The sequence below is a fragment of the Mycobacterium sp. genome (genome assembly GCF_035274705.1).
Classification (GTDB): Bacteria; Actinomycetota; Actinomycetes; order Mycobacteriales; family Mycobacteriaceae; genus Mycobacterium.
In genome coordinates this window covers 1-86,022 of sequence record NZ_DATENY010000130.1, presented here as the reverse complement: position 1 = coordinate 86,022, position 86,022 = coordinate 1, and the positions used below count along the sequence as shown (strand labels likewise).

The 86,022-nt window shown below is 65.5% G+C and carries 72 protein-coding genes and 1 pseudogene; 28 read left to right on the top strand and 45 right to left on the bottom strand.

Annotated elements, in window-relative coordinates; genetic code table 11:
- Nucleotides 1–77: 77 nt before the first annotated feature.
- The 6 genes from rpsI to VJV41_RS27125 form a co-directional block, all read right to left on the bottom strand.
- The gene (gene rpsI, locus VJV41_RS27150; RefSeq protein WP_325339063.1) at nucleotides 78–545 is read right to left on the bottom strand and encodes a 30S ribosomal protein S9; all 468 of its coding nucleotides are present in this window, start codon (nucleotides 543–545) and stop codon (nucleotides 78–80) included.
- Complete coding sequence (gene rplM, locus VJV41_RS27145) at nucleotides 542–985, bottom strand: 50S ribosomal protein L13 (protein WP_325339061.1); 444 nt, start codon at nucleotides 983–985, stop codon at nucleotides 542–544. Before rplM ends, rpsI begins: the two co-directional genes overlap by 4 nt.
- Before the next feature lie 184 nt (nucleotides 986–1,169).
- The gene (locus tag VJV41_RS27140; protein ID WP_325339059.1) at nucleotides 1,170–1,316 is read right to left on the bottom strand and encodes a hypothetical protein; all 147 of its coding nucleotides are present in this window, start codon (nucleotides 1,314–1,316) and stop codon (nucleotides 1,170–1,172) included.
- A 132-nt stretch (nucleotides 1,317–1,448) separates the two neighbouring features.
- Complete coding sequence (gene adhP / locus VJV41_RS27135) at nucleotides 1,449–2,510, bottom strand: alcohol dehydrogenase AdhP (RefSeq protein WP_325339057.1); 1,062 nt, start codon at nucleotides 2,508–2,510, stop codon at nucleotides 1,449–1,451.
- Between the two features lie 84 nt (nucleotides 2,511–2,594).
- Entirely contained in the window at nucleotides 2,595–4,118 is a 1,524-nt protein-coding gene (gene adh, locus VJV41_RS27130; RefSeq protein WP_325339055.1) for an aldehyde dehydrogenase, read from the bottom strand.
- A gap of 134 nt (nucleotides 4,119–4,252) precedes the next feature.
- A complete protein-coding gene (locus VJV41_RS27125) occupies nucleotides 4,253–5,536 on the bottom strand; it encodes a GAF domain-containing protein (RefSeq protein WP_325339053.1) in 1,284 nt (427 codons plus the stop codon).
- Between the two features lie 200 nt (nucleotides 5,537–5,736).
- On the opposite strand from VJV41_RS27125, the gene VJV41_RS27120 reads away from it, so the two are divergent.
- On the top strand, nucleotides 5,737–5,934 hold the full coding sequence (locus VJV41_RS27120) for an excalibur calcium-binding domain-containing protein (protein WP_325339051.1): 198 nt from the start codon (nucleotides 5,737–5,739) through the stop codon (nucleotides 5,932–5,934).
- A gap of 72 nt (nucleotides 5,935–6,006) precedes the next feature.
- Here the strand turns inward: VJV41_RS27120 and VJV41_RS27115 are convergent, their stop codons facing one another.
- The 4 genes from VJV41_RS27115 to eccCa all read right to left on the bottom strand — a co-directional run bounded on the left by VJV41_RS27115 (nucleotide 6,007) and on the right by eccCa (nucleotide 11,719).
- The gene (locus VJV41_RS27115; protein WP_325339049.1) at nucleotides 6,007–6,303 is read right to left on the bottom strand and encodes a WXG100 family type VII secretion target; all 297 of its coding nucleotides are present in this window, start codon (nucleotides 6,301–6,303) and stop codon (nucleotides 6,007–6,009) included.
- 10 nt (nucleotides 6,304–6,313) lie between these two features.
- On the bottom strand, nucleotides 6,314–6,637 hold the full coding sequence (locus tag VJV41_RS27110) for a WXG100 family type VII secretion target (protein ID WP_325339047.1): 324 nt from the start codon (nucleotides 6,635–6,637) through the stop codon (nucleotides 6,314–6,316).
- A 70-nt stretch (nucleotides 6,638–6,707) separates the two neighbouring features.
- Nucleotides 6,708–7,892, bottom strand: coding sequence for a type VII secretion-associated protein (locus VJV41_RS27105; RefSeq protein WP_325339045.1), 1,185 nt, complete (start codon nucleotides 7,890–7,892; stop codon nucleotides 6,708–6,710).
- Nucleotides 7,889–11,719, bottom strand: a complete 3,831-nt coding sequence (gene eccCa / locus VJV41_RS27100) for a type VII secretion protein EccCa (RefSeq protein ID WP_325339043.1) — start codon at nucleotides 11,717–11,719, stop codon at nucleotides 7,889–7,891. The genes VJV41_RS27105 and eccCa overlap by 4 nt, the downstream gene beginning before the upstream one ends.
- A gap of 118 nt (nucleotides 11,720–11,837) precedes the next feature.
- On the opposite strand from eccCa, the gene eccD reads away from it, so the two are divergent.
- Nucleotides 11,838–13,178 carry a type VII secretion integral membrane protein EccD gene (eccD, locus tag VJV41_RS27095; protein WP_325339041.1) on the top strand — a complete coding sequence of 447 codons (1,341 nt, stop codon included), beginning with the start codon at nucleotides 11,838–11,840 and terminating at the stop codon, nucleotides 13,176–13,178.
- Entirely contained in the window at nucleotides 13,175–14,560 is a 1,386-nt protein-coding gene (mycP, locus tag VJV41_RS27090) for a type VII secretion-associated serine protease mycosin (protein WP_325339039.1), read from the top strand. The genes eccD and mycP overlap by 4 nt, the downstream gene beginning before the upstream one ends.
- On the opposite strand, the gene eccB is transcribed toward mycP, so the two are convergent.
- On the bottom strand, nucleotides 14,525–15,895 hold the full coding sequence (gene eccB, locus VJV41_RS27085; RefSeq protein WP_325339037.1) for a type VII secretion protein EccB: 1,371 nt from the start codon (nucleotides 15,893–15,895) through the stop codon (nucleotides 14,525–14,527). The two genes, mycP and eccB, sit on opposite strands and share 36 nt — an antisense overlap.
- Before the next feature lie 133 nt (nucleotides 15,896–16,028).
- Between eccB and VJV41_RS27080 the strand changes: the two genes are divergently transcribed.
- Nucleotides 16,029–17,042 (top strand): DUF4331 family protein, encoded by a 1,014-nt coding sequence (locus VJV41_RS27080; protein ID WP_325339035.1) that lies wholly within the window; start codon nucleotides 16,029–16,031, stop codon nucleotides 17,040–17,042.
- Here VJV41_RS27080 and VJV41_RS27075 read toward each other — a convergent pair.
- The 7 genes and pseudogenes from VJV41_RS27075 to VJV41_RS27045 all read right to left on the bottom strand — a co-directional run bounded on the left by VJV41_RS27075 (nucleotide 17,039) and on the right by VJV41_RS27045 (nucleotide 26,011).
- On the bottom strand, nucleotides 17,039–17,341 hold the full coding sequence (locus VJV41_RS27075; RefSeq protein ID WP_325339033.1) for a DUF4193 domain-containing protein: 303 nt from the start codon (nucleotides 17,339–17,341) through the stop codon (nucleotides 17,039–17,041). The genes VJV41_RS27080 and VJV41_RS27075 overlap by 4 nt on opposite strands.
- A gap of 93 nt (nucleotides 17,342–17,434) precedes the next feature.
- Nucleotides 17,435–18,157, bottom strand: a pseudogene (gene narI, locus VJV41_RS27070) (respiratory nitrate reductase subunit gamma); the annotation flags it as partial.
- A 7-nt stretch (nucleotides 18,158–18,164) separates the two neighbouring features.
- A complete protein-coding gene (gene narJ / locus VJV41_RS27065) occupies nucleotides 18,165–18,809 on the bottom strand; it encodes a nitrate reductase molybdenum cofactor assembly chaperone (protein WP_325339031.1) in 645 nt (214 codons plus the stop codon).
- Nucleotides 18,806–20,455: a nitrate reductase subunit beta gene (gene narH, locus VJV41_RS27060; protein ID WP_325339029.1), complete on the bottom strand. Its 1,650-nt coding sequence runs from the start codon at nucleotides 20,453–20,455 to the stop codon at nucleotides 18,806–18,808. The genes narJ and narH overlap by 4 nt, the downstream gene beginning before the upstream one ends.
- A complete protein-coding gene (locus VJV41_RS27055) occupies nucleotides 20,455–24,138 on the bottom strand; it encodes a nitrate reductase subunit alpha (protein WP_325339027.1) in 3,684 nt (1,227 codons plus the stop codon). The genes narH and VJV41_RS27055 overlap by 1 nt, the downstream gene beginning before the upstream one ends.
- A complete protein-coding gene (locus VJV41_RS27050) occupies nucleotides 24,135–25,355 on the bottom strand; it encodes a nitrate/nitrite transporter (protein WP_325339025.1) in 1,221 nt (406 codons plus the stop codon). The genes VJV41_RS27055 and VJV41_RS27050 overlap by 4 nt, the downstream gene beginning before the upstream one ends.
- A gap of 104 nt (nucleotides 25,356–25,459) precedes the next feature.
- Nucleotides 25,460–26,011, bottom strand: a complete 552-nt coding sequence (locus VJV41_RS27045; RefSeq protein ID WP_325339065.1) for a CGNR zinc finger domain-containing protein — start codon at nucleotides 26,009–26,011, stop codon at nucleotides 25,460–25,462.
- A 74-nt stretch (nucleotides 26,012–26,085) separates the two neighbouring features.
- Between VJV41_RS27045 and VJV41_RS27040 the strand changes: the two genes are divergently transcribed.
- From VJV41_RS27040 to VJV41_RS27025, 4 genes are all read left to right on the top strand, one after another.
- The gene (locus VJV41_RS27040; protein WP_325339023.1) at nucleotides 26,086–27,087 is read left to right on the top strand and encodes an EamA family transporter; all 1,002 of its coding nucleotides are present in this window, start codon (nucleotides 26,086–26,088) and stop codon (nucleotides 27,085–27,087) included.
- A gap of 15 nt (nucleotides 27,088–27,102) precedes the next feature.
- Nucleotides 27,103–27,771: a cutinase family protein gene (locus VJV41_RS27035; protein WP_325339021.1), complete on the top strand. Its 669-nt coding sequence runs from the start codon at nucleotides 27,103–27,105 to the stop codon at nucleotides 27,769–27,771.
- A gap of 102 nt (nucleotides 27,772–27,873) precedes the next feature.
- Nucleotides 27,874–28,449 (top strand): cutinase family protein, encoded by a 576-nt coding sequence (locus VJV41_RS27030; RefSeq protein ID WP_325339020.1) that lies wholly within the window; start codon nucleotides 27,874–27,876, stop codon nucleotides 28,447–28,449.
- 155 nt (nucleotides 28,450–28,604) lie between these two features.
- Complete coding sequence (locus VJV41_RS27025; protein ID WP_325339019.1) at nucleotides 28,605–29,201, top strand: cutinase family protein; 597 nt, start codon at nucleotides 28,605–28,607, stop codon at nucleotides 29,199–29,201.
- Here VJV41_RS27025 and truA read toward each other — a convergent pair.
- From truA to infA, 8 genes are all read right to left on the bottom strand, one after another.
- Nucleotides 29,198–30,067 carry a tRNA pseudouridine(38-40) synthase TruA gene (truA, locus tag VJV41_RS27020; RefSeq protein WP_325339017.1) on the bottom strand — a complete coding sequence of 290 codons (870 nt, stop codon included), beginning with the start codon at nucleotides 30,065–30,067 and terminating at the stop codon, nucleotides 29,198–29,200. The two genes, VJV41_RS27025 and truA, sit on opposite strands and share 4 nt — an antisense overlap.
- Nucleotides 30,068–30,074: 7 nt before the next feature.
- Nucleotides 30,075–30,659 carry a 50S ribosomal protein L17 gene (gene rplQ / locus VJV41_RS27015; protein ID WP_325339015.1) on the bottom strand — a complete coding sequence of 195 codons (585 nt, stop codon included), beginning with the start codon at nucleotides 30,657–30,659 and terminating at the stop codon, nucleotides 30,075–30,077.
- A gap of 40 nt (nucleotides 30,660–30,699) precedes the next feature.
- On the bottom strand, nucleotides 30,700–31,752 hold the full coding sequence (locus VJV41_RS27010) for a DNA-directed RNA polymerase subunit alpha (protein WP_325339013.1): 1,053 nt from the start codon (nucleotides 31,750–31,752) through the stop codon (nucleotides 30,700–30,702).
- A 78-nt stretch (nucleotides 31,753–31,830) separates the two neighbouring features.
- Nucleotides 31,831–32,436 carry a 30S ribosomal protein S4 gene (rpsD, locus tag VJV41_RS27005; protein WP_325339011.1) on the bottom strand — a complete coding sequence of 202 codons (606 nt, stop codon included), beginning with the start codon at nucleotides 32,434–32,436 and terminating at the stop codon, nucleotides 31,831–31,833.
- Between the two features lie 14 nt (nucleotides 32,437–32,450).
- A complete protein-coding gene (rpsK, locus tag VJV41_RS27000) occupies nucleotides 32,451–32,867 on the bottom strand; it encodes a 30S ribosomal protein S11 (RefSeq protein ID WP_267308563.1) in 417 nt (138 codons plus the stop codon).
- Between the two features lie 3 nt (nucleotides 32,868–32,870).
- Nucleotides 32,871–33,245, bottom strand: coding sequence for a 30S ribosomal protein S13 (rpsM, locus tag VJV41_RS26995; protein ID WP_325339007.1), 375 nt, complete (start codon nucleotides 33,243–33,245; stop codon nucleotides 32,871–32,873).
- A gap of 147 nt (nucleotides 33,246–33,392) precedes the next feature.
- Nucleotides 33,393–33,506 (bottom strand): 50S ribosomal protein L36, encoded by a 114-nt coding sequence (gene rpmJ / locus VJV41_RS26990; RefSeq protein ID WP_003879483.1) that lies wholly within the window; start codon nucleotides 33,504–33,506, stop codon nucleotides 33,393–33,395.
- A 27-nt stretch (nucleotides 33,507–33,533) separates the two neighbouring features.
- The gene (gene infA, locus VJV41_RS26985) at nucleotides 33,534–33,755 is read right to left on the bottom strand and encodes a translation initiation factor IF-1 (protein ID WP_003418601.1); all 222 of its coding nucleotides are present in this window, start codon (nucleotides 33,753–33,755) and stop codon (nucleotides 33,534–33,536) included.
- 245 nt (nucleotides 33,756–34,000) lie between these two features.
- Between infA and VJV41_RS26980 the strand changes: the two genes are divergently transcribed.
- The 7 genes from VJV41_RS26980 (at nucleotide 34,001) to rfbC (ending at nucleotide 41,435) form a co-directional block, all read left to right on the top strand.
- A complete protein-coding gene (locus tag VJV41_RS26980) occupies nucleotides 34,001–35,698 on the top strand; it encodes an FAD-dependent oxidoreductase (protein WP_325339002.1) in 1,698 nt (565 codons plus the stop codon).
- A gap of 36 nt (nucleotides 35,699–35,734) precedes the next feature.
- A complete protein-coding gene (locus tag VJV41_RS26975; protein WP_325339000.1) occupies nucleotides 35,735–37,216 on the top strand; it encodes an ATP-binding protein in 1,482 nt (493 codons plus the stop codon).
- A gap of 30 nt (nucleotides 37,217–37,246) precedes the next feature.
- Complete coding sequence (locus VJV41_RS26970; protein ID WP_325338998.1) at nucleotides 37,247–38,083, top strand: LLM class F420-dependent oxidoreductase; 837 nt, start codon at nucleotides 37,247–37,249, stop codon at nucleotides 38,081–38,083.
- A 22-nt stretch (nucleotides 38,084–38,105) separates the two neighbouring features.
- A complete protein-coding gene (locus VJV41_RS26965) occupies nucleotides 38,106–38,957 on the top strand; it encodes an LLM class F420-dependent oxidoreductase (RefSeq protein WP_325338996.1) in 852 nt (283 codons plus the stop codon).
- A gap of 104 nt (nucleotides 38,958–39,061) precedes the next feature.
- Entirely contained in the window at nucleotides 39,062–39,829 is a 768-nt protein-coding gene (locus VJV41_RS26960; protein ID WP_325338994.1) for a class I SAM-dependent methyltransferase, read from the top strand.
- An 11-nt stretch (nucleotides 39,830–39,840) separates the two neighbouring features.
- Nucleotides 39,841–40,836: a dTDP-glucose 4,6-dehydratase gene (gene rfbB / locus VJV41_RS26955; RefSeq protein ID WP_325338993.1), complete on the top strand. Its 996-nt coding sequence runs from the start codon at nucleotides 39,841–39,843 to the stop codon at nucleotides 40,834–40,836.
- Nucleotides 40,833–41,435: a dTDP-4-dehydrorhamnose 3,5-epimerase gene (gene rfbC, locus VJV41_RS26950; RefSeq protein WP_325338991.1), complete on the top strand. Its 603-nt coding sequence runs from the start codon at nucleotides 40,833–40,835 to the stop codon at nucleotides 41,433–41,435. The genes rfbB and rfbC overlap by 4 nt, the downstream gene beginning before the upstream one ends.
- Nucleotides 41,436–41,457: 22 nt before the next feature.
- Here the strand turns inward: rfbC and VJV41_RS26945 are convergent, their stop codons facing one another.
- From VJV41_RS26945 to VJV41_RS26920, 6 genes are read right to left on the bottom strand one after another with little or no spacing between them, the layout of a single operon-like run.
- Entirely contained in the window at nucleotides 41,458–42,888 is a 1,431-nt protein-coding gene (locus VJV41_RS26945; protein ID WP_325338989.1) for a hypothetical protein, read from the bottom strand.
- Nucleotides 42,885–44,129, bottom strand: a complete 1,245-nt coding sequence (locus VJV41_RS26940) for a hypothetical protein (RefSeq protein WP_325338987.1) — start codon at nucleotides 44,127–44,129, stop codon at nucleotides 42,885–42,887. Before VJV41_RS26940 ends, VJV41_RS26945 begins: the two co-directional genes overlap by 4 nt.
- Nucleotides 44,130–44,135: 6 nt before the next feature.
- Nucleotides 44,136–45,755 carry a hypothetical protein gene (locus VJV41_RS26935; RefSeq protein ID WP_325338985.1) on the bottom strand — a complete coding sequence of 540 codons (1,620 nt, stop codon included), beginning with the start codon at nucleotides 45,753–45,755 and terminating at the stop codon, nucleotides 44,136–44,138.
- A complete protein-coding gene (locus VJV41_RS26930) occupies nucleotides 45,752–49,975 on the bottom strand; it encodes a hypothetical protein (protein ID WP_325338983.1) in 4,224 nt (1,407 codons plus the stop codon). The genes VJV41_RS26935 and VJV41_RS26930 overlap by 4 nt, the downstream gene beginning before the upstream one ends.
- Complete coding sequence (locus tag VJV41_RS26925) at nucleotides 49,972–53,034, bottom strand: hypothetical protein (protein ID WP_325338981.1); 3,063 nt, start codon at nucleotides 53,032–53,034, stop codon at nucleotides 49,972–49,974. Before VJV41_RS26925 ends, VJV41_RS26930 begins: the two co-directional genes overlap by 4 nt.
- A complete protein-coding gene (locus VJV41_RS26920; RefSeq protein ID WP_325338979.1) occupies nucleotides 53,031–56,318 on the bottom strand; it encodes a DUF6603 domain-containing protein in 3,288 nt (1,095 codons plus the stop codon). Before VJV41_RS26920 ends, VJV41_RS26925 begins: the two co-directional genes overlap by 4 nt.
- A gap of 274 nt (nucleotides 56,319–56,592) precedes the next feature.
- On the opposite strand from VJV41_RS26920, the gene VJV41_RS26915 reads away from it, so the two are divergent.
- From VJV41_RS26915 to mmsB, 3 genes are read left to right on the top strand one after another with little or no spacing between them, the layout of a single operon-like run.
- Nucleotides 56,593–58,110, top strand: a complete 1,518-nt coding sequence (locus VJV41_RS26915; protein ID WP_325338977.1) for a CoA-acylating methylmalonate-semialdehyde dehydrogenase — start codon at nucleotides 56,593–56,595, stop codon at nucleotides 58,108–58,110.
- A complete protein-coding gene (locus VJV41_RS26910; RefSeq protein ID WP_325338975.1) occupies nucleotides 58,111–59,277 on the top strand; it encodes an acyl-CoA dehydrogenase family protein in 1,167 nt (388 codons plus the stop codon).
- Between the two features lie 12 nt (nucleotides 59,278–59,289).
- On the top strand, nucleotides 59,290–60,162 hold the full coding sequence (gene mmsB, locus VJV41_RS26905) for a 3-hydroxyisobutyrate dehydrogenase (RefSeq protein WP_325338973.1): 873 nt from the start codon (nucleotides 59,290–59,292) through the stop codon (nucleotides 60,160–60,162).
- On the opposite strand, the gene VJV41_RS26900 is transcribed toward mmsB, so the two are convergent.
- A complete protein-coding gene (locus tag VJV41_RS26900; RefSeq protein ID WP_325338971.1) occupies nucleotides 60,159–61,568 on the bottom strand; it encodes an HNH endonuclease signature motif containing protein in 1,410 nt (469 codons plus the stop codon). The genes mmsB and VJV41_RS26900 overlap by 4 nt on opposite strands.
- A gap of 180 nt (nucleotides 61,569–61,748) precedes the next feature.
- Between VJV41_RS26900 and VJV41_RS26895 the strand changes: the two genes are divergently transcribed.
- Nucleotides 61,749–62,564, top strand: a complete 816-nt coding sequence (locus VJV41_RS26895) for an LLM class F420-dependent oxidoreductase (protein WP_325338969.1) — start codon at nucleotides 61,749–61,751, stop codon at nucleotides 62,562–62,564.
- Nucleotides 62,565–62,582: 18 nt separating this feature from the next.
- Here the strand turns inward: VJV41_RS26895 and VJV41_RS26890 are convergent, their stop codons facing one another.
- Nucleotides 62,583–63,389, bottom strand: a complete 807-nt coding sequence (locus tag VJV41_RS26890; protein ID WP_325338967.1) for an HAD family hydrolase — start codon at nucleotides 63,387–63,389, stop codon at nucleotides 62,583–62,585.
- Between the two features lie 104 nt (nucleotides 63,390–63,493).
- On the opposite strand from VJV41_RS26890, the gene VJV41_RS26885 reads away from it, so the two are divergent.
- Complete coding sequence (locus tag VJV41_RS26885) at nucleotides 63,494–64,156, top strand: response regulator transcription factor (RefSeq protein ID WP_325338965.1); 663 nt, start codon at nucleotides 63,494–63,496, stop codon at nucleotides 64,154–64,156.
- A gap of 46 nt (nucleotides 64,157–64,202) precedes the next feature.
- Nucleotides 64,203–65,450, top strand: a complete 1,248-nt coding sequence (locus VJV41_RS26880; RefSeq protein WP_325338963.1) for a GAF domain-containing sensor histidine kinase — start codon at nucleotides 64,203–64,205, stop codon at nucleotides 65,448–65,450.
- A gap of 43 nt (nucleotides 65,451–65,493) precedes the next feature.
- Here the strand turns inward: VJV41_RS26880 and VJV41_RS26875 are convergent, their stop codons facing one another.
- Nucleotides 65,494–65,997, bottom strand: coding sequence for a MarR family transcriptional regulator (locus VJV41_RS26875; protein ID WP_325338961.1), 504 nt, complete (start codon nucleotides 65,995–65,997; stop codon nucleotides 65,494–65,496).
- Nucleotides 65,998–66,121: 124 nt separating this feature from the next.
- Between VJV41_RS26875 and VJV41_RS26870 the strand changes: the two genes are divergently transcribed.
- Nucleotides 66,122–70,198 (top strand): TIR domain-containing protein, encoded by a 4,077-nt coding sequence (locus tag VJV41_RS26870; RefSeq protein ID WP_325338959.1) that lies wholly within the window; start codon nucleotides 66,122–66,124, stop codon nucleotides 70,196–70,198.
- Here the strand turns inward: VJV41_RS26870 and VJV41_RS26865 are convergent.
- From VJV41_RS26865 to secY, 9 genes are all read right to left on the bottom strand, one after another.
- On the bottom strand, nucleotides 70,195–71,235 hold the full coding sequence (locus VJV41_RS26865) for a pyridoxal phosphate-dependent aminotransferase (protein WP_325338957.1): 1,041 nt from the start codon (nucleotides 71,233–71,235) through the stop codon (nucleotides 70,195–70,197). The two genes, VJV41_RS26870 and VJV41_RS26865, sit on opposite strands and share 4 nt — an antisense overlap.
- The gene (locus tag VJV41_RS26860) at nucleotides 71,235–72,257 is read right to left on the bottom strand and encodes a 3-oxoacyl-ACP synthase III family protein (RefSeq protein ID WP_325338955.1); all 1,023 of its coding nucleotides are present in this window, start codon (nucleotides 72,255–72,257) and stop codon (nucleotides 71,235–71,237) included. The genes VJV41_RS26865 and VJV41_RS26860 overlap by 1 nt, the downstream gene beginning before the upstream one ends.
- A 7-nt stretch (nucleotides 72,258–72,264) precedes the next feature.
- Nucleotides 72,265–72,930 (bottom strand): SRPBCC family protein, encoded by a 666-nt coding sequence (locus VJV41_RS26855; protein ID WP_325338954.1) that lies wholly within the window; start codon nucleotides 72,928–72,930, stop codon nucleotides 72,265–72,267.
- A complete protein-coding gene (locus VJV41_RS26850; protein ID WP_325338952.1) occupies nucleotides 72,911–74,617 on the bottom strand; it encodes a thiamine pyrophosphate-binding protein in 1,707 nt (568 codons plus the stop codon). Before VJV41_RS26850 ends, VJV41_RS26855 begins: the two co-directional genes overlap by 20 nt.
- Before the next feature lie 71 nt (nucleotides 74,618–74,688).
- Nucleotides 74,689–75,426: a zf-HC2 domain-containing protein gene (locus VJV41_RS26845; RefSeq protein WP_325338950.1), complete on the bottom strand. Its 738-nt coding sequence runs from the start codon at nucleotides 75,424–75,426 to the stop codon at nucleotides 74,689–74,691.
- Complete coding sequence (locus VJV41_RS26840; protein ID WP_325338949.1) at nucleotides 75,423–75,938, bottom strand: sigma-70 family RNA polymerase sigma factor; 516 nt, start codon at nucleotides 75,936–75,938, stop codon at nucleotides 75,423–75,425. Before VJV41_RS26840 ends, VJV41_RS26845 begins: the two co-directional genes overlap by 4 nt.
- Nucleotides 75,939–76,035: 97 nt before the next feature.
- A complete protein-coding gene (gene map / locus VJV41_RS26835; RefSeq protein WP_325338948.1) occupies nucleotides 76,036–76,833 on the bottom strand; it encodes a type I methionyl aminopeptidase in 798 nt (265 codons plus the stop codon).
- 3 nt (nucleotides 76,834–76,836) lie between these two features.
- Nucleotides 76,837–77,385, bottom strand: a complete 549-nt coding sequence (locus tag VJV41_RS26830; protein WP_325338946.1) for an adenylate kinase — start codon at nucleotides 77,383–77,385, stop codon at nucleotides 76,837–76,839.
- Nucleotides 77,382–78,719 carry a preprotein translocase subunit SecY gene (gene secY / locus VJV41_RS26825; RefSeq protein ID WP_325338944.1) on the bottom strand — a complete coding sequence of 446 codons (1,338 nt, stop codon included), beginning with the start codon at nucleotides 78,717–78,719 and terminating at the stop codon, nucleotides 77,382–77,384. The genes VJV41_RS26830 and secY overlap by 4 nt, the downstream gene beginning before the upstream one ends.
- A 277-nt stretch (nucleotides 78,720–78,996) precedes the next feature.
- On the opposite strand from secY, the gene VJV41_RS26820 reads away from it, so the two are divergent.
- From VJV41_RS26820 to VJV41_RS26805, 4 genes are read left to right on the top strand one after another with little or no spacing between them, the layout of a single operon-like run.
- Nucleotides 78,997–79,932, top strand: coding sequence for a class I SAM-dependent methyltransferase (locus VJV41_RS26820; protein WP_325338943.1), 936 nt, complete (start codon nucleotides 78,997–78,999; stop codon nucleotides 79,930–79,932).
- A complete protein-coding gene (locus tag VJV41_RS26815; RefSeq protein ID WP_325338941.1) occupies nucleotides 79,929–80,831 on the top strand; it encodes a class I SAM-dependent methyltransferase in 903 nt (300 codons plus the stop codon). Before VJV41_RS26820 ends, VJV41_RS26815 begins: the two co-directional genes overlap by 4 nt.
- A 5-nt stretch (nucleotides 80,832–80,836) precedes the next feature.
- Nucleotides 80,837–81,757, top strand: coding sequence for a class I SAM-dependent methyltransferase (locus tag VJV41_RS26810; RefSeq protein ID WP_325338939.1), 921 nt, complete (start codon nucleotides 80,837–80,839; stop codon nucleotides 81,755–81,757).
- Between the two features lie 8 nt (nucleotides 81,758–81,765).
- Nucleotides 81,766–82,665: a class I SAM-dependent methyltransferase gene (locus VJV41_RS26805; protein WP_325338937.1), complete on the top strand. Its 900-nt coding sequence runs from the start codon at nucleotides 81,766–81,768 to the stop codon at nucleotides 82,663–82,665.
- On the opposite strand, the gene VJV41_RS26800 is transcribed toward VJV41_RS26805, so the two are convergent.
- On the bottom strand, nucleotides 82,662–83,984 hold the full coding sequence (locus VJV41_RS26800; RefSeq protein ID WP_325338935.1) for a xylulokinase: 1,323 nt from the start codon (nucleotides 83,982–83,984) through the stop codon (nucleotides 82,662–82,664). The two genes, VJV41_RS26805 and VJV41_RS26800, sit on opposite strands and share 4 nt — an antisense overlap.
- 30 nt (nucleotides 83,985–84,014) lie before the next feature.
- Here VJV41_RS26800 and VJV41_RS26795 point away from each other — a divergent pair, with 30 nt between their 5' ends.
- Nucleotides 84,015–84,992, top strand: a complete 978-nt coding sequence (locus tag VJV41_RS26795) for an NAD(P)-dependent oxidoreductase (RefSeq protein WP_325338933.1) — start codon at nucleotides 84,015–84,017, stop codon at nucleotides 84,990–84,992.
- On the top strand, nucleotides 84,989–85,645 hold the full coding sequence (locus VJV41_RS26790; protein WP_325338931.1) for an L-fuculose-phosphate aldolase: 657 nt from the start codon (nucleotides 84,989–84,991) through the stop codon (nucleotides 85,643–85,645). Before VJV41_RS26795 ends, VJV41_RS26790 begins: the two co-directional genes overlap by 4 nt.
- Nucleotides 85,646–86,022: the final 377 nt, after the last annotated feature.

Below are 86,022 nucleotides of genomic sequence, written 5' to 3'. Positions count from 1 at the left end.
CGATATTGAAGAAGTCCCAGGTAGAAAAACGAAACCGCCGGGCGTGTCGCACACACCCGGCGGTTGTCGTCGATCGATCAGCGCTTGCTGTACTGAGGCGCCTTGCGGGCCTTCTTGAGGCCGTACTTCTTGCGCTCGATGGCACGCGGGTCGCGGGTAAGGAACCCGGCCTTCTTCAGCGCAGGCCGGTCCTCGGGTTGCACCAGGATCAGCGCCCGCGCGATGGCAAGACGCAGCGCGCCGGCCTGGCCGGACGGGCCGCCGCCGTCGAGGTGGGCGTAGATGTCGAAGCTCTCGAGCCGATCGACAGTCACCAGCGGCGCCTTGATTAGCTGCTGGTGCACCTTGTTCGGGAAGTAGGCCTCGAGGGTGCGGCCGTCGAGGTGGAACTTGCCGGTGCCGGGCACCAGGCGCACGCGAACCACGGCCTCCTTGCGGCGGCCAACGGTCTGGATCGGACGGTCGATGACGACCGGCTCACGCGCGGGGGCCTCGGCCTCGGTCGCGGCGACGGTTTCGGTGGTGGTTTCCACGGTGTCGGTCACTGGGCCACCTGCTTGATTTCGTAGGGAACCGGCTTCTGGGCGGTGTGCGGATGCTCCGGCCCGACGTAGACCTTCAATTTCTTCTGGATCTGACGGCCGAGCTTGGTGTGGGGGATCATGCCGAGGATCGCCTTCTCGACGACCCGGTCGGCGTGCTTCTCCATCTCGTCACCGAGCGCACGTGCCCGCAGACCACCGGGATAACCCGAGTGGCGGTAGGCGAACTTCTTCTGGAGCTTGTCGCCGCTGATCGCGACCTTGTCGGCGTTGATGACGATGACGAAGTCGCCACCGTCGACGTTGGGTGTGAATGTCGGCTTGTGCTTGCCGCGCAGCAGATTTGCAGCCGCGACGGCGAGCCGGCCGAGCACCACGTCGGTGGCGTCGATGACGTACCACGAACGCGTGGTGTCACCCGCCTTCGGCGTGTATGTAGGCACAGCGCTTACCTCTCCTTTTCGGTCCCCGTGGGGTTTCGGATCCCGGTTTCCCGGGTGCCGGCCAGGCGTTCACGGATGGGTGGTTCTCGGCGACCGACATTGACCCGAGGTCCCGTGCTTACCGCACGCCAACGAGGCAGCTTACCTGCGTGCTTCGTCGCAGGTCAAAACGCGTTCGCGGAGGCTAGCCGCCGGTCAGGTTGAACGTGCCGTTGCACGACGTCTGGCGGGCCTTGTCCTTGCCGGTAATGGCGCAGCTGCCGCCGGTGGGTCCTACGAAGTCGGCCCCGTCATCGACAGTGTGCTTGCCAAAGCAGCACTGACCGCCCATTTTGCATACATATTCACGCCTCCCCCATCCCCCTGGATTAGCTGAACGTACGCTTCATGCATCGCCAATAGGGCCGAAAAAGACACTAAAGTCCCCCGCCGATGTCGGGGGACTTTGTGTTTGGCACAGCGATTAGCGGTAGTCGATGACGACTCGACCGTCGATCTGACCGCGTTCCATCCGGCCGAACACCTCGTTGATGTCGTCCAGGTTCGCGCTCTCCACGGTGGGGTGGATGAGGCCGCGGGCGTAGAAGTCCAGCGCCTCGGCCATGTCCTGGCGAGTGCCGACGATCGAACCCCGGATCGTCAGGCCCTTGAGGACGATGTCGAAGATCGGTGCCGGGAAGTCGCCGGGCGGCAGACCGTTGAACACGATGGTCCCGCCGCGCCGGGTCAGCCCGATCGCCTGGCCGAACGCCTGCGGGTGCACTGCCGTGACCAGCACGCCGTGCACACCGCCGGTGGCCTTCTGGACTTCCTCGACGACATCGGAGGTGCGGGCGTTGACCGCGACCTCCGCGCCCAGGCGGGTCGCGAGGGCGAGCTTGGAGTCGTCGATGTCGATGGCCACCACGCGCAGCCCCATGGCGCGCGCGTATTGCACGGCGATGTGGCCGAGCCCGCCGATGCCCGAGATCGCGACCCACTGGCCGGGTCGCGTGTCGGTCACCTTCAGGCCCTTGTACACGGTGACGCCCGCGCACAGGATCGGCGCGACCTCCACCGCGTCAGCGCCCTCCGGGATGCGCGCCGCATATGCGGTGTTGACGAGCATGTAGCTGCCGAAGCTGCCGTTGACGCTGTAGCCGCCGTTGCGCTGGCTCTCGCACAGCGTTTCCCAACCGGTGCGGCAGTATTCGCACATTCCGCAGGCCGACCACAGCCACGCGTTGCCGACCTTGTCGCCGACCTTCAGGTCGTCGACGCCTTCGCCGAGCGCGACGACGGTGCCGTAGCCCTCATGTCCCGGGATGAACGGAGGCTGGGGCTTGACGGGCCAATCTCCGTGTGCGGCATGCAGATCCGTGTGGCAGACGCCGGAGGTCTCCAGTTTGACGAGCGCCTCACCGTAGCCGGGTGTCGGCAGGTCGAGTTCTTGGACCTCAAGTGGCCCGCCGAATTCGGTGACAACGGCTGCGCGCATGGTGTCGGTGGCGTTGGACGCCGACGGGGCGCCAAGGGTTTGGGTCATTTCATCATTCCAATCGTGAAAGCGGGTTTGTTGAAGGGTCTTTGGTCCCGGCTCAGAGGTACTTGCTCCTCACGCACGCGTTCGTCAGAAGAACCCTTGGGCCTTGTTGCTGTAGGAGACGAGCAGGTTCTTGGTCTGCTGGTAGTGGTCGAGCATCATCTTGTGGGTCTCACGTCCGATACCGGACTGCTTGTAGCCGCCGAACGCCGCATGCGCGGGATACGCGTGGTAGCAGTTCGTCCACACCCGGCCGGCCTTGATGTCACGGCCAGCTCGATACGCGGTGTTACCGTCGCGCGACCACACACCGGCGCCGAGGCCGTACAGCGTGTCGTTGGCGATGCTGATCGCGTCGTCGTAGTCGGTGAACGACGTGACCGCGACGACGGGACCGAAGATCTCCTCCTGGAAGATCCGCATCGCATTGTTGCCCGTGAAAATCGTTGGAGCGACGTAGTATCCGGTGTTCAGATCACCGCCCAACTCGGCACGCTCGCCGCCGGTGATCACCTTGGCGCCTTCACTCTTCCCGATCTCGATGTACGACAGGATCTTCTCGAGCTGATCGTTGGACGCCTGCGCACCGATCATGGTCTGCGTATCCAGGGGGTCGCCCTGGCGCACAGCCTTGGTGCGGATCGCGGCCAGTTCGAGGAACTCGTCATAGATGTCGGCCTGAATCAGTGACCGTGATGGGCACGTGCAGACCTCGCCCTGGTTGAGGGCGAACATCGTGAAGCCCTCCAGCGCCTTGTCCTGGTAGTCGTCATGGGCGGCAAGGACATCGTTGAAGAAGATGTTCGGTGACTTGCCGCCGAGTTCCAGCGTGACGGGAATCAGGTTCTGGCTGGCGTACTGCATGATCAGCCGGCCCGTCGTCGTCTCGCCGGTGAACGCGATCTTGGCGATCCGGTTCGACGACGCCAGCGGCTTGCCCGCCTCGACTCCAAACCCGTTGACAATGTTGATCACACCGGGCGGCAACAGGTCACCGATCAACTCGAAGAGATGGAGCACCGACGCCGGCGTCTGCTCGGCCGGCTTGAGCACTACCGCATTTCCGGCGGCGATGGCCGGAGCGAGCTTCCAGGTGGCCATCAGGATCGGGAAGTTCCACGGAATGATCTGCCCGACCACCCCGAGCGGCTCGTGGAAGTGATAGGCCACGGTGTCGTCGTCGATCTGCGACAGCGAGCCCTCCTGGGCACGAATCGCACCGGCGAAGTAGCGGAAATGGTCGATGGCCAACGGGATGTCGGCGGCCAGCGTCTCGCGCACCGGCTTGCCGTTGTCCCACGATTCGGCGACTGCGATGGATTCGAGATTCTGCTCGATGCGGTCGGCGATCTTGTTGAGGATGTTGGCGCGCTCGGCCGGTGACGTCTTACCCCAGGCGGGCGCGGCCGCGTGGGCAGCGTCGAGCGCCTTCTCGACGTCAGTCTGGTCGGAGCGCGGTATTTCGGTGAACGGCTGGCCGTTGACCGGGCTGACGTTCTCGAAGTATCGGCCGGCCGCGGGCGCGACCCACTCCCCACCGATGAAGTTGTGATACCGGGGCGAGAAGGACATCACTGAGCCTTCCGCGCCCGGTCGTGCGTACACGGTCATGGCGTTTCTCCTACTTCATGTCGCCGCCGTGGCGGCTCCGTCCGCCTTCGCGGCGAAAAATGTGTCGGACGTCACTGAAGGTAGGTTTCGGACCGTTGCAGCACGGTTGCACGACGTTGCAACGCATCGCGCGGTCAGGCCAGGTCGAGATCCAGACCGGCTAGATGCCCGCGAGCCCGCGCGCGAACGGCGGAGCCCGGCGCGGCGTGGTTGTACAGCACCCGCCAGCCGTCGCGGTCGTCGCGATTCTCGGGAAGCTCCAGCCAACGACCAAGCAGCGCAAGGTTTCCCGCCGCCAACACAGCGCCGCGCAGGGTCGCGCTGAGCTCGGTGCGCAGCCGTGCGATCGCCGGTGATACCGATTGCGGCAACAGCTCGCCGGTGTATCGCCTAAGCGCGGCGTCAACGTCGCCGGTCTTGATGGCGTCAAAGACGTCGGTCACGTCGCTGGCGATCGGTGAGAGCAGCCGGTATGGCCGCGAGTCGATGAACTCGGGCCCGATGACGCGGCGCAACCGCGACATCTCGGCCCGGATGGTGACGGCGTCGAGTTCCTTGTCGTCGAGCAGCATCGCGAGGTGGTCGGCGGTGAGACCCTCGGGGTGGCGGCCGAGCAGCACGAGGATGTCGGCATGCCGGCCGGTCAACGCGCTGGTCTGCGGACGGCCGTGGTCGTCGGTGACATGCCAGCGTGGGCGGTCGGCGCCGAGGACCGTCAAACGTGCGGGTGACGTCGGTGTGGCGGGTTGGCTCAGACGCAGCAGGGCGAGGTGGTTTTCGACGGCGACAGCGGTGGCGCGGACGAGCGCGAGCGTCTGCGGCGAGGCAACCTGAGATCCGCCGGTGAGGTCGATGGCACCGATGAGCGCGCCGGTGGCCGGGTCGTGTACGGGCACCGCGGTGCAGCTCCACGGCTGGACGATGCGCGAGAAGTGCTCGGAGCCAAGGATTTGCAATTCGGCGTCGAGGGCGAGTGCGGTTCCGGGAGCGTTGGTGCCGGCACCGCGTTCGCTCCAGTCCGCGCCCGGGACGAAGTTCATGGCTTCGGCCTTGCGGCAAGCTTTGCGATCACCTTCGACCCAGAGCAGGGTGCCGTCGGCGGCGGTCACTGCGACGACGACGCCGGCGTCGGAGGCGTCATTGATGAGCAGCCGGCGGATGACGGGCAGCGCCGGGGCCAGCGGGTGGGCGGCGCGCATCTGCTCGACGGCCACTGAAGTCGGCGCCCCGCCGCAGTCGGGGTCGACGCCGGTGGCCAGGCTGCGCCGCCAGCTTTCGGCGACTACGCGGCGCAACGGGGTGGAGTCGAGGTATGACGAGTCGATCTGGCCGGCGACGAAGAGTTCGTGGACGGAACGCAGCGTCGACGACGACACCCGGGTGATTGCCCGGCCGCCCGAGGTCTTCGACATTGCCATCGGCGATCACACTCCTCACGCTCAGCCTCGTTCACGCAGGCTGACGCCGTGTGGCCGCCACGATAACCCAATCTGCTCGATCCGGGGCAGGGACTTTCGACCCTTCTGCGGCATGCGCCGACTTCTGCACCATGGCTGTTGTCTTTGCCCGATGGTGTTAGCCACGGGCGTCTCTGCATCAAGATCACACCGGAGTGTCAATGATTCGTCTCTTCACCGCCGCAGTAGTGCTTACCGGGGCGGCCGCCATTGGCCTGGCCCCGATCGCTCAGGCAAGCGGGCCATATCGAAACTGCACAGAAGCACACCAGGACGGCCGGTGGAACATTCCCGTCGGGGATCCCGACTACTGGATCGGCGGCGATCGCGACCACGACGGCATCGCCTGCGAAAGCTAACCGCAGATAGAACTGTGCGGTCCCGATGGCTCCCCTCCAAACGGGACCGCACAGGGTCCTGAGAGTGAGGCGTCAGTAGCCCCACGCACTGGCGGCGCTGCGGTCGGTGGCCGCGACGTCGTCGGCGCCGTCACGGACCGCATTGCCCAAGCTGAACAAGATCTCGTTGAGCCCCGCGGCCGCTTGTTCCCAGCGGGCCTGCTCGACGCGGTAGGCCTCCGCCGCTTCGCGTGTCCACACCTGCTGCAGCGGCGCGATTTGCGCACGCAGGTCGTCGAGCGCGGCGTTCAACCGTGCAGACGTCGCGTGGATTTCCTGTCGCACCGTGTACTCGATTTCGTCGAAGTTGTATGACAGCACGTGATCCATTCGAGGCTCCTTACAGGTTGGTGGCGACCGAGCCGATTTGATGCGAATGGGTTTCCGCGGCCCCGCGCAACGTCTGCTCGTTGGTACGAATCGTCTCCGCGATACGTTGCAGTGCCGCGTGCAGTTTCAGCGATTCCCCATTCCAGCGGTCGACGACATCCCTGAACCGAGCCGCCGCAACCCCTCCCCACACCGACGGCGGCACGCTGCTCATCCGGCTTATGAACGACTGCAGCATGGCGCGTATCTCCTCATTGCGGGCATCCGTCTTCGCCGAAACGGCCGTCATGAGTTCGAAGTCGGTGTTGAGCGATCCGCCTGCGGGTGTCGTCATTAGGCCCCTTCCGTGATGTGCTGACATGAAGATTCGACGCGACAGCGAACCATTTGGTTCCACGCACATTTCAGAAAACTGCATGTGCCGACTCGATTGCTCGATCGCAAATGTCGCGCACAAGCTCTTCACGTCCTGGCGCACTTTGGCAACCGATCGCAATCCGCAGGGCCTTGTCGACCAGCACGGTCCAGCCGATCTGGCGGTCCTTTCGTATCTCTCGATACGTCACCGCCGGCTTCTCGGCATGGCGAGCGGCCGGATTGAAGTCGACGAACACGCCGACAGGCTCCTCGCTGAGCGCACTCCCCAGTGACTCAGCCACCATCTCCATCGTCTGTTCTGGCGCAAGAGTTGATTGCGTGATGTGCACGATGACACCGGCGTCCGATGGCGAAACAACCTGTACCCGAGCCGATCCCAGTCCGGAGGTGATGCGCTGGACCATCCACTGCGCTGGAACCTTCACACCGACGCGCCCCTCGACCAACAGCGTCATCGGCATAGCGTCGCCGGCCAGTCCAGGCGTCTCACTGTTCACCGCGAATCCGCCGCACAGAGCCACCGCGGACAGCAGCGCCCCGGCGAGCACCGCAATGCCGTGGCGGCTGCGGCGCTGCGGCGCTACCGCTTCCGGCTCCTCAGATGCAGCTCGTTCATGCAGAGCGGCGACCGCCCGTCGAACGTCGTCATGATCCGTGATAGTGACCGCAACGCCGTTGGCGCGCAGCCGATTCGCGATCGCGTCGGCAAGCAGACGTCCTCCCTCGACGCCCTCGGGAATGTCCACCAGAACTGCGCCGACCCGAGCGATTCTCTCGGCAATCGCGTCGGCGTCCACATCAACCTCGCCACACCGCGGTACCGCGCCGAGTTCCTCACCACACTGCGCGACGACGACGAGTTCGCCCGCGATCTCAACGACGGTCAAGGGTCGCTCCGATGCGCGGTACCGCAGCACCGCCACCCGTGACATCGCCACAACCGTCGTCGCGACCGTGAGCGCGGCGTCGTGCACTACGTCAGTCCAGGACGACGGCCACCACGTCGGACACACGAGGACAAGGGAGTCGACCGGCCCGCCGACCGTCTCGCGCAGAACATCGCGCCAGAGCTCTGACGCCGCAACCGGATGGTCGCCGACCCAGCCGAGGTTGTCGTCAATACATTCGAGGGCGGCCGTAGCCTGCTCGAGCTCCGGATGATTGGGCCCCCTGATCGTCGCGGGGCCGACCTCGATCACAGCGGCGGTCACGGCAGTTCGGTCCACGCCACCTGAATGAGCTGATCCGGCCGTCCACGCGTGATCAAGGTGCCACGTCCGGGTGGAAGCGCGCACGGCCTGACGGAACCCAGCAATATGCCTTCGTCTGGGCTGGCGCTCATCATCAATCCCATGGCGCCCAGGTCGCGCAGCCGCGCAAGAAACGGGTCGAACATCGCTCGGGCGGCGCCACCGGAGCGACGGGCCACGATGACGTGCAGCCCAAGGTCTTTGGCGTGCGGCATGTAGTCGACAAGGGGCATCAGCGGGTTGCCCGTCGCTCCGGAGACCAGATCGTAATCGTCGATGACCACGTAGATCTCCGCGCCCGACCACCACGACCGCTCACGCAGCTGTTGCTGTGTCACCTTCTCGCCGGGCATCCGCTCTTGTAAGCGGTCCAACACCATGTGCAGGCGAGACGTCACCATCGGTGCTGACATCGAATAACCAAGGAGATGATCGGATTCGACGATGCCGAGCAGACTGCGACGGAAGTCGACGATCTCTATTTGTGCCGAATCGGCCTCGTTCATTCTGACGATTTCTCGGCATAGCATCCGCAGGACCGACGTCTTGCCGCATTCGGAATCGCCTAGCACGACGAGATGCGGCCGTTCCGCGAAATCCAGGGTAACCGGTTGTAACTCGCGCTCGCCCAGCCCGATCAGAATCTCCGTTGCCGCCTGCGCGCTGGCGGTCACGGCGATATCGCGTTGGTGTACCAGCGCCGGCAAGAGCTCAACCTGCGGTGCACGGCATCCGACCCATCGGTCGCTCAACCGTTCTGCCACAACAGCGATCGCCTCGCCAACCCCAGACGTCGTCGGCTGTCCATCCAACCTCGGCAGCGCGATTACCATTTCTCGGCCCTCGCGGGTGATGCCATGCCCCGGCGGCATCTGACCCAGCTGCCGGGCCCGCTTCCGGTCCATCTCCGAATCGGCAGGATCGCCGAGCCGCAGCTCGATGCGGCTGCCGATCTGATCCTTGAGGGCCGGCCGGATCTCCGCCCATCGCGAGGCCGCGACGACCACGTGGACGCCGAATGAGAGACCTTGGGAGGCAAGCGCAATGATCGCAGCTTCGAGGCTCTCGAACTCCTGACGAAAGGCCGCCCAGCCGTCGATGACCAGAAAGACGTCGCCGTAAGGGTCATCGCTGACTGCAAGTTCGCCGACGGCGCGGCGGTGGCGATAGTCGACTATCGAATCGATCCCCAAGCGGCGGAACCGCACCTCGCGCGTGCGCATCACCCACTCCACATCCGCGACCATGCGCCGGCACAGATCGATGTCAAGCCTGCCTGCCACCGATCCCACGTGCGGCAATCGGCGCAAGGGCGTCAGGGCTCCACCGCCGAAGTCAAGGCAGTAGAACTGTACGGTCTTCGGATCATGACTGACGGCCATTGCCATGACGAGCGTTCGCAGCGCCATCGACTTTCCCGAGCGTGGACCGCCGACGATCGCCACATTGCCGTCCGCTCCGGATAATTCGATCATCAGCCGATCACGGCGCTGCTCATAGGGACAGTCGACGACACCGATCGGAACGGCCAGCGGCTGCTCGCCATCCGACATCTGGGCGTCCAATGTGGGCGCATCCCTCAGCGGTGGCAGCCACACCGGATGTGCGGGAGTCCCGTGACCGGCCAGCCGATCCAGCACCGAGTCGAGCACGGTGCGACCCGGCGAGTCACTGCGTCCGGTTCGTCGGCCCAACTTCGGAATCGGGCTAACGGGCGCCGCGGTGAACTCGCGCGGGATGGCCGGCTCAACCGAATGCGGCCGCGCGCCGCGGCGGGCGTTGTACGGACCCGACACGAATGCGGTGTGAAATCGGACCAGCTCTCCAGACGCCGTCTTCAAATAGCCGGCGCCGGGTGTTGTGGGCAGGTGGTGCGCATCGGGCACACCCAGTACTGCCCGGGATTCACTGGCCGAGAAGGTCTTCAAGCAGATCCGGTAGGACAGGTGTGTTTCCAGCCCGCGCAGCCGTCCCTCATCGAGACGCTGGCTCGCCAGCAACAAGTGCATGCCCAGCGAGCGGCCCATGCGCCCAATCGCAACGAACAACTCGGCGAAATCGGGATGCTGGCTGAGCAGCTCGGAGAACTCATCGACCACGATGAACAACACAGGCAGTGGTGGAAGGGCGCGTCCCGCTGAGCGGGCATGCTCATAGTCCGCGACGTTCGCATAGCCGCCTGCGGCCCTGAGTAGATCCTGCCGCCGGTTCATCTCACCAGCGAGCGCGTCCTGCATACGTGCTACGAGGTGAGCCTCCTCGGCCAGGTTGGTGATGACCGCGGCCACGTGTCGTGCCCTTTCCAGACCGAGAAAGGTGGCACCACCTTTGAAGTCGATGAGGACAAGGTTCAGGACGTCGGGCGAGTGGGCCGTGATCATTCCGAGCGTCAACGTCCGCAGAAATTCCGACTTACCGGATCCCGTTGCACCAACACATAACCCGTGCGGGCCCATCCCGTTGCGCGCAGACTCTTTGATGTCCAGTTCCACCGGATCTCCGTCGACGGACAAACCGATGGGGACGCGCAGGCGATCCCGATCGCTTCTCGCATTCCAACACAGCGCCGGATCAATTCTGGTTGGGTCGAGCCCCATGAGCTCGAACCAGCCGAGCGCCTTGGCCGCGGAGCCGACGCCACCAGACGACCTGCTCGGTCGGTACGGCGCCAGCCGACGCGCACACACCAGCGCCTGGTCTCGGGTCAAGAGGTCCTGCTGCGCAACGGCCTTCTCGTCCATCGTCAAGGAGCCGGCGTCGATGTGGAGCCGAAGGGATCTCTCCGGCAACGCATGGTCGCCAGGAGTGCCGATCTGGATGATCGTCGCGCCGTCGATTGAGTCCACTCCCGTTGGTGCGCATCCGTCGACGATGAAGACGACGTGCGGTGACGGATCGCCATTGAGCGGTATGACATCCGAGTACGCGTCGGTGAAGCTGCCGTAGACCAGCCTCGCCGGTCCGAGCGCATCCCGTATCTGTGGATGCTGGTGATGCGGCAACCATTTCAACCAGTCCCATTCGGCGTTGACGTCGCCGCCGACCACCGCAGCGATCCTGACGTCTTCGGGACTATGCAACACAGCCAGCTGGCAGACCATGGCGCGCAGCAACGCACGCGCCTCTGCGGAATCGCCTTCGACCGTGATCGCCGAGAATGTCCGCAGCGCCACCGTGATCGGCAGTCTGGTGACGATCGAACTCTTGCGCATCAACCTGTGCAGCGCCGACGAAGTAACAGGGTCTTGCTCGTCGACCGGACGGAGTTCTGGCGCAATCAAGGTCGTCGACAATGGCTGCTCCCCGAGGCCAATCCGGACGTGGCAGCAGTCGGGATCGTCTGCTGACCGCTCCCACATCCGCCTGCTGCCCACCAACGTCCACAACACCTCCGGATGAGGATGAGTCCAATGCATAGACCGACGTTGGTCGGCAGCGGTCGTCGCCACGGTGCCCTCCAACGCATCGACGTAACCCAAGTAGGCGCGCCGGTCCGCGTTCACCTCGGCGGTGTGATTGCTTGCACGAGCACCGAATGCGAGGGAACCGACCGCCGATACCAGCATCATCACGGGAAAGAACATGAACATCGGACTGCGAGCGATGTTCGCTCCGGAGGTGAAGTAGAGGGCCGTCATTCCGGCAGTCGCAACGATCATTGCCATCGGCATCATTCGAGCTAGCGGGTTCGCTGGAACGGTCTTCGGCATGCCGGGCGGTGCTTCCACAGCGATCTCGGTATCGGCTACCGAGGGCGCGGGAAGTCGTGGCTCGCAGGTGAACTCCATCGGCTAATGGACGTTGAGCGTGCCGATCACGTTCCATCCCCAACCCATGAAATTGCCGCATAGACAGGTGCACCGACCGAGTTAGGGTGTCATCCCGAGGCGTCAACTTGGGGGTGCGATGTCGGAGCCGCTGTGCCGAGTTTCGGTTCAAGTCGATGAAGACGACCTCGGCACCGTGGACCTGGCGTTGCCGAGGAAGACCCACGTCGGCCTGCTCATGCCAGCCATCGTCGACATCGTGCACCGCGGCGAGAACACGCTCACCGACGTTCGACGATGGCGGTTGGCGCGCGTGGGTGGACAGCGGATCGACGAGTGGACAACCCTGGACGACAACGAAATCCACGACGGCGAGCTGCTCGTAGTCACGAACTTCGAGACACCTGAACCCGACTGGATTGTCGACGATCCCTGTCACGCGGTTGCAAGCGTTGCGGACGGCGGCCATGAGCGGGTGGTGCGGATCACCGCCGTTGCCGCCTGCCTGTGCGCAGCTGTGGCCGGCGCGACCGCGTTGGCGTGGGCGGGTGTTACGTCGCGGGCCGCCGGTCATCTCATCGTCGGCGTCGGGCTGGCTGTTGCTGCCGCGGCCGGGGCCGTCGTGATCCGGCGCAGCCATCCCGACTCATTGCCGTCGGTTACGCTCAGTGTGGTTGCCGTCGTGTTCGCCGCCGCGGCCGGCTTTCTGGCTGTGCCGGCCGGGCCGTCGGTAGCCAACTTCTTGCTCGCCGCCGCGGCGGGATTTTCGACGTCGATCTTGCTTTTACGACTTAGCCGTTGCGGCACAACCTGCTTGACGGCGCTAGCCACGATCAGCGCGCTTGCAGCCGCCGCACTGACCGTTGGCGTCATCTGGACATTGCCGGCTGCGGCAGTCGGAGCAGTGCTCGTAACCGTGTCTGTCGTGATGCTCTCAACCGCCGCCAGACTGACTATCGCCGCGAGCAGTCTCGCGCCCCCGATGTCGTCTATTGATGACGGCACAGGCGATGAGCACGTCGTAGACGCGGCGCGGGCCGTTCTCGCGCATCAATCTTTGACCGGCCTGGTCGTCGGGTCCTCGGCGGCAGCGTCACTCGGCATCATCATGGTCGCAGCCGGCGGCTGGGCGCGCGGCTCACTCTTCACCGCAGCCGCAGGGGTGGTGCTGTTGTTGCGCGCCCGCACGCATGTCGGCACGACTCGTCGGATCGCTTTGATTGCGACGGGACTGATCGCACTGACGGCCGGCTTTGCGGCAGCGGTGGTTTCTGCTCCTGAACACGCGCACTGGATGTCCACCCTTGCTACCGGCGCAGGCTCGGGAGCTTTGGCATGGGTTTTCGGCAGCGTGACGATCAGTCCCGTCGTGCGCCGCGCGGTCGACGTGACGGAGTATCTAGCCCTGGCCGGGCTCGTGCCGCTCGCTTGTTGGGTCATCGATCTCTACGGACTGGTCCGTGGTGCGAGCCTGACATGACGACGTGCGCAACGGTGACGGTGAGACTGTGTGCGGTGGCCCTTCTCGTTACCGTGCCGCTTTTCGCTGCGCCGCCGGCATCCGCGGTGACCCCGCCACCAATCGACGACGCGTTACTGCCCAAACCGGCACCGCCGGCCCCGCCTGAACCCACCGAGCAGCAGGACCAATGCGTCGCATCTGAAGCCGCTGCCGCTGGTCGACGCGACGCCGGTCAACTGAAAGGCCTTGATTTGCGGCGCCTCTGGAGGCTGACCCGCGGTGCGGGACAAACCGTCGCTGTGATCGACACCGGTGTATCACGGCACCGGCTGCTTCCCCATCTCGTCCCTGGCGGTGACTACGTCCACACCGGAGACGGAACCGATGACTGCGACGGTCACGGCACAATCGTCGCAGGCATCATCGGCGCGGCCCCTGACCGGGACAACTCGCCAACGTTCAGCGGCATCGCTCCCGACGCCACGATCGTCGGTATTCGTCAGTCCAGCAACAAGTTTCGCTCGACTGAAGAACCGTCCGCTTCCGGGTTCGGTGACGTCGAGACGCTCGCGATGGCTGTACGCACGGCCGCAGACATGGGGGCGACCGTGATCAATGTGTCGTCCGTGGCTTGTCTGCCGGCCGGCGCGACCTTGGACGACCGGGCGCTCGGCGCAGCACTGTCCTACGCCGTCGACGTCAAGAACGTCGTCGTGGTGGCTGCAGCAGGCAACGTCGGTGGCCTAACCCAATGCGTTGATCAAAACCCGGCAAGCGATCCGGCTAAGCCTGGTCAGCCGAATTGGGCGGACGTCAAAGTCATCGTGAGCCCGGCCTGGTATGACGACTACGTCCTGACTGTCGGCTCGGTGGCGTCCGATGGAGCGCCGTCTCGATTCAGTCTGGCGGGACCGTGGGTGGACGTCGCCGCGCCGGGCGAAGGGATTGTGTCACTGGATCCTGACGGCGAAGGGCTGATCGACAGCCTGCCCACGAGCGGCGATCCGAGGCCGATCTCGGGCACGAGCTATGCGGCTCCGGTGGTGAGTGCCATTGCCGCGCTGGTCCGCGCGCGGTCACCCGAGCTGACAGCCCGGCAAGTGATGGAGCGCATCGAACGGACGGCGCACCGCCCGGCCGCTGGCTGGGATCCGGTTGTGGGTCACGGAGTAGTCGACGCACTGGCCGCAGTCGGCGCTGGTACCGCAATTTCGCCCGCGCGCGACGAAAGCACGGCCAGACCCGTCTCGACCGCGGCCGTCACCCCGCCGGATGGTCATGCGCGACAGGTCGCCCTTCGTGGAGCAGCGATTGGCGTGGCGATCACCGTCGCGACCGTCGCCATGACGGCCTCTGTGGCGCGGCTACGACGGTCCCGCGACGCTGTCCCGCGCGACTGAGGCTGCGTCCCTGCTCAATTCGGGGCCGCGCGGCAGCCGCGCCAGCACCGGCCACGGTGCCGGGACCGCCGGGCCCGCAAGGCCAAGGTGACGCGCCGCGTCTTCGTCACGGATGCCGAATAACACCCCAAGGTCGTCTACGTAGTACAGAGCTGCCGCAGTGTCGCCGTCTCCGGTGACGCCGGTCGACCGAACGTAGGCGCTGCGGCCGTGCGGTATGAACACCTCATCGACGTTTGGACCATCTGCGTCGGCCTGCGCCAGCTTCACCGGTGTGCCGTCGAAAGGAAGCGAATTTCCCGTCAGGACAGCGGTGCTCGCGGAATCTCCAGCAACGCGCCAATAAGCGCACAGGGCTGGTTCGGCCGATACGCCTCCGCGCTCCGGAAACGTCGACACAGGCAGTGTGTCGACGACTGAAACCGCGCCGACGGCATCGGGTGCGACGGTGGCTATCTCGCGGTCGCGTTGCGAGTCGGTGAAACGGATGAGGTCCGCGGCAACCTCGCCGACCCGCTGCACGCCGTTTCCCAGCACGACATAGTGTTCCGCTGCATTCGCGCGCACCACGCGTATCACAGAGCCGACAGCGAATCCACGTAGCGGCGGCGGGCCGGGCGATCCTGCTGCAGGAATGTGCGGTGCGGCTATGGGTGGCGCCTCTGGTATGGCTTCGACCAGTGCACGCGAAACGGGGCGGGGCACAACGCCGTCCAACCGCAGCGCTCGCACCACAGCGCGGTTGCGCAGATCGACCTTCGCGCGCCATCCGTCGTACAGCAGGTACGTCGTCGCGGCACTTTCTGTGCCGGGAGTGACCAGAATGCTTCGCCCAGAGGATAACCCGTCGCGCCGCACCTCTCCGGCTATGACGGTCGTCTTCGCCGCATCGTCACAGACGGTCCATGCTGATTCCTGCTGCCCGAGCGGTGCGGCGATGGTGGCAGGCGCACCTGGGATGCCAACCAACGGTCCGAGATTGGCGGCGTTGATCGCCGATTGGCTCACCGCAACGGGATTGGCGGACGCCCCGGCGATCAGGCGAGCTGACGCAAGGTTGAGCACCGGGTGCACCGTGTCGCCGATGCGCACGTAGAGCGCACCGGACTCTCGAACCATCATGATGGGCGCATCGCCGAGAGCGCCCTGGGGCCGCAGGAATGCCAACACTGCGCACGCTGCAACGATGATCGCCGTCAAAACACATCCGGCGATAAGCGAAAGTGATTGCGCGCGAAGCGGATCGTCGAGCATCCGTACGTCACCGCGCACCAGCGCGTGCTCCATCCGGCGCACCAGGAATCGATACCCGCTGACGTGCAGCCGGTTGGTCATCTGCTCCTCCCCCACAAGCCAGCCTAACGGCGGCTGCAGGCGTTCCTGTTCACCAATCTGACGGGGCCGTGACGTGCCTGACAATATTGCTGAAACGGGGTCGGTCGGGCCGCATCGGATGTACGTTTTGCCCGTGTCCAACCATTTCACCGGCCTGTCCCTCGGACCGCCCCTCGGTGACCAGCGACTGGATCTGTGCGACCTGTACGCGTTTCAGTCGCCGGCCAACCCTGACCGGACGGTGCTGATCCTCAACGCGAATCCGAACGCCGACGCTTTGCACCCCGATGCGATCTACCGGCTGGCGGTCGATAACGACGGCGACCTGTTGAACGACATCGCTTTCAGTTATGTGTTCTCCGAACCTCGCGACGGTAGGCAGACCGTCGACGTGTACATGGCCACCGGTGAGCAGGCTCGCGAGGTCGAGGCCGTCGGGACCAAGATCTTCTCGGATGTCCCGGTGTCCTTCGTCGGCGACGAGCCGCACATCGCGACGTCCGGCGACATCACCTTCTTCGCCGGCGCGCGCAGCGACGCGTTCTTCTTCGACTTCGACGGGATCAAGAATCTCTTCGACACGTCGGGTAAACGCAACTTCACCGACCTTCATCTCGGTGACGAATCGCCGTGGACCGGCGTGGATTCCAACACGGAGGCCAACGTCTTCTCGACCGTGATCGAGCTTCCGACAAGCCAGATCGGCGCCTATCCCGACATCCGCGTCTGGGGCCGCTGCAGCGTGCGCAAGGACGGCCAGCTCGAGCACGTCGACCGTGCCGGTCACCCGTCGGTCAGCAGCTTCTTCAACACCGACGACACCAAGTTGGAGTACAACGCCAGCGAGCCGGTCAACGACAAATCGCGGTGGACTGCCATGTTCGTGCACCTGATGGGCCACACCGGCGGCTATACCGAGGACGAAGCCGTCGCCGCGATCGACGATGAGGGCACGCTTCCCGACATGCTGCACTTCGACACGTCAAAGCCGGCCAAGTACCCCAACGGCCGTGTCTTCACCGACGACGTCATCAACTACCGGCTGGCTTTCCTGACCAAGGGCGACTGTCCGCCGACCGGGCTGAGCCCGCACACCGACACGCTGGCCGAGTTCCCGTACCTCGGCTCGCCGCACCTTCCGAGCTAGACGCAATCCAGGCAGAGCTGCTGATCGCCCTTCTGCATCGCCAACCGATTCTTGTGCTGCACGAGGAAGCAGCTGGAGCAGGTGAACTCGTCTGCCTGCTTGGGGATCACTCGGACCGTGAGTTCCTCGCCGGTCAGGTCGGCGCCGGGCAGCTCGAATGAGTCAGCCGCGTCATCCTCGTCGACATCGATCACCGAGGTCGCAGCCTCGTTGCGCGTTCGCGACGCGAGGTTCTCGAGCGACTCGTCAGCCGCACCATCGGGATCTGCAACGCGGGGAGCGTCGTAGTCAGTGGCCATGTTCTACAGTCCTTTTCCTAAGCGCGATGATTCGGGAACGCCGTTGGACAGCGCTTTGTTCCCCGCCGGTTGTCCGGGTAAACCCGAGGTCAGTCACGACCGCCGGCGCAGAGGCAGCGAACCCACCAACTGGTCTTTGGCCGCGACGTCGCGGCTACGGTAGACGATGTAGGGCCGGAACAAGTAACCGACCGGCGCGCTGAACGCGTGGACGAGCCGGGTGAACGGCCACAGCGCGAACAACGTCAAGCCGATGATCACGTGGAGCTGGTAGTACAGCGGCGCGCTGGCCATCAGGTCCCCGCGTGGCTGCAACACCCAGATCGAGCGAAACCACACCGACACCGTCTCCCGGTAGTTGTACGCCTCGCCGAACACCCCCGAGCCGAGGCCGGTGGCGTAGAGCCCGGCCGCGATCGCCGCGACCAGCACGACGTACATCAGCTTGTCGTTGGCGGTGGTGGCCATGAACACCGGGCCACGGGTGCGCCGCCGGTAGATCAGCAGTGCGGCGCCGGCAAGCGTCGTGACCCCAGCGATCGTGCCGAGCACGATGGCCTGCACGTGATAGACGTGTTCGCTCATACCCATCGCGCGGGTCCACGACTCCGGGATCAGCAGGCCGATGACGTGGCCGACGATCACGACCAAGATGCCGAAGTGGAACATCGGACTGGCGATCCGCAACAGACGTGATTCGTACAACTGCGAGGAGCGCGTCGTCCAGCCGAACTTGTCGTAGCGGTAGCGCCACCACGTGCCCACCACCGCGATCGCCAATGTCACGTACGGCACCACGTCCCAGAAGATCTCGCCGAACACCTCACTCACCTCCCGCCGAGCGCCGCGGCGGCACTGTCAGCGTGAACGGCTGCAGCCCGACCGATTCTGCCGGCGCACCGTCGCGCGACAGCCGACGAACTTCCCCACTGTCGGCTCCCGGCAGCGTCCGGCACACGGCCGCGATGGCATCCGCATACGGCGATCCGCCGTCGGCGAGTGCTTCGCGCAGTACGTCGATCGGCACCCGGTGCTCTACCAGCAGCCGGCGGCCAGCTGCGGGATCGACGGTGGCGGCGAACTCCAGCACCACCGGAAGATGGTCGGGCGATTCGTCGTTCGGCGGCTCGACGCCTGCCGCCCGATACGCCTGGGCGAACGCGAGCATGTGGCTGCCCCGGTTGCGGGTGTCCCCGGCGGTCCAATAGGTCAGGTACATGGTGGCGCGAGGCCGTAGATCGAAGGTGTCGACGTAGTCGGCGGCGGCGCGCATCGGGTCAAGCGCGCGCAGTGCGGCCGTCGTGCGGGCGAGTAGATCTGCCGCCGGGCCGGTTTGGTCGACGAGCAGTTCGTCGACGGTGCTGAGCCGCTCGGCATGGAAATCATCGGGATACGTCAGCAGCAGCGACGCACACTGCCACACCACTCGGTCCTGCAGCGAATAAGACTGGTGCTGACGCAGTTTCATCGGCTTCCCCCGTCGGGGAACATGCCGGTGGGCACTCCCCTGCCGTCCCAGTTGAGCAGGTTGACTCTCGACGGGTGCTGCGCGTTGGCAGCCATCCCCTCGGTGCTCTGCCGCTGCTGCAGCGCGTGGAATGTCTCCACCGCAACCGGAACCGGACCGCCGCTGGCCTCACCGAACGGGCCGGACTCGTACATCCCCGGCCCGCCGTCGAACGACAGTGAACAGCCCGGCTCGTCCAGCAGGCCCTCCTCGACCGGGTATGCCGTCGGGATGACGTACCGCTCTTCGTATTTCGCCAGTGCCAGCAGGCGATACATCTCATACATCTGCTCTTCGGTCATCCCGACGGCCGCCGGGATGTGCCGCTGCGTTTCGCGCCCGAGGTTGATGTCGCGCATGTAGGACCGCATGGCCGCCAGCCGGCGCAGCACGTCGGCCACGACACCGGTGTCCCCGGCGGTGAACAGACCGGCGAGATACTCGATCGGGATGCGCAGCGCGTCCAGTGCGCCGAAGAGGTTGCCGATGTCCTCGCCGTCGTGGCCGTCGCGGCTGACCGCGTCGACGACCGGCGAGAGCGGCGGGATGTACCAAACCATCGGCATGGTACGGAATTCCGGGTGCAGCGGCAGCGCTACCCGATAGGTGTTGATCAACGCGTACACCGGCGAGCGTTGGGCGGCTTCGATCCATTCTTCCGAAATGCCCTCGGCCCGTGCCCCGGCGATCACCTGCGGATCGGTCGGGTCGAGCAGGATCTGCCGCTGCGCCTCGTAGAGATCTGTCTCCTTCTCGACCGCCGCGGCGGCCAGCACCCGGTCGACGTCGTAGAGCACCAGGCCGAGGTATCGCAGTCGCCCGACACAGGTTTCGGAACACACTGTCGGCAAGCCGACTTCGATGCGGGGATAACACAGTGTGCACTTCTCAGCCTTGCCGGTCTTGTGGTTGAAGTACACCTTCTTGTACGGGCACCCCGACACGCACATCCGCCAGCCGCGACAGCGGTCCTGGTCCACCAGCACGATGCCGTCCTCGGAGCGTTTGTACATCGCCCCCGATGGGCACGACGCCACGCACGACGGGTTGAGGCAGTGCTCGCAGATGCGCGGCAGGTAGAACATGAACGTCTGCTCGAGTTCGAGCTTGACCTGCTCGCTCACCTGCTTCAACACAGGATCACCTGGCAGGATCTCCGGTGAGCCGCCGAGGTCGTCGTCCCAGTTCGCCGACCATGACACCTTCATCGGCTTACCGCTGATGAGGCTGCGTGGTGCGGCGACCGGCATCTGGTCACCCAGGGGTGCGCTGATGAGGTTTTCGTAGTCGTAGGTCCAGGGCTCGTAGTAGTCGTCGATGCTGGGCAGCTTCGGATTGGCGAAGATTCGCATCAGCTTGCTCAGCCGCCCGCCGTCGCGCAGCCGCAGCCGCCCCCGGCGATCGCGCACCCACCCGCCGCGCCAGCGTTCCTGGTCTTCGTAGGTGCGCGGATAGCCTTGGCCGGGACGGGTTTCGACGTTGTTGAACCAGACATACTCGGTGCCGGAGCGATTGGTCCAGGTCTGCTTACACGTCACCGAGCAGGTGTGACACCCGATGCACTTGTCGAGGTTCATCACCATGGCCATCTGCGCCATCACCCGCATCAGTACGTCACCTCCTGATTGCGGCGCCGCACGATGGTCACCTCGTCGCGCTGGTTACCGGTGGGGCCCAGATAGTTGAAGGCGAACGCGGTCTGCGCGTAGCCACCGGCGAGGTGGCTGGGCTTGATCAGCAACCTGGTAAGCGAGTTGTGGATGCCCCCGCGGTTGCCGGTGGTCTCCGTGCGCGGGACGTCGATGGTGCGCTCCTGGGCGTGGTAGACGAACACCACGCCTTCGGGCATGCGGTGCGACACGATGGCCCGGCACACCACGACGCCGTTGCGGTTGACGGCCTCGATCCAATCATTGTCTCGGACACCGATTTTCGACGCGTCGGCCGTGCTCATCCACATCGTGGGCCCGCCGCGCGACAACGACAGCATGAACAGGTTGTCCTGGTATTCGGAGTGAATGGACCACTTCGAGTGCGGGGTCAGGTACCGCACGGTCAGCCCGACGCCGTCCGTGCCCAAGGCTGGTTCGCCGAACAGTCTGGACATGTCCAGCGGCGGTCGGTAGGTGGGAAGTTGTTCGCCCAGTTCCTCGAGCCAGTCGTGGTCAAGATAGAAGTGCATCCGGCCCGACAGCGTGTGGAACGGCTTGAGTTGCTCGATGTTGACCGTGAACGGTGCGTATCGACGCCCGCCGGTCTCGCTGCCCGACCACTCGGGGCTCGTGATGACCGGAACGGGCCGTGCCTGGGTGTCCGCATAGGTGATACGGCGTTCCTCGCTCCCTTCGGCCAGGTGTGCCAGCTTGCGGCCGGTACGCTTCTCGAGTTCGCGGAAACCCTCGACGGCGAGTCTGCCGTTGGAGGTACCCGAGAGAGCCAGAATCACGTCGGCCATCCGCTCGGCCGACGTGATCGCCGGGCGACCTTGCCCCGCACCCGAATCCATCACTCCGAACTTCGCTGCCAACTCCCGGACCTCGTTCGTGGGATGTGTGGTGACACCTTTGGTCGTCACACCCAACGTGTCGATCAGCGGGCCGAGCGCGGCCCACTTCTCGGCGATCGCGGGGAAGTCGCGCTCGACCACCGCTATCGGGCCGGTCGTCTTGCCCGGCACGGGGATTTCACCCGCGCTGCGCCAATCGTGTTCGGCGCCCGCAGGGTAGGCCATCGCACCGGGTGTGTCGTGCTGCAGCGTGCCCAGAACGACATCGGTGCGGCTGCCCAGGTGCTTGGCCGCCAGAGTGCTGAACGCCCGCGCGACCGCGCCGAATGCCTCGTAGTCCGAACGCGTTTCCCACGGCGGTTCGATCGCCGGGCTGAACGCATGGACGTAGGGATGCATATCGGTGCTCGACAGGTCGGCCTTCTCGTACCACGTGGCGGCCGGCAGCACGACATCGGAAAGCAGCGTCGTCGACGTCATCCGGAAGTCGATCGACATCAGCAGGTCGAGCTTGCCCTCGGGAATTTCGTCCGTCCACGTCACATCGTTGGGCCGCAGATCTTCTGGAGTCGGTTCCGCCCGCAGGTTCGACGTGGTGCCGAGCAAGTGACGAAGGAAGTACTCGTTACCCTTGCTCGACGAGCCGAGCAGGTTGGCCCGCCAGACGTTGAGCACCCGCGGCCAGTTCGCCGGATTATCGGGGTCGGTGACGGCCAGCTTCAGACTGCCCGAACCGAGCTGCTCGGCGACGTAGACGGGGATCTCCTTGCCGGCCGCGCGGGCCTCATCGGCGAGCTCGAGGCTTGACCGGTCGAACTGCGGGAAGAACGGACTCCAGCCCATCGCCACGGCCGAGGCGAGCACATCCATCGTGTGCTTGCCCGAAAACCGGCCGCGGCCCAGCGGACTCGCGAGCGCGTCGGCCCGGTATCCGTCATAGCGCCATTGGTCGGTGTGCACGTACCAGTACGACGTACCGGCCATCTGCCGCGGCGGCCGTGACCAGTCGGTGGCCATCGCCATCGTCGCCCACCCAGTGACCGGTCGGCATTTCTCCTGTCCGACGTAGTGCGCCCATCCGCCGCCGTTGCGGCCCATGGAACCGGTGAGCAGCAGCAGTGCGAGTACCGCGCGGTACGTGGCGTCCCCGTGGAACCACTGGCAGATGCCCGCGCCCATGATGATCATCGAGCGGCCGCCCGACTCTTCGGCGTTGCGCGCGAATTCCCGTGCCACGCGGATGGTTTGCGCGGCCGATACGCCTGTGATCTCCTCCTGCCAGGCAGGCGTATACGGGTGTTCGGCGTCGTCGTACCCGGTGGGCCAGTCACCGGGCAGGCCGGGCCGGCCCACTCCGTACTGCGCCAGCATCAGGTCGAACACCGTGCAGACCAGATGCTCACCCACCCGCCGCACGGGCACACCGCGTGACAGGGTTTCGCCGTGCCCGTCGACGGTATCGAATCGTGGCAAGGAGATCGGCACCGCCTCACCGGGTTCGCCGCTTCGGGGTGCGGCCGTCAGCGCCGGAACCAGATCGCCGAGATCCAGGTTCCACTTGCCGACGCCCTCGTCGCCGTACCGGAACCCGAGGGAGCCGTTGGGCACCGCGACGTCGTCGGTGACCCCGTCCAGCAGCACGGGTTTGAACGCGGCGTTCTCGACGTCGTGCCCGAGATCGGCGGCGGTGAGGAACTTCGCGGGGACGAGCGTGCCGTCGCGCTCCTCGAGCGTGACAAGCAACGGCAGGTCTGTGTACTGGCGGACGTAGTCGACGAAGAACGGAACGCGGTTGCGCACAAAGCATTCCGACAAAGTCACATGGCCCATGGCCATGGCCAGCGCCCCGTCGGTGCCCGCCGCGCACGGCATCCATTCGTCGGCGAACTTCGTGTTGTCGGCATAGTCGGGGCTCACGCTGACCACCTTGGTGCCGCGGTAGCGCACCTCGGCCATCCAGTGCGCGTCGGGTGTGCGCGTGACGGGAACGTTGGACCCCCACATCATCAGATACGAGGCGTCCCACCAATCCCCGGACTCAGGCACATCGGTCTGGTCTCCGAAGACCTGCGGCGAAGCCACCGGCAGGTCGGCGTACCAGTCGTAGAAGGACGTCATCACTCCGCCGAGCAACTCGACGAATCTCGAGCCTGCGGCGTGGCTGACCATCGACATCGCCGGGATCGGCGAGAAGCCCGCGACGCGGTCCGGGCCGTACTGCGCGATCGCATGTACGTGTGCCGCCGCGATCATCTCGGTCGCCTCGCTCCAGCTGACCCGTACCAGCCCGCCTTTGCCTCGGGCCCGCTGATAGCGTCGGCGCCGCTGAGGATCGGCCTGAATGTCGGCCCACGCCAGCACCGGATCGGTCAACCGCGCCTTGGCTTCTCGGTACATCTCCACCAGCGCACCGCGCGCATACGGGTGACGAACCCGGGTGGGTGAATACGTGTACCACGAGAATGCCGCACCGCGCGGACAGCCACGCGGTTCGTACTCCGGGCGATCAGGCCCGACCGAGGGGTAATCCGTCTCCTGGGTCTCCCAGGTGATGATGCCGTCCTTGACATAGATCTTCCATGAGCACGACCCCGTGCAATTCACGCCGTGCGTGGAGCGCACGACCTTGTCATGACTCCAGCGGTCGCGATAGAACACATCACCTTGACGGCCGCCGCGGTGGGTCACCGTGCGCCGGTCGCCGGAGACCTCGCCCGGGGTGAAGAAGCGCCCGCTGCGCACGAGCAGTTCCTCGATGAGCCCACCGGCACGCGCCGTGGTCATGCAGCGGCCTGCCGCGAAACCGGTTCGTGCGCATGCAAGCGGACCGCGGTGTACGTCAATGCGACCAGCGCAGTCGCCACCAGCAGCAGCAACCCGATTGTGTAGTTGTTGTGCACTGGGTCGTACGTCGCGCCCATCACCAACGGCGGGAAGTAACCACCCAATCCGCCTGCGGCAGCGACGATTCCGGTGACCGAGCCCACCGACGACGCGGGCGCGCGACGGGCCACCCAGGCGAATACCCCGCCGGTCCCGATTCCCAGGAAGATCGCCAGCGTGATGAAGGTGGCGGCCGACCACACGTCGGGCGGGGGCTGGAACACCGCGATGAACGCCATTGCGGCTGTACCGGCAAACGACACCAGCACAACGTATTTCGGCGGAATCCGGTCCGATAGCGCACCGCCGATCGGACGGGCCAGCACCGCGGCCAGCGCGAAAGCGGCCGTGCGGGCGCCGGCGTCGACTGGCGAGAACCCATAGATGGTCTTGATGTAGGTCGGCAGGTAGTTGGCGAAGGCCACGAACCCGCCGAACACCACGGCGTACAAAAACGACATTTCCCAAGTGACCGGCAACTTCGCGGCGGCCTTCAGTTTCGGCAGTACCGGATCTTTGCTGGCGGTAAAGCCGGGTGCGTTGCGCATCACCACCATGCACAACACGGCCGTCAGCGCCAGCGCCGCCGCGACGATGACGTGGGTGGCGAACAACCCGAACCACCGGACGAACCGCGGAGTGAAGAATGCCGAAAGCGCGGTCCCGACCATGCCCATCCCGAATACGCCGGTCGCGAAGCCGCGCTTGGCTGCCTCGTACCAACTGTTGGCGAACGGAATGCCCACCGCGAAGATCGTCCCCGCTACGCCCAGGAAGAAGCCGAACACCAGCAGCAACGGGTACGAGCCGACCGTGCCCGCGGCCCCTACCGCCAGCACCGGAGCAATCGACGCCAGCGATACCGCGATGAACATCGCCCTTCCGCCAAACCGGTCGGTGAGCGCTCCGGACACGATCCGGCCCAGCGATCCGACGAGGATCGGGGTAGCCACCAACATCGACGCCTCGGTGCTGCTGAGCTTGAGGTCGCCGGCGTAGGTGGTCGACAGCGGCCCGATCATGTTCCAGGCCCAGAAGTTGATCGCAGAAACCCAGGTCGCCAGCGCCAGGTTCACACCTCGCCGCACACCGGTCGTTGGCACTGTCGCAGTGCTCATCTGCTCAGAGAACCACTCGGGCGCTGCCGTGGTGTGAATTTACCGAAAATCGTTGCGGCAGACCAAGGTAAGCCTGCGGTGTTCGTCTTCGCTGGGGTCGTCGGCTAGTGCTCTTTCGAGCGGCGTTCCCGATAGGCAGCCACATGCTGACGGTTGCCGCAGTTGCCGGTGTCGCAGAACTTCCCCGAGCGGTTACGCGACAGGTCGACCAAGGCGGCCTCACAGTCGGGCGCCGCGCAGATCTTGAGCCGCCGCAGTTCACCGATGCGGATGATGTCGGCCAGCGCCATCGCCATCTCCGCGCCCATCCGCTGCCACAGCGGGTCGTGTACCGACGCCAGATGCAGATGCCATTCCGGCTGCTCGGGATGCCTCGTCAACCACGGCGATGCCTTGGTATCACTCAGTAGCGCGTTGACCTGGCCAACCGCCCGCACTTCGTCGTCGGCGGCCTCCCAGATGTTGCCGAGCCGCTCCCGCAGCCGATGGACCGACGCCAGTTCGGCCGCGTCGTGGTCGCGCCGGCCCGTCCAGCCGAATCCGTCCAGATAGGCATCCAGGGCTGCCATATCGCCGAGTTGCTCACCGTCCCGACCGCTGTTGATCAGCACTGTTGCGGCCCGCAGAGTGAGCTCGGTGTCATGACTGAAAAGCATTTGACTCATGACCCCCTTCCGCAGTAATGTCACGACCAAAGTTGATTTTACTCATTACACGCCGGAGGTGCACCATGACCGCGACAACGCAGGACCACTTCCGGCTCGGCATGTTGTTCGCGGTCGGTTCGGCATTCGCCTTCGGCTCGTCCGGACCATTCGCCAAGTCGCTGATGGAAGCCGGCTGGAGCCCGACGGCGGCGGTGACCGCGCGGCTGGCCGGCGGTGCACTGGCGATGGCCGTCTTCGCCACGGTCGTCAAGCGTGACTGGATCCGCGAGGCGCTGCGCCACGGCAAGACCGTCGTCGCCTATGGGCTGATCCCGATCGCCGGCGCGCAACTCTGCTACTACAACGCCGTCGCGCATTTGTCCGTCGCCGTTGCCCTGCTGCTCGAGTACACCGCACCCATCCTCGTGGTCGGCTGGCTGTGGGCCACCACCCGCCGTCGGCCGAGCCACCTGACACTCGCCGGCGTCGCGATGGCAGTGGCGGGAATCATGTTGGTGCTCAACGTGTTCAACGGAGCTCACATCAACCTGATCGGGGTGGGCTGGGCACTGGCCGCGGGCGTCTGCGCCGCCTGCTACTTCATGATGTCCGACGAAGTCGCCGCCGACGGCGACGGCCTCAACTCCATCACTCTGGCCTCGGGCGGGCTGATCGTCGGCACCGTCGCGGTCGCCGCGCTCGGTGCGACCGGCGTGATGCCGCTGACCTTCACCACCAACGATGCCGTCGTCGCGGGGTGGACGACGTCGTGGGTGGTGCCGGTCATCGCGCTGGGCCTGATTCCGACCGCGATCGCCTACACGCTGGGCATCATGGGCATCGCCCGGCTGCGGCCTCGGTTCGCGTCACTGGTGGGGCTGTCCGAGGTGATGTTCGCTGTATTGGCGGCCTGGGTGCTGCTCGGCGAGGGGATCACGCCTGCGCAGGCCATCGGCGGAGCCGTCGTACTGGTCGGCTTGGTACTGGCCCGCCAAGGCGATCGCACGGAGAAGCTGGCGGAATTGACGTGGGCGGAAGGCCCGCCCGGAGGAGTGTCATCTGGGCAATCGGCTGTTCGCAATTGACTCCGATATGTGAAGATGACCGGCGTGACTTTGCTACGGATGTCTTCGCGGTTGGCCGCGATCACCGCAACCCTGGTCTGTGCGGCCTCCACCCTCGCCATGGCGCCGTCAGCAGTGGCGGATCCGTGCCCCGACGTCGAGGTTGTCTTCGCCCGCGGCACCAACGACGCGCCGGGGCTGGGACGGCCCGGTCAGGCTTTCGCCGACGCGCTCAGGGCGCAGATCGGCGGGCGCAGCCTGACCACATACGCGGTCAACTATCCCGCTAGCTATGACTTCTTGGCCGCCGCCGACGGGGCAGCCGACGCCGCCAACCGCATCTCGGCGATGGCGGCTTCCTGCCCGTCGACACGGATCGTCCTCGGAGGCTATTCACAGGGAGCCGCAGTCGTGGACATGCTTGCCGGCATCCCGCCGCTCGGCAACAAAGTAGGCGAGATCGGGTCGGCACCGCCGCTGCCGAGCAGCTTGGTGCCCAATGTTGCCGCGGTGGCGGTGTTCGGAAATCCCGCAACGAAGTTCGGGAATCCGCTGACCGCGTCCGTTTTCGGCGGCAAGGCGATCGACCTCTGCAAGGACGGTGATCCGATCTGCTCTCGTGGCCGGAACCCATTCGCTCACAGCGATTACGTGACCTCAGGCATGACAGATCAGGCCGCGAACTTCGTCGCTGGCATAGTTTAGCCGGGCTAGGCGTTATCATTCGTCGTGCCATCGAAACGATTTCGCCGCTTCCTCATCGCTTCGGCAGCGTGCGCTGCACCTCTCGCACCGACGGTGTCGCCCATGTCGATTGGGATCGCATCAGCCGACGACTGCCCGGACATCGAGGTGGTCTTCGCCCGCGGCACCAATGACGCGCCGGGCCTGGGAAACGTTGGAGGCGCGTTCGTCGACGCGTTGCGCAGCAAGGTCGGCGGTAGGTCGGTCGGGGCGTACGCGGTGAATTATCCCGCCAGCTTCGACTTTCTTGCTGCGGCCGGCGGGGCCAACGACGCCAGCGCCCACATCCAGTACATGGTCGACAACTGCCCCAACACCAGGCTGGTGCTGGGCGGGTACTCGCAGGGCGCGGCGGTGATCGACGTCATCAGCGCGGTGCCGATTCCCGCCGTCGGGTTCGACAACCCGCTTCCGCCCAACGTGCCCGACCACGTAGCCGCCATCGCCGTGTTCGGCAACCCGTCGGCCAAGCTGGGCCTGCCGCTCACGGTGAGCCCGGTGTGGGGTGGCAGGGCGATCGACTTGTGCAATGCCAACGACCCGATCTGCCAGACGGACGGCCAGAGCGTGGCCGCGCATCGGGCCTACCCGGGTGGGCCAACGAACCAGGCGGCCAACTTCGTGGCGGGGCTGCTCTAGCCCCCGCCGCAGATAAATTGACGACCGCGTTGCTTACTTCAGTTAATATCGGCGAAGTGAAACGTGATCTTGTGCTTCACCGTCTACGTCGTCGAACTGTAGTGATCGCCGCGGCAGTATTTGTTGCCGCAGCCGGCCTTATCGCGCCGACCGCGATGCCTAGCACCGTGCTCCCGGCGGCGTCGGCCGCGAACTGCCCACCGGTCGAGGTCGTCTTCGCCCGCGGTCGCACGGAGTCGACGGGAGTCGGCATACTCGGCAACGCGTTCATCAATGCGCTGAAATCCAAGGTCGACAAGAACGTCGGCGTCTACGCGGTGCGGTACCCCGCCGACACCGAGGTCGACATCGGCGCCAACGATATGAGCGGCCACATCCAGTACATGATGAACAACTGCCCTGACACGCGGCTGGTGCTCGGCGGCTACTCACTCGGTGCGGCCGTCACCGACGTCGTGCTCGCAGTGCCTTTCGACTTCTTCGGTTTCAAGGCTCCGCTGCCTGCCGGCGCCGATACGCACATCGCCGCGGTGGCCCTGTTCGGCAATGGATCCGCATGGGTGGGGCCGATCACGAACTTCAACCCGCTGTACAACGACCGGACCATCGAGTTGTGTCACGGCGCGGACCCCGTCTGCAATCCCGCCGACCCGAACACGTGGCAGGACAACTGGCCCGCCCATCTCGCCAACGCGTACATCCAGGCGGGCATGGCCAACCAGGCCGCGGATTTCGTCGCAGGCAGGGTCTAGTCGACGACGCGTAGCTCTCGGGTCACCTTGGTACGCGCCTCGAGTTGGTCATCGGGAGGGTAGTCGACGCCGACGAGCGTCAGACCTTGCGGTGGCGCCGCGGCGAAGTCGCTGGAGCGCCGTGTCGACGTCAACAATGTTGCGCACCAACCTAGTTCGCGGCGGTGCTCACCGACCGCCAGCAGTGCGCCGACCAGAGAGCGCACCATCGACCAGCAGAACGCGTCCGCCGTGACGTAGGCGGTGACGCGATCGCCGTCGCGGGACCAGTCCAGCCGTTGCAGGTCGCGGATCGTCGTCGCGCCTTCGCGTTGCCGGCAGAAGGCAGCGAAGTCGTGCAACCCCACCAGATCTCGCGATGCGGCCGCCATCGCATCAACGTCGAGCGGCCGAGGCCACGCCGTCACGAAGCGGGCTTCTTGCGGCTCCACCCCGTAGGGGGCCGTCGACAGCCGGTAGACATAGTGCCGCCGCAACGCCGAGAAGCGGGCATCGAAACCCGCTGCGGCGCGGGCGATGTCGAGGACACGGACATCTTGCGGCAGGAACTTCGCGAGCCGTCTCACCAACGGCAGGAACTCGCTGTCACCCGGCCGCATCGCACGCGGATAAGCATGCGTCAGCGCTTCGGCGGGCACATCGACGTGGGTCACCTGACCGGTCGCATGCACACCGGCGTCGGTGCGTCCGGCCGCACGCAACTGCACCGGCGTGCGGAACACCGTCGACAGCGCATCGTCAAGCACCCCGGCGACTGTGCGCTGTCCGGCCTGCACCGCCCAGCCGGCGAATTCGGTTCCGTCGTAAGCGATATCGAGCCGAAGACGAACATGCCCGCCACCGGAATCGATGGCGGGCATGTTCACAGCCTCACTAGGACTTGTCGGCATCCTCGTCGGAGTCGACCTTCTCCTCGGCGACCTCGGCCTCAGCCTCAGAGGTCTGCGCCTCTTCGATCGCGGCGTCCTCTGCCTTGATCTCTTCGACGCTCTCCTCGGCCGGAGCCTCCTCGACCGCGTCGGCAGCCGGGGCGGCCTTCGCCGGCGAGGCCTTCTTCGAGGCGGTCGCCCGGCGAGCGCGGTCGGCCTCCGAGGTGACCGTCTTCTCCCGCACCAGCTCGATCACGGCCATGGGGGCATTGTCGCCCTTGCGGTTCTCGACCTTGATGATGCGGGTGTAGCCGCCACTGCGGTCGGAGAAGAACGGCCCGATCTCGGCGAACAGCGTGTGCACCACGTCCTTGTCGCGGATTTTCTTCATCACCTCACGCCGGTTGTGCAGCGTGCCCTTCTTGGCGTGGGTGATCAGCTTTTCCGCATAGGGGCGCAACGCCCGCGCCTTGGGCTCGGTCGTCTTGATCCGACCGTGCTCGAAGAGCGACGTGGCCAGGTTGGCCAGGATCGCCTTCTGGTGCGAGGACGACCCGCCGAGGCGAGGGCCCTTGGTGGGCTTGGGCATTGCGAACTCCTAGTGAAAAGCCGTGAGAAACGGGGCGTAGTTACAACTGTTCGGTTTCGGCGTAGTCCTGGTTGTCGTCCAGGTCGTAGCCGGCGTCGCTGTTCCAGGTGCCGGTGGCGACGTCGTAGCCGGCGACCTCGGACGGATCAAACGTGGCCGGGCTGTCCTTGAGCGACAGACCCAGCTGGTGCAGCTTGATCTTCACCTCGTCGATGGACTTCTGGCCGAAGTTGCGGATGTCCAGCAGATCGGACTCCGTGCGGGCCACGAGCTCGCCCACCGTGTGCACACCTTCGCGCTTGAGGCAGTTGTACGACCGCACCGTCAGGTCCAGGTCGTCGATCGGCAGTGCGAACGAGGCGATGTGGTCGGCCTCGGCCGGCGACGGCCCGATCTCGATGCCCTCGGCCTCGACGTTGAGTTCCCTTGCCAGACCGAACAATTCGACCAGCGTCTTGCCCGCCGACGCCAGCGCGTCACGAGCGGTGATCGAGCTCTTAGTCTCCACGTCGAGAATCAGCTTGTCGAAGTCGGTGCGCTGCTCGACACGGGTCGCCTCAACCTTGTAGGTGACCTTGAGCACCGGCGAGTAGATGGAATCGACCGGGATACGGCCGATTTCGGCGCCCGATGCCTTGTTCTGCACGGCGGGCACGTAGCCGCGGCCGCGCTCGACGACCAGCTCGACCTCGAGCTTGCCCTTGTCGTTCAGTGTGGCGATGTGCATCTCGGGGTTGTGCACCGTCACGCCGGCCGGCGGGACGATGTCACCCGCGGTGACCTCACCCGGCCCCTGCTTGCGCAGGTACATGGTGACCGGCTCGTCCTCCTCGGACGACACGACCAGACCCTTGAGGTTCAGGATGATGTCGGTGACGTCTTCCTTGACGCCGGGCACGGTGGTGAACTCGTGCAGCACACCGTCGATGCGAATGCTGGTGACCGCCGCGCCGGGAATCGACGACAGCAGCGTGCGCCGAAGCGAATTGCCAAGGGTGTAACCGAATCCGGGCTCCAACGGCTCGATGACGAACTGGGAGCGATTCTCGGCCTTGACCTCTTCGGACAGAGTGGGTCGCTGAGAAATCAACATGTGTTTTCTTTCCTCCTCTACGGCACCCGCTATTTGATGCCGCATACCCGGACCGCCATTGGGACGATCCAGGAAGTCTTACTTCGAGTAGAGCTCGACGATCAGCTGCTCGGTGAGCGGGATGTCGATCTGGGCGCGCTCGGGCAGCTGGTGCACGAGGATGCGCTGGCGTTCGCCGACGACCTGCAGCCATGCCGGGATCGGCCGGTCACCCGCAGTCTCGCGAGCGACCTCGAACGGCAACGTGTTCAGCGACTTCGGCTTGACGTCGATGATGTCGTACTGCGACACGCGGTAGCTCGGGATATCGACCTTCACGCCATTGACGGTGAAGTGGCCGTGGCTGACCAGCTGACGCGCCATCCGGCGGGTGCGGGCCAGACCGGCGCGGTAGATGACGTTGTCCAGCCGGCTCTCGAGGATGCGCAACAGGTTGTCACCGGTCTTGCCCGGAAGACGGTTGGCCTCTTCGTAGTAGCGGCGGAACTGCTTCTCCATCACGCCGTAGGAGAAGCGAGCCTTCTGCTTCTCCTGCAGCTGCTGGCGGTATTCGCTCTCCTTGACCCGAGCGCGGCCGTGCTGGCCGGGCGGGTAGGGACGCTTCTCGAACGACTGATCGCCGCCGACGAGGTCGACGCCCAGACGGCGCGACTTGCGGGTCGCGGGTCCTGTGTAACGAGCCATGACTTCTGTCCCTCCTAGACCCGGCGCCGCTTCGGCGGACGGCAGCCGTTGTGCGGCTGCGGTGTGACGTCGGCAATCGCGCCGACCTCGAGGCCGGCGGCCTGCAGTGACCGGATGGCGGTCTCACGGCCCGAGCCCGGGCCCTTGACGAACACGTCGACCTTCTTCACACCATGCTCCTGCGCCTTGCGGGCCGCGTTCTCGGCGGCCAACTGCGCGGCGAACGGGGTCGACTTACGCGAACCCTTGAAGCCGACGTGACCCGACGACGCCCAGGCGATGACGTTGCCCTGCGGGTCGGTGATCGACACGATCGTGTTGTTGAACGTGCTCTTGATGTGCGCAGCGCCGTGGGGGACGTTCTTCTTTTCCCTGCGGCGGGTCTTCTGCCCCTTCTTAGGAGCTCCTGCTGCCTTCTTTGCGGGTGGCATCGGTTACCTGGCCTTCTTCTTGCCGGCGATGGTGCGCTTCGGGCCCTTGCGGGTACGCGCATTGGTCTTGGTCCGCTGGCCGCGCACCGGCAGGCCACGGCGATGCCGCAGGCCTTGGTAGCAGCCGATCTCGATTTTGCGGCGGATGTCGGCCTGCACCTCGCGGCGCAGGTCACCCTCCACCTTGAGGTTGCCTTCGATGTAGTCGCGCAGCTGGGTGACCTGATCGTCGGTCAGGTCCTTGGTGCGCATGTTCCGGTCGATGCCGGTGGCTTCCAGGATCTCCTGGGAGCGGGTACGGCCGATGCCGTAGATGTAGGTCAGCGCGATCTCCATGCGCTTATCGCGCGGGAGATCCACGCCCACAAGTCGAGCCATGTGTGACATTCCTTCATTTGCGGAGGTCTGGTCCCAGTCCGTTCCCGACTGCGTCGGGGTCCGGCCTCCGTGCCGGACGTGGGCGAGCGGCGTATCCGCTCAGTGGTACTGGGATTTCGTCATTAAGTTGTGGCAGCGAGCGCTTGACTAGCCTTGTCTCTGCTTGTGGCGCGGATCGGAGCAGATCACCATGACCCGCCCATGCCGACGGATCACCCTGCATTTGTCGCAAATGGGCTTGACGCTCGGGTTCACCTTCACGGCTGTGTCGATCCTGTTCTCGTCTAGTTACTTGTACCGGTAAACAATGCGGCCCCGGGACAGGTCGTAGGGAGACAGCTCCACCACGACACGGTCCTCGGGCAGGATGCGGATGTAGTGCTGCCGCATCTTGCCGCTGATGTGGGCAAGAACCTTGTGTCCGTTCTCCAGCTCAATACGAAACATCGCATTGGGCAGGGGCTCGACCACGCGGCCCTCGACCTCGATGGCACCGTCTTTCTTGGCCATTATCTTTCGGAGATCCTCCGTGTCCTCTGATCGTTGGCGCCTGTCGGCGCAGCTGCGCTCCGACTACAAAACGTGAGCCAGTAGCCAGAAATTCCAGAACAGGGGCACGCAAGAGCCGGCGCGAGTGCCGCACCGTTGGTCAATACTACCTGCTCGGCCGCCCGCCCCAAAATCGCCGAACTGCCAGGCCAGAGCCGCTGACAGGCCGTCATATCCGCTGGACAGCCGGAGCATACTTATAACCGATGACTGGCCCCACGCCCCAGCCCCGAAAACCCGTATTACTGACCGTCGACGACGACCCCGCAGTGTCCCGCGCCGTCGCCCGTGACCTTCGCCGCCACTACGGCGAGAGGTACCGGATTGTGCGCGCCGAATCCGGGCCCGACGCACTGGAAACCCTCAACGAACTCAAGCTGCGCGGTGACACCGTCGCGGTGTTCGTCGCCGACTACCGCATGCCGCAGATGAGTGGCATCGAGTTCCTCGAAGACGCGATGGATATCTACCCGCTGGCCCGTCGGGTACTGCTCACCGCGTACGCCGATACGCACGCCGCGATCGACGCGATCAACGTCGTCGACCTCGACCACTACCTGCTCAAGCCGTGGGATCCGCCGGAGGAGAAGCTCTATCCGGTGATCGACGGCCTCCTTGAGGCCTGGCACGCCACCGGCGACCGCGCCATTCCGCACACCAAGGTCATCGGGCACCGGTGGAACGAGCGCTCGTGGGAGGTGCGCCAGTTCCTGGCCCGCAATCAGCATTCGTTCCGCTCGTTCATGGCCGACGAGCCGAAAGGCAAACAACTGCTCGATGCCGCGGGGGTGGACGGCTATCAGTTGCCTGTGGTGATCACCGAACAGGGCGAGACGCTCGTCGAACCGAGCAACACCGAACTCGCCGCGATGCTCGGCCTGTCGACGAGTCCGTCGCTGGAGATGTATGAACTCGCGGTCATCGGAGGCGGGCCGGCGGGGCTCGCGGCCGCGGTGTACGGCGCGTCAGAGGGCCTGAAGACCGTGCTGATCGAGGCGACCACAACCGGCGGACAAGCGGGCCGCAGCTCCAGGATCGAGAATTACCTCGGCTTCCCCACCGGCGTATCGGGCGCCGAACTGACCACTTCGGCACGACGGCAGGCCGAACGGTTCGGCGCCGAGGTCATCACCACCCGCAAGGCGGTCGCCCTGCATGCCGGCGACGCCGGTTCGGCGCGCACGATCGAATTCGAGGACGGCAGCAGCATCGGCGCCCAGGCGGTCATCCTGGCCACCGGCGTCGACTACCGCCAACTTCAGGTGACCGGCTGTTGGGAAGACCCGGACAACCCGGCGTGCAACTACGTCGGTCGCGGCGTCTATTACGGCGCGTCGGTGTCCGATGCGTCCGAATGTAAGGGCGAGGACGTCTACATCGTCGGCGGCGCCAACTCGGCGGGCCAGGCGGCGATGTTCATGTCGCGCACGGCGAAGTCGGTGACGCTGCTGGTGCGTGGCCCGTCGCTGGAGGCGTCGATGTCGTATTACCTGATCCAGCAGATCGAGAAGAACGACAACATCAGCGTCCGGACCTGTACCGAGGTGGTCGACACTCTCGGCGAGGACGACCACCTCACCGGCCTTGTGTTGTTCAACAAGCAGACCGGCGAGAAGGACACGGTGACGTGCGACCGGCTGTGCTGCTTCATCGGCGCAGAGCCCCGCACCGAATGGCTGGACGTACTCGCCAAGGACGACCACGGGTTCATCCTGTCCGGCCCGGACCTGAAGGACGTCAGCGGTTGGACGCTGGACCGTCCGCCGCACCACTTGGAAACAAGTGTGCCCGGTGTGTTTGTTGCAGGTGATGTGCGCGCGGAGTCAGCCAAACGGGTGGCCGCTGCCGTCGGCGAAGGGTCGATGGCTGTGATGTTGGTGCACCGGTATCTGGCGGAAGCTTGATTGCCGGCACCGCCGGCGGAGCCTAGGGAGCGGAATATGGGCGAGACGTGTCTGCCTAACGAACTGCGGACGCTGTTCCTGTTCGAAGCGTTATCCGACGAGCAGTTGCAGATGCTCTGCGATAACGGGCACATCCAGGCTTTCGAGCCAGGGCCGATCGTTACCGAAGGCGATCCCGCGACGTGCCTATACGTCCTGCTTGACGGTGAACTGGTGATGTCCAAGCGCTCGGCGGGCGTCGACATCGAAACCAACCGCACGTCCCAGCGCGGCGTGTACTGCGGAGCCTGGTCGGCGTACGTCCCGTTCGAAGAACACGTCTACGAAGCCTCCGTGCGGGTGACCAAGCCGTCGCGATTCTTCGTGCTGGACGCCGACGCGTTCGCCACCTTCATGAAGACGCAGTTCCCGATGGCCGTACACCTTCTCGAAGGGCACATGGTCGGTGGGCTGCGGCAGCGCCAGATCATCGGCCAGCGGGAGAAATTGCTGGCGCTCGGCCAGTTGTCGGCCGGGCTCACCCACCAGTTGAACAACCCGGCCGCAGCCACCGCGCGGGCGGTCGCCGACCTGCGCGACCGCGTGGCGGGCATGCGTCACAAGCTGGCGATGCTGGCCGACGGCAAATTCACCCCCGAAGCCCTGCGCGTGTTGGTAAGCATCCAGGACGAAGTGGCCGAGCAGGTCGCGAAGTCCAAGTCCGTCGAACTCACCGCGCTGGAAGCATCGGACCGCGAGGAGCAGATCGGTGATTGGCTGGAAGACCGCGGCATGTCGGGGGCCTGGGACTACGCCCCCACATTCGTCGACGCCGGCCTCGACACCGACTGGCTCGAACGCGTCTCAGCCTCGGTCGATGAGGTCGACGCGACAGCGTCGTTGCAGGGCGCGATCGGTTGGCTGCGCTACACCATCGAGACCGAGTTGTTGATGAACCAGATCGCCGAGGCCAGCAAGCGGATTTCCGCGCTGCTGGCCGGGGCCAAGCAGTACTCCCAGATGGACCGCGCGGAGTATCAGAGCGCCGACGTCCACGAGTTGCTGTGGAGCACCGTGATGATGTTCGGCGACAAGATCGGCAAGGACGGCGCGGTCAAGGTGGTCAAGGAAATGGACAAGTCGCTACCCGAATTACTTTGCTACCCAGGCGATCTCAATCAGGTCTGGACGAATATCATCGACAACGCGATCCAGGCGATGGACGGCCACGGCACGCTGACGCTGCGTACGATGCGCGAGAACGAAGAGATGATCCGCGTCGAGATCTGCGACGACGGTCCCGGCATTCCCCCGGACATCATCGAGAACATCTTCAACCCGTTCTTCACCACCAAGCCGTTCGGCGAGGGCACGGGCCTCGGTCTGGATCTGGCCCGCCGGATCGTCGTTGAGAAGCACCACGGCGATCTGCGGGTGCAGTCCGAGCCGGGCCACACGAAGTTCATCGTCCTGCTGCCATTGGTGGCGCCGGCACCCGAATTGCCGACACCGATCGAACTTCCGGCCACAGCGGAATAGCCGCAGCCGCGGTGGGGGTTGGACTTCAGCATGACTGACCAGAAGCCCAGCCTCGGCCGGTTCGGATCGTTCGGACGCGGCGTAACCCCCGAACAGGCGAAGGACATCGAGGCGCTGGGCTACGGCGCCGTGTGGGTGGGCGGCTCGCCGCCGGCCGAACTGGATTGGGTGGAACCGATCCTGGAGAAGACCACCACCCTGCAGGTGGCCACCGGCATCGTCAACATCTGGACCGCTGGCGCCGGTCCCGTCGCGGAGTCCTTCCACCGCATCGACAAGGCCTACCCAGGCCGCTTCCTGCTTGGCATCGGCGTCGGCCACCCGGAGGCTGGACACGAGTACCGCAAGCCGATCGATGCGTTGAAGGACTACCTCGACCAGCTTGACGAGTACGGCGTGCCGAAGAACCGCCGTGTCGTCGCCGCGCTGGGCCCGAAGGTCTTGGAGCTGTCCGCGAAACGTTCCGCCGGTGCGCATCCATACCTGACGACGCCCGAGCACACCGCCGAGGCGCGCAAGCTGATCGGGCCCGACGCGTTCATCGCGCCCGAACACAAGGTGGTCTTGACGACCGACGCGGAGAAGGCCCGCGCGGTCGGCCGTAAGGCCCTGGAGATTTACCTCAACCTGACGAATTATCTCAACAACTTCAAGCGGCTGGGGTTCACTGATGAGGACCTCGCCAAGCCGGGCAGTGACCGCTTCGTCGACGCCGTCGTTGCCTACGGCACAGTGGATTCCATCGCGGCGCGACTCAAGGAACATCTGGACGCAGGTGCGGATCACGTGCCGGTGCAGGTGCTGACGTCGCCCGAGAAGCTCGTGCCCGCACTTGCCGAACTGGCCGGTCCGCTCGGCCTGAACTGAACGTCCAACCGAAGGAACAGCGATGACTGCACTGAAGCCCGACCTTGGCCGATTCGGTGTGTGGACCTTCGGGACGCCCAAACCTGAGCAGGCGGTCGAGATCGAGAAGCTCGGATACGGCGCTGTATGGATCGGCGGATCGCCCGCCGGTGATCTCAATTACGTCGAGCCGATCCTGGAGCGCACCGAGACGCTTCAGGTCGCCACCGGCATTGTGAACGTCTGGACGGCGCGTGCCGAACAAGTCGCGGAGGCCTACCACCGCATCGAGGACAAGCACCCCGGCCGGTTCCTGCTCGGCATCGGCATCGGGCATCCCGAGCACACCGAGGAATATCGCAAGCCCTACGACGTGCTGGTCGAATACCTCGATGTGCTCGACGCGGCGAAAGTGCCAACGAGCCGACGCGTCGTCGCCGCACTCGGGCCGAAGGTGCTCAAGCTGGCCGCCCAGCGCAGCGCCGGCGCTCACCCGTACCTGACCACGCCGGAACACACCGGCTGGGCGCGAAACCTGGTGGGCAACACCGTGTTTCTGGCACCCGAGCACAAGGTGGTGCTCACCACCTCAGAAGACGCAGTGGACGAGGCGCGCGCGATCGGCCGCAAGACCGTCGACTTCTACCTCAATCTCAGCAATTACCTGAACAACTGGAAGCGACTGGGCTTCACCGACGACGACGTCGCCAAGCCGGGCAGCGACAAGCTGATCGACGCGGTCGTTGCACACGGCAGCCCGGACGCCATCGCCAAGCGGCTGACCGAACATCTCGAGTCGGGTGCCGACCACGTGACCATTCAGGTGCTGGGCGGCTGGGACAAGCTGCTGCCGACGCTGACGGAACTGGCCGGGCCGCTCGGCTTGAAGGGCTAGGGCCTTTCGGGTTCTTGCGTGAGCTGTTGCAGTACACGCAAGCGACATCGATCGGATCCTGGCCCATCTCGGGCGCTCGCCGACGTGGGCGGCATGCTGAAGGAATGTCGAAGTCCCCACCGGAGCACACAGACCGTCGCCGGGCCGAGTCGTTTGGCGCTATCGCAAATGAGTACGACCGTTATCGTCCGCATTTCCCGCAGCCCCTCATCGACGGCCTCATCACTCAGCGCGGAATTCTGACGGCCGATATCGGCGCCGGAACCGGTATCGCATCGGTCCAACTGATGGAAGCCGGAGCACACGTTGTCGCGGTGGAGCCCGACGCGCGGATGGCACGCGTGGCCACCGACAAGGCAGTCAGCGTCGAACAAGCGACCTTCGAGGAATGGCAACCGGCCGGCCGTTCGTTCGATCTGGTGGTCTTCGCGCAGTCCTTTCATTGGGTTGAGCCCCGGTCCGCGATCGAGAAGGTCTTGACGATCCTGAGGCCGGCTGGTCGTCTCGCGATTCTCGCGAACCGAATCATCCCCACCGCACCGACGCAGGAAGAACTCGATGCGGTCAGTGCGGACTACCTGGATGTGCGTGTGAGGCCGGTCGGCCATCGCGAAGCAGAACTGACCGCATTGCTCGAGGAGTTCGGCTTCGCGGTCGAGCGACGGTGCTGTTTAGAACACCTGCACTACACCGCCGAGGACTACATGAACTTGGTGTCCACCTATTCCAATCACTCGACGCTCGAGCCCACCGCGCTCACCGAGTTGAGATCGCGGCTCGAGCAGAAGATCGGCTCGGCCGGTGTCGCTGCACACAATGATGCACTGGCGTTCGTCTGCACACCTCCCTCTTCGATGGAGGCCCTCGACTAGGGTCATTGATCATGCGGTTGCTGGTCACCGGCGGCGCGGGATTCATCGGCGCCAACTTCGTGCACAGTAGTGTGCGTGAGCACCCGGAGAACTCCGTGACGGTGCTCGACGCGCTGACCTATGCGGGCAGCCGCGAGTCGCTGGCCCCCGTCGACGCCGATATCCGCCTCGTGGAGGGCGACATCACCGATGCCGAACTGGTGTCCAAGCTCGTGGCCGAGGCCGATGCCGTGGTGCATTTCGCCGCCGAAACTCACGTCGACAACGCGCTGGCCGAACCCGAGCCGTTCGTGCATACCAACGTGATCGGTACGTTCACCATCCTGGAGGCGGTGCGCCGACACGGGGTTCGGCTGCATCACGTATCGACCGACGAGGTGTACGGCGACCTGGAACTGGATTCTGGGCAGCGGTTCACCGAGTCGACGCCGTACAACCCGTCGAGCCCGTACTCGTCGACCAAGGCCGCCGCCGACATGCTGGTTCGGGCGTGGGTGCGGTCTTACGGTGTGGCCGCGACGATTTCGAACTGTTCCAACAACTACGGGCCGTACCAGCACGTCGAGAAGTTCATTCCCCGCCAGATCACCAATGTGCTGACTGGGCGGCGGCCCAAGCTATACGGCCGCGGCACCAACGTACGCGACTGGATCCACGTCGAGGACCACAACAACGCGGTGTGGCGGATTCTGTCCGACGGCCATATCGGGCGCACGTATTTGATTGGGGCCGAAGGCGAACGGGACAATCTGTCGGTGATGCGCACACTGTTGCGCCTGATGGGCCGCGACGCCGACGACTTCGATCACGTGGTCGACCGGGCGGGCCATGATCTGCGCTATGCGATCGATCCGTCAGCGCTGCGCGACGAATTGGGCTGGAGTCCCAAGCACACCGACTTCGAGGAAGGCCTGCGCGCCACCATCGACTGGTATCGGGACAATGAATCATGGTGGCGCCCTTTGAAAGACCTCGTCGAGGCATCGTATGCGGAGCGGGGCCAATGAAGGCCCGCGAGCTCGACGTACCCGGCGCGTGGGAGATCACGCCGGCGCTGCACACGGATTCGCGCGGGGAGTTCTACGAGTGGCTCACCGATTCGGCGTTCACCGAATTCGCCGGACACGGGTTCGATCTGCGGCAGGCCAACTGCTCGGTGTCGGCGGCCGGTGTGCTGCGCGGCGTGCACTTCGCGCAGCTGCCGCCGAGCCAGGCCAAGTACGTGACGTGCCTTCACGGTGCCGTTTTCGATGTGGTGGTCGACATTCGAGTCGGCTCACCGACATTCGGCCGGTGGGACGCGGTCCAGCTCGACGATCGGGCCCGCCGCTCGGTGTACATCTCCGAGGGACTCGGCCACGCTTTCCTTGCGCTGGAGGACGATTCGACGGTGATGTACCTGTGCTCCGCGGGCTACGACCCGTCGCGGGAGCACACCATCAACGCCAACGACCCGGTGCTGGGCATCAACTGGCCGGTCGTCGGCGGCGAGCCGATCATGTCGGACCGCGACCGAGAGGCGCCGACGCTCGCCGAGGTTCAGGCGGACGGCCTGCTGCCGACGTGGGATGAGGCCCGTGCGTTCATCGACGGTTTACGCCGGTAGGCGCGGCAGCCAGCGCTCGAGATTAGGTGAAGTCCCCTCGGGACAGAGCGTGCGTCAACATCATTGCCGCAGTTGCGTGGTGCACGTATTGCCAGGCCTCGTCCGTCGACAGCTGGGCTCCAATGGCGTTCTTAACCAACGCGGTCCATGTTTTCCTGGACACCAATCCAAGGGTCCGCCGGTTATCCTGCGAGGTCGCCACGAAGGGCTCCTTGGGCAGCTTTGTTGTGATCACCTTCGTCAAGGGATCCCACAGGTCCTGGGTGTAAAACCGCACTCGTTTGTTGCGGTTCCCTTGCCAGGCCAGGGCAGCAGTAACGCAATCCCCGACGGACCATTTCGGGGCATCGAGGAAGTAGACCGCGTTCACCGTGTCGTTGAGGAACGTCTCCCCGCGATTGTCCGGGCTGGCGAGTATCCGGGCCAGGATATGTGTTCCCGAGCTGAACGACGCTATCGCCGTCTTGCCGAGAGTGGCCGGTGACGTCGTCACACCGGCACGCCGGAACATGAACGCCTGCAGTTCCAGAAGGATTCGGCCCATTTGTTTGGTCGACTCGATCACGCCGAAGTCTTCGCGGAGGCTGTTGACGGGGTGAACAGTGACGGCCTTTGCGCCCGCTTTGGCGGCCTGGTAGGGCACGCCCTTTGACCCGGGCTGGTTGAACGGGTCGATCTCCGGATAGGCCAGATCGTCGTAAAGACCGAAACTGGCGTAGTCGAAGTTATCGGGGTAGGGGTCCATGCCATCCCCGGCGAAGAACGAGCCGATGTACTGAGCATTTCCCTGCCGAAGGAACAGCAGGATCGGAGTCGGATCCGCATTGTCGTTGCGGTCGAGCGACATCGGCCAACTGACTCCCCACAGCTTGGGCGCAACAACTCCGGCCAACCTCAGGACGACGTTCTCCGCATCAACGTGCACCGAGGGATCCTTCGAGAAGCTCACGCCCTGCTCGGGCACGGGCAGATCGAGAAAGTGCGCATCCGGCTTGTCATCGAAGTCCCAGTCCTGCGGTGGCCACACGCCGTAGTTGTCTTGGTACTGCTTGGCCACGTCGGTCGGCTTGCCCTGACGCGTCGTAGGGGGATTGCCCAAAAGTGCCAGCACATCATCCGACACGTCCTTGAACCGGCTGAGTACAACCGACGCAAAGGAGAACTCGATGCCGAGGGCTCTGAGGGACCGGACGGTGACAAAGGCCGCCGTTGGTCCCGCGGGGGTCAGCGCGCCCGTGTTGCTGACATTGAGCGCCACTGTTGTCGGCCAGAACGTCTGGACGGTCGGCGTGGCGGTGATCTCGACGGTTGTTGTACCTGGGGGAATCGTCCAGACCGGTGTCGTGTCGTCGGCGACAGCAAGGGGATTGCCGTCGGCCGTCGCGCTGAAATGGCAGGTCAGCGCTACCGCCTTCCAGTCGGTTCCCACAGCGCCCAGTACGACGACGGTCATGCCGTCTCCAATGGGTTCGGATAGCCCGAGCCGGCATCGCCCTCGATCGGCACCGTCGCGGGCGCATCGGTGTCGATATCCTCGGTCGCGTCGCCGGTCGGTGTACTCGCCAGGAAATCATCGATATCAGCCTGGCTGACTCCGCCTGCAAGCAATAACTGCTCAGCAGTCTGAAGCGGATCAGCGCCGGCATCGCCATCGTCGGCGCTCGCCGCCTTGGGCCCCGGCGACGGCGCCAGCCCCTTGCTGGCACAGAAGCATTGGTAGTCCGTGCCCTGGGAGATGATGACGTCCTTGTCGATGATCTGCCCGAGAATCACGACAGTAATCCGGTAGGCGGTCTTCGCCGGGGTGGTCGGGTAGGTGTCGGCGGGACCGACCGTCGTCACAACCGTCGTGTCGTCGATTTGGCTGACGCTCGCCGGAAGACTGGTCGCCGCGTCGCCGTTCGTCTGCGTAGGGATGCTCTGCGCTGCTTGCTCAGCAGTTTGACCGGCGGCCGGGAGAATGTCGACACCCTCCTCCAGGAAGAAGGTCGGCCCTAAGGCGGTCGTGGCCTGACTTGCCGCCGTGCTGAGCATCGCAGTCAGGTGATCGTCGGCGAGCGGATCGCCGGTGCCGGTCACGTAGCGGCCGAACTTGAGCGACGCATCGGTGACGAACTTGGTACGAAACGCCGGCCAGCCGCCCGCGGGTGCGCTCGTTGCGCCCGTGACCAGCGGCGCCTTTCGGGTCAATGACCATGTCTGCGCCTGGCGATACTTCACCGTGGTGCCGTCCGTTACGAAAACACCAATGCGTCGCGGGCCGAGCACCTCACCGGGGCTGCCGAACAACCCGGACAGCATGGTAAGGAATCGCGACGATCGCCCTACGTCGCAGCCGTAGATGACAACCCGGGTTTTGTTTGAGATCACCGCTGGACCCGGCGCAGTCAGCCACTTGTTTGCGAGCGCATCCTGCAGGTCATCTGCGGTCATGATCCCGCCGCTGCTGACTTGCTTTGCCTGAGTTATCGCACAATTCATGGCACCGAATCCCGAGGCATGCGAAACCAGGTTGATCGTCGTTTGGACTGTGGTGAGGGAGCGCAGACTATTGAAGACTCCTTCCATCGTCTGCCCCGCCGCAGGAGCGTCGACGACCGTGCCGCTGCCGGCCTGGAAGTACTGCTTGGCGAGGCTGTAGAAGCGGTTGGTCGCCGCGCCGTCCAGGCCCATCAGGAAGGTGATCTCCGGCATGGCCGATTACCCCTGCCCCATCTGCGCGACATCGAAGCGCAGGCCGCTGGCTCCCTCGCCCCGACCCGTAGTAACCGACCGCGCCGCCCAGGTATGCCGCCCGCCGTCTGCCGATCGCGCCAAGAACCACCTCCGCCTCACGACAACACCGGCTGTGGGCACCTCCTCCTCGGGCAGCACCTGGCCACGAAGTTCTTGCAGCACAGTGGATCTCGGTGACGACGCGACAAGATCCCCGAGGCTGTCCGGGCGGGGCAGAACTGCTTCGACAAGCCCCACCTGGCGTGACGCGTCGCCAATTCGCACCGGGATAAACGGGATCCAATGCTCCGGAACGTCGGTCATCAACCGGTACGCGAGGTCACTTTCGGTCAGCAACAGCGATTTCGATTGCGCGGCCCTGACGTATTCGTCGGGCAGGTCGTGTACGTCGCCCTCGGCGTCGGTGACGAGCTGCTCGACACCCCAGACGAGGTTGGCCATCTCGTCTCGCAGGAACCGGACTTCTTCGACCACCTCGCCTGCCAGCGGGCTGGCCGTTACCGCGGGCAACACCAGGATCGGGTCGGCGATCGACGAGCCCACCGGTCGGAACATCGCCCACTGCTGATCGGCGGCGGGGGCGATGAGTTCGTGGGTGCCGAAAGTGTCACGCACCACCAGTTCGGTGACCGACTGCGTTGAACCGTAGGTGACCGGGAGCGGGAAGGTGAACCAGTCGTTGCCGTAGATGGTGCTGAATTCGACAAGGGCCAGCCGGCTGAGGTCGGTGGTGCTGGCATCGATTCGAGACAGAGCCAGCTTCGAATCCTCGAACTCCCAAAATCGGTTTCGCGGCATCCCGGGGAATTGAATGGTCGTGGGGATTCGCTTACGCGACGTAACCGTTGGCGTCGCTTGTGCTCCGGGCTCGCCGACGACATCGAAATCCGACCAGTCGACCCGTTCTCGGGTATGTCCCGGCGCGCCGATCACAGAAGCGTCGCCGACACCCAGCTCGAACCGGCGCTCGAGCCGTTCGGGAATCCAGCTAGCTGGGCCGGTGCCGAAGCTGATCCGGCACCAATCGGCGAACGCCTCGAGATCGCTCCTCGATGCGCTCGCCTCGCCGACCGCAAGGCTCAGCGCGGTGGCAAGCACGCTGTCCGGTGCTCCGGCAGCCCCGGCAACGGCAGCCGCCACCGCCAGCCCATCGGCGAACAGGCGCGCCGCGCCCACGAGGCGCCGCGGCGAATCGTCGGTCAGCGGCACCGGAAACGCGTGCAGGAGCGCGGTGTTCACCGTAGCGGGCACCGCCGCCGCGAGCGCCCGGCCGGCCTGGATGCGGTCACGGGTGCTGTGGGCGGGGCCCGCGGCCTCCCCCGCGACCAGGGCTTCGACCACATCGGTTTGCGGCGAATACGGCAATACCACGCCGCCAGCGGGCCGCCAGCAGTCGAACGGTGTCTCCGTCTGAACGAAGGTGACCTGCACGGGCGATCCGGCGTCCTCACCGCTCAGCTCCCCGAATTGTCGCTGGCGGGCCAACATCCAGAACGGGTCCTCAACGGTGGCGGCCAGGCCCCTCCCCGGGTCGCCGCCGCGGCAGACGGGTTCGACGCGCGTCATCGAATAAACGGTCGTCATGGCGTCGCCTCGCTCACCCAGCGGGTCGGGAAATTGTGTGCGAGTCCGAGGAACCTGCGCAATCCGACGTCATCCTCATTGAACTGGGCGAGGTAGACCGCGGGCAGGAAAGCGGGGACCCGGCGCACCGCATCGAAGTCCACCATCCTGCAGTCGGCAAGTTCGAGGGCCTCGTCGACGACCGAAAACAACGCGTCCTCGGTCCACGGCGTGGACGTGTCCGGCGGGACCGCCAGCAGGATCACGTTGGGCGCCCGGGCATCCGGCGTTGACAGATTGGCGGCGACCGCCGCAGCACCAGTCGGATTCGGGACCACCTCGGTCCAGGCATCCAGTTCGATGCCGGTCACCACACCGGTCACGTTGTCGCCGACCACGACGACACTCGTCACGGGCGGGCCTGCAAGGGCGACGGGGAACGGCAGCCCGACCCAGCGGTGCGCGGATGCCGGGTCAACGCCGTCAGCCCAGGGAGCCGCCGGGGACTGGGCAGCCCACGTGCCGACGGGCGGGCTCGCAGTTAAGTCGTTGTGCAGCAAGGCATCCTGGAGGGAGTCCGCTGCGTTTCGTACCCGCGCGGTGTCCTGCAGCCACCGCGCGAGGATGCCCGATCCGTCGCCCAGCGCGGCGCTCTGGTCCCCGAGACCGGCGGCGATGTCGGTGGGAAACGCGGGCAGGGTCCCCTCGACTACCGCGGGTGCGCCCAACAGCGCCGCGGTCGCCGTGACGGGATCCGGCGCCTTCGACGCCGTTGCCACTCGGTTGGCGGCGGTGTTCAGGTCGGAGCTCGCGATCCCCCAGGCGCCCAGCTCCCCCGGTGCAGCGGCCGCCAGCTCGGCGGACAGGGCCGCCACTGTCGCAGCGAGGCCAGAGCTATCCAAACTCGAATCCAGTTGCGCCCGAGCGTGAAACGTCTGCGGGGTCAGTGGTGCCCGCCCCGCCAGGGTCTTCTGCCAGGCGGCCGCGTGGTCGAGCAGATTGAGCAGTGCGGCGTCCTGAGTCAATTCGAACCCGACTGCTGCCGCGCCTGGCTGGTTTGCGGCGAGCAGCAGCCGCGCGACGCCCTGCAAGCCCGGGTTCGAGTTAGGCGCCCCGGGGAACGTGTCGGGCGAATCCCAGCTTTGCAGCGTGATGGTGTCTGCGCTCAAATCGAGTGCGGCGATGTCGAGTGCCGACAGGCCCAGTGATGACAGCAGAGGGTCCGCAATCTGGTTGCCGGCATCGTCGAGCAGCCGCACCCGTATCGAGTCGATCGGCCCCAGCCGACGGGCGACGAAGGCGTCCGCGGCCGGTGCCAGTCGCGCGCGCGGTGTGTCGGTCGCGTATCCGGGCGGGCGTTGGCTGTCGCCGAATGTGATCACGAGGCGCTGTTCGATGCCGCGGCCACCGCGCGGGGTCGCCATTGATTCGAAGGAGTCGGGCGGCGGCGACGCGCGCCCCACCATGTCCAGCGCGGCCGCGGCACGCTCGTAGTTCGCCCCCGCGAGCTGGTACATCGACTCGGCCAGTCCCAGGTCAGCGAATGCGTCGAGAGTGCTGAGCAGGTCACCGATTGCCGACTGCAGCGCAGCGCGCTCCGCCGGTGACAGCGACGGCTGGTTCGGGTCGCCGTCGGAGACGATGCCCGCAACAACCGATCCCGGTGTGGCCGTTTCGGCCTGGGCGAGCTTCCACCCGTCGGCGACGGTTCGCTCGGAGGAGGCGTGTGGGGCGTTGTCGATCGTGTCGACTTTGAGCGGGAATTGCCGCCGGAGAACGTAGACAGTCCAGTCGATTTCGATGCCGCCAGTGCCCGAAGCGTCGTGGATCGCACGCTCCAGCTGGTAGCCGAGTAGCGCCCCAAGCTGCTGGCCGTTGCGCATTCCGTCCGCAACGGCCAACGCCCTACGCACCGCGACCGAGTTCAGACCGGTGGCAAACGGTGCAAGCGCACCGCCGGCCCGTCCGTCATGTGCCATCCACGCGGCCCTGAGCACACCAGCGGCGCTCGCATGGCGCGGGGACGGTGCCAGCACGAATCCTCCGCTGGCCCTTGAGGTTTCGGTACCATCGGGGATAGTGCCCGTGGCGGCCACGGGTGTCGCCTGCCGTCGTTGGAGACCGTGCACCGCGCCCCACGCACCGACCTGGATCCCGGGTTTGCGAGCCTGCATTCCGGCCAGCCTTGCAGTCGCGAGCGAGGTGACCCAGGCGTCATATCGGTGCGAAGCGCCGTCGATGATCTGTCCGGTCAGGACGGCACGTCGCTCGGTCGCGATTTCGGCAAGTGGCGCAAGCGAATCCCGGAAAGCAGCCAATGCGTCGCTGTTGTAGTAGCGGGCCAGATCCGCCGGAAAGGATGCCGGATTGTTGACGATGGCAGTCAGTCGGTCGCCGACGGTGAACGCCGCGCCGTCGACATCCTTTCCGGCACTGGCCCGCATCGCCTGATCGGTCTGCGCGACGCGCTCCGCGGTGAACCCTGGTTGCAGCGGTGTGGCGACCCCGGCCGCAGCCGGCAGGTTCGCGACGGTCACGTACGCGGTCTGCCTGGCGACCTGCTCGGCGACGCGTCCGCCACCTAGACCGATGAATTCGTTCGTGGCATCCGCGGCGATCCGCAGTGCCGAATTGCGCAGCAAGAGACCAAGAACGCTCGTGGCCTTCTTCGGGTCTGGGGCAAGGATGTCGAACACCGTGTCCGCGTCAGCCGCCATCGGCAACCACAGGTTGGCGGCGGCGTTGTTATTGAATTGGTGGACGATCGACGGCATCGCGTTGGTGAAGCCGAGTTCGGCCATCATGCTGAGCCGGCTGTACTCGGAGTTGCCGGTGGGATCGGCGTAGCCACCGGCCATCAGGAAGTCGATCGCCGGGCCCGGTTGCGTGGTGCGCAGGCGAACGCGCGTAGTGACGGGTTCCTGCGCGAACAGGTCCGGCCCGGCGGGAGCATCGGCGATGCCGGACGTCCACAGGTTGCGGATCCGCGGCAGGAAGCTGCTCAGCCAGCCCTGGAATGCGGATTCGGACAGTGGCCTCCAGCCTCCTGCGGCCATGACCGGCACGACGCCGTAGGGCTGTCGGCCGAGCCGAATCGTCGGCAGCGGACCTCCTGCCCGTACGAAGTTCGTCACATGCGCGTACACCTGCGGCAGCAGATTCAAGTTGAATCCGGGTTGGGCCTGCCCGCGCAGAAACGTGCCCCATGTGGCCTCAAAAAGCGCCCGGCTCATGGCCGTTGCTTCGGCGAGTTCCATGCTTGACGCGCCGTCGAGGGCCGCGAGCACGGCGGAGTCCATGCCGAGCGCGCCAGCAAGCGCAGCGGCCGCAGAACCCGGCGCCGGGGCTGGGGCCGGCGCGGGAGCCGGCACGGCATTGATCGAATATCCGCTCGCCGAATCCGCCAGATTGTTGGTGGGTGTGCCCGGAGTGATTAAAGCGGCGCCGTCGCTGAGGCGGTGGGCTTCAATCAGCGCTGCGAGTCGCTTGCTGCCCGCCACAGGATCAGCGACGGAGACCCCCACGGCGACCACGTCGTCGACCGTGGTGGTGTGCGGCGGAAGATCGATCGTGACCGCCATGCCGACAGCCAACGCGTCGGCGAAATCGGACATCCAGCGCATGCCCTCGTCGAGTACGAGCGTGGCATCGGCGTTCGTCGGAGGCGCCGCGGCCGGTTGCGCATTGGTATCTGCGTCCTTCCCGAACTCCAGGCCGACTTGCAGCTGGGCGGGGATGGCGCTGCCATGGACGGCTATTTCGCCGCCCGCATAGCGCGCTCGCACAACGAACGTGTCGGGCAGCGCGCGGGCCAGCGCGGCCAAACCGGTTGACCCTGCTGTCGTTTCCACCGTCGGGAAGGTCGGGGCACCTGCATCGTTGGTCGGCGTGAGCGCCTGGCGCACCCAGATCGCCCGGGTGGGACCGACGTCGGACAACAACTGCGCCCACGCCTGGTCGGCGGGTCCGGCAGCGCGCAGCGTCGTCCAGTACTTCTGGCCCGCCAAGGCCTCGCCGTCTGTCAGGCGGGTGTCATGCCCGTCGAGGTGCACATCGTCGGGGTATAGGCGAACCTGAAGTTGCGGCGCTGTGTCTGTCCCGGCGAATCTCGTCTCAATCCGGATGGGCAGCATCGCGATCGGAACTTCGGCGTCGACACCGGCGATGACTGGGCTGTGCTGGCCGCCGACGACGGGACCAACGCCGCGGTCGGGGACCGGGGTCGGGATCGGGTGGTTCATGCGACCGGCCTCGGAGGCAGAAGATCGGTGCCACGCACTCCGCGCCGGAACGGATACTGCAACAGTATCCAAGCGACCGATGAGCTGTTGCTGTGCCAGTTGAACGTCGGACCGGCGGGGCCGCCCGGCGCAGTTTTCGGGATGGCGCCGCCGACAAAACTCAATGCGCACAGCCGACCATCGGCGTCCAGGGCCGCGTCTCCCCACGATGCGTCGTTCCAGTCGGTCGGAGTCGCGGGCGCCGTGACGGTCGGCTCGTCGAGCCCGAACCGCGGTTCGGTGAAATGCTCGGCGAAGAAGAACCACCACGCGGTGTCCTCGTTGCCTGCCGCTGACCAAACCAGGTCTGCGCTCAAACTGTTGAAGCCCACGAGTAGCACGTCCGGATCGAGGCGCGCGGTGAAATCGGGCTGGATTTCGGTGGCCGGATCCATGGCACGACCGGCGCCGGACTTCTTGGTGTGCGCCGCGGTCACGATTATGCCCGGGTAGCGACGGACCACGTCGCCCTTGACCACGAGGACAAGCGGCGCGGCCACCTCTCCCGGCCTGTCGCTCAGCGCCGGTAAGTCCCGCGTGGGCACCTCATGTAACAGGTGCGTCAGGTCGTATTGGTCCGCCGGATTACCGGTGTCGCGGTGTGACCAGAACTGCCTACTGTATGTGCCGCGTTGGTCCGTCGGATACTCGCGCCACAACAGCTCCCGCGCCAGTTCGTGGTTCATTCCGACGAGGAATGCGTTGATGAATGCGCGGTTTGATTCGACCAGCGTCGTCGTGTCCGCGGGCAGCGCGTCGACACCCGGCAGTATCCAGTCATGGGAGATGTCGGCCAGCGCCTGATACGTCGGCTCCGACAGAGCGGGTGCGGCCATGATGTCATCGAACACTGCCGCCTGTGGCGCTGTCAGGGATGAGATCTGGGAATTGACCATCGATACGATGGTCTTCGACGGGTCGAGCGCACCCACGATGGTCGCCCGCAACGTGTCGAATCCGTTGACCAGGCTGGTGATTGGAAGCGCCGAGGCGTCCGTGGCGACGATCGTGGCACCGAGGAGGGCCTTGGCGACATCGGAGATCTGCAGTCGCAGCGGGGTGAGTTTGACGGGCGGAATCGTGAACTTCAACGCGGGCGCGGCAGGCTGAACGAAAGTGCCAGAGGCGATTTGGCCGAACACCTCGCGGCTGATGGTGGAGCTGGCGACCTGGGTCGCCGCGGTGCCATGCGCGATGTGCGGTTGCCCCGCAACGGGTTGCGTCGAAATCGGTTGTCCTGCAACGGGGTGCCCGTGAACCGGCCCGGTGGGGCTGGGTTGGGAGGTCGGTACCATACCGGCCGCGCTCAGAACGGCGTCGCCGTCGATCGATCCGACTTTGGTTGGTACGTCGGCGGGCGCGACGAACCGAACGGTCTCCAGCTGGCTGAGGGCGTCGAGCTGGGTCGCCGCCTGTGCAGGTGTGAGGGTGGTTTGGTCAAGATCCGGAACGAGCCGGGCCAGGATGCCGGGCACCGCGGCGATGCCCCACACCTGGCTGGGCGGCTCCAACGCGTCGATCGTGTCCAGCGGGACATCAACCGAAAGTGGATGAGGCTCAGCCGATTTCTGCCCAAGCACCGTCGGCCCCGTTGCGGCCGACCACCGGGCTGCACCGGTCAGGTTCCCGCGAGCACGTGTGACGCGGCGGTATTCGACCGACACGATCGACGGTGGAAGCGGAGATTGACGCAGGCGTCCGGTGAGAGTCTGACCCGCAGCCACGAGGACGCGCGAGTGCACCGGCGCGGTGGATGTGACCAGATCCGCGGCCGGTAGCTGCGAGATCCACCGCCGGTGCAGTGTCGCGCTCGCGGCCAGCGAGAACTCGGCCCGCCGACGCAGCGCGTTGGCGGCGAGAACTGCGCCGACTTGACGCCACGCTTCCTCGACGTAGCGATCCTGGTTGCGCCGCACGACTTCTGACCCAAGACCTGCCGCGACGCGTAGCCGCGGATCAAGGTTGGTTTGCCGCACCCACGGCGGCGCCGTCGTGTCGAGGGTGCCTACGGTTGCGCTGGGTCCGGCCGCGAGCTGGCCGTAGACCGGTGGGCCCACGACGGGCGGCGCGTCCGGATTGGATGTCAGGAGCGACACGTCGTAACCGGCGTCGACCAGCCGAGACCGCAGGGAGTCGAGATAGCTCTGCCCTACCAAAGGTGCAATGTCATCGAGGGTTTCGCCGGGGGGTTGCAGCGCAACGTGCAGATCCAGATCGGCACCGGCCGCGTCGGGTGCGGGCAGTCCACTCATCGGGAAGTCCAGCTGCAGCCGGCGCCGACCGAGACCGGCAGGCAAAGCCACTCCGTGCAGGCGACGAACCAGGGACTCGAAGTCACCGTTCGGTCCCGTTGCGAACCGCCAGAAGTAGTACACCGGCAGCGTCACGTCGCCGCCCGCACCGCCCCACGCAAGGTCCATGCTCGTGCGAACCGGGCCGGGATCCTCGCCTAGCCCGGCGTCTCGTCCGGCGGCGAAGACCGGAACGACGCAGGCGAGGTAACGGTGATCGGCCTGCAACCGTCGGGAGCTGATCAGGCGCGACAGTGAGCGCGACGGATCGTCCGGCACGGTGTCGGACCCGAGCAACTGGCTGTGGGCCCACATCCACGACTCCGCTGGATTCGGAAGCTGCGCAGAGTCAATCGTGAGCTTTGTGCCCAGCGGCGACGGCGAGAGCGGGTCGACCGTCAGTGCCGTCTCATCGATAACCGCAAGGGTGATCCACGGCAGAGTCGGCCCGCTCGCCGACTTCCTGCTGAACATCCACGGCAGGTCTGGCGAGTCGAACTCGACCGCCGCCAGGTAGTTCGGCTCGGCGTCGGATAGCCCGTTGGGCGGGGTGCACCGGATGATTTGGCGATTCGGTATCCCGATGACGTCGCCCGGCGTCATCATCGCAACCTGACGAGTCAGTGGCGGCTGGCCCGAAACGGTGACCATGACGCTGGTCTGCGCGCTGGCGTCGGCGAAGAATCCTCGATGGATCATCGAGGAAAAGGTGAACTGCGCATCGGTCATGTGCCCACCGTCCGCAGTTCGAAGTCGGCGACGGCGACTCGGTCGGCCGAGATTCGCGTGGAGGCCATCAGGGCCGCGGCTGCTCCGGTAGCCACGATGGCACCGGTCGCCGCGTCGGCCACCGAGTAAGTGGGCGCTGACACCGCGATCTTGGGAGGGACGGTTCGCGACGGCGTCGACATGTGCGCGCGGCCGGCGGCGCCGAGGCCCGCCCACCCGAGTGCGATCGCGTCCAGCGGCCGGAAGTTGCGGTGCGGCGCACCGGTGGAGTCGTCGCCGAGGCTCTCCTCGTAGATGACGCTGCCCGTCACCGCGTCGCTTACCTGCCAGGTCTCACCCTGCAGGCTCCCACCCGCATCGAAGGGCAGAAAAGCGGGCTTCGACAGGCGGTCCTCATCGCTGAGTTCGAAGAATTGCGAGGTGGCGAAGAGCTCCTGTGCGCTCACCACGACTCCGCCCGTCGCCACGATCGCCACGGTCACCGGGTCCGGTGACACCACCGCGTCGGCGCCGAACTTCGCTAAGGCGACATCGAGGGGTGCGGCGGTCTGCGTCAAGCGCACCACCCCGAGCGGATGAAGCGCATCGGCGCCTGAGCGCAGCTGGACCGTACCGCCGTCGGCGGCGGGCAGCACGTGCATCCACACCGCGTCTTCCGACAGCGCCTCACGCACCTTCGCCGGCACATCAACCGGGGGGCCGAGCTGCAGCGGGGAGTCCGTCCCCCACCCGAGGTCCAGCGTGCCGGACACCGAGAAGAAGAACAGGTCGATGCTCGCGTGAGCGTGCGCGTGCCAGTGGCCCGGACCCTCGAGCAGCAGGTCGAGGCTGATTGAACAGATATCGTCTCCAGCCACGGTCAACTGGAATTGACCGGCGATCGACGTGCTGAAGTGCAGCTTCGGCTCCGTATGGATCAACGTGTCGAGGCTCAGATGCCCCTTAGCGCCGATGGGCCCAAGTTTGGCCTCCAGGTACATCCCGGCGCCGAACTGCAGCGAACTGGCAGTGATCGCCAAATAGGCGTCCGCCCAGATGCTCAACAGCGGGCTCGGAGACAGTGAAATACTCAGCCGCCGCAAGCCGGTCAGGTCGGGCGGCGGAGTGAAGCGCGGATTGAAACCGCCTGCCGTGAACACGAAGCTCTGCGAGCCGCCACGCAATGCGATGTCGCCGGTGACGTCGAATGTCCCGATGCGCGATCTGGTGAGCGCGGCATCGAACGCGACGTCGCCGGTCGTGAGGTTGATGGTGCCCGCGAAGTCGGCCTGCAGATAGATGACGGGCAGGGTGGGATCGGGAACCGCGATCTGGACTTCGCCGATGATCACAACGGCGGCCGGGTTGGGGAAGGTAAAAACGATGCCGGCGGTCATCACCACCATCGGCACCGGACGGCCCCAGCCCAACTCGACGATCGGGCCGACGATGTATTGGTCGGATTTGGCCGGGAAGATCGCGTCGACGGCGGCCAGCACGGCGTCTGCCCGGGACGCCAGGTTGTTTGGGATAAGGACGTCGGTGGCGCGGCCGTCGCGCACCAGGGCGCGCAGCGACGATGTGTCGACAGTGCGGTTGAGTCCGAACACGCCGCCGACGGCGTTGAGTGTCAAGCCGAGGAAGATCTCGATTGGCGGCGCAAACTGCACCGACATGACGACGACGAAACTCACGTGGCCGTTGACTTCCCGGATGCTGCCGAACGCCTGGATCGAAAGCTCCAGCGTGCCGAGCGTGAGCGCGATCTCCATTGCTCCGGCGATCTCGTGATCGGCTATCCGCAGGAAGCCCCCGCCCTTGAGGACATTGGCGTCGATCGCCACCCCGATGCCGCTCGGTGTCGCGAAGCTGGGCGGCTGCAGGTCGATGACGCCGAGGTTTCCGCTGCCATCGGTGGTCAGACGCAGCGGCTGCATCACACCGAAGCCGTCGATGGTGACGGTCAGCGGGCCCAGCGATGCGACCACGGTGCCCTTCGCCGAAACCGGGAAATCGGCGCCGGAGATATCGAGCGCGGTCGTCAGGCTGTGCACCACCAGACCAGGTAGGTGCACAACGTCGGGCCATGACTTGGTCAGACCGACACCGCCGTCGAAGTGGAAGCCGTCGGCGTCGAGTCTGAACAGAAGCTTGCCCTGCAGGCTGACCCCGCTGTCGGGCAGGAGGATGCCCAGAAGTGAGCCGACCGCCGATCGGGGAATCGCGAGTTCGAAGCCGGTTGCACCGAAGCGGACGTCCCACGAGGTCGGTGAGACCGACGCCTCGAACACCGGCTGCTGCAGCCTCACGTGGATGCCCCCGTCCGACCCCACCATGAAGACGCGCGGTGTCTTAGCGCTGAGCGTCAGGGTCGGCGACGTCGCCCCGATTACCTTCACCGCCCCCAAGCCCGTCATCGCAACTGCGACTTCGAGATTCGGAGGTGACACGGCGAGCGCAAGCGTCGAGCCGATGTTGATCGGGGCTTGAGTTGCCTCGACGGTCAAGACCGCCGCCACGAATTTGGGCGGCACCGCGTCAGTGCCGATGAAATCAACGACAAGCGTGATCGGCGTGCCGTACGTGTCGGCCGCCAGCTTGAGCACCAGGCGTTGCAGCACGACGACGTCCGCCCCGAACGCAATCTGTACGTCCGGGTTCGGCTGCGACTTCGCGCCGAGCTCGACAGTCGACATCGAAACCACCCGCGGCCCGGTGAGTACCCCCGCGACCGACAGTGTGTTCTCGCGCCGGACCAACTGATAGAGCTGCCAGACATAGGCGAAGGGGTGTGAGGTCGCCTCGGACACCGAGTTGAGGATGCTGGCGCCCGGCCCTACGAAGCCGGTGGAGGCCATGGCCGCCCACACTGCCGTGCTGCTTGCGCGCAATGCCCGGTCGACCGCGAGCGTCACGAGTTGGCCGATCACATCGCCGTTCGGAAGAGCCGGGGCCAACGGAAGGCTCGCCGCGTCGAGCTTGGGCGCGTTGTCGACCAGGCCACTGACGACGGTCCACAGATCAGTAGCCGCAGTGATGAGCGACATGTAGTCCGGGTCGCTACTGTCCAGGACTGCCACGAGTTTCGGAAGATCCGTCGAAATCTTCGAGATGTCCGCCGCCCGAGCCGTCAGAAAGGTTTGGATTTCGTCGACTGCTGGGGCATCCAGCCCGATCCCGTGGAGGGTCGCCAGCAGCTTCTCCGGATCGGAGATCAACGTTTCGAACTGGTCGACGACGCGCAGCAGAAAGGTGACGATCGCGCCGTCGAGGGCTGTGGGTGGGCCCGGCGACGAATCAGTCACGGGCGCAAGTCGCATCGCTTGGCGGCAAACCCATCCCCTGCGTCCCCTTAAACGTTGTGACGCCCTGCCCAGGTCATCCCGCTTATGCGATGAATCCCGGGCGGGATATTACGCCCGATCGACCGCGGCTCGCGGAGTAATTCCCTGACCGCACAAAAGCTTTTAGCGGCGCGTGCTGTCGCTGCTGCCGTCACGCGGAGAGAGCCCCTTGCATGCCCGTCAACGATTTACTAGGATATCCAAGTATTCAGCCATTCGGGCGAGGGACAGACTCATGACCACACAGATTTCGCATTTCATCGACGGCAAGCGCACCGCCGGACAATCCAGGCGCACCGCCGACGTGATGAACCCCAACACCGGGCAGGTGCAAGCCAAGGCGCCGATGGCCTCGTCGGCCGACGTCGATGCCGCGGTTGCCGGCGCCGTCGAGGCGCAGAAGGAGTGGGCCGCCTTCAACCCGCAGCGGCGCGCCCGCGTGATGATGAAGTTCATCGACCTGGTCAACAAGAACGTCGACGAGCTGGCCGAGCTGCTCTCGCTGGAACACGGCAAGACCGTCGCGGATTCGAAGGGCGACATCCAGCGCGGCATCGAGGTGATCGAGTTCGCGGTCGGCATCCCCCATCTGCTCAAGGGCGAATACACCGAGGGCGCGGGCACCGGTATCGACGTCTACTCCCTGCGCCAGCCACTCGGCGTGGTCGCCGGCATCACCCCGTTCAACTTCCCCGCGATGATTCCGCTGTGGAAGGCCGGGCCCGCGCTGGCGTGCGGCAACGCATTCATCCTCAAGCCGTCCGAGCGCGACCCCTCTGTGCCAGTTCGGCTGGCCGAGCTGTTCCTGGAGGCCGGCCTGCCGCCCGGCGCGTTCCAGGTGGTGCACGGCGACAAGGAAGCCGTCGACGCCATCCTCGAACACCCGGACATCAAGGCCGTCGGTTTCGTCGGCAGCTCCGACATCGCGCAGTACATCTACTCCGGCGCCGCGGCGCACGGCAAGCGGGCACAGTGCTTCGGCGGCGCCAAGAACCACATGATCGTCATGCCCGACGCCGACCTCGACAACGCGGTCGACGCCCTGATCGGCGCCGGCTACGGCAGCGCCGGTGAGCGCTGCATGGCGATCAGCGTCGCGGTTCCCGTCGGCGAGCAGACCGCAGATCGCCTGCGCGCCAGGCTGATCGAACGAGTCAACAACCTGAGGGTGGGCCACAGCCTGGACCCGAAGGCCGACTATGGACCGTTAGTCACCGAGGCCGCGCTGACCAGGGTGAAGGACTACATCGACCAGGGTGTCGAGGCTGGCGCCGAAGCCGTCGTCGACGGTCGTGAACGAACCAGCGACGACCTGCAATTCGGAGATGCCAACCTCGAAGGCGGCTACTTTATCGGCCCGACACTCTTCGACCATGTCACCCCCGACATGTCGATCTACACCGACGAGATCTTCGGCCCGGTGTTGTGCATGGTCCGCGCGAAGGACTACGAGGAGGCGCTACGGCTTCCCTCCGAGCACGAATACGGCAACGGCGTCGCGATTTTCACCCGCGACGGCGACACCGCACGCGACTTCGTGTCCCGGGTCCAGGTCGGCATGGTCGGCGTGAACGTGCCGATTCCGGTGCCGGTGGCCTACCACAGCTTCGGCGGCTGGAAGCGGTCCGGCTTCGGCGACCTCAACCAGCACGGCCCGTCGTCGATCATCTTCTACACCAAGGTCAAGACGGTGACGCAGCGGTGGCCCGCGGGTAGCCACGGAGCCGAGTTCGTCATCCCGACGATGAAGTAAATGGACTACTTCGGGCTGGACGACGACGAACGCGTGATCACCGAGACGGCGGCCGCGTTCGCCGAAAAGCGGCTCGCCCCATATGCGTTGGAGTGGGACGAGAACCACCACTTCCCCACCGACGTACTGCGGGAGGCGGCCGAGCTCGGCATGGCGGCGATCTACTGCCGGGAGGATGTCGGCGGCAGCGAACTGCGGCGACTGGATGCGGTGCGCATCTTCGAGCAGCTCGCCGCCGCCGATCCCACCATTGCGGCATTCCTGTCCATCCACAACATGTGCGCATGGATGGTCGACACCTTCGGCACCGACGAACAGCGCAAGTCCTGGGTGCCGCGGCTGGCGTCGATGGAGGCGATCGCCTCCTACTGCCTGACCGAGCCGGGTGCCGGCTCAGATGCGGGTGCGTTACGCACCAAGGCCGTTCGCCAGGGTGACGACTATGTCATCGACGGCGTCAAGCAGTTCATCTCGGGCGCCGGGGCGTCGGACGTGTACGTCGTGATGGCCCGCACCGGCGGCGACGGCCCGCGCGGAATCTCAGCGTTCGTGGTCGAAAAGGACACGCCCGGACTGAGTTTTGGTGCCGACGAGCAGAAAATGGGCTGGAACGCCCAGCCCACCGCGCAAGTGGTCTTCGAAGGAGTGCGGGTACCGGCCGATGCGATGCTCGGCGGCGCCGACGGCGAAGGCACCGGCTTCGGCATCGCGATGAACGGGCTCAACGGCGGGCGCATCAACATCGCGGCGTGCTCATTGGGCGGCGCGCAGACTGCCTACGGCAAGGCGGCGAACTATCTCGCCGACCGGCAGGCGTTCGGCGGTGCCCTGATCGACGAGTCCACCATCCGGTTCACGCTCGCCGACATGGCCACCGCATTGCAGACGTCGCGAACCCTGTTGTGGTGCGCCGCAACAGCTCTCGACGAAAACCATCCCGAGAAGGTGGAGTTGTGCGCGATGGCCAAGCGCTACGTCACCGACGCCTGCTTCGAGGTGGCGGATCAAGCGCTGCAGCTGCACGGCGGCTACGGGTATCTGCGCGAGTACGGGCTGGAGAAGATCGTCCGCGACCTGCGGGTGCATCGCATCCTCGAAGGAACCAACGAAATCATGCGCGTGGTCATCGGTCGGGCCGAGGCGGCTCGGGCCCGCGCATCCGCATAGAAGGGCTGCTCGATGACCACAGTTGCGTTCTTGGGGTTGGGCCACATGGGCGGCCCGATGGCGGCCAACCTTCTGGCCGCGGGCTACACCGTGCGCGGCTTCGACCTGGTCCCTGCACTGAAGGACGCGGCCGCTGACAAGGGCGCGCAGGTCTTCGACAGTGGCGCCGAGGCCGTCGCCGAGGCCGACGTGGTGATGACCTCACTTCCCAACGGCGCCATCGTAAAAGCCGTCTACGCCGAGGCTCTCCCCGCGGCTCCGAAGGGGACGCTTTTCATCGACACCTCGACCATTTCCGTCGACGATGCCCGGGAGATCCACGCGCAGGCCGCCGAACGGGGGCATGCGCAACTCGACGCGCCGGTCTCCGGCGGGGTGAAAGGCGCGACGGCGGGCACGCTGGCATTCATGGTCGGCGGTGAGGACGACGCCGTCGAACGGGCCCGGCCGGTGCTGGAGCCGTTGGCGGGCAAGATCATTCACTGCGGCGCGTCCGGCACCGGACAGGCCGCCAAGCTGTGCAACAACATGGTGCTGGCCGTTCAGCAGATCGCCATCGGTGAGGCGTTCGTGCTCGCGGAGAAGCTCGGCCTGGCCGCTCAGTCGTTGTTCGACGTGATCACCGGCGCCACCGGCAACTGCTGGGCCGTGCACACGAATTGCCCTGTGCCAGGGCCAGTCCCGACGTCGCCAGCGAACAACGACTTCAAGCCTGGCTTCGCGGCGGCGTTGATGAACAAAGACCTCGGCCTCGCGATGAACGCCGTTCAGTCGACGGGCTCGTCGGCCCCGCTAGGAACGCACGCTGCCGAGATCTACGCCAAGTTTGCAGCTGACCACGCAGACAAAGACTTCAGCGCAGTCATCGAACTGCTACGCAGCTAGAACGGTGCAAGCGCTTCGTTCCGCGCGCGTTCGGCCTTGATCCACGCGGCGTATTCGGCAGCGCGGGTGCGTCGCCGTCTGGGCATCATCAGGGCACGGTCACCGATGTTCGGCGCCACGATCGACGGCGGAGGAAGGTCGGCGGTCGTGGTGTCCCATGTCTCGAAAAACAGCCGGCTGCCGGGTTTGGTGATGTACTTCCTGCCACTGGGCGAGATCCAAATGACCGTGCCATCAGGCAACTGAATGTCCTGCCATCCACCGAACGTCTTCATCAAATGGTTAGTTCGACACAGACACTTGATGTTTGACGCGTGGGTCGGCCCGATCGGATAGGGGATGGTGTGGTCGAGGTCGCAACGATCGGCCGGCACGTCGCAGCCCGGCGCGCGGCAGTACAGATCTCGCATCCGCACAAACTCGGCCAACTCTGCCGACGGTCGATAATGCGGTTCGGGCTCATCGCTGGGCATGGTGATCGGACGGACCTTGGCGCCCCCGCGGATCAGCTGCGACAGCAACGGTGTCGGCACGATGCCCTCTCCGACGATCAGCGCAACGGGCGGCGCGACTGCGGGCTGCTCGGCAGACCCAACTGCCGCTTCCACTGTTGATTGGTCCGCCAGAACCCGGATCACCACGTTGGAGGAACTCGGCGCATCGCCTGCCGGGCACGCTTTCGAACCGCACTGGCACGCCAGCCGGAAACTGCCTGCGGCTATGGCGCCCACCGCGTCCGAGCGCCGCTCGCCGATGGGGCGAGGATCGTTGTCGCAGACTCCCTGCACCATCTGTGCGACGCGACGCTTGAGCACCGCCGCGTCCGTGGCCAATAGCCGACCCCACACCGAGGTGGTTTCGGCCGGATCATCGAGATCTCCGATCGAGAAATCCCGTGTGTGCGTGGATGATTCAGAGCGGCGCACGGCGGCTGGATCGTATCGGAAGATCCACGCGTCGATTGCCTGATCGAGTCGGTCCTCCGACAGCGGACCCCACTTGGTCGCTCCCTCCGCAAGGGCGGCGTCGATGAGAGCAAGTGCGTCGGCGTCTTCCACGAGTTGGGTGCGCCAGGTGATCGCGGAGACCACCCGCGAGCTGAGCGTGCCCTGCATATACAGCGCCGCAACGCGGGGAAGGCGGTCACGCAGCGCGACCGCGATCCGCATCTGCGCCGAGGCCCGGCGATGTCCCACCGTCATCGCGGCCGCCACCTCGGCGGCCGCTGAAGCCCAGCCGTCGAACGCCCAGTTCGCCCGCTCGTCGTCGTCAACGACCCTGCGACGGGCGAGCTCAGCGATGGCAGCCAGCCGGCGAGCCCCGGCAGCAGCTTCCGCTCGCGCGCCCGCCTCGATGGCGGCGACGACCGTCGCGTCATCCGCCGTCGAGAACTCTGAGTCGAACACACTTGCGATTATGCCAATCGCGGCCGACCACCCGAGAAAGTTATCTACAGTCACGGATTCATCCACAGATGTACTCGCTCAATACGTTTGGACTTGACAACGGGCGATAGGCCAGCGCGCTTCGCGAAGCGCCCTAGGGCGTCCCGGAATAAATCGCGGTGGGCCTTGCTTGTCGGGTGAATGACCTTTCCCGTACGGGTTGCCGTTCAAATTCAGCCCGCCGACACCCCTGACTACGCCACCTGGCGGCAGGCCGTCCTGCATGCCGAGGAGATCGGGGTGAACGTAATCTTCGGCTACGACCACTTCCATGCGCCGTTCGTCGAATCGATCGTCGACGCGAAGCCGGTGCTGGCCGAGGTGCAGCCGGATGTCAACAACTTCGAGGGCTGGACCGCGCTGGCATCGTGGGGCGAGATCACCGCACGCGCCGAACTCGGCCTGCTGGTGGCGGGGATCGGCTACCGCAACCCCGATCTGCTCGCGGACATGGCGCGGACCGTCGACCACATCAGCGGCGGCCGGGCCATCCTCGGCGTCGGCGCTGGTTGGTACGAGAAGGATTACACCACTTACGGTTTCGAATACGGAACGGTCAAATCGCGGGCCGACCTTTTCGATGAGGGGTTGCTGCGCATCGAGCGCCGGTTCGACCTGTTGCAGCCGGCACCGCTGCGCAAGATCCCGATCCTGATCGGCGGATCCGGTCCCAAGCGCACCTTGCCCGCCGTCGCACGCCATGCCGACATCTGGCACACCTTCCTGCCCATCGACTCCTACCGTGAGGCCAGTGCCCGCGTCGCCGAGCTGGCCGCCGGATTCGGGCGCGCCGACAGCGATATCGAGCGCTCGACGCTATGGACCGATCCGCAGTCTGCGGACGCCTACCTGGCCGCTGGAGCCACCTTGTTCCATACCGAGATCCGCGCGTCGGAGGGCAAGTACGACCTCAGCACGGTGGAGAAGCTGGTCGACTGGCGCGACACGAAGCGGTGACGAGCGCGCGTCGAGCTGCTAGGCGGCCGACCTCTTATGCGCCGCCCACCAACGGCCGTGTAGCTGTTGGCAATCCACGATGCGCAGCGGGTTACTGCCCTCGTAGTCGGCGCGTACCGCCGCGGCGGCCGGAAGGTCGGGTGCGCCGCCGCCGGTGATGACGATGGTGGCCAGACCCGTGGACGTCGCCGCCCGCAGCCCCGCCGCAGAACCCGTGACAGCGAGTGCGTTCTCGGCAGGTATGCCGAGCTCCCACAGCGCGTTCTGATACGCCTCACGATCCGGCATGGGCTTCTTGATGTCGTCGGCGGTCACCACCGTTTCGACCAGCCCGTCGCCGACCAGCTGTCGCACCAGCGGCTCGGCCCAGCTGCGTTCGCCGTTCGTCACCACGGCCACCCAGACACCGGCGGCGAAAGCATCCATGACGAAATCGACCAGGCCGGGTCGCGCCGTCACGTCAGCCTTGGCGAGCATCTCCTCGAGCATCATCGACTTGGTCGAGCAGATCTCGTCGGCGAGCAACTCCGCCAGCACATCGACTTCGGTGGCGACCCCTCGCTTGCGCAATTCCGCCAGGACGCGCTGCCGCTCGTCACCGAGAGCCAAAAGTTGCCGATATCGCGCGACAGCCCACTCGAAGTCCAGACCGTGCTCGGCGAATGCCGCGTTGAACGCGACCCGGTGGCCGTCGCATTCGATGTCGGTAAGGGCGTCAAGGTCGAAGATCACCGCGCGCAGCGGATAAACATCAGTGTTGGTCGGCGCGGCGGCGTCCCACCAGAACCGTCCTGCCCGCCACGTTGTCTGCTGCGTTGTAGGCACCCGGATAGAGTGGCGCACATCACAGCCATCGGTCCTCCCCCAATTGGGGGATTCGCCAGGTCAAGTTCCTCTAACACGCGAGATCCCAGTTCTAGGGTGGTGCCATGATGACGGCCTCGCCGGTGCGAATTGTGCTGGTAGACGACCACGAGATGGTCATCGAAGGCCTCAAGGCGATGCTGGCCGCGTTCTCCGACCGGGTGCAGGTGATCGGTCAGGCCGTCGGTGCTGAGCGTGCGCGCAGCGTGATCGACGAACTCAACCCCGACATCGTGCTGTGCGACGTGCGCATGCAGGGCTCCAGCGGTCTGGACCTCTGCCTGGAACTGCGTGAGCGCGACCCGAGCCGCAAGGTCGTGATGCTGTCGGTCTACGACGACGAGCAATACCTCTTCCAGGCGCTGCGCGTCGGCGCATCGGGATACCTGCTGAAGAGCATCAGCAGCGACGAGCTGGTGCGCCAGCTCGAATTCGTCCACGGCGGCCAGACCGCGATCGATCCTGGCATGGCCGCCAGGGCCGTGGACACCGCGGCGCGTCTGCAGCGCGACGAGTTCTGGCCGGGCGCTCGGCAGGGCCTGACACAACGCGAAAGCGAGATCCTGTCGTTTGTGGTCAACGGCCTGTCCAACCGCGCGATCGCCACCAAACTGGTGATCGGCGATGAGACGGTCAAGAGCCACCTGAGCTCCATCTACCGCAAACTCGGCGTCAGCGATCGCACCGGCGCCGTCGCCACCGCGCTACGGGAAGGGATCTACAGATGAGACACGGAGCGTGAGCGACAGATGAGACACGGAGCGTGAGAGACAGATGGGGCCCCGAGCACGAACATCCAACGCGGTGCGCGACCTCGGCCAGTACGAATTGGCCGCCGACCGCGAACTCGCGCTGCTGCGGGAGCTGATCCAGGCCGCATCGAGCGGCCCCGGTGTCGAGCCGCTGGCCGCGGCGGCCGCGCGGATGATCACCGCGGCCACCGCCAGCGATGTGTGCTTCGTGCACGTGCTCGACGACACCGACCGGTCGCTCACACTGGCGGGCGCGACGCCGCCGTTCGACTCCGAGGTCGGCAAGATCCGGCTGCCGCTGGGACAGGGCATCTCCGGGTGGGTGGCCAGCCACCGCAAGCCCGTGGTCATCGGCCACGACAAGGAGTCCGATCCGCGGTACATGCCGTTCGAATCGTTGCGCGGCAAAGACTTCACGTCGATGGTGTCGGTGCCGATGGAGACAGACCCGGGTGGGCTGGTCGGCGTGCTCAACGTGCACACCGTCGAACGGCGCGAGTTCAGTGAGCGTGACGTCCAGCTGCTGCTGGTCATCGGCCGGCTGATCGCGGGCGCGCTGCACCAGGCCCGCCTGCACCGGCAGTTGGTGGCACGTGAACGCGCACACGAGAACTTCGTCGAGCAGGTGATCGAGGCGCAGGAGATCGAGCGGCGCCGACTGGCCGGCGATATCCACGACGGGATATCGCAGCGGTTGGTCACCCTGTCGTATCGGCTCGACGCGGCCAGTCGGGCGGTCGACGACCCGGATATGGTCGCCGAGCAACTCGGCAAGGCCCGCGAGTTGGTCGACCTCACGTTGCAAGAGGCCCGTGCCGCCATCAGTGGGCTGCGGCCACCTGTGCTCGACGATCTCGGCCTGGCCGGCGGTTTGGCCAGCCTGGCCCGCTCTATTCCGGAGATCGACATGGAGGTTGACCTGGTCGAAAGGCGGCTGCCCGACCACATCGAGCTGGCGCTGTACCGCATCGCGCAAGAATGCCTGCAGAACGTCGTCAAGCACGCCCAGGCGAAGACCGCCCGGCTGACGTTCGGGGTGGACAACGAGACCGCTCGACTCGAAATCGTCGACGACGGAATCGGTTTCGACACGTTCGAGCATCCGCTGGGCAGCGACGAGATGGGTGGCTACGGCCTGCTGTCGATGGCCGAACGCGCCGAGATCGTCGGCGGCCGGTTGAACATCCGGTCGCGCCCCGGCTCAGGAACGGCCGTGACGGCGACGATCCCACTGCCCTCTTCTCCGCGAGCAGACGCAAAAGCCCCCTAGTCGGGTGCCTTTGCGTCTGCTCGCGCGTGGGCCCAGCTCGCCACTAGAAGTCGCCGGCGTTTCGGCGCAACGTCTCGATCGAGTCGGCGAGCGCGCGCGACTCGCCGTGGGAGATGCCGATATCCCCGAAGACCTCGTTGTTGAGTGTCACGGTTGCGTCCTCGACCGTCGAGCGGCCGAGGTCGGTGATCCGCACCAGGGTCGTGCGGCCGTCGGTGGGGTGCGGTATCCGCTCCACCAGCCCATCGGCCTCCAGCCGTCGGATCGCGTGGGTGACGCTGGTGACGTGCACCTGTAGCCGATCGGACGCCTTGGTGATCGGCAGCGCGCCAGTGCGGCTGAACGCCAACAGCCGCAACAACTCATAGCGGGAGAAGCTCAAGTCGTAGGGCCGCAACGCGGTTTCGACGCGGGCCAGCAGAATCTGGTGCGCCCGCATCACCGACGTCACCGCGACCATGCCGTCGGCTACGTCACCCCAGCCCGAGCGCTGCCAGTTGGCGCGCGCCAATGCGATCGGATCACGCTCGTCGTGTTGCGAGGACACGCCTTTTCATACCGCATATCAGCCGATGCGATGAACAGACTCCGCCTTTCCACTTTGCTCACCGAGCGGCGAAATCGCCCGTACGCTGTTTATCTGCTTGCTGTAGCGGCCCACCGGGGGTGTCATGTCACGGTTTTTCATTAGCCACGCCGGCAAGGACTACCGCGAAGCCAAGGCGCTCCGACAATGGCTGATCGATCAAGAGCCGCCGTTGGCCAACGAGATCTTTCTCGATGCGGAGCGCCGTGGCGGAATTCGGATCGGGGAAGAGTGGGTCAACGAACTGCGGCGGGCCGGCCATCGGGCCGAGGCGGTCATCTGCCTGCTATCGCCGGCCTGGGAACGCTCCGCCGAATGCCGCGCGGAGTTTCGTCTGGCGAACTACTTGAGCAGGCCTATTCTGTGTGCCCGCTTGGAGCCGTACAACCGGCGCAGTATTACCGCCGATTGGGAGCGTTGCGACCTGTTCGGCGACGGCGAAACCGAAGTGATCGACATCGGCGACGGCAAGCCTCCGGTGGTCTTCGCCCTCGAAGGCCTACGCAAACTGAAGGACGGAATTCGCGGGTCGGGAATCGCCGCAATGTCGTTTCCGTGGCCGCCGAAGGATGCAGAGAACCGGCTGCCGTACCGAGGCCGTGAGTCGTACGACGAATGTGACGCGGGCGTGTTCTTCGGCCGTGACGTCGCCATCATCGACAGCTTGCTGAAGTTCGAAGGCATTCGCGGCCAAGGCGGGGGTTTCTTCGTCCTGCGCGGGCCCTCCGGCGCCGGACTGACATCCTTCCTACGTGCCGGCCTGCTTCCGCGTCTTCGAATCGAGGACCGGCACTTCGTCGTCCTCGATGTCGTGCAAAGCAATCACGAGGTGCTGACGGGTCAATTCGGCTTTGCACAAGCGCTTTTCACGCTTCGCCAGAAACTCAGTCTCGGTGGCATGGACCTGGGTGATATCAAGGATGCGTGCCAATACCAACACGACAAGGTTGCCGGCATCCTCACGGAATGCCAACGCGCCGCCGCCGATAGTCTTCCCGAGGAGGATAGAAACGACCAGTTACCCAGCGTCGTACTGGCTCTCGACAATGCCGAGTCACTGTTCATACCCGGCGCAGGTTTGGAGGAGCTCGGGTTCCGGCAGCTGATCGACCGCTTGACGGGCACCGGACCGGACTCTCTGCCCGGCATGATCGTCGCGTTGACGGTGCGCGCGCAGAATTACATTGCGCTTCGCAAGCCGGATGCGCTGCTGGCCGCTCATGAACCGGTCGTTGTCGACCTTGCGTCGATACAGGCCAACCGATTTGAGGGCATCATCGAAGGCCCGGCCGAACGGGCAAGGGAGTCCGAAAATCCCTTCACCATCGAACCGACGCTCATGCAGCAGCTGCTGGACGACTATTCGAAGGGCGCTGCGACGTTGCCGCTGTTGTCCCTTGCCCTATGTGAGCTGGTGACCAACTATGCGAGCGACCGACGAATCACCCTGGAGGAATACGACGGGGGCGGCTGCCGCATCGATCGCCTGCTGCAGCGCGAGATCAACGCGGCGATCGCCAGCGATCCGAGTCAGCGGGACACGGAGCTCGAAGCCTTACATGAGGCGTTCATCCCGTGGCTTGTCACCGTTGACGACGAAGACCGTCCCACCGGCAAGAGGGCCCGATGGGCCGACCTGCCGCCGCGTGCCCAAGCCGCTTTGAACCGCTTCGTCGAAACGCGCCTCCTCGTCACGAACGTCGACGACCAGAACGACACGGTCGTCGAATTGGCGACCGACCGAATTCTGGGCGATTGGCCTGCGTTGGCCGGCTGGACTCAAGACGAACTACCAAACCTGAAGAACCTCAAGGCTATCGACCAGGCATACCGCGACTGGAATAGCAGCGACCGCGACGCGGGCCATCTCCTCTCGCGAGCCAAGCTCAAGCATGCCGAGCCGCTCGAGCGATCGCCGCGATACAACCGGCGCCTGGCGCCGATGGAGCGCTTCCTGTCCGAGTCGCGCAGCGCGCGCATACGTTCATTGCGCAAATCCCTGGCCGTTGTGTCGGTGCTCACGATCATTGCCGTCGCCTGCGCGGTCTTCGCGGGCTTCCAATGGAACGAAGCCCAGAAGCGATACCACGAAGCACTCAGCACAAAGCTGGTTGCCGAGGCAACAAACATGTTGGCGGGCACACGATCTGACGGAGATGAGCGCGCGATCCAGCAGATACTGGCTTCACGTACCCTCACCGACAACCGCGACGACAACGCTCTGTACGCGGCGGCAACGCAACTGGCGAGCACCACCAAGATCATCGATGCGCCCGAGTTTCTCCACGGAATCGCAATCAGCCGCGACGGTAAGTACGTCGCCTCCGCCAGTTTCATGAACCCGTGGGCGAACGTCATGAGCGGTCGGGTTCGCATCTGGGAGGCCGACTCGGGCAAGCCCATCGGAGAGCCGATGCGACTCCACAAGGACAACGCGTGGAGCGTTGCGTTCAGCCCCGACGGGCACACCCTTGTCTCTGGCAGCTCCGACCGCACACTCCAGCGCTGGGACACCGCCACCGGCCAACCGGTCGGACCTCCCATAGAAGGCCACAAAAACCAGGTGTACACGGTCGCGTACAACAATTTCGGGACACGCATCGTCTCTGCCGGACAGGACGGAACGATCATTCAATCCAACGCCCAAACCGGCCAACGGATCGGTCCGATAATTCCCGCTCAATCGGGCGTCGTCTGGTCGGTTGCATACAGCCCCGATGGGCAGCGAATCGTGTCGGGCGGTTCGGACGGCACCGTGAGGCAGTGGTCGGCTGATTCCGGCACCGAGCTCGGTCCGCCGATGAAAGGTCACGACGGGAATGTCTGGAGCGTCGCGTACAGCCCCGACGGTGTTCGCATCGTCTCCGGCGGCCAGGACGCGACGATTCGGCAATGGCTGGCTAGCGGTGCCCAGATACCTCCGGTGCTGACCGGTCACCGAACAACGGTGGGCAGCGTTGCGTACGTGAAAGACACGCACCGAATAGTCTCGGGCAGCGCCGACGGCACCATACGTCTGTGGGATGCCGACAACGCCCGACCGATCGGTCCCCCGCTGCAGGGCCAGACCAACGCGGTAGCCGGTGTGGCCGTCGATTCCAGCGGCGACCGGATTGTGTCCGGAAGCACCGACAACACCGTGCGGATCTGGCGCCCCAACACGATTGGACTCGGCGGGCCGGTGCTGAGTGTGGCGTTCAGTCGTGACCTGTCCCTCATCGCCGCAGCGGCCACAGACAGAGTGGTGACGATCCGGGACGCTCGTACCGGACAACAGCTCGGCCGGCCACTGCAAGGCAACACCGAAGATGTATTGAGTCTGGCGTTCAGCGAGGACGGCACACGCGTCGCTTCGGGCGGGGCCGACAAGGTGATTCGGGTATGGGACACGGGCAGCGGCGACCGTGTCGGGCCTGACCTGACGGGTCACGCCGCCACCGTGCTCAGCATCGCGTTCAACGGACGCGGTGACCGTATCGTGTCCGGCGGTGCCGACGGCACCGTTCGCGAGTGGAACCTGGCAACCGGACGGGAAGCGTTGCCCACCATAAAGATTCCCAATGGCGCCACCGTACGCGCAGTGGCCTTCAGCCCTAACGGCCTTATCGCGTCGGGCAGTGACGACAACCTGGTGAGACTCTGGAAGGCGGACAGCGGTGAGTTCGTCCGCGATTTGAAGGGCAACCTGGGTGAAGTGACCAGTGTCGCATTCAATGGTGACGGCACTCGTATCGTCAGCGGCGGCTTCGACACATCAGAGCACCTGTTCGACACCGCCAGCGGTCAGGAGATCAAGTTCCTCACCGGCCACCACGAAAACGTCAATAGCGTCGCCCTGGATCCCGACGGTACGCACATCGTTTCTGGAAGCGAAGACCAAACAGTGCGCCTGTGGAATTCATCGACTGGCGAACTGATCGGCAGACCCATCAACGGAATTGCAGCTCGGATCCTGAAAGTCGCATTCAGCCTCGACGGCAAGACGTTCATCGCGGCCGGCGCCGACGGTACCGTCGCAACCTGGCCGGCGTCGGCCAGCGAGGACGACCTGTGCGCCAAACTCACCGTCAACATGAGCCACTCGCATTGGCAGGAGTGGGTGGCCGACAACGTCGGATGGCACGAACTATGTGAAGGACTCGCTGAGGAAGTCCGCAACTAGAGTCGGTTTTGTACGGCCGCGACCGCGCCCAGTATCGCCCTGGTGGACTGGCGGCTGCCGATGCTGATCCTCACGCCGCCGTCGGCATAGTGGCGTATCCGTAAACCGGTGCCGTCGAACACATCCCGCCACGGCCGGCCACACGGCGGCAGGTAGACGAAGTTGGCATGGCCGTCGGCGCTATACACGCCCATCGCCCGCAGTCGCATCCGCAGGTAACGCCGTTCGGACGCGATCATCCGAATGCGTTGACGTAACTGGTTTTCCGCGTCATATGAGGCGGCCACCGCCACCAGGCCGGTGATGCCGATGCCGAACGGCGGTTGCATGGCCCACAGCTTGCGCGCCAGGTCCGCCGCGCAGAACCCGTAGCCGACACGCAGACCGGCCAGCCCGTAGGCCTTCGAGAAGGTACGGACCACCACGACATTCGGATACCGATCGACCAGGCTGGGTCCGTCGATCCGGTAATCGGGCGCCAAGAATTCGACATATGCCTCGTCGAGCAGCACAACCGTGTCGGACGATACCCGCTGCAGGAACGACTCGACGTCCTCCGCCGGCTCTACCGTGCCCGTCGGGTTGTGCGGCCGACACAGCACCACCACACGTGCCTTGGCGGCCGCATCCGCCATTGCATCGAGGTCGTGGTGGCCGTGGGCATCCAGCGGCACGGTCACCGATACCAGGCGTGTCATCTGCGCGAAAATCGGATACCCATCGAATGTCGGTGACGTCATCACCATCGTCTCGCCCGGGCTCGTCACCGCCTGCAGCACCTGCAGGATCACCCCTGTGGCTCCCGTTCCGATGACCACCTGCTCGTCGCGCACACCGACGCGACCGGCGATCAACGCACGCAGCCGCTCCGGCAGGAACTCCGGATAGCGGTTGGCGACGTCGATGGCGGAGATCAGCGCCGAGCGCACGGCGGGCAACGGCGGGAACGGATTCTCATTGAGCGACAACGCAAATGGATTCAGCGCGGCTGGCAGGGCTTCCACGGCGTCGGTCAGCTCGGTCTTCAGACTGGTCATCAGTCGCGACCGCCCCACTTGACCGCAGCTGCCCCGGCGAAGTCACCGGCATGTGCGAATGCCGCCATCATCACCACGTCACCCTTCTTCAGCTTTCCGTCCGACACGGCACGGTCGAGGTTGATGGGAATGCCCGCGGCGAACAGGTTGCCGCACTCATCAAATGTGTCGACGTGCTTGTCCTTGGTCAGCTCGAGTGCTTCCCGCCAGTTGCGCAGGAACACGCGGTTGGGCTGGTTGGTCACCAGAAGGTCAAGATCCTTGGGCTTCACGCCAATTCGATCGCAGACGGCGTACGCCACCTCGGGGACCTGCCGATTGCCCCGCGCCAGCACCTTGGTGATCTTGCTTTCGGTGAAGCCGATGTATCCCTCGCCGGGTCCGGGCTGCCACCACTTGCGGGGCGGGTCAACGGCAATGGTCATGTCACCTGCGTACTCGCCGTAGGTGCAGCACACGATGTCGAGAATCGGTGATTCGTCGCTCAACGTCACCAGGCCGACCGCCGCGCCATCGCCCGGCACCGACGCCTGCGCCTTGCGCCGCACGTTGGGCTGGTCGAAGATCTGGCCCGCGGCGTTCTGCGCGATGGCGATCAATGCTGTGCTGCCCTCACCGGCGGACAGCAGACTCTGCGCCACCTGCAGCCCCAAGACGAATGCCGCACAGCCGCCGTTGTGCAGGTCCAGCACCCAATTCGGCTTGATGCCAAGGCGATGCGCAATTCCGCCCCCACCGCCGTAGAACGGCATGTCGGGCATCTGGGTGTGCGTGATCAGCACATCGACATTGGCGATCATGTCCTGGCCATGTCGTTCGATCAGACCGGCCGTCGCCCGTTCCACCATGTCGATCGCGGTTTCGTCGTGCGCCACGTGATGGCGGAATTTCGGCGCCCGGAACATGACGTTTTCGCGCAGGTCGTCGGACTCGGCGAACTGGGCGTAATAGTCGGCGCCGATCGGCTCGCCCGGCAGATAGGTCGAAAGATCAATAAGACTGACAGGCCTCAGCTTGTTCATCGGATCCTCACTTCATCCAGGCCGGGGTCACGGGAAGACCGTTACGGTGGCGGTATTCGGCAATTGCCTTGAGGTTCTTCAGTTCGAGCAGATGACCGGCACCGAACATGTCCCAGAAGTCGCCGACCCAGACGGGCCGCTGCGGCGGGGCCGATTCGGGATACGGGTTGTCGTCGTAGAACGGATGGTGACAGTTTGTCCACAACACCACCGAACCCGGCTTGTCGAGCACCACTTGCGCGTCGACGATCCGGATCAGGTAGACCATCCAGAGATGCTTGCCCTGATCCCATGCGCAGTGATAGTCGACCGTCATCGCCTCCCGATTGGCCAGCGTGCGGGTGAATATCTTTGTCTCCGAACCCAACCGGTCGTAGGCGAGCCATAGGCCCGGCTCTTCGGTCGGCGTGAATCCTCGAAGGCTGTAAGTCCACTCCTCCAGGCAGCGGGTGTCGGACATGTAGTCGAACAGCTCGTCAGGCGGACAGTCGATGTAGCCGTTGACGGTGCAGAATTCACCGAACACCTGATCGTGCGGATACACCGACCGCATCATCTCCATGATGATCGGGGTAGCCTTCTCCCGCGGGGACGTCTCGATGCGGATAACGTCCTCGATCGGTTCGGCCGTGCCCTGGTGGGCGGTTATGTCATCAAGCGCGGGCAACGACATCGGAATGGTTCTCCTTCGGAGTGAGCGGTTGACTCGCGGCAGCTTTGCCGAGAAAGTTTGCGAACGGCGGGATTTCGTCGGCCGAACACTCGACGCTGACGACCGACGGTCCGTCGCTGTCCAGCGCGGTCCGAAGAGCTTCACGCAACTGGCCGATCTCGTCGACATCGACCGACGGCAGGTCCGGGAACATCGCCGCCAGGCCGGCGCCCAGTCGGCTTGGCCCAAAGCGGTTGTAGCTGTACAGATCGTCGTACAGCAGCTGCTCGCGGGTCACGCACATCGCATGCGCGTGGTTGTCGAACAACAGGAACGTCACCGGCAGCCGGTACTGCAGCGCAGTATGAATCTCCATGCCGTGCATGAAGAACGAACCGTCGCCGGCGATGACGACCGTCCTGCGCCGACGCCCAAATGCCATGCCGAGCCCGGCTCCGAAGCTGTATCCCATACCGCCCATGCCGAGCGCGACGATGAACCGGCCGTCACGTCGAACCGGTAGGTAGTGAATCGCGGAGGCTCCGATGTTTCCCGCGTCGACCACGATGTCCACGCCGTCGGGCAGCGCTGCGTCGAGCACCGCCATCGCGTCGCGGTACCGGACCCCTGGCCCATCGAACTGCGGCGGCCGAAGCTCGGTACGCGCAACGTCATCCGGTACGCGCATACCGGTCGGCCGCCCGTGTCCGGACAGCGCCGCGGTCAACATCGACAGCGAGGCGCGCAAGTCTTGGGTATGCACGTGGGTGCACGGCAGGTACGGCGTCGCCGAGCCGATCGACACCACCGGCACCGAGCCCAGCGCGTCGTCCAGTCCGGTGCGCGACGTCACCGACATCCGCGTGCCGACCAGCAGGCACAGCGCGCTACCGGCGACCGCCGCCGCAACGCCGGGGTGCCCCATCACGCCGGTCACACCCAGCGCCGACGACGATCCCATTCCGGGTGTTCCCGCGACATCCTTGGCGTCGGGCACGGTGGCGACCCTGGCGCGTAGCGTCGCCCGCAGCCGCTCGAGCTCGGCGCGGGCATCGTCGCGAGCCACCTGCTCACCGGCGATGATAGTGATCGGTCCGTCGGCGCGCCGCAACGCGCACGCGATGACCCGGGGATCACCGAGCTGAGTCGCCCCGTGTCTGTGATCACCGCCATTCACGCCGACCTCGGCTTGCTGAATATCCTTGGGCAGCAACAGAACCGCCGGACCACCGGTGTGGGCTGCGGCGACAGCTTCGGGTAAGGCCGAAAGGATGTCAGACGGCCGCAACACCCGCCGGCAGTACACCGAGACTGCGGAGAACAACGCCTCGCCGTCCAAAGCGCCGTTGCGACCGCTGGTGTCCTGGAACGCGCCGAGGCCGTCGAGCGCGGTGGGCGGCTGACCGATCAGCGCCAGCACCGGCACCCGGCTGGCGAACGCCTCGCCCAGTCCGGGAACGGTGTTCAGGCAGCCGCCGCCCGACGTTGCAGCCACCACGCCCAGCCCGGAGCCGCTGCGGCTGAAGCCGTCGGCCATGGTGGCGGCGGAGAACTCATGCTTGGCCAGCACCGCGGTGATGTCGTCGCGAAAGAACGCCGCGTCGTACAGATCCTCGATATTCGCGCCGTCGACACCGAAGATGAAGTCGACTCCGCTCGCCGCGAGGTACTCGACGATGTGGTCGACAACCCGATGCCTGCTGCCCATGTCTCACCTGCCTCCCAGCCCCCACAGATGACACGACTCGCAACGGAGTTGGGTTCACCCGGTGGCGCGGATCACAGATGTTTTTCGAGCAGCACCTTGCCGTCATCGGACGAAACCAGTTGCACCGCAGCGATTTCGCCCTTTTGTATCGGGGTGTTGGCGCTCGGCAGCGCCGTGGCTCCGGACAGTCCGAGCCAGGTGGCAACCTGGGTGTGGCTGCCATCGCGGCCCACCACGACCATCCCGAGGTTCTGCGGCGGAGCGTCGCGCTGGCCCCAGTCACCGTAGGTGCAGGCCATGTCGATGCGGGTGCCCCAGCCGAAATCGGTCAGGGTGATGGTGGCGTTGATCGGCGTCGTGGCCACCTTGGTCATCTCGATCTGTTGGCCGGAAGCCTCCGGGGTATAGGTCTCTAGGCCCACGACCTCCGGGCGGATCGCGATCACGATGCCGACCGCCAGCAGCGCGGCGGCCACGCCGACAGCAGCCGAGGTCAGCCAGCGCGACCTCCGTCGGCGCCACCGAACCTTCTCGAGGATCGAGTCGAGCACCTCGGGCCGCAGTGGCGGGGTTTCCGCCGGTTCCTCGTCCAGCGCCCGCACGTCCTCCAGGTCGAGCTTGGCCAGCAACGCGGGGATGCCGCTCAGCTCGGCAACCGCCGTCCGGCACCGCTTGCAGGTTTCCAGGTGGGCCTCGTACTCGCGGCGTTCATTGCTCGACAGCGAACCGAGGACATATGCCGCGTCCCAGGTGAGGTATCGATCGCCGTCCACCAGATCACCGCCTAGGGGAAAACCGAATTGTGTCATCGTGTCACCCCCATTTCCTGCAGATTGAGCCGCAACGCCCGAACGGCGTAGTGAAGCCGCGATTTGACGGTGCCCTCCGCGATCTGAAGATCGTTGGCGATCTGGGCGGTCGTCCAGCCTTGGTAGTACGCCCGGCGGACAACCGCCCGGTGTTCTTCGGACAGTTGGCTCAATGCGGTGCTCAACAGGAGTCGGTCCAGGGTCGAATCCACTTCGTCGGGTGCGGCACGGTCGGCGACCTGTTCCAGGTCGGGTGTGCCGGACTCGTTGCGCCACCGTGCGCTGCGGCGCTCGTCGATGATGAGGTTTCGTGCCACAGTGAACAGCCACGCCCGGGCGGACCGCTCGACCTCGTCGGTCACCTCGGGGTGGCGCCATGCCCGAAGCAGCGTCTCCTGCACCACATCCTCCGCACGTGCTTGGTCACCGGTAAGCCGCAGGGCATAGCGCCACAGAGCCGCGGCATGCTCGTCGTAGAGCACCCGCATCATGGCGGCCTCTGGATCGTCCACTCACCAACCTCCGTCTTTAATACGACGTTGGTGGTATTCCGGTTCATTACTATGCGCGGCGCGCATGGGACACGCTGGGCCTTTGGCCCGAAGTGGGCTACATCGTGAGAATGCGTGGCCCGTCGTCGGTGACGGCGACGGTGTGCTCCCAATGCGCGGCACGCGACCCGTCGGCGGTGACGACCGTCCATTCGTCTTCGAGAACAACGGTCTTCGTGGTGCCCAGGGTCAGCATGGGTTCGATGGCCAGCACCGAACCAGGCGCCAGATACGGCCCGCGCCCCGGCGCACCCTCGTTGGGCAGGAAGGGATCCAGGTGCATCTCGCGGCCGATGCCATGGCCGCCGTATCCGGCGACGATGCCGAACTTGCGGTCGTAACGCGTCTCTGCGGCGTGGGTTTCGGTCTCGATGGCGTGCGAGACGTCGGTGAGCCGATTGCCGGGCACCATGGCCGCGATGCCGGCCTCCATGGATTCCCGGGTCGCACGGGACAACATTTCGTCGGCGGGGATGAGCGCGCCGACGCCGAACGTGATCGCCGAATCGCCGTGCCAGCCGTCGAGGATCGCCCCACAGTCGATCGACACCAGATCACCGGGTGCCAATCCTTCGGCTGCTGACGGAATCCCATGCACCACACGGTCATTTACCGAAGCGCAGATGCTGGCCGGGTAACCGTGATAGCCGAGAAACGACGGAACACCGCCGCCGTCACGGATCACCGATTCGGCGATCTCGTCGAGGGCCAGTGTGGACACACCCGGCGCCGCGGCCTGACGCACTGCCAGCAGCGCCGAAGCGACGAGCGACCCGGCAGCGGCCATCGCGTCGAGTTCACCGGCGCTGCGCTGCGCGACCACTTTGCGGTTACGCAGCCCCTGAAGGCCGATCATCGATTACTTGCCAAGTGCCCGCAGGGCCCGCGCGAACACTTCGTCGAAGGTCCCGACCGCGTCGACGGCCTGCAGGTTGTTGTGGCTGTAGTACTCCAGAAGCGGCTCGGTCTCGTCGCGATAGACCTGCATCCGGTTGTGGATGACCTCTTCGGTGTCGTCGGCGCGGCCGCGGTCCTTCAGACGCGAGAGCAGCTCCTCCTCGCAGACCTGGAACTCGAGCACGGCGTCGAGTTTGGCGTTGTGGTTCTTGAGCATTTCGTCGAGCGCCTGGGCCTGCTCCACCGAGCGCGGGTAGCCGTCCAGAATGAACCCGTCGGCGGCGTCGGGCTGCTCGATCCGGTCCTCGACCAGCTTGTTCGTCAACTCCGAAGGCACCAGGTTGCCGGCGTCGAGGTAGCGCTTGGCCTCCACTCCGAGCGGCGTGTTTTCGCCGATGTTCTTGCGGAACAGGTCACCGGTGGAGATCTGCGGGATGCCGAGCTTCTCGGACAGCTTCTGTGCCTGCGTGCCTTTGCCCGCGCCAGGCGGTCCGAGTAGAACGACTCTCACTTCAGGAACCCTTCGTAGTTGCGCTGCATCAGCTGGCTCTCGATCTGTTTGACGGTATCCAACCCGACACCAATCATGATCAGAACCGCTGTTCCGCCGAACGGCAAGTTCTGGACGGCGCCGGTGTTGCCGATCTCCAGGAACAGGTTCGGCAGCACAGCGATCACGCCCAGGTAGATCGAACCCGGCAGGGTGATCCGGCTAAGCACATATCGCAGATAGTCGGCGGTTGGTTTGCCCGGGCGGATGCCGGGGATGAATCCGCCGAACTTCTTCATCTCGTCGGCTCGTTCGTCCGGGTTGAACGTGATCGACACATAGAAGTACGTGAAGAAGATGATCAGCCCGAAGTAGATGGCGATGTAGACCGGGGCTGCAGGGTTCGACAGATAGTTGGCGACGAACCGGTCCCACCAGTTGGTGCCGGCGCCCTGGTTGCCGCTGCGGATGAGCTGCGTGATCAGCTGCGGAATGTAGATCAGCGACGACGCGAAGATCACCGGGATGACGCCGGCCTGGTTGACCTTCAGCGGCAGATACGTCGACGTGCCGCCGTACATGCGCCGGCCCACCATCCGCTTGGCGTACTGCACCGGGATGCGGCGCTGGCCCTGCTCGACGAACACCACGCCGATGATGATCAGCAGCGCTGCCAGGCACACCAGGGCGAACGTCACGCCACCGCGGGCGTCCAGGATGGTCTTGCCCTCACTGGGGATGCGGGAGGCGATGCTGGCGAAGATCAGCAGCGACATGCCGTTGCCGACGCCGCGCTCGGTGACCAGCTCGCCCATCCACATGACAAGCGCGCCGCCGGCGGTCATGACCAGCACGATGACGACCAGCCGGAAGATGTCCAGGCCCTGGCTCTGGCCCTGGATGATGTCGAGATCGCAGCCCTGCAGCAGACCGCCGTTGGCCGCAAGCGCGACGAAGCTGGTGGCCTGCAGGACGCTCAGCGCGACCGCCAGATAGCGGGTGTACTGCGTGAGTTTCGCCTGCCCAGCTTGCCCTTCTTTGCGCAGCTCCTCGAACCGCGGGATGACCACGCCGAGCAGCTGCACGATGATGCTCGCGGTGATGTAAGGCATCACGCCCAGGGCGAACACCGACAAGTGCAGCAGCGCGCCGCCGGAGAACAGGTTGATCAGCGAGTAGATCTGCGCCGAGGCGCCGCCGCTGACCTGTTCGATGCACTTCTGCACGTTGGGGTAGTTGACACCCGGCGACGGGATCGAGGCGCCGACCCGGTAGAGGATGACCACGCCCAGCGTGAACAGGATCTTCCGCCTCAGGTCGACCGTCCTGAGCGAAGAGATAAAAGCCGAGAGCACTCTTCCTCCTGCGCAGCCGACCTGGCGGTCGCGCGTGCGAATGGGGCTGGTGTGACCAGCGTCTTGGTTAAGTCCTGCGCGGACCCGCTACAAGCGCGCAGCCTGCAGAGTCACGCGTCAAACAGTCTACGAGAGTAACAGTTGAGTGTGACCTGGCCCGAATCCGTTTCAGGCGATATGGGCCAAGCCACCTTTCAGAATCGAAGCGTACAGTCGGCGGCAGCTCGTTACATCACCTAAGTAACGGTTTGCACTATGGATTAAAGAGGTCAGGGAGATGGCGCGCACCGACGACGATACGTGGGATCTGGCATCGAGTGTGGGCGCGACGGCCACGATGGTGGCGGCGGCCCGGGCGATGGCAAGCAAGGCCGACAAACCATTGATCGACGACCCGTTCGCCGAGCCGCTGGTGCGTGCGGTGGGCGTGGACTTCTTCACCCGGCTCGTCACCGGCGAGCTGCGACCTGAAGATCTCGACAGCGATACCGAGACGGTCGGCATGCAGCGGATGACCGACAACATGGCCGTGCGGACCAAGTTCTTCGACGAATTCTTCATCGACACGACGAACGGCGGAATCCGCCAGGCGGTGATCCTGGCATCGGGTCTGGATTCGCGGGCCTACCGGCTGGCGTGGCCTGCCGGCACGACGGTCTATGAGATCGATCAGCCCGATGTCATCGAGTTCAAGAGCAGAACCCTGGCCGGGCTGGGCGCCGAGCCGACCGCGCGGCGGCGCACCGTCGCGATGGATCTGCGCTACGACTGGCCGTCGGCCCTGATCGAAGAGGGCTTCGACCCGAATCAGCCGGCGGCATGGAGTGCCGAAGGCCTGCTGGGCTACCTGCCGCCGGATGCGCAGGACCGGCTGCTGGACACGATCACCGAGCTGAGCGCGCCGGGCAGCCGGATCGCCGTGGAAAGCGTCCCCAACATCGACTCTGACGATTACGAGAAGGCGATCGAGCGCATGCGCTCGGCCTCCGACCGGTGGCGCGACCATGGCTTCGATCTCGACTTCGCCGAGCTGGTCTACCTTGGCGATCGCAACGAAGCAGCCGCTTATCTGGCCGCCCACGGCTGGGAACTCGGCCGCCAGAGTATCCAAGAACTCTTCGCGGCCAACGGCCTGCCGCCGCTGGACGTCGAGGAAGACGGCAATTTCGGCGAGCTGCAATACGTCAGCGGGGTGTTGGGCGGCGCCCGGTGAGCCGGACAGACGCCGACAGCTGGGACTTGGCATCGAGTGTCGGCGCGACGGCCACGATGGTCGCCGCGGCGCGGGCTCTTGCCAGCCGCGAACCCGAGCCGTTGATCGACGATCCTTTCGCGGCGGATCTGGTGCGGGCTGTCGGCGTCGACTTCTTCACCCAGCTGGTTGACGGGGAGCTACCGCTGACAACCCTGGAAGGCGACGGGCCTCGCCTGATGGGCAACGTGATCGCGGTCCGCACACGGTTCTTCGACGACTTCTTCGTCGATGCGGGGAAGGCGGGCATCCGGCAGGCGGTGATCCTGGCCAGCGGACTGGATGCGCGGCCGTACCGCTTGCCGTGGGCCACGGGCACTGTCGTGTATGAAGTCGACCAACCACAGGTCATCGAGTTCAAGACGACGACAATGACGTCCATCGATGCAACACCGACCGCAGAACGTCGCGCGGTGAGCATCGACCTACGCGAGGACTGGCCTGCCGCGTTGCGCACCAACGGGTTTGACGACACCCAGCCGACGGCGTGGAGCGCCGAAGGCCTGCTGCCGTACCTGCCGCCCGACGCGCAAGACCGGCTGTTCGACAACATCACCGCTCTCAGCGCGCCGGGCAGCCAGCTGGCCACTGAATACCATCCAGACTCCGGAGCTGCCGTCGCGGAGCGGACGAAGAAGTGGGGGGGCCAATGGCGGGAACACGGCTTCGACGTCGACTTGTCGAAGCTCTTCTATTCGGGCGAACGCAATTCCGTCGTCGACTACCTGACCGCGCACGGTTGGGAGGTCTCCGCCCGCACGCGCCCCCAGGTGTTCGCAGGCTATGGCCGGGAATTTCCCGATACCGAAGATGTTGCGGCGCTGCGTAATTCACTGGCTGTCATCGCGACTCGAAAGTAGGAGCCATGGACCGCACCGGCTCAGCCCGATTTGAGGGAGACACCTGGGACCTGGCCTCGAGCGTCGGCGTCACCGCGACGGGAGTCGCCGCGGCACGGGCACTGGCGTCGCAGGGCCCCGACGCGTTGATCAGCGATCCGTTCGCCGAGCCACTCGTCAAAGCCGTTGGCGCCGATATCTTCACGAAGATGCTCACCGGCGAGGCCGAACTCGCTGACGAAGACCCCGCATTCGACCGCAAACGAATGGCAGAGGGCATGGCGGTACGCACCCGATACTTCGACGATTTCTTCACCGCAGCCACCGACGCCGGCATACGCCAGGCGGTGATCCTTGCCTCCGGACTGGACGCACGGGCCTACCGCTTGCCGTGGCCGGCAGGCACCGTCGTGTTCGAGGTGGATCAGCCGCAGGTCATCGAGTTCAAGACCGCCACGCTGGCCGACCTCGGCGCCAAACCGACCGCCGACCTGAGGATCGTCGGCATCGACCTGCGCGACGATTGGCCGGCTGCCCTGCGTGCCAAGGGTTTCGACGTTGGAGAACCGACCGCGTGGATCGCCGAGGGCCTACTGGTGTACCTGCCGCCCGACGCCCAAGACCGCCTGTTCGACAACATCGCCTCGCTCAGCGCGCCGGGCAGCAGACTGGCCACCGAGTTCGTACCCAGCACCGAAATCTTCTCCGGCGAGCAGGCCAAGGAACGCAGCGAGCGGTGGCGTCGGCTGGGCATCGACGTCGATATGAGCGAGTTGGTGTATCACGGCGAGCGTAGCCACCTCATCCGTTATCTGGAGGCGGGCGGCTGGCACGTCACCGCCGACGGCGTGCCGGACCTGTACGCCGCCAACGGTTTAACGATGCCCGACGACGAACAAGGAGCGGCGATGGCCGACGTCAAATACATCACTGCGACACTGCACTAAGGAGCATGATGACCAGAACCGACAACGACACCTGGGACCTGGCTTCGAGCGTGGGGGCGACGGCCACGATGGTGGCCGCGCAACGGGCGCTGGCCAACCGCGAGGGTCTGATCGACGATCCGTTCGCCGAGCCACTGGTGCGTGCGGTCGGCGTGGACTTCTTCACCCGGGCGCTGGACGGCGAGATCGAGTTGCAGGAGGTGGATCCGGACTTCAACATACGGCGGGCAGCCGAAGGAATGGCGGTCCGCACCCGCTGGTTCGACAAGTTGTTCACAGACGCCGCCGGGGCGGGTGTCCGTCAAGCGGTGATCCTTGCCGCCGGTTTGGATGCGCGGGCATATCGATTGGACTGGTCCGACGGCACCACTGTGTACGAGCTCGACCAGCCCGAGGTGATCGAGTTCAAGACGAAGACGCTGACCGGCCTCGGCGCGCAGCCCAAGGCGCTACGGCACACCATCGCGATCGATCTTCGCAACGACTGGCCGAAAGCACTGCTGGACAACGGTTTCGATCCCACGCTGCCCACCGCGTGGATCGCCGAGGGATTGCTGATCTACCTACCTCCCGAAGCCCAGGACTTGTTGTTCGACAGGATCAACGAGCTCAGCGCGCCCGGGAGTCGCGTCGCAACCGAGCACATCCCGGACGTGACGATGTTCTCCGACGAGCGGTCGGAACGCATTGCCGAACGGCTGAAGAAGTACGGTCACGACATCGAGATGAAGAACCTCATCTATGACGGTGAGCGTAGCCATGTCATCGAGTACCTGACCGCACACGGCTGGGACGTTTCCGCGCAGACGATGCGGGAGGCCCACGCCGCCAACGGCTTCGAGTTTCCCGATAGCGAAACCATCGGATTCTTCGCCGACCTGAGCTATGTCAGCGCGGTCAAACGCTAGAGCTTGCCCAGCTCCAAGAACCGGGCGTACCTCTCCTGCATCGGGCCCGCCCATACGGGATCGGGTTCGACGACGCGTTCGGTTGATGCCCACCGCGCGGCGTCGGTGATCGATGTTTCCAGACCCACCGCCATGCGGCCGAGGAACGCCGCGCCCAGCGCAGCTCCCTCCGGGACACCCGACACCGTCACGGGCAGACTCGTGGCGTCCGCGATGGCCTGCATCCACGCCATGACGCGGGTGCCTCCCCCGGTCGCGACGATGCGCGACGCGGGCGCCCCGCTCAGCTCGATGAGCTGACGTACGACGAAGCCCGACGCTTCGTAGGCGGCCCGCCGCACGGATGCGCCGTCGTGGGTGAGGTTCAACCCGTCGAGCACCGCCCGACGATCGGGGTCGTAGTACGGCGTGCGCTCGCCGCGGATATACGGCGACCACACCGGCACCCGCCCGGGCTCGACTGTCGAGTTACCTTCGGCCGCAAGGGTATTGGCCCAGTTGAGAAACAGCCCGCCGGCATTGCTGGGGCCGCCGATCTGAAACTTCCCCGCCGTCGTGTGAGGCAGCGTCCACAGGCCGGGCACGTCGCGGTATTCGGGAATCGTCACCCACACGATCAACGTCGTGCCGCACAGCACGACCACGTCACCGTCGCGAGTGACGTCGGTGACCAACTGCTCACATAGCGCGTCGACGGAACCGGCGGCCAGCACGGCGTCGGTGCCGTGCAGCCGGCCCACCGCTGTGCCGGTCTGCTCAACTCGCGGCATGCCGTCGGACGCGACGCCGCATTCGGCGCAGACGTCCTCGCTCCAACCGCTGCCGTCGTACAAGGGATAGGTCGTGCTTGCCGTGGCGGCGTCCAGGACCGCCTCACCCGCCAGCGCGTGGTTGGCCACCGCCGCGGCGGGCCAGTACCCCTTGGCATCGGGCGCCTCGCGGGCCGTCCAGCGCAGGAACTCGGCGGTCTCACCGCTGAGGAACTTGGTGTCGGCGCCCGCCGCTCCCCTTCCCCGGCTGTCACCATAGAGCAGGCCCGGTGTCATCGGCCTGCCATCGTCGTCGACGGCGGTCAGCGACGGCACCATCGCCGTGACGGCGACGGCCTTGGCATCGGGTCGGCCGAGTTGCCGCAGTGCCGCAACGGGTCCACCCCGCCATGCTTCGTCGGCATCGTGCTCGAGCCGGTCGGGTGCAGGCACCCGCAGCCGATGGGGGATTCGTGTCCTCGCCACGACGTGGCCGTCCTCGTCGGCCGCGACGGCTTTGACGGCGGTCGTGCCGATGTCGATGCCGATTGTGACGACTTTGGCTGACACGCGGGTCACCGTACGCCAGCATGAGCAACCGTGACCGGAATTCGTGCCCTCGTGACGGCCCCTTTGCGTGGCCCGGGTTTCGACAAGCTCCGCCAGCTCGCCGACGTGGTCTACGACCCCTGGATCGATCAAACGCCGCTGCGGATCTACAGCGCCGAACAGCTGGCCGAGCGGGCGTCGGCGGAGAACGCCGAAGTCCTTGTGGTGGAAAGTGATTCGGTCGGCGTCCCGGTGTTCGACCTTCCGCTGCGGGCAATCGCGTCCACTCGCGGAGACCCGAACAACGTCGACATCCGCGGCGCGACAGATGCGGGGATCCCGGTCCTCTACACCCCCGGCCGCAACGCCGACGCCGTAGCCGAGATGGCGATCGCGCTGCTCTTTGCGGCCACCCGGCACCTGCTGACCGCCGACGCCGATGTTCGGGCGGGCCAGGTGTTTCGCGACGGCACCATCCCCTATCAACGATTCAGGGCGCGGGAGATCGCAGGGCAAACGGCCGGGCTGGTCGGTCTCGGCGCCGTCGCACGAGCGCTGAAGTGGCGCCTCGAAGGGATCGGCGTCAACGTCATCGCGTACGACCCGTACAACGACGAAGCGCGCCACAGCCTCGACGAGCTGCTGGCTCAGGCCGACATCGTCTCGCTGCACGCGCCGGTCACCGACGACACGGTCGGGATGATCGGCAGCGCGCAGTTCGCGGCGATGCGCGACGGCGCCGTCTTCCTCAACACCGCCCGGGCACAACTGCACGACACCGACGCCCTCGTCGCCGCCCTGCAGTCTGGAAAGCTGGCCGCTGCGGGTCTGGACCACTTCGTCGGCGAATGGCTACCCACCTATCACCCGCTCGTGAGCATGCCCAACGTCGTCCTGACGCCCCATATCGGTGGGGCGACGTGGAACACTGAGGCACGACAGGCGCAGATCGTCGCCGACGGCATCGAGGCGCTCCTGTCCGGACGCACGCCGACGCATATCGTCAACCCGGAGGTGCTGGCCACATGAGGTTCGTCGATAATCCGGAGGCGGCGGTACTGGCCGCGGCCAAGGACATGTTGCGGCGTGGCCTGGTCGAGGGAACAGCCGGCAACATCTCGGCCCGCCGGGAGGACGGCAACATCGTCATCACGCCGTCGTCCGTCGACTACGCCGAGATGACGCTCGAGGACCTGGTGCTCGTCGATCCGGACGGCGCGGTACTGGCGGCCACGGACGGCCGTTCACCCTCGTCGGAGATGAAGCTGCACCTGGCGTGCTATCAGGCGTTCGACGACATCGGCAGCGTCATCCACAGCCACCCGGTGTGGGCGACGATGTTCGCCGTCGCCCATCAGCCCATTCCGGCAGCCGTCGACGAGTTCGCGGTCTACTGCGGCGGGGAGATCCGCTGCGCCGAGTACGCCGCGTCGGGATCACCCGATGTCGGCACAAACGCGGTGAAGGCCCTCGAGGGCCGGGCCGCCGCGTTGATCGCGAACCACGGGCTAGTAGCGGTCGGTCCACGACCCGATAAGGCATTGCATGTCACCGCGCTGGTAGAGCGCACTGCTCAGATCGCCTGGGGCGCAAGAGCTCTCGGCGGTCCGGCGCCCATCCCAGACGAGGTCAACCACAACTTCTCCGCGGTGTACGGCTACCTCCGTCAGAACCCCATGTAGCACTGCCCACTCCCGCGAGCGTGCGTGTCTGCACACGACACGCCGTCGAATTCCGTACAAACGCGGTCGCTCGCGCACGTCGCACGTCAAGGACAACGTAAGCGCCCAGCGAAGCTGTCAGACCTGCGCGATAGCCTGCCCTCAGGTTGGAGAGGACGGGGGTCTTTGCGCTGTGCCAGCGCAAGCGTGGGTGACGCTCGTTGTAGGGCTCGTCGCTGCCATCGGGGTCATCGTCACGTGGCAGCAGAGGAATATCGCAGACCGGCGAAGCTAGTGATGGCGGCGAACAACTTGGGTATACGAGCGCACGTTCAGTTCTGTCGACACCGAGGCCGAGCTTGGCTGGAGGGTGCTCGACACGTTGGTGAGGTCTAGAC

Bases quoted from the DNA above. Each gene is read 5' to 3' on its own strand.
- VJV41_RS27140 (WP_325339059.1), bottom strand. From the start codon at position 1,316: ATGGGCGGTCAGTGCTGCTTTGGCAAGCACACTGTCGATGACGGGGCC.
- adhP (WP_325339057.1), bottom strand. From the start codon at position 2,510: ATGACCCAAACCCTTGGCGCCCCGTCGGCGTCCAACGCCACCGACACC.
- adh (WP_325339055.1), bottom strand. From the start codon at position 4,118: ATGACCGTGTACGCACGACCGGGCGCGGAAGGCTCAGTGATGTCCTTC.
- VJV41_RS27125 (WP_325339053.1), bottom strand. From the start codon at position 5,536: ATGGCAATGTCGAAGACCTCGGGCGGCCGGGCAATCACCCGGGTGTCG.
- VJV41_RS27120 (WP_325339051.1), top strand. From the start codon at position 5,737: ATGATTCGTCTCTTCACCGCCGCAGTAGTGCTTACCGGGGCGGCCGCC.
- VJV41_RS27115 (WP_325339049.1), bottom strand. From the start codon at position 6,303: ATGGATCACGTGCTGTCATACAACTTCGACGAAATCGAGTACACGGTG.
- VJV41_RS27110 (WP_325339047.1), bottom strand. From the start codon at position 6,637: ATGACGACACCCGCAGGCGGATCGCTCAACACCGACTTCGAACTCATG.
- eccCa (WP_325339043.1), bottom strand. From the start codon at position 11,719: ATGGAGTTCACCTGCGAGCCACGACTTCCCGCGCCCTCGGTAGCCGAT.
- eccD (WP_325339041.1), top strand. From the start codon at position 11,838: ATGTCGGAGCCGCTGTGCCGAGTTTCGGTTCAAGTCGATGAAGACGAC.
- mycP (WP_325339039.1), top strand. From the start codon at position 13,175: ATGACGACGTGCGCAACGGTGACGGTGAGACTGTGTGCGGTGGCCCTT.
- eccB (WP_325339037.1), bottom strand. From the start codon at position 15,895: ATGACCAACCGGCTGCACGTCAGCGGGTATCGATTCCTGGTGCGCCGG.
- VJV41_RS27075 (WP_325339033.1), bottom strand. From the start codon at position 17,341: ATGGCCACTGACTACGACGCTCCCCGCGTTGCAGATCCCGATGGTGCG.
- narJ (WP_325339031.1), bottom strand. From the start codon at position 18,809: ATGAAACTGCGTCAGCACCAGTCTTATTCGCTGCAGGACCGAGTGGTG.
- narH (WP_325339029.1), bottom strand. From the start codon at position 20,455: ATGCGGGTGATGGCGCAGATGGCCATGGTGATGAACCTCGACAAGTGC.
- VJV41_RS27055 (WP_325339027.1), bottom strand. From the start codon at position 24,138: ATGACCACGGCGCGTGCCGGTGGGCTCATCGAGGAACTGCTCGTGCGC.
- VJV41_RS27050 (WP_325339025.1), bottom strand. From the start codon at position 25,355: ATGAGCACTGCGACAGTGCCAACGACCGGTGTGCGGCGAGGTGTGAAC.
- VJV41_RS27045 (WP_325339065.1), bottom strand. From the start codon at position 26,011: ATGCTTTTCAGTCATGACACCGAGCTCACTCTGCGGGCCGCAACAGTG.
- VJV41_RS27040 (WP_325339023.1), top strand. From the start codon at position 26,086: ATGACCGCGACAACGCAGGACCACTTCCGGCTCGGCATGTTGTTCGCG.
- VJV41_RS27035 (WP_325339021.1), top strand. From the start codon at position 27,103: ATGACCGGCGTGACTTTGCTACGGATGTCTTCGCGGTTGGCCGCGATC.
- VJV41_RS27030 (WP_325339020.1), top strand. From the start codon at position 27,874: ATGTCGATTGGGATCGCATCAGCCGACGACTGCCCGGACATCGAGGTG.
- VJV41_RS27025 (WP_325339019.1), top strand. From the start codon at position 28,605: ATGCCTAGCACCGTGCTCCCGGCGGCGTCGGCCGCGAACTGCCCACCG.
- rplQ (WP_325339015.1), bottom strand. From the start codon at position 30,659: ATGCCCAAGCCCACCAAGGGCCCTCGCCTCGGCGGGTCGTCCTCGCAC.
- VJV41_RS27010 (WP_325339013.1), bottom strand. From the start codon at position 31,752: ATGTTGATTTCTCAGCGACCCACTCTGTCCGAAGAGGTCAAGGCCGAG.
- rpsD (WP_325339011.1), bottom strand. From the start codon at position 32,436: ATGGCTCGTTACACAGGACCCGCGACCCGCAAGTCGCGCCGTCTGGGC.
- rpsK (WP_267308563.1), bottom strand. From the start codon at position 32,867: ATGCCACCCGCAAAGAAGGCAGCAGGAGCTCCTAAGAAGGGGCAGAAG.
- rpsM (WP_325339007.1), bottom strand. From the start codon at position 33,245: ATGGCTCGACTTGTGGGCGTGGATCTCCCGCGCGATAAGCGCATGGAG.
- infA (WP_003418601.1), bottom strand. From the start codon at position 33,755: ATGGCCAAGAAAGACGGTGCCATCGAGGTCGAGGGCCGCGTGGTCGAG.
- VJV41_RS26980 (WP_325339002.1), top strand. From the start codon at position 34,001: ATGACTGGCCCCACGCCCCAGCCCCGAAAACCCGTATTACTGACCGTC.
- VJV41_RS26975 (WP_325339000.1), top strand. From the start codon at position 35,735: ATGGGCGAGACGTGTCTGCCTAACGAACTGCGGACGCTGTTCCTGTTC.
- VJV41_RS26970 (WP_325338998.1), top strand. From the start codon at position 37,247: ATGACTGACCAGAAGCCCAGCCTCGGCCGGTTCGGATCGTTCGGACGC.
- VJV41_RS26965 (WP_325338996.1), top strand. From the start codon at position 38,106: ATGACTGCACTGAAGCCCGACCTTGGCCGATTCGGTGTGTGGACCTTC.
- VJV41_RS26960 (WP_325338994.1), top strand. From the start codon at position 39,062: ATGTCGAAGTCCCCACCGGAGCACACAGACCGTCGCCGGGCCGAGTCG.
- rfbB (WP_325338993.1), top strand. From the start codon at position 39,841: ATGCGGTTGCTGGTCACCGGCGGCGCGGGATTCATCGGCGCCAACTTC.
- rfbC (WP_325338991.1), top strand. From the start codon at position 40,833: ATGAAGGCCCGCGAGCTCGACGTACCCGGCGCGTGGGAGATCACGCCG.
- VJV41_RS26945 (WP_325338989.1), bottom strand. From the start codon at position 42,888: ATGACCGTCGTCGTACTGGGCGCTGTGGGAACCGACTGGAAGGCGGTA.
- VJV41_RS26940 (WP_325338987.1), bottom strand. From the start codon at position 44,129: ATGCCGGAGATCACCTTCCTGATGGGCCTGGACGGCGCGGCGACCAAC.
- VJV41_RS26935 (WP_325338985.1), bottom strand. From the start codon at position 45,755: ATGACGACCGTTTATTCGATGACGCGCGTCGAACCCGTCTGCCGCGGC.
- VJV41_RS26930 (WP_325338983.1), bottom strand. From the start codon at position 49,975: ATGAACCACCCGATCCCGACCCCGGTCCCCGACCGCGGCGTTGGTCCC.
- VJV41_RS26925 (WP_325338981.1), bottom strand. From the start codon at position 53,034: ATGACCGATGCGCAGTTCACCTTTTCCTCGATGATCCATCGAGGATTC.
- VJV41_RS26915 (WP_325338977.1), top strand. From the start codon at position 56,593: ATGACCACACAGATTTCGCATTTCATCGACGGCAAGCGCACCGCCGGA.
- VJV41_RS26910 (WP_325338975.1), top strand. From the start codon at position 58,111: ATGGACTACTTCGGGCTGGACGACGACGAACGCGTGATCACCGAGACG.
- mmsB (WP_325338973.1), top strand. From the start codon at position 59,290: ATGACCACAGTTGCGTTCTTGGGGTTGGGCCACATGGGCGGCCCGATG.
- VJV41_RS26895 (WP_325338969.1), top strand. From the start codon at position 61,749: ATGACCTTTCCCGTACGGGTTGCCGTTCAAATTCAGCCCGCCGACACC.
- VJV41_RS26885 (WP_325338965.1), top strand. From the start codon at position 63,494: ATGATGACGGCCTCGCCGGTGCGAATTGTGCTGGTAGACGACCACGAG.
- VJV41_RS26880 (WP_325338963.1), top strand. From the start codon at position 64,203: ATGGGGCCCCGAGCACGAACATCCAACGCGGTGCGCGACCTCGGCCAG.
- VJV41_RS26870 (WP_325338959.1), top strand. From the start codon at position 66,122: ATGTCACGGTTTTTCATTAGCCACGCCGGCAAGGACTACCGCGAAGCC.
- VJV41_RS26865 (WP_325338957.1), bottom strand. From the start codon at position 71,235: ATGACCAGTCTGAAGACCGAGCTGACCGACGCCGTGGAAGCCCTGCCA.
- VJV41_RS26860 (WP_325338955.1), bottom strand. From the start codon at position 72,257: ATGAACAAGCTGAGGCCTGTCAGTCTTATTGATCTTTCGACCTATCTG.
- VJV41_RS26855 (WP_325338954.1), bottom strand. From the start codon at position 72,930: ATGTCGTTGCCCGCGCTTGATGACATAACCGCCCACCAGGGCACGGCC.
- VJV41_RS26850 (WP_325338952.1), bottom strand. From the start codon at position 74,617: ATGGGCAGCAGGCATCGGGTTGTCGACCACATCGTCGAGTACCTCGCG.
- VJV41_RS26845 (WP_325338950.1), bottom strand. From the start codon at position 75,426: ATGACACAATTCGGTTTTCCCCTAGGCGGTGATCTGGTGGACGGCGAT.
- map (WP_325338948.1), bottom strand. From the start codon at position 76,833: ATGATCGGCCTTCAGGGGCTGCGTAACCGCAAAGTGGTCGCGCAGCGC.
- VJV41_RS26820 (WP_325338943.1), top strand. From the start codon at position 78,997: ATGGCGCGCACCGACGACGATACGTGGGATCTGGCATCGAGTGTGGGC.
- VJV41_RS26810 (WP_325338939.1), top strand. From the start codon at position 80,837: ATGGACCGCACCGGCTCAGCCCGATTTGAGGGAGACACCTGGGACCTG.
- VJV41_RS26805 (WP_325338937.1), top strand. From the start codon at position 81,766: ATGACCAGAACCGACAACGACACCTGGGACCTGGCTTCGAGCGTGGGG.
- VJV41_RS26790 (WP_325338931.1), top strand. From the start codon at position 84,989: ATGAGGTTCGTCGATAATCCGGAGGCGGCGGTACTGGCCGCGGCCAAG.